Origin of the sequence: Marinomonas balearica (assembly GCF_004362145.1) — a bacterium.
GTDB classification, from domain to species: domain Bacteria; phylum Pseudomonadota; class Gammaproteobacteria; order Pseudomonadales; family Marinomonadaceae; genus Marinomonas; species Marinomonas balearica.
Genome location: NZ_SNXC01000009.1, coordinates 230,687 through 346,029 on the forward strand (window position 1 = coordinate 230,687; position 115,343 = coordinate 346,029).

Annotated in this window: 96 protein-coding genes and 2 tRNA genes (2 of these 98 running past the window's edge); 63 read left to right on the forward strand and 35 right to left on the reverse strand. The window is 43.1% G+C overall.

The genetic code is table 11. The features are described 5' to 3' along the window. The 4 genes from DFP79_RS02690 to DFP79_RS02705 form a co-directional block, all read left to right on the forward strand. Positions 1-454, forward strand: the 3' portion of a protein-coding gene (locus DFP79_RS02690) for an aspartate/glutamate racemase family protein (protein WP_133502413.1). The gene continues 257 nt to the left of window position 1, outside the view; the window shows 454 of its 711 coding nt (coding positions 258-711); its start codon lies off the left edge, out of view; the stop codon is at positions 452-454. Between the two features lie 115 nt (positions 455-569). Beyond that, positions 570-1,394 (forward strand): TauD/TfdA dioxygenase family protein, encoded by an 825-nt coding sequence (locus tag DFP79_RS02695; protein ID WP_133502414.1) that lies wholly within the window; start codon positions 570-572, stop codon positions 1,392-1,394. A 194-nt stretch (positions 1,395-1,588) separates the two neighbouring features. Then, on the forward strand, positions 1,589-2,536 hold the full coding sequence (locus tag DFP79_RS02700) for an SPFH domain-containing protein (RefSeq protein WP_133502415.1): 948 nt from the start codon (positions 1,589-1,591) through the stop codon (positions 2,534-2,536). Continuing rightward, the gene (locus DFP79_RS02705; protein WP_133502416.1) at positions 2,536-3,000 is read left to right on the forward strand and encodes an NfeD family protein; all 465 of its coding nucleotides are present in this window, start codon (positions 2,536-2,538) and stop codon (positions 2,998-3,000) included. Before DFP79_RS02700 ends, DFP79_RS02705 begins: the two co-directional genes overlap by 1 nt. A 39-nt stretch (positions 3,001-3,039) precedes the next feature. Here the strand turns inward: DFP79_RS02705 and DFP79_RS02710 are convergent, their stop codons facing one another. Beyond that, positions 3,040-3,546, reverse strand: a complete 507-nt coding sequence (locus DFP79_RS02710) for a GNAT family N-acetyltransferase (protein WP_133502417.1) — start codon at positions 3,544-3,546, stop codon at positions 3,040-3,042. A 328-nt stretch (positions 3,547-3,874) separates the two neighbouring features. On the opposite strand from DFP79_RS02710, the gene DFP79_RS02715 reads away from it, so the two are divergent. From DFP79_RS02715 to DFP79_RS02790, 16 genes are all read left to right on the forward strand, one after another. Next, on the forward strand, positions 3,875-5,311 hold the full coding sequence (locus DFP79_RS02715) for a sensor domain-containing diguanylate cyclase (RefSeq protein ID WP_133502418.1): 1,437 nt from the start codon (positions 3,875-3,877) through the stop codon (positions 5,309-5,311). Between the two features lie 306 nt (positions 5,312-5,617). Beyond that, positions 5,618-7,207 (forward strand): cytochrome ubiquinol oxidase subunit I, encoded by a 1,590-nt coding sequence (locus DFP79_RS02720; protein ID WP_133502419.1) that lies wholly within the window; start codon positions 5,618-5,620, stop codon positions 7,205-7,207. 1 nt (position 7,208) lies between these two features. Then, a complete protein-coding gene (cydB, locus tag DFP79_RS02725) occupies positions 7,209-8,345 on the forward strand; it encodes a cytochrome d ubiquinol oxidase subunit II (RefSeq protein WP_133502420.1) in 1,137 nt (378 codons plus the stop codon). A 108-nt stretch (positions 8,346-8,453) separates the two neighbouring features. Continuing rightward, positions 8,454-8,561, forward strand: coding sequence for a cytochrome bd-I oxidase subunit CydX (gene cydX, locus DFP79_RS02730; RefSeq protein ID WP_133502421.1), 108 nt, complete (start codon positions 8,454-8,456; stop codon positions 8,559-8,561). 3 nt (positions 8,562-8,564) lie between these two features. After that, positions 8,565-10,364, forward strand: a complete 1,800-nt coding sequence (cydD, locus tag DFP79_RS02735; protein ID WP_133502422.1) for a thiol reductant ABC exporter subunit CydD — start codon at positions 8,565-8,567, stop codon at positions 10,362-10,364. Beyond that, complete coding sequence (locus tag DFP79_RS02740; RefSeq protein ID WP_133502423.1) at positions 10,330-11,997, forward strand: amino acid ABC transporter ATP-binding/permease protein; 1,668 nt, start codon at positions 10,330-10,332, stop codon at positions 11,995-11,997. Before cydD ends, DFP79_RS02740 begins: the two co-directional genes overlap by 35 nt. A 225-nt stretch (positions 11,998-12,222) precedes the next feature. Further along, a complete protein-coding gene (locus DFP79_RS02745) occupies positions 12,223-12,456 on the forward strand; it encodes a DUF2798 domain-containing protein (RefSeq protein WP_133502424.1) in 234 nt (77 codons plus the stop codon). A gap of 119 nt (positions 12,457-12,575) precedes the next feature. Further along, positions 12,576-13,022, forward strand: a complete 447-nt coding sequence (locus DFP79_RS02750) for a GDP-mannose mannosyl hydrolase (protein WP_133502425.1) — start codon at positions 12,576-12,578, stop codon at positions 13,020-13,022. 48 nt (positions 13,023-13,070) lie between these two features. Further along, positions 13,071-13,475, forward strand: a complete 405-nt coding sequence (locus DFP79_RS02755; RefSeq protein ID WP_133502426.1) for a GNAT family N-acetyltransferase — start codon at positions 13,071-13,073, stop codon at positions 13,473-13,475. A gap of 55 nt (positions 13,476-13,530) precedes the next feature. After that, entirely contained in the window at positions 13,531-13,929 is a 399-nt protein-coding gene (locus DFP79_RS02760; RefSeq protein ID WP_133502427.1) for a YiiD C-terminal domain-containing protein, read from the forward strand. Between the two features lie 32 nt (positions 13,930-13,961). Further along, positions 13,962-14,345 carry an SMU1112c/YaeR family gloxylase I-like metalloprotein gene (gloA2, locus tag DFP79_RS02765; RefSeq protein WP_133502428.1) on the forward strand — a complete coding sequence of 128 codons (384 nt, stop codon included), beginning with the start codon at positions 13,962-13,964 and terminating at the stop codon, positions 14,343-14,345. 191 nt (positions 14,346-14,536) lie between these two features. Further along, on the forward strand, positions 14,537-17,014 hold the full coding sequence (gene hsdR / locus DFP79_RS02770) for an EcoAI/FtnUII family type I restriction enzme subunit R (RefSeq protein ID WP_133502429.1): 2,478 nt from the start codon (positions 14,537-14,539) through the stop codon (positions 17,012-17,014). 65 nt (positions 17,015-17,079) lie between these two features. Next, positions 17,080-18,555 carry a type I restriction-modification system subunit M gene (locus DFP79_RS02775; RefSeq protein WP_133502430.1) on the forward strand — a complete coding sequence of 492 codons (1,476 nt, stop codon included), beginning with the start codon at positions 17,080-17,082 and terminating at the stop codon, positions 18,553-18,555. Continuing rightward, entirely contained in the window at positions 18,555-20,324 is a 1,770-nt protein-coding gene (locus tag DFP79_RS02780) for a restriction endonuclease subunit S (RefSeq protein ID WP_133502431.1), read from the forward strand. Before DFP79_RS02775 ends, DFP79_RS02780 begins: the two co-directional genes overlap by 1 nt. Before the next feature lie 16 nt (positions 20,325-20,340). After that, positions 20,341-21,405: a hypothetical protein gene (locus tag DFP79_RS02785; RefSeq protein WP_133502432.1), complete on the forward strand. Its 1,065-nt coding sequence runs from the start codon at positions 20,341-20,343 to the stop codon at positions 21,403-21,405. A gap of 231 nt (positions 21,406-21,636) precedes the next feature. Further along, the gene (locus tag DFP79_RS02790) at positions 21,637-22,629 is read left to right on the forward strand and encodes a restriction endonuclease (RefSeq protein ID WP_208111384.1); all 993 of its coding nucleotides are present in this window, start codon (positions 21,637-21,639) and stop codon (positions 22,627-22,629) included. Positions 22,630-22,727: 98 nt separating this feature from the next. On the opposite strand, the gene DFP79_RS02795 is transcribed toward DFP79_RS02790, so the two are convergent. From DFP79_RS02795 to DFP79_RS02820, 6 genes are all read right to left on the reverse strand, one after another. Next, entirely contained in the window at positions 22,728-23,018 is a 291-nt protein-coding gene (locus DFP79_RS02795) for a hypothetical protein (RefSeq protein WP_133502433.1), read from the reverse strand. 25 nt (positions 23,019-23,043) lie between these two features. Continuing rightward, positions 23,044-23,862 (reverse strand): hypothetical protein, encoded by an 819-nt coding sequence (locus DFP79_RS02800; RefSeq protein WP_133502434.1) that lies wholly within the window; start codon positions 23,860-23,862, stop codon positions 23,044-23,046. Between the two features lie 213 nt (positions 23,863-24,075). Beyond that, a complete protein-coding gene (locus DFP79_RS02805; RefSeq protein ID WP_133502435.1) occupies positions 24,076-26,424 on the reverse strand; it encodes a PepSY domain-containing protein in 2,349 nt (782 codons plus the stop codon). Between the two features lie 87 nt (positions 26,425-26,511). Continuing rightward, positions 26,512-26,976, reverse strand: coding sequence for a DUF2271 domain-containing protein (locus tag DFP79_RS02810; protein WP_166637625.1), 465 nt, complete (start codon positions 26,974-26,976; stop codon positions 26,512-26,514). Between the two features lie 176 nt (positions 26,977-27,152). Next, a complete protein-coding gene (locus tag DFP79_RS02815; RefSeq protein ID WP_133502437.1) occupies positions 27,153-27,704 on the reverse strand; it encodes a VOC family protein in 552 nt (183 codons plus the stop codon). Positions 27,705-27,913: 209 nt separating this feature from the next. Next, positions 27,914-28,897 carry an N-acetylmuramoyl-L-alanine amidase-like domain-containing protein gene (locus tag DFP79_RS02820; RefSeq protein WP_133502438.1) on the reverse strand — a complete coding sequence of 328 codons (984 nt, stop codon included), beginning with the start codon at positions 28,895-28,897 and terminating at the stop codon, positions 27,914-27,916. A gap of 247 nt (positions 28,898-29,144) precedes the next feature. Here DFP79_RS02820 and DFP79_RS02825 point away from each other — a divergent pair, with 247 nt between their 5' ends. Beyond that, positions 29,145-31,322 (forward strand): transporter substrate-binding domain-containing diguanylate cyclase, encoded by a 2,178-nt coding sequence (locus tag DFP79_RS02825; RefSeq protein WP_133502439.1) that lies wholly within the window; start codon positions 29,145-29,147, stop codon positions 31,320-31,322. A 74-nt stretch (positions 31,323-31,396) separates the two neighbouring features. Here the strand turns inward: DFP79_RS02825 and DFP79_RS02830 are convergent, their stop codons facing one another. After that, entirely contained in the window at positions 31,397-32,605 is a 1,209-nt protein-coding gene (locus DFP79_RS02830; RefSeq protein WP_133502440.1) for an MFS transporter, read from the reverse strand. A 103-nt stretch (positions 32,606-32,708) separates the two neighbouring features. Here DFP79_RS02830 and DFP79_RS02835 point away from each other — a divergent pair, with 103 nt between their 5' ends. Beyond that, positions 32,709-33,587 (forward strand): LysR family transcriptional regulator, encoded by an 879-nt coding sequence (locus DFP79_RS02835; RefSeq protein ID WP_133502441.1) that lies wholly within the window; start codon positions 32,709-32,711, stop codon positions 33,585-33,587. Between the two features lie 36 nt (positions 33,588-33,623). Here DFP79_RS02835 and DFP79_RS02840 read toward each other — a convergent pair whose 3' ends face one another. Together DFP79_RS02840 and DFP79_RS02845 are read right to left on the reverse strand one after the other, a co-directional pair. After that, complete coding sequence (locus DFP79_RS02840) at positions 33,624-34,790, reverse strand: DUF1501 domain-containing protein (RefSeq protein WP_133502442.1); 1,167 nt, start codon at positions 34,788-34,790, stop codon at positions 33,624-33,626. Next, the gene (locus tag DFP79_RS02845) at positions 34,790-36,160 is read right to left on the reverse strand and encodes a hypothetical protein (RefSeq protein WP_133502443.1); all 1,371 of its coding nucleotides are present in this window, start codon (positions 36,158-36,160) and stop codon (positions 34,790-34,792) included. The genes DFP79_RS02840 and DFP79_RS02845 overlap by 1 nt, the downstream gene beginning before the upstream one ends. 270 nt (positions 36,161-36,430) lie before the next feature. Here DFP79_RS02845 and DFP79_RS02850 point away from each other — a divergent pair, with 270 nt between their 5' ends. Next, a complete protein-coding gene (locus DFP79_RS02850) occupies positions 36,431-37,837 on the forward strand; it encodes a coniferyl aldehyde dehydrogenase (protein WP_133502444.1) in 1,407 nt (468 codons plus the stop codon). A gap of 76 nt (positions 37,838-37,913) precedes the next feature. Here DFP79_RS02850 and DFP79_RS02855 read toward each other — a convergent pair whose 3' ends face one another. The 4 genes from DFP79_RS02855 to DFP79_RS02870 form a co-directional block, all read right to left on the reverse strand. Continuing rightward, the gene (locus DFP79_RS02855; protein WP_133502445.1) at positions 37,914-38,369 is read right to left on the reverse strand and encodes a MarR family winged helix-turn-helix transcriptional regulator; all 456 of its coding nucleotides are present in this window, start codon (positions 38,367-38,369) and stop codon (positions 37,914-37,916) included. 263 nt (positions 38,370-38,632) lie between these two features. Beyond that, positions 38,633-39,952, reverse strand: a complete 1,320-nt coding sequence (locus DFP79_RS02860) for a TRAP transporter large permease (RefSeq protein WP_133502446.1) — start codon at positions 39,950-39,952, stop codon at positions 38,633-38,635. Further along, a complete protein-coding gene (locus DFP79_RS02865; protein ID WP_133502447.1) occupies positions 39,945-40,451 on the reverse strand; it encodes a TRAP transporter small permease in 507 nt (168 codons plus the stop codon). The genes DFP79_RS02860 and DFP79_RS02865 overlap by 8 nt, the downstream gene beginning before the upstream one ends. A 198-nt stretch (positions 40,452-40,649) precedes the next feature. Beyond that, positions 40,650-41,702, reverse strand: a complete 1,053-nt coding sequence (locus tag DFP79_RS02870) for a TRAP transporter substrate-binding protein (RefSeq protein ID WP_133502448.1) — start codon at positions 41,700-41,702, stop codon at positions 40,650-40,652. A gap of 277 nt (positions 41,703-41,979) precedes the next feature. Between DFP79_RS02870 and DFP79_RS02875 the strand changes: the two genes are divergently transcribed. The 6 genes from DFP79_RS02875 to DFP79_RS02900 all read left to right on the forward strand — a co-directional run bounded on the left by DFP79_RS02875 (position 41,980) and on the right by DFP79_RS02900 (position 50,019). After that, positions 41,980-43,536, forward strand: coding sequence for an acyl CoA:acetate/3-ketoacid CoA transferase (locus DFP79_RS02875; protein ID WP_133502449.1), 1,557 nt, complete (start codon positions 41,980-41,982; stop codon positions 43,534-43,536). Positions 43,537-43,622: 86 nt separating this feature from the next. Further along, a complete protein-coding gene (locus DFP79_RS02880) occupies positions 43,623-44,831 on the forward strand; it encodes a thiolase family protein (protein WP_133502450.1) in 1,209 nt (402 codons plus the stop codon). Between the two features lie 33 nt (positions 44,832-44,864). Beyond that, positions 44,865-45,626: a crotonase/enoyl-CoA hydratase family protein gene (locus tag DFP79_RS02885; RefSeq protein ID WP_133502451.1), complete on the forward strand. Its 762-nt coding sequence runs from the start codon at positions 44,865-44,867 to the stop codon at positions 45,624-45,626. A gap of 23 nt (positions 45,627-45,649) precedes the next feature. Beyond that, a complete protein-coding gene (locus tag DFP79_RS02890; protein ID WP_133502452.1) occupies positions 45,650-46,417 on the forward strand; it encodes a 3-hydroxyacyl-CoA dehydrogenase in 768 nt (255 codons plus the stop codon). Positions 46,418-46,562: 145 nt separating this feature from the next. Continuing rightward, complete coding sequence (locus tag DFP79_RS02895) at positions 46,563-48,419, forward strand: feruloyl-CoA synthase (protein WP_133502453.1); 1,857 nt, start codon at positions 46,563-46,565, stop codon at positions 48,417-48,419. Between the two features lie 280 nt (positions 48,420-48,699). Beyond that, positions 48,700-50,019: a methyl-accepting chemotaxis protein gene (locus DFP79_RS02900; RefSeq protein WP_133502454.1), complete on the forward strand. Its 1,320-nt coding sequence runs from the start codon at positions 48,700-48,702 to the stop codon at positions 50,017-50,019. Between the two features lie 95 nt (positions 50,020-50,114). Here the strand turns inward: DFP79_RS02900 and DFP79_RS02905 are convergent, their stop codons facing one another. Continuing rightward, a complete protein-coding gene (locus DFP79_RS02905; protein WP_133502455.1) occupies positions 50,115-52,424 on the reverse strand; it encodes an FdhF/YdeP family oxidoreductase in 2,310 nt (769 codons plus the stop codon). A 10-nt stretch (positions 52,425-52,434) separates the two neighbouring features. Next, entirely contained in the window at positions 52,435-53,247 is an 813-nt protein-coding gene (locus tag DFP79_RS02910; protein WP_133502456.1) for a formate dehydrogenase accessory sulfurtransferase FdhD, read from the reverse strand. A 354-nt stretch (positions 53,248-53,601) separates the two neighbouring features. On the opposite strand from DFP79_RS02910, the gene DFP79_RS02915 reads away from it, so the two are divergent. Further along, positions 53,602-54,963, forward strand: coding sequence for a peptidoglycan DD-metalloendopeptidase family protein (locus DFP79_RS02915; RefSeq protein WP_243730199.1), 1,362 nt, complete (start codon positions 53,602-53,604; stop codon positions 54,961-54,963). Positions 54,964-55,247: 284 nt separating this feature from the next. Here the strand turns inward: DFP79_RS02915 and hisA are convergent, their stop codons facing one another. Next, positions 55,248-56,027 (reverse strand): phosphoribosylformimino-5-aminoimidazole carboxamide ribotide isomerase, encoded by a 780-nt coding sequence (gene hisA, locus DFP79_RS02920; protein WP_133502457.1) that lies wholly within the window; start codon positions 56,025-56,027, stop codon positions 55,248-55,250. Positions 56,028-56,385: 358 nt separating this feature from the next. Between hisA and DFP79_RS02925 the strand changes: the two genes are divergently transcribed. Next, positions 56,386-58,077, forward strand: a complete 1,692-nt coding sequence (locus DFP79_RS02925; protein WP_133502458.1) for a methyl-accepting chemotaxis protein — start codon at positions 56,386-56,388, stop codon at positions 58,075-58,077. Between the two features lie 150 nt (positions 58,078-58,227). Here the strand turns inward: DFP79_RS02925 and DFP79_RS02930 are convergent, their stop codons facing one another. Genes DFP79_RS02930 through folX form a run of 3 tightly spaced genes read right to left on the reverse strand, consistent with a single transcriptional unit; the run spans position 58,228 to position 62,834 of the window. Further along, entirely contained in the window at positions 58,228-59,055 is an 828-nt protein-coding gene (locus DFP79_RS02930) for a CsiV family protein (RefSeq protein ID WP_166637626.1), read from the reverse strand. Further along, the gene (mfd, locus tag DFP79_RS02935) at positions 59,052-62,462 is read right to left on the reverse strand and encodes a transcription-repair coupling factor (RefSeq protein ID WP_133502460.1); all 3,411 of its coding nucleotides are present in this window, start codon (positions 62,460-62,462) and stop codon (positions 59,052-59,054) included. The genes DFP79_RS02930 and mfd overlap by 4 nt, the downstream gene beginning before the upstream one ends. 3 nt (positions 62,463-62,465) lie before the next feature. Continuing rightward, positions 62,466-62,834 carry a dihydroneopterin triphosphate 2'-epimerase gene (gene folX / locus DFP79_RS02940; protein ID WP_133502461.1) on the reverse strand — a complete coding sequence of 123 codons (369 nt, stop codon included), beginning with the start codon at positions 62,832-62,834 and terminating at the stop codon, positions 62,466-62,468. A gap of 454 nt (positions 62,835-63,288) precedes the next feature. On the opposite strand from folX, the gene DFP79_RS02945 reads away from it, so the two are divergent. From DFP79_RS02945 to sthA, 9 genes are all read left to right on the forward strand, one after another. Continuing rightward, positions 63,289-64,626 carry a Na(+)-translocating NADH-quinone reductase subunit A gene (locus DFP79_RS02945; protein WP_133502462.1) on the forward strand — a complete coding sequence of 446 codons (1,338 nt, stop codon included), beginning with the start codon at positions 63,289-63,291 and terminating at the stop codon, positions 64,624-64,626. A gap of 3 nt (positions 64,627-64,629) precedes the next feature. Next, entirely contained in the window at positions 64,630-65,826 is a 1,197-nt protein-coding gene (locus tag DFP79_RS02950) for an NADH:ubiquinone reductase (Na(+)-transporting) subunit B (protein WP_133502463.1), read from the forward strand. Beyond that, complete coding sequence (locus DFP79_RS02955) at positions 65,819-66,616, forward strand: Na(+)-translocating NADH-quinone reductase subunit C (RefSeq protein ID WP_133502464.1); 798 nt, start codon at positions 65,819-65,821, stop codon at positions 66,614-66,616. The genes DFP79_RS02950 and DFP79_RS02955 overlap by 8 nt, the downstream gene beginning before the upstream one ends. Before the next feature lie 2 nt (positions 66,617-66,618). Continuing rightward, positions 66,619-67,281, forward strand: coding sequence for an NADH:ubiquinone reductase (Na(+)-transporting) subunit D (locus DFP79_RS02960; protein WP_133502465.1), 663 nt, complete (start codon positions 66,619-66,621; stop codon positions 67,279-67,281). Then, entirely contained in the window at positions 67,281-67,889 is a 609-nt protein-coding gene (nqrE, locus tag DFP79_RS02965; RefSeq protein WP_133502466.1) for an NADH:ubiquinone reductase (Na(+)-transporting) subunit E, read from the forward strand. Before DFP79_RS02960 ends, nqrE begins: the two co-directional genes overlap by 1 nt. Positions 67,890-67,931: 42 nt before the next feature. Then, positions 67,932-69,158 carry an NADH:ubiquinone reductase (Na(+)-transporting) subunit F gene (nqrF, locus tag DFP79_RS02970; RefSeq protein WP_133502467.1) on the forward strand — a complete coding sequence of 409 codons (1,227 nt, stop codon included), beginning with the start codon at positions 67,932-67,934 and terminating at the stop codon, positions 69,156-69,158. A gap of 65 nt (positions 69,159-69,223) precedes the next feature. Further along, complete coding sequence (locus DFP79_RS02975) at positions 69,224-70,237, forward strand: FAD:protein FMN transferase (protein WP_133502468.1); 1,014 nt, start codon at positions 69,224-69,226, stop codon at positions 70,235-70,237. Positions 70,238-70,285: 48 nt separating this feature from the next. Then, positions 70,286-70,519: a (Na+)-NQR maturation NqrM gene (gene nqrM, locus DFP79_RS02980; protein WP_133502469.1), complete on the forward strand. Its 234-nt coding sequence runs from the start codon at positions 70,286-70,288 to the stop codon at positions 70,517-70,519. A 21-nt stretch (positions 70,520-70,540) separates the two neighbouring features. Further along, positions 70,541-71,935 carry a Si-specific NAD(P)(+) transhydrogenase gene (sthA, locus tag DFP79_RS02985; protein ID WP_133502470.1) on the forward strand — a complete coding sequence of 465 codons (1,395 nt, stop codon included), beginning with the start codon at positions 70,541-70,543 and terminating at the stop codon, positions 71,933-71,935. 90 nt (positions 71,936-72,025) lie between these two features. Here sthA and DFP79_RS02990 read toward each other — a convergent pair whose 3' ends face one another. Beyond that, on the reverse strand, positions 72,026-72,583 hold the full coding sequence (locus DFP79_RS02990) for a hypoxanthine-guanine phosphoribosyltransferase (RefSeq protein ID WP_133502471.1): 558 nt from the start codon (positions 72,581-72,583) through the stop codon (positions 72,026-72,028). A gap of 51 nt (positions 72,584-72,634) precedes the next feature. After that, a complete protein-coding gene (locus DFP79_RS02995) occupies positions 72,635-73,459 on the reverse strand; it encodes a YihY family inner membrane protein (RefSeq protein WP_133502472.1) in 825 nt (274 codons plus the stop codon). Positions 73,460-73,778: 319 nt separating this feature from the next. On the opposite strand from DFP79_RS02995, the gene DFP79_RS03000 reads away from it, so the two are divergent. The 8 genes from DFP79_RS03000 (at position 73,779) to DFP79_RS03035 (ending at position 82,299) form a co-directional block, all read left to right on the forward strand. After that, a tRNA-Arg gene (locus DFP79_RS03000) sits at positions 73,779-73,855 on the forward strand. Positions 73,856-73,972: 117 nt separating this feature from the next. Beyond that, a complete protein-coding gene (gene tig / locus DFP79_RS03005; RefSeq protein WP_133502473.1) occupies positions 73,973-75,310 on the forward strand; it encodes a trigger factor in 1,338 nt (445 codons plus the stop codon). A 75-nt stretch (positions 75,311-75,385) separates the two neighbouring features. After that, positions 75,386-76,018: an ATP-dependent Clp endopeptidase proteolytic subunit ClpP gene (gene clpP, locus DFP79_RS03010; protein ID WP_013661713.1), complete on the forward strand. Its 633-nt coding sequence runs from the start codon at positions 75,386-75,388 to the stop codon at positions 76,016-76,018. A 20-nt stretch (positions 76,019-76,038) separates the two neighbouring features. Then, positions 76,039-77,322 (forward strand): ATP-dependent protease ATP-binding subunit ClpX, encoded by a 1,284-nt coding sequence (clpX, locus tag DFP79_RS03015; RefSeq protein ID WP_133502474.1) that lies wholly within the window; start codon positions 76,039-76,041, stop codon positions 77,320-77,322. A 199-nt stretch (positions 77,323-77,521) separates the two neighbouring features. Next, on the forward strand, positions 77,522-79,909 hold the full coding sequence (gene lon / locus DFP79_RS03020) for an endopeptidase La (protein WP_133502475.1): 2,388 nt from the start codon (positions 77,522-77,524) through the stop codon (positions 79,907-79,909). 121 nt (positions 79,910-80,030) lie between these two features. Then, positions 80,031-80,303 carry an HU family DNA-binding protein gene (locus DFP79_RS03025; protein ID WP_133502476.1) on the forward strand — a complete coding sequence of 91 codons (273 nt, stop codon included), beginning with the start codon at positions 80,031-80,033 and terminating at the stop codon, positions 80,301-80,303. A gap of 8 nt (positions 80,304-80,311) precedes the next feature. Continuing rightward, positions 80,312-80,388 (forward strand) — tRNA-Asp (locus DFP79_RS03030). A 78-nt stretch (positions 80,389-80,466) separates the two neighbouring features. Continuing rightward, entirely contained in the window at positions 80,467-82,299 is a 1,833-nt protein-coding gene (locus tag DFP79_RS03035) for a SurA N-terminal domain-containing protein (protein ID WP_133502477.1), read from the forward strand. Positions 82,300-82,644: 345 nt separating this feature from the next. Here DFP79_RS03035 and DFP79_RS03040 read toward each other — a convergent pair whose 3' ends face one another. Further along, positions 82,645-83,961, reverse strand: a complete 1,317-nt coding sequence (locus DFP79_RS03040; RefSeq protein ID WP_133502478.1) for a TolC family outer membrane protein — start codon at positions 83,959-83,961, stop codon at positions 82,645-82,647. Positions 83,962-84,109: 148 nt separating this feature from the next. Continuing rightward, positions 84,110-85,375 carry a hypothetical protein gene (locus DFP79_RS03045; protein ID WP_133502479.1) on the reverse strand — a complete coding sequence of 422 codons (1,266 nt, stop codon included), beginning with the start codon at positions 85,373-85,375 and terminating at the stop codon, positions 84,110-84,112. A gap of 158 nt (positions 85,376-85,533) precedes the next feature. On the opposite strand from DFP79_RS03045, the gene xni reads away from it, so the two are divergent. Together xni and gltX are read left to right on the forward strand one after the other, a co-directional pair. Next, positions 85,534-86,337: a flap endonuclease Xni gene (gene xni / locus DFP79_RS03050; protein ID WP_133502480.1), complete on the forward strand. Its 804-nt coding sequence runs from the start codon at positions 85,534-85,536 to the stop codon at positions 86,335-86,337. Between the two features lie 153 nt (positions 86,338-86,490). Beyond that, entirely contained in the window at positions 86,491-87,972 is a 1,482-nt protein-coding gene (gene gltX / locus DFP79_RS03055) for a glutamate--tRNA ligase (RefSeq protein ID WP_133502481.1), read from the forward strand. Positions 87,973-88,076: 104 nt separating this feature from the next. Here gltX and DFP79_RS03060 read toward each other — a convergent pair whose 3' ends face one another. The 7 genes from DFP79_RS03060 to DFP79_RS03090 all read right to left on the reverse strand — a co-directional run bounded on the left by DFP79_RS03060 (position 88,077) and on the right by DFP79_RS03090 (position 95,688). Then, the gene (locus tag DFP79_RS03060) at positions 88,077-89,963 is read right to left on the reverse strand and encodes a methyl-accepting chemotaxis protein (protein WP_166637627.1); all 1,887 of its coding nucleotides are present in this window, start codon (positions 89,961-89,963) and stop codon (positions 88,077-88,079) included. Between the two features lie 311 nt (positions 89,964-90,274). Then, a complete protein-coding gene (locus DFP79_RS03065; RefSeq protein ID WP_243730178.1) occupies positions 90,275-90,622 on the reverse strand; it encodes a DUF3301 domain-containing protein in 348 nt (115 codons plus the stop codon). A 190-nt stretch (positions 90,623-90,812) separates the two neighbouring features. Beyond that, complete coding sequence (locus DFP79_RS03070; protein WP_133502483.1) at positions 90,813-91,349, reverse strand: flavodoxin; 537 nt, start codon at positions 91,347-91,349, stop codon at positions 90,813-90,815. Positions 91,350-91,373: 24 nt separating this feature from the next. Then, positions 91,374-92,300: a helix-turn-helix domain-containing protein gene (locus DFP79_RS03075; RefSeq protein ID WP_133502484.1), complete on the reverse strand. Its 927-nt coding sequence runs from the start codon at positions 92,298-92,300 to the stop codon at positions 91,374-91,376. A 267-nt stretch (positions 92,301-92,567) separates the two neighbouring features. Next, the gene (locus DFP79_RS03080) at positions 92,568-93,518 is read right to left on the reverse strand and encodes an AEC family transporter (protein WP_133502485.1); all 951 of its coding nucleotides are present in this window, start codon (positions 93,516-93,518) and stop codon (positions 92,568-92,570) included. A gap of 62 nt (positions 93,519-93,580) precedes the next feature. Beyond that, a complete protein-coding gene (locus DFP79_RS03085) occupies positions 93,581-94,258 on the reverse strand; it encodes a response regulator (RefSeq protein WP_133502486.1) in 678 nt (225 codons plus the stop codon). Between the two features lie 20 nt (positions 94,259-94,278). Continuing rightward, entirely contained in the window at positions 94,279-95,688 is a 1,410-nt protein-coding gene (locus DFP79_RS03090) for an ATP-binding protein (RefSeq protein WP_133502487.1), read from the reverse strand. Positions 95,689-96,021: 333 nt separating this feature from the next. Here DFP79_RS03090 and DFP79_RS03095 point away from each other — a divergent pair, with 333 nt between their 5' ends. From DFP79_RS03095 to DFP79_RS03115, 5 genes are all read left to right on the forward strand, one after another. Further along, positions 96,022-96,336, forward strand: coding sequence for a hypothetical protein (locus DFP79_RS03095; protein ID WP_133502488.1), 315 nt, complete (start codon positions 96,022-96,024; stop codon positions 96,334-96,336). A 112-nt stretch (positions 96,337-96,448) separates the two neighbouring features. Further along, positions 96,449-97,330 (forward strand): acyltransferase, encoded by an 882-nt coding sequence (locus DFP79_RS03100; RefSeq protein ID WP_133502489.1) that lies wholly within the window; start codon positions 96,449-96,451, stop codon positions 97,328-97,330. A 260-nt stretch (positions 97,331-97,590) separates the two neighbouring features. Continuing rightward, the gene (locus DFP79_RS03105) at positions 97,591-98,637 is read left to right on the forward strand and encodes an aminotransferase-like domain-containing protein (protein WP_243730179.1); all 1,047 of its coding nucleotides are present in this window, start codon (positions 97,591-97,593) and stop codon (positions 98,635-98,637) included. A 92-nt stretch (positions 98,638-98,729) separates the two neighbouring features. Then, complete coding sequence (locus DFP79_RS03110) at positions 98,730-99,446, forward strand: YebC/PmpR family DNA-binding transcriptional regulator (RefSeq protein WP_133502490.1); 717 nt, start codon at positions 98,730-98,732, stop codon at positions 99,444-99,446. Positions 99,447-99,602: 156 nt separating this feature from the next. Next, positions 99,603-99,800: a DUF1289 domain-containing protein gene (locus DFP79_RS03115; RefSeq protein WP_133502491.1), complete on the forward strand. Its 198-nt coding sequence runs from the start codon at positions 99,603-99,605 to the stop codon at positions 99,798-99,800. Between the two features lie 42 nt (positions 99,801-99,842). Here the strand turns inward: DFP79_RS03115 and DFP79_RS03120 are convergent, their stop codons facing one another. After that, on the reverse strand, positions 99,843-101,111 hold the full coding sequence (locus DFP79_RS03120; protein WP_243730180.1) for a glycosyltransferase: 1,269 nt from the start codon (positions 101,109-101,111) through the stop codon (positions 99,843-99,845). Between the two features lie 146 nt (positions 101,112-101,257). Between DFP79_RS03120 and fabV the strand changes: the two genes are divergently transcribed. Together fabV and DFP79_RS03130 are read left to right on the forward strand one after the other, a co-directional pair. Further along, a complete protein-coding gene (fabV, locus tag DFP79_RS03125; RefSeq protein ID WP_133502492.1) occupies positions 101,258-102,460 on the forward strand; it encodes an enoyl-ACP reductase FabV in 1,203 nt (400 codons plus the stop codon). Positions 102,461-102,592: 132 nt separating this feature from the next. Further along, a complete protein-coding gene (locus DFP79_RS03130) occupies positions 102,593-103,189 on the forward strand; it encodes a hypothetical protein (protein ID WP_133502493.1) in 597 nt (198 codons plus the stop codon). Positions 103,190-103,280: 91 nt separating this feature from the next. Here DFP79_RS03130 and DFP79_RS03135 read toward each other — a convergent pair whose 3' ends face one another. Further along, a complete protein-coding gene (locus tag DFP79_RS03135; RefSeq protein WP_133502494.1) occupies positions 103,281-104,030 on the reverse strand; it encodes a YciK family oxidoreductase in 750 nt (249 codons plus the stop codon). Positions 104,031-104,083: 53 nt separating this feature from the next. Further along, the gene (ubiG, locus tag DFP79_RS03140; RefSeq protein WP_133502495.1) at positions 104,084-104,809 is read right to left on the reverse strand and encodes a bifunctional 2-polyprenyl-6-hydroxyphenol methylase/3-demethylubiquinol 3-O-methyltransferase UbiG; all 726 of its coding nucleotides are present in this window, start codon (positions 104,807-104,809) and stop codon (positions 104,084-104,086) included. Between the two features lie 302 nt (positions 104,810-105,111). Here ubiG and gyrA point away from each other — a divergent pair, with 302 nt between their 5' ends. The 6 genes from gyrA to rpsA all read left to right on the forward strand — a co-directional run bounded on the left by gyrA (position 105,112) and on the right by rpsA (position 114,952). Further along, on the forward strand, positions 105,112-107,754 hold the full coding sequence (gyrA, locus tag DFP79_RS03145; protein ID WP_133502496.1) for a DNA gyrase subunit A: 2,643 nt from the start codon (positions 105,112-105,114) through the stop codon (positions 107,752-107,754). Between the two features lie 132 nt (positions 107,755-107,886). Further along, positions 107,887-108,975 (forward strand): 3-phosphoserine/phosphohydroxythreonine transaminase, encoded by a 1,089-nt coding sequence (gene serC / locus DFP79_RS03150; protein WP_133502497.1) that lies wholly within the window; start codon positions 107,887-107,889, stop codon positions 108,973-108,975. A 3-nt stretch (positions 108,976-108,978) separates the two neighbouring features. After that, positions 108,979-110,097, forward strand: coding sequence for a prephenate dehydratase (gene pheA, locus DFP79_RS03155; RefSeq protein WP_133502498.1), 1,119 nt, complete (start codon positions 108,979-108,981; stop codon positions 110,095-110,097). Positions 110,098-110,171: 74 nt separating this feature from the next. Next, entirely contained in the window at positions 110,172-112,388 is a 2,217-nt protein-coding gene (locus tag DFP79_RS03160; protein WP_133502499.1) for a prephenate dehydrogenase/arogenate dehydrogenase family protein, read from the forward strand. A gap of 22 nt (positions 112,389-112,410) precedes the next feature. Then, positions 112,411-113,094 (forward strand): (d)CMP kinase, encoded by a 684-nt coding sequence (gene cmk, locus DFP79_RS03165; protein WP_133502500.1) that lies wholly within the window; start codon positions 112,411-112,413, stop codon positions 113,092-113,094. Between the two features lie 199 nt (positions 113,095-113,293). Further along, positions 113,294-114,952, forward strand: coding sequence for a 30S ribosomal protein S1 (gene rpsA, locus DFP79_RS03170; protein ID WP_133502501.1), 1,659 nt, complete (start codon positions 113,294-113,296; stop codon positions 114,950-114,952). A 241-nt stretch (positions 114,953-115,193) separates the two neighbouring features. Here rpsA and DFP79_RS03175 read toward each other — a convergent pair whose 3' ends face one another. Continuing rightward, positions 115,194-115,343, reverse strand: partial view of a hypothetical protein gene (locus DFP79_RS03175; protein ID WP_133502502.1) — the 3' portion only. It continues 147 nt past the right edge of the window; 150 of the gene's 297 nt are visible here — the last part of the coding sequence; its start codon lies beyond the right edge, outside the window; the stop codon is at positions 115,194-115,196.

Genomic DNA, 115,343 nt, shown 5'->3' on the forward strand with positions numbered 1-115,343 from the left:
TCGTGAGATAACCGCTTCTCCTGTTATAGGTATCGGAGAGGCCGCCATGCACGCAGCAAGCTTTGTGAGCCAGCGTTTTGTTGTTATGACGACGTTAGAGCGATCCGTTTCGATTCTGGAACGCAATCTAAGTCACTATGGTTTGGCAAATCGAAGTGGTGGCGTATACGCATCGGGTTTGCCTGTTCTCTCTCTTGAAAGCGACCAACAAAGCTACGACATTGTAAAACGCGCTGCGAGTAAGGTATTAAATGAATACAAAGGAGACGCACTGGTGCTGGGCTGCGGGGGAATGAGTCACTGGGTTGAACGCTTGCAAAGCGGTATCGGTGTTCCTGTTTTGGACGGTGTTCGTATTGCGGTTGCTTTTGCCGACAGTTTTATTTCGTTAAAACTTTCTACAAGCAAGGTTGCCGGCTATGCATGGCCAGAAATCAAAGCCAATCAGAATTAAAAGTCTTGTAAACACAAAACAGCACAATAAGAAAAATACGACTGTTTTAGAAGGAACTTTGTCTTTCCGCTATGATCATAACTATCACCGTTTGATTTAGCGTTGAAAGGCATTTATGAAAATCACGCCATTGAGTCGGCATATTGGCGCCGAAATATCTGAGCTACAGCTTCACTCTGTATCCGATCGGGAGTTTGATCAGCTTTACTCGGCTTTTTTAAAGCATAAGGTTCTGTTCTTTCGAGACCAAGAATTAACTCCTGATCAGCATTTGGCGTTAGGTAAGCGCTTTGGTGCATTAGAGCCTCCGCATCCATTTTTTCCTCATGTAAGTTCGCACCCTCAAATCGTTGTGATCGAAACTAGCCGAGGCAACCCTCCGGGCGAAAGTTTTTGGCATACGGACATGACGTTTCAAAGTATTCCACCCAAATGTTCTATTTTGCATGCGCAATATGTACCTGAAAGTGGCGGAGATACTTTGTGGTGCTCGATGGCCGCAGTTTGGGATAGTTTGTCTGACTCCCGAAAACAATACTTGAAGGAATTAAGCGCTTGTCACCAGTTGCACGCGTTTAAAGGCAGCCGTTACGATAAAACGACTGATCAGGGAGAAAGCATTGTAGATAAAAAGAGTGACCAATATCCCCCTGTCTTCCATCCTTTACGATACATTCATCCAGAAACACAAGAAGAAGTCCTGTTTATCAACGAGCAGTTTACACGCCATATAAATAGATTAAATGTAGAAGAAGGTGAAGCGTTGCTATCCGAGCTATTCACGGTTGCTCGACGGGAGGAGTTTCATGTTCGGTTTTCTTGGCAACCTAGATCTGTGGCGATATGGGATAACAGAGTAACCCAGCACTTCGCTGTGACAGACTACGGGGATGCACCTCGAAAATTACATCGAGTAACAGTAAAGGGTGAAAGCGTTTAAAAAGGGACTTTGGGAGGATTTTGAAGTTCCTTGCTTTGCTTAATCAAGCGTGTAGTATCGCTTTTAAAGACAATTGACCGGAACTCAACATGATTTCAATGACAATGTGAGTGATATTGTAGTGAGTCTATACTGGTTAAAGGTCGTTCATTAGCAATGTTTCAATTCATGTTTAAATTACAGGATATAAAGAAATGGAAGAGCTGGATTTTATCTTTGATTATGTCGCGACCATTCCGGTCTTTCTGCTTATTTTTGTGGTGGTGTTGCTAAAACTTTCTATTAAGTTTGTCCCTCAGAATAGAGCTTTTTTGGTTGAGCGTTTTGGCAAATATCAATCCACTAAAGAAGCTGGCTTAAACTTCATTGTGCCTTTTATTGATAAAATCGCAGCCGACCGTTCACTAAAAGAGCAAGCCGTAGATGTCCCTTCCCAAAGTGCAATTACACGAGACAACATTTCACTTACCGTTGACGGCGTTCTCTATTTTCGTGTTCTTGATCCTTACAAAGCGACATACGGTGTTGAGCGATATGTATTCGCCGTTACCCAGCTTGCGCAAACTACCATGCGTTCTGAGCTTGGTAAGATGGAACTGGATAAAACTTTTGAAGAGCGTGACCAACTTAATACCAATATCGTTTCAGCGATAAACGAAGCATCAAGCCCTTGGGGCATTCAAGTTCTCCGCTATGAGATCAAAGACATCATTCCCCCTCAATCTGTTATGGAAGCGATGGAAGCGCAGATGAAAGCAGAGCGTGTGAAACGTGCGCAAATTTTGGAATCAGAAGGTGATCGTCAAGCCGCTATTAACCGTGCAGAAGGTGAGAAGCAAGCAGTCGTACTTGCTGCTGAAGGTGAAAAATCGGAACAGGTTCTTCGAGCGGAAGGTGAGGCGCAAGCTATTATTGCCGTCGCAAACGCTCAGGCTGAAGCTTTGCATAAAGTGGGTGAAGCGGCTAATACCGAAGAGGGCCAAAAGGCGATTCAGCTTGATCTCGCTTCGAAAGCGATCGATGCGAAGAAATCGATTGCTAAAGAGTCGTCCATGGTTATTCTGCCTGATAGTGCGACTGACGCTGCATCACTTGTTGCGCAAGCGACGAGTATTATTAACAAATTGAACGTGAAAAACTGATGGACTTTCTTAACGAATACCTTGTTCAAACCCTCGCTATTATGGGGATTGCACTGTTAGTGACCGAAATATTGGTTCTTGGTTTCAGTACGTTTGTGCTGTTTTTTGTGGGTGTGGCCATGATCATTACATCGCTCATGGTGTATGTGGATATCGTGCCTTATACATGGACTGCATCCATTCTTGCTATTGCGATATTAAGTGCAATATTGGGTGCCGTGTTGTGGCTTCCATTCAAAAAAATGCAGGGAAAAGTAGACCATGCTCCGGTAAAAAGTGATTTCGTTGGGCATACGTTCGTTTTGGATTCCGATATCGGTCCAGCAGAACCGGGTACTTATCAATATTCTGGCGTGATCTGGAAAGTAATAAGTGAGAGCGAACTTGGTATGGGAGCGAAAGTAGAAGTCACGGAAGTTCAGGTTGGCGTTATGTATGTAAAGGCGACCACTGTTCACAAATAATGGTTGTTTATAAAACAATCATTATTAAAAATCGCGTCTTTACCAAGGCTCGCATTCAATGGCGATGGCTCTGCCCGCAAAAGGTTTGCCGCGGTACATTAAGACGAACTTATCGGTGCTTGTTGCGATGTTATTTTGAAAAAAGGATACGCAACCCTCAAATCGCTTATAACCATGTTGTTGATAGTAACTTTCGAGACGATGTGGGCAAAACAATGCAAACGTTTCCGTGAGGCTGGTGGCGTGTTCGGAGTGATGCAAATAGTCGAAAAGCAAAGAGGGGATCCTTTTACCTTGAGCTTCAGGTCGTACCACGACATCACCAACACCAACCACAGTTACCCTTTGATAGCCATCTAACTTGATCGAGTAGAATCCGTATCCAAGGTGCGCTGATGGTTGTTCACCTTCGTTGGCCGCTAATAGGTGCCAAGTGGGTTGCGACCATTTGATGCCTTTGCTTTCAATTGGAAAAACCTGATCTCGCCAATGAAACAAGTGAGTATCGTCTTCCTCTGAAATAGATTCTGAAAATTGTATATTCATAAATACGTCCTTACTTAGTGATATTCATGCACCCCACGATAAAGAATAGCGTTAACAAAGCATTATTGCTTGCTGTAAAACGACGCTCTAATTTATATGTCGTTACTCAAATGCTGCTATTTGTTTCATGATCAATTTTCATATAAATGTCTAAAGTGTTTAAGTTCAGTTATTTCTTGTTATTTTATTCTCTTTCGTTACAATTTATCTGCATATTCTAGTTTTTTGAAATTTAATAACTGGGCATTAATGGCTATTAATTAGCCAGAGAATCGGCTCTTTCCTAGTTATTCCGCTGTTGTTACCGATTCAATTGTTGTGCTGCTCTATGATAAGAAAACGTTTAAACGCCGCTGCGATCGGTGTAATTGTATTATTGGGTTGTGCTGCAACCAGTTTGACAAGTTACTTTTATGCAAAAAGCTCTGTGTATGAACATGTGAGTAGCCAGATTCTTCCTCTCTCAAGCGATAACATCTATTCTGAAATTCAACGTGATTTTCTGCAATCTACATTAATCTCGTCTTTCATGGCCAATGATTCGTTTGTCCAAGATTGGTATTTTGAGGGAGAAAAAACACCGTCTAAAATGGTGAATTATCTTAAAAAAATTCAGACGGAATACGACACCATAACGGCATTTTTTATCTCTGAACAAACACGAAAGTACTACCATAGCTCAGGCGTGTTGAAAACGATTTCTGAGGAAGACCCACGTGATGATTGGTACTTCCAATCAAAATCATCGTCTCAGCCCAGTATCATAAATATCGACCACGATACCGCAAATACGCAACGTGTTACGGTGTTTGTTAACTATCGAGTTGTGGATAATCTCGGTACGTTTATGGGAGTCATTGGCGTTGGTTTGTCATTAAACTTAGTCGAATCTCTTATTGAATACTTTGATACGCAATATGGTCGTAACGTTTACTTTATCGACGGTATCGGTGAGATGATGTTTAATGAGATACATCAGGATGATTTTCCTTTTCGAGATGATAATAAAGCGTTGTACGAGCACGCATTTTCTTCTTTGGTCAAGATGGACTCAAACTCCTTTTCGTTTCAAACCGAGCATGGAAAAACCGTATTTTTAAACAGTCGTTACATTCCTGAGTTTGATTGGCATCTGGTTGTAGAACAAATCGAGGACGTAGACACCGAAGAGATAGAACAAGCGCTGGTCATCAATTTAGCACTTTCTGTGGGCGTCAGTTTAATTATTCTGGCCTTTGTGTATTGGGTTACTCGTGGATACAACAATAAGCTCGAACGAATGGCACGCTATGATCACCTAACCGGTGCTGTGAATCGTCAGGCATTGGATGTTTTGTTTCATCGAGCTGTTGTTTCGTCAAATAAAAAGCACGAAGCAATGTCACTGGTATTGGTCGATATTGATCATTTTAAAAAGGTGAACGATAATTTCGGGCACCAAGCGGGCGACAGTGTGATTTCGGGTGTGGTGAGTCTGATGAAAGACTGGCTGCATAAAGAGGATATTGTTTGTCGTTGGGGTGGAGAAGAGTTCTTACTTATTTTGTTAAACAGTAAGAAGAGAAAAAGTATTCGCCTTATACAAGATATGCTGAAACATGTTGAACACACGTCGTTTGATGTCGGCGAACAAGCCGTATCCATCACGTTAAGCGCAGGTTTAACGCAGCTTTCTGCCGATGATTCGTTACCGCAGGCCATCGCACGAGCAGATGAACGACTCTATCAAGCTAAGGAAGAAGGGCGTAATAGGCTCAGAAGTTAATTTTACTTTTGAGAATTGCGCTCTTTGAACCTTTAAACATCCCTATTTTTTCTATCCACAAAAATATGACTTAGATCAATAAATAGCCATCATCTTGCTCGATGAGTGCAGACTGCACTGGGTTTCTTGATCTAACGCAATACTCTTTTCTAAGTCCTTACCCATAATGCGTACTTATATTAGACCTCGATGGACGAGGTTTAATGGTGTGGCGGTTGAATAACAAGAGCATAAAGAAAGCCATTACATGGTTTTATTAGTGCCAGATAAAACGCCTTTCATTTACGTATAACATGGGTTGAGATCATGATTAACGAAGCAGTCGTAGATCTGTCAAGGTTACAGTTCGCTCTAACGGCCATGTACCACTTTTTGTTTGTACCTCTGACCTTGGGCATGTCTTTTCTTCTTGCGATTATGGAGTCTGTATATGTCATAACGGGCAAGCAAGTTTATAAAGACATGGTTAAATTCTGGGGCAAGTTGTTTGGTATTAACTTCGCACTGGGTGTTACAACCGGTTTGACGATGGAATTTCAATTCGGAACAAACTGGTCTTACTACTCGCATTATGTTGGCGACATCTTCGGAGCGCCGTTGGCAATCGAAGGTTTGATGGCATTCTTTTTAGAATCGACTTTAGTAGGCTTGTTCTTCTTTGGTTGGGATCGCCTAAGCAGAGTGAAACACTTATTTGTAACATGGGGCGTTGCATTAGGGTCTAACTTGTCTGCACTTTGGATTTTGATTGCCAACGGTTGGATGCAGAATCCAGTGGGTTCAGAGTTCAACTACGAAACAATGCGAATGGAGTTGGTCGATTTTGGCGCGTTGTTATTTAATCCAGTGGCTCAGGTGAAATTTGTTCATACTGTGTCAGCGGGTTACGTAACCGGTGCTGTGTTTGTCTTGGCTATTTCCAGTTATTACCTGCTTAAAAATCGTGATCTTGCCTTTGCTCGTCGTTCATTTGCTATTGCCTCAGCGTTCGGTTTAGCAGCGTGTCTGAGTGTGATCATTCTTGGGGACGAATCCGGCTATGAGCTAGGTGAAGTACAACGTGTGAAATTGGCAGCTGTAGAGGCCGAATGGGAAACTCACGAAGCGCCAGCGCCATTCACTGTTATCGGTTTTCCTAATCAAGAGCTTGAAGAAACAGAGTTTGCTCTGCGAGTGCCGGGCTTGATGGGCTTGATTGCAACGCGTTCGCTTGATCAAGAAGTCATGGGTATTAAAGAGCTTAAAGAGCACAATCGTCAGCGTATTATCAATGGTATTTACGCTAACCAGTTGCTTGAAGAGCTTCGTGATGGTTCGCAAGATCCGCTAGTAAAAGAGAACTTTGAGAAGGTGAAAGACGACCTCGGTTATGGTCTGTTGGTCACCGCTTTTACGGAGAACATGAATAACGTTACTTCAGAGCAGATCGATATGGCTGTGGATTTCTCTATCCCACGAGTCGCGCCTTTGTTCTTCGCTTTCCGTATTATGGTGGCATGTGGTTTCTTAATGTTATTGGTGTTTGCAATCGCATTTTACCAAAACGCTCGTCGCAAAATCGGTACAAACTCTTTCTTCCTTAAGGCCTGTTTATTCACTTTACCTTTGCCTTGGATTGCCTGCGAAACAGGTTGGTTTGTTGCCGAATATGGTCGTCAGCCTTGGGCGATTGGTGAGGTATTACCGGTAAATGTGGCTGCGTCAAACCTGACCGCAGGTGAAATCTGGCTGTCTATGGGTCTAATGACCTTGTTATACACCGTCTTCCTAGTTGCAGAAATGTACCTAATGATTCGCTTTGCGAAACAAGGTCCATCCAGCTTGCATACCGGTCGCTATGCGCTGGAAAAAGAGACTGAGCAACTACAAGCACAAACACCAGCTCAAGGGGTATAAGATGGATTACGAAATTCTAAAAGTCATTTGGTGGGTACTGGTTGGCGTTCTGCTGATTGGTTTTGCTGTCACCGATGGGTTTGATATGGGGGTCGGTTCTTGGCTGAACATCTTGTCGAAAGAAGACAGCGAACGCCGTATCATGATCAACTCAATTGCGCCTCATTGGGACGGTAATCAGGTGTGGTTGATTACAGCAGGTGGTGCATTGTTCGCGGCATGGCCAATGGTTTATGCAACGTCTTTCTCAGGCTTCTACTTTGCGATGATCCTGACATTAGCGGCCTTGTTTTTCCGACCAATTGGGTTTGATTATCGCTCAAAATTGGAAGACAAAACGTGGCGTAGTGCATGGGATTGGGGTATTGGCTTCGGCTCAGCAGTGCCTCCAATCATTTTCGGTGTCGCGTTTGGTAACCTTTTACAAGGCGTACCTTTTGAGTTTGATAAATACATGCACGTGACATATACCGGCTCATTTTTCGGCTTGTTAAACCCATTCGCCATTCTATGTGGTTTGGTTAGCTTGCTGATGATCATGACGCAAGGCGGTGCATGGCTGCTAATGAAAACCGAAGGAAGTCTGCATAACCGCGCTGCGTTGGGCACATTAGTATCAGGTGTATTGGCTGCGCTTCTCTTTGTACTAGCGGGAGTTTGGTTGGCGTTGGGTATTGATGGCTATGTCCTAACCAGTATGGTGGACGGCAATGCGGCAATGACACCGTTAATGAAAACCGCTGAAATTCAAGAAGGCGCTTGGCTTGCTAATTACGAGAAAGTGCCTGCACTGATGTTAGCGCCTATCTTGGGTATAGCAGGTATGCTGGTGGCTGCATTGTCCGCCAAAGCAGGCAAAGGAGGAACTGCGTTCTTATTCTCTTCTTTGGGCATCGCGGGCATTATCGTGACAGCGGGCGGCTCTATGTTCCCATTCCTAATGCCTTCGTCTTCTTTCCCTAATATGAGTTTGACGATGTGGGATGCGACATCAAGTGAAACCACTATGATGATCATGTTCGTTGTGGCCTGCATCTTTGTACCGATCGTATTGGCTTATACATTATGGAGTTACATTGTGATGTTTGGCCGTTTAACCAAAGAACACATCGCTAAAAACAAGCATTCTCTGTACTAAACTGTGATTCACAATGTACGTCAGAGAATAGCATTACGATAACGAAATTATACGGTGACAAGTGGGGTGTAACGACACGCCACTTAGTCCTCTAATTGGAGATATATTATGTGGTACTTTGCTTGGGTTTTAGGAGTGTTACTGGCTTGTTCCTTTGGCATAATCAACGCAGTATGGCTTGATTTTAAAGGCTACGAAGGCGAGCCTCAGGAATAAAATATGATTAAGGCCAATGCCAAAAGTAACAAGGCCGACAAACGTTCTGGACGTGTTCTCACGCCAGAGCGTTTGTTTCTGAAGGACCTTGCTCAACCTGAGAAAGCGACCTATAGAACGGTTAACCTGTTAGGCATACTCATTGCTGTGGGGATCGTCTTACAAGCTTTTGGACTGGCCTTCGTTTTTTCTGATCTTGTATTAAACGCCGTTGCCGATCTTCAAATGTTGGTGTTGGCGGGGGTCGGGTTCTTACTTAGAATTTCTGCACAGTATTTTCGCGACGTGCTCAGCGCATCGGCAAGTCGCAACATTCGTTTTTCATTACGGCAAAAAGCACTTTCACATCTCGCAGATTTAGGCCCTAAAAGACATCAAATTGAGGAAGACGCTGCATTATCAACGCGTGTCTACGAACAAATTGATGCGTTAGATGACTTTTTTACTCGGTACAAACCTCAGGCATTTTTAGTCGCGGTGATTCCTTGTGTCATTTTGGCGAGCGTCGTTTGGGTGTCTTGGATCGCGTTTGGCATCTTTATGTTGACTGCGCCCTTAGTCATATTATTTATGATTTTGGTCGGGCACAAAGCGGCGCAAGCCAATAGAAAGCAATTTAAAGTATTGTCTCTGCTTTCGAACCAATTCAGTGATTTAAACCAAGGGCTCGCTGAATTAAACCGCCTTGGCCAAACGACGACGGCGCGTAATCGTCTTTCAGACAGCGCTGAGCGCTATCAAAAAACGACCATGGGCGTATTGAGACTCGCTTTTTTGTCGACGGGAACATTAGAGTTGTTTGCGTCCGTGTCGATTGCGATGGTTGCTTTGTATTTAGGGTTAGGCCTACTGGAGCAGCTGCCTTGGTCGGTGGGGTCGTCTCCAGTAACCTTGAGCGAAGCATTCTTCTTATTATTACTTGCTCCTGAGTTTTACTTGCCGCTTCGCCAGTTAGGCAGCGACTATCATGCTAAACAAAAAGCCGAAGCAGCGTCGACGGACTTGATTGATCTCTTTAATGTTAAAGCAGATTCACACACAGCAGCGTTCCACAAACCAGAGAGCTCCCTTTCTGAAGAAGCGAACGGCAATGACCAAATTATGTATCCCACGTTTGAAAGCGATGCTTTGATTGTGATGAGGCACATGGGGTGGGAGCAGGCTGGACGACAGCGCCTAGCGCCTTTTACGGGTTCTATCCACGAAGGGGAGCGTGTCTGGCTTAAAGGGGAATCGGGCATTGGTAAATCCAGCTTGATGACTATTCTACTGGGCTTTGAGCAACAGTATGAAGGTAGCCTTAAAGTAGCAGGTGGTGAATTAACCGCTACGAATTTGTCGCAATGGCGTAATCGATTAGCGTGGATTCCTCAAAAACCTGAATGGGTGCAAGGCACGATTCGTCAAAATTTAGAATTGGGGATTGGGCGTTGCACTGAAGCAGCGTTAAGGGAAGCTTTGATACAAGCCAAATGTTGGGATTTTGTGCTGACATTGAAGTACGGATTGGACTCGACCATTACAGAAGCAGGCACGGGCTTGTCAGGCGGGCAAATGCAGCGCTTATCCATTGCCCGCGCGTTGTTGACGCAAGCAGATATATGGTTGCTTGATGAACCTTGCTCAGGGTTAGACGAAGACACAGCGGAACATGTGCTCAACACCATAGACGATGTGTCTCACGGTAAAACTATGTTGATTATCAGTCATGATACGCACCCCGTTTTTTGGGCAGATACATTTTGGACTTTAACAAAGGAAGGCGTGCATGCCAAAGCGCAAATCAAACGTTCTTACGTTTAAGTCGTTACTCTTTCAAAACCCTTTCGGTCTAATTGTTGCGGCCTCTATTGGCGCAATTGCCAGCTTGGCTGCGGTGGCCTTATTGGGCATTTCTGGCTGGTTCTTATCTGCGGCGGGTCTTGCAGCTGTGGTTGGAACAGCGTTAACGTTCGACTTTCTTACACCCGGTGCACTTGTGCGTCTAATGGCCATATTACGAACCGCAGGCCGCTATGGCGAGCAAGTTTTTTCCCATGATCATCTATTGGGGTTGCTTCGAACACTGCGTTTATGGGTGTGGGATCAGCGTCAAAGCCTTCCTTTTATTGACCTAAATAAGCAAACAAAGGGCGATCTCTTACAGCGATTAATTGGCGATCTAGATCAAATTATTAAATGGCCTCTTGCTGTGGCTATGCCGTGGTTATATGCCTTCTTAGGGTGTATTGCTTTAGCAACACTCAGCGCATTTATTGTGCCGTCACTCTGGCCTTGGGTGTTGCTTTATTCCGCATTGCAGTTGGTTTTTCTGCCTTGGCTTGCGCATCGTCTTTGTTCCGTGGCGGTGTTCAAAATGCAAGCTTTGTCGACCCATCGACGAGCGCGTTTCATGAGTGTCTTTGGGGCTTTAATTACCTTGACCATTCGAGGAAACTGGGCAGGTTACGCGAGTAAATTAAAAACGCTCGATCTTCGTCAAAAAGCGCTACAAGCCTATATACAAAAAACAAGCAGTATAACCAAATACCTTTCTCAGTGTACGACGTTTGCGTTAATGGCAGTGACGTTGATTCAGGTATTAGCTTATAAAAATGACGTGCTGATTTTGGACGAAGGTGTGCAGGCAACGTGGTTAGTTGCCTTATTGCTAGCGATGCTTGCGGTCAATGAGTTATTGCAGCCGTTGTCTAATGCGTTTATCGCTCAAGGCCAGTCCAAAGTCGGGCTAAGACGGTTAAATCAGATCGCTCTGCATGACCACGGTGAAAGAGCAACGGTCTGTAAACTTGGGGAAACAATACGATTTGATAACCTGATCGGACGTTACCAGCAAGGTGCATGTCAAAGTGATTTGAAGGGTGTGAGTGCAGAGATAGAATTAACCCAGAGCTTACGAATCGTAGGAAAAAGTGGCGCAGGGAAATCCACGCTTCTTGCGGCGTTAGCGGGTGATTTGCCATTCAGTGGAAGTCTATTCATAGACGATAACGAGGTGAGCATTACCTCTAATCAAAATTGGTACAAACAAGTCGCATATTTACCTCAAAATCCTATAATTTTTCAGCAAAGCCTGTCTTCTAATTTAAGATTAGGTGCGCCAAATGCGACAGATCAAGAGTTGATAGAAGTACTGAATATTCTGGGGTTAGGGGAGTGGTTAGAAAGCCTACCAAATGGCCTCGATACTTTGTTAGGCAATCAAGGTCGAGATGTATCTGGCGGACAAGCGCGCCGAATCGCCCTAGGTAGAGCGCTGCTTAGAAAGTCTGGATTGATGTTACTGGATGAACCGTTTGATGGGCTTGATTCAACCAGCATTCAACGTGTTTGCGAAGCCATTGAGAATAATAAGTATCGCCCTGATTTTTTGATATATGTTAGCCACATCAACAGTCCGCTGGATCGTAACGCAATGTCACTGCCCGTCGAATAGGGCCGTGACATTTCTCCTTTTTAGAACGGCTCTTCGATATTTTCATATTTCTTGTCCATAATTTTCTTGTTTTTGGGTGCTGTTTTAGATGATGCACGCCCTGTTACGGATTGATTTAATACAAGCGCCCAGCGTATGGTATCCGTCGTAGCCGTTCATTCTTGCTGATCGCAGTGTTCGACGTTCAATCAAATATCAATTTACAAAGTGGGAGAGGCATAATCGATGAAAGTTAGTCCTAAGTACGCAGGTATTATGATGGGAGTAATCATTTCCGTTGGAATGAGTTTTTTCATGTCCTTCGCAATGCTTGCTTTAAACGTTGGGTTTGTTGATGGCTTTCTTCATTTATGGATGAGAGCGTGGGGCGTTGGATTCGGTGTCGGATTTCCAGCCGCAGCGATCATTGTGCCTGTAGCGAGAAAGGTGGTTTCTAAAGCAACAGGGCTTGCTGTCTAAAACAAACGGAAAGCACCATTTTAATTTAAACGAGCAGATGTTAGATGTTGGTTTATTGAATCTTGGGCCACAGGTTAGAATAGCGGCACTTTTGTACATTTTAGGTTGTAGTATAAACAATGAATGCAGATAAGTTTTTAGAGATTATCGACAACACGCCATTGGTTTCCATTGATATTATTTTGCGAAATTCAGAAGGGCACATTTTACTGGGTAAACGGGTAAATAAACCCGCCGAAGGGTTTTGGTTTGTACCGGGCGGAAGAATTCGTAAAAATGAGACATTGAAGGCAGCAATGCAGAGAATTTCACTTGTTGAACTTGGCTTCGAAATTGACCTTCATCATGCTGAAATGATTGGCGCTTTCGATCATATATACGACGATAATTTTAATGCGACAGACGGAGTAAATACGCACTATGTCGCGTTAGGCTATAACGTGAAGATGGACTCTCAAAACAAAGTGAAGAACGATTCTCAGCATTCAGATATGGTTTGGATGTCCGAAAGCGAACTGATCAATAGCGAACATGTGCACTCGAATACAAAAGCGTATTTCTTATAATGTTTTCGTAAATTAGAGTTTATGTTGGTAGAGGAACATTCATTTCAAATGGAAATCAAAAAAATCGCTTGGCAAGACACAATTCCTATTCGACATAAGGTTCTGTGGCCAGATAAACCACCGGAGTTTTGCCACGTTAAAGAAGACGAGAGTGGAGATCACTTTGGTGTGTTGGTTCAGGATGAATTGGTGTGTGTTGCGTCGGTGTTTATTGATGGTCAATCAGCGCGCTTGAGAAAGTTTGCAACACTGGAAACTCATCAAGGAAATGGAATCGGAACCACGGTCGTTAATCATATCTTGAAGGAGCTTTCCGCTAAGGGCGTCAACAATATGTGGTTTGATGCACGAGAGTCGGTAACTGGTTTTTATAGCCGATTTGGCTTCAATGTGATCGGTGAGCGTTTTTACAAAGGGGATATTCCCTACGTTAGAATGGGCATGAGTTTTTAAAAACGCTGTTTATGTGATCTTACTCTTTTGAAAACGCCTTAGGTAACACGAAATAATGAATCTTGATGCGATTCCACCATTAGAGAAATTAGGCATAGAATTAAAACACTGCAATGGCGTAACCGCCGCCTTTTTTCTCCCGTACGACGGTAATCAAAATGACAAAAACACGGTATTCGCGGGTAGCCAGTATTCTGCCTTGGTGATCGCAGGCTGGTATTTAGTTGGGGTTTGGGCGGAGCAAAATTCGCTAGGTGATAAAGTCGCGATAAAAGAGGGAAATGTGAGTTACCCTAAAGCCGCGCACAGTGATGTGACGGTTACCGCCCGTTTTGATGAAACACCCAATAAGCGCCCAAGCGGTCACTATAAAAGCATAGTAAGGATAGAGGCTCGGGATGAAGACGGCGACTTAGTAAGCCAGCTGATCGCAGATTATCGAATCTTATTGTAACGCCAATGCGTTGAATTATTGAGAGTGCATTCATGATAAAGGGCATTCACCACGTTGCTATTATTTGTTCGAACTACGCGGTTTCGAAGCATTTCTATGTGTCTATCTTAGGGCTTGAGATCATTGCTGAAAATTATCGAGAAGCCCGTGATTCATTCAAATTGGATTTAAAATTGCCCAACGGTAATCAAATTGAGCTGTTTTCCTTTCCTGATCGACCCAAGCGCCCAAGTTACCCAGAAGCTCAGGGTCTTAGGCATTTGGCGTTTTATGTCTCGTCGGTAGAAGACACCGTGGCTTATCTAGCAGAGCATGGGGTGGCCACCGAACCTGTTCGTATAGACGAATATACGGGCAAAAAATACACCTTCTTCAGTGATCCCGACGATTTGCCGTTAGAGTTGTATGAGGCTTAGGCCTTTGCTGCTCCCATTTGGTTATTCTCTTTTGTCAGTAGACATCCTGAATATAGCGTCCGCAGGGGAAGGGAGCATGACGCTTTATTAGGAGTGCTTTGTTTATGAACAGCCGTTTAAAAAGTTACTCGGTTTTACGTGAATATTTCGTTATATTAAACACTTAAACGGAGTTGTAATGGATTGACGAGATGACCTCAGGCATTAATAAAGCGAAGTTAACAGAAACCGACATCATTACGAAATTTGTTCTGCCAGCCATACAGAAGGTTGGTTGGGATGATATGACGCAAATTCGTCAGGAAGTGAAGCTCCGTGATGGCAAAGTCATTGTCCGTGGACAAATGGCAGCACGTCAAAAAGTAAAGTCTGCTGATATTGTTTTATATCATAAGCCGAGTATGCCGTTAGCCGTGATAGAGGCCAAAGCGAATAAGCATGATATGGGAAAAGGCATGCAACAAGCGTTGGATTACGCTCACTTATTAGACGTCCCTTTTGTTTTTGCCACCAATGGCGACGGTTTTATCTTTCACGACAAAACCAATCCTACCCAACTTGAAACCGAAATTCGTTTAGAAGACTTCCCAACACCGCAACAACTTTGGCACAAATACTGTGTTTGGAAAGGCTTCAAAAGCGAATATCTACCCACTATCACACAAGACTATCACGACGATGGTACAGGTAAATCGCCACGTTATTATCAGTTGCAAGCGATTAATAAAACCGTCGAAGCCATTGCCGCTGGGCAAGATCGCATATTATTGGTCATGGCTACGGGAACAGGCAAAACCTACACGGCCTTTCAAATCATTTGGCGCTTATGGAAAGCCCGAGCGAAAAAGCGCATTCTATTTCTAGCGGATAGAAACATCTTAGTGGACCAAACTCGTATCAATGATTTTCAGCCTTTTGATACGGCGATGACCAAAATAACAGGTCGTACCGTGGATCCCGCCTTTGAAATTCATCTCGCCCTTTATCAAGCACTTACCGGCCCAGAAGAAGAGCAAAAAGCCTATAAACAAGTGGATCCTAATTTCTTTGATCTGATTGTGATAGACGAGTGTCACCGAGGCAGTGCTTCAGAAGACAGCGCATGGCGCGAGATATTGGAATATTTCAGTTCTGCCTCTCAAATAGGGTTAACCGCCACGCCGAAAGAAACTGAAGAAGTCTCTAACATCGAATACTTTGGAGATCCTCTTTATACCTATTCCCTAAAGCAAGGTATAGAAGACGGTTTTCTAGCGCCTTATAAAGTCGTGCGTGTAGACATAGATGTAGACGTGCAAGGCTGGCGACCAACCAAGGGACAAACCGACAAAAAAGGCAATCTGGTCGAAGATCGCATATATAACCAAAAAGACATGGATCGAACTCTCGTCATTGATGAGCGTACCCAATTGGTTGCGCAAACCATTACCAATTACCTAGAGCGCACCGACCCCATGGCGAAAACCATCGTCTTTTGTAACGACATTGACCACGCCGAACGCATGCGCAGCGCTTTAGTTAATCTGAATTCCGAGCAAGTGAAAAAGAATGACAAATATGTGATGAAAATCACCGGAGATGACGATTTAGGCAAAGATCAGCTAGACAATTTTATCAATCCGAAAAAGCCTTACCCAGTCATTGCCACCACATCGGAACTGATGACCACAGGGGTCGATGCGAAAACCTGCAAGCTGGTGGTATTGGATCAAGGCATTCAATCCATGACCAAATTTAAGCAAATTATTGGCCGTGGCACTCGTATAGAGGAACGATACGGCAAACTCTGGTTCACTATTTTAGACTTTAAAAAAGCCACCGAATTGTTTGCCGACGAACGCTTTGATGGTGAACCAGAGCAAGTAAAAACCACCCAACCCGAAGACTTTGAAACGGAAGAAGGTCTAGATAATATTATCGACGGTACGGATAATATAGACAGTGCTGACCCTTTTGCTGAAGCAAATATAGATCCAAACACCATTCAAGAGCCAGAAGCGCCGTACGATACAAACAACGTCAATGGAACCAGCAATCAAAGCGGCATGAACGCAGACATGAATGGAGACTGGAACGACGAGGAAAAAGTTCGTAAGTTCTATGTGAAGGGCGTAGCGGTAAAAACTCTAGCCGAACGTATTCAGTATTATGATACCGATGGCAAACTGGTAACGGAATCTTTCAAAGACTACACCCGTAAAACCATGGCCAAGCAATTCTCTTCCCTCGATGACTTTATTAAAAAGTGGCAAAGTGCAGACCGTAAACAGGTTATTCTGGATGAAATGGCCGAGCAGGGCATTATCTGGCAAGCACTGGAAGAGGAAGTAGGCCAAGGGCTAGATCCATTCGATATGATCTGCCATGTGGTTTATGATATGCCGCCTTTAACCCGAAAAGAGCGGGCGCAAAATGTGAAAAAGCGCAATTACTTCACCAAATACAGCGAAACCGCCCAACAAGTATTAAATAACCTGTTAGATAAATACGCAGATGCGGGTGTGCAGGAAATCGAATCCATGCAAGTACTGAAAGTACAGCCATTTAATGAAATTGGCAGCTTGAGTGAGATTATTAAAAAAGGCTTTGGTGGCAAACCTCAGTACAACCAAGCCATCAATGAATTGGAAGCCGAAATTTACCAAATGACTCCGCCTAAATCTGCTTAAGCTTAACAGCACATCACCTAATTAAATATCAATTTAGCAAACCGAATTAACCAAAAGAGAGCACTATGTCGATCAGTTCAGCGATTAAATCCATCCAAGATATTATGCGTAAAGATGCCGGAGTAGACGGCGACGCACAACGCCTTGGTCAAATGTCTTGGTTGCTGTTCTTAAAAGTGTTTGATGCCCAAGAAGAACAACTCGAACTGGAACTAGACGACTATCGGGAACCGATTCCAAGCGAATACCTTTGGCGCAACTGGGCGGCCGATAACGAAGGCATGACAGGCGACGAACTGCTTGAATTTGTTAACCATGACCTATTCCCAGACCTGAAAAACTTGATTGCTCCAATCGATAAAAACCCTCGAGGCCATGTGGTAAAAGCCGCGTTTAGTGACGCCTTCAACTACATGAAAAACGGCACATTATTACGCCAAGTGATCAACAAGCTCAACGAAATAGACTTTACCGACTCGAAAGAGCGTCACCTATTTGGTGACCTGTACGAACAAATCCTCAAAGACCTACAAAGCGCAGGCAACGCTGGCGAATTTTATACGCCTCGTGCCATTACCAAATTTATTGTTGCCGTCACTGACCCCAAACTGGGCGAAACCATCATGGATCCGGCGTGTGGCACCGGTGGTTTTTTGGCTTGCGCCTTCGACCATGTTAAAGCCAACTATGTAAAATCGGGCAGCGATCACCAAACCCTGCAACAGCAAATTCTTGGGGTAGAGAAAAAACAACTGCCGCACCTACTTTGTACCACCAACATGATGCTGCACGGCATTGAAGTCCCCGTACAAATCAAACACGGCAATACGCTGAATAAGCCCCTGTCTAGCTGGGACGATCAGGTGGATGTGATCGTCACCAATCCGCCTTTTGGCGGCACAGAAGAAGACGGCATAGAGAAAAACTTCCCCAGTGACATGCAAACCCGCGAAACCGCTGATTTGTTTTTACAGTTGATTATAGAAGTGCTCAAGCGCGATGGCCGCGCCGCTGTGGTGTTGCCAGACGGCACCTTATTTGGAGAAGGGGTGAAAACCAAGATCAAAAAAATGCTCACCGAAGAATGCAACCTACACTCCATAGTGCGCCTGCCCAATGGCGTGTTTAACCCCTACACCGGTATTAAAACCAATATATTGTTCTTCACCAAGGGTCAGCCTACCAAAGACATCTGGTATTACGAACACCCGTACCCAGCCGGCGTTAAAAACTACAACAAAACCAAACCGATGAAGTTTGCAGAATTTCAAACCGAAATCGACTGGTGGGGTAAGGAAGAAGACGGCTTTGCCAGCCGCGTCGAAACTGAACAAGCGTGGAAAGTTTCTATTGATGAGATCATCAGCCGTAATTTTAACCTAGACATTAAAAACCCCTACCAAGAAGAGCAGGAAGTTCACGACCCTGAAGAGCTGCTTGCCAGCTACCAAGCGCAGCAAGACAGCATCGCCGCGTTACGCAACCAGCTAAAAGACATACTCGGCGCAGCATTAACCTCTTCTGCGGGTGGAGAAAACTAATGTCGGTGGATTCTAAGCAAACAGGCGCGAGCCATACTAGGGTAGAAAACCTGATCACCGAACATATGGACATCTGGACTAGCGCCATTAAACGCAAATCCAGCTCTGGTCGTGGTAGCAGCAAAAAAATCGACCTCTACGGCATCAAAAAACTGCGTGAACTCATACTGGAACTGGCGGTACGCGGCAAACTCGTCCCCCAAGACCCGAGCGACGAACCAGCGTCTGTTTTGCTAGAGCGCATCGCCCAAGAGAAAGGCCAACTTGTCAAAGACGGCAAAATCAAAAAGCCGAAAACACTGCCAGAGATCCGCGACGCCGAAAAGCCGTTTGAACTGCCGCAAGGGTGGGAATGGGATCGCCTTGGAGAATTGGGTTATACACAAACGGGAGGAACTCCAAACAAAAATAAGACTGAGTATTTTGGAGCACATATACCTTTTATAAAACCTGGAGATATATTAGAAAGGAAAGTTGATTACTCTAATGAGGGGTTGTCTTTAATTGGAGAAGAGTCTTTAGGACGAAGTGCACCAAAGGGCTCTATCTTAATGGTGTGTATTGGTACAATTGGTAAGTGTGCTTATATCGATCGCAAATGTGCGTTTAATCAGCAAATCAATTCAATAACACCATATTTGGAAATTACTGATTTTTTAATTAAAGCGCTTTCTGCTTCTTACTTCCAAAATTTATCATGGAGTCTTTCTGCCAGCACTACAATCGCCATAATAAATAAAGGAAAGTGGGAGTCTATACCTGTTGTATTGCCACCACTTCAAGAACAACATCGCATTGTGGCGAAAGTCGATGAATTGATGGCCTTGTGCGATGAACTCGAAGCGCAAACCGAATCCAGCCTAGATGCCCACCAAACCCTTGTTACGGTATTGCTCGATACCTTGGTCAATAGCCAGAATGCCGACGAGCTGACGGAAAACTGGACGCGCCTTAGCGCCCACTTCGATACGTTATTCGTCACCGAAGACAGCATCGACCAGCTAAAACAAAGCATCCTGCAACTGGCGGTCATGGGCAAGCTTGTGTCACAAGATCCGAATGACGAACCTGCGTCTGTTTTGTTAGAACGTATTGCCGCCGAAAAAGCTCAGCTCATTAAAGACAAAAAAATCAAAAAACAAAAACCATTGCCACCGATTAACGACGACGAAAAGCCCTTTGAACTGCCGACGGGGTGGGAGTGGGTAAGGTTTGGAAATGTCGTTATATGTCGTCTTGGTAAGATGCTTGATAAGGCAAAAAATACAGGAAGCCTCTTGCCATATTTAAGAAATACGAATGTCCAATGGGATCGATTTATTCTTGATGATATTAAGTTAATGAAATTGGAGGAATCGGAATTGCAAGAGTTTCGTATATTACCTGGCGATTTACTTATATGCGAAGGAGGAGAGCCAGGTCGATGCGCTATCTGGATTGAGGCAGAATTAGAAATGTACTTTCAAAAAGCTCTGCATCGGGCAAGGCCTTTAGCTGGAGTTCAAAGTAAATACCTTCAGTTATGTTTAACTGTTGATGCTAAGACCGGAGTGCTCGATAATTACTTTACGGGCGCTACTATTAAGCATTTTGTAGGTGCAAAACTTAATAACTATATTCATTCGCTTCCTCCACTCGAAGAACAGTACCGTATCGTTGCCAAAGTCGATGAACTCATGGCGCTTTGCGACCAGCTCAAGGCCCAGTTAACCTCTATTAAACAAACACAACTCCACCTCGCCGATACACTGGTGGCGCAGGCGTTATAACCAAGGAGGGTTAATTTTGCTTTATCAAATTTCATTGATAATTTTTTCTTTTCTTTCTGCACTTCTTGTTTTTTTAAAAATCAATTCAGATAAATTAGAACCTATAGTAATTACGTTTACAGTTAGAAAAGTTATTTTTAATTTCTTAATGTTTACCTCCCTTTCTATTATTGCTTTGAGCATGTTTTTATATATATTAATGTTCGTTATGTTTTGGATCTTGTTTTTATTGATACGGACGAAGTCAAGAGGGGTAAGAGAAAAAAATAACGATTTTAAAAGAGTTAGCTTTTTTTATAAAATTTTTAATTACCCTATTGTGCTTCCCATAAAATGGAGCTTTCCTACATTCCTTTACTTAATTTCTTTTTCTTTTTTGTTTTTTCATTATAAAGGGATTTATTATGAAAAAATATCAGTTTTTGATTATGTTTCAATGTCATTTTTAATTCTATTGTCTTTTCTAATATTTTTATTGGAATTTGGTTATGAAAAAGTTAAATCTGTATATTTAGTTCTTATTCCTATTTTATTGGTCAGTACATTTTTGGCGCCTTATTTCACATCAATTATTTTTTCTACTTTTTCTGATGTCTCACCAGAAAAAGTAGAAAATTTACTTTTTTTAATGAATGCACTTTCAATTTTTATCACTTCTGTTTTGGTTTTTTCTTTGGTTTATATGTATTTTATAATGTCATTCACTTTTTATTTTTTTATTTATCATTTTTTTTTAAAAATTTCTTTTTTGAAAAAAGATAAAATGGAAAGGTATATAAGTAACTTATATGGTACCAAAGGTATTTTAATATTATTTTTCTATATTTTGACATTAGGTATTCCTCTAATTAGTGCCTTGAAGTATGTCGAAGTTCCTAGAGATCTATTTGATCAGTTAATGTCTGAGATTTTTCTAAAGGAAAATAAAAATAGCTGCGAAGGATTGCTTTCTGACGATAAAATTTATTTTTATGACTCGGATAAAGTTATAAAATACAGTCCTGATGATGAAAATGAAATCAAATATCGTGATGTAAAGTGTTCTCCTAAACCGAGCAATAATGAGAACGCTTTGAATTAGTTATACTTCTATTGGTTTAATAAACATATCATTTTAATTTGTTCGCACGCTCCGCGTGGAAACAAGAACAAACACAATGTCACCTCGCCGATACACTGGTGGCGCCGGCGTTGTAACCGATAAAAATACCTCGTCTCCGTGTTATTGAAAACACGGGGCGACACACTGTAATCGCCAAGGAAAAGTAAGGACAACACAATGAAAGTATGGGGCATTCACATGAGTGAGGAGGTGGGTTCTTCCCCTCTGGATAACCACTACGTTGCGATTGGCTGGGACAAGCTGGGGGATTTGAAGCACTACGCGGGTTCCCGCGAACAATTAAAAGACGCCTTGCAGGACACCTATCCCGACATCAAAAAAGGCGCAATCGCGGGCAACGCCGGTGTGTTGTTTCGGTTTGTGAATAGCATTCAGCGTAACGATATTGTGGTTTACCCTTCTAAGATGGATCGAATGGTGAATATCGGTCGTGTCATCAGTGACTATGGCTACGTGGTAAATGACCAATACGGCTACCCTAATCAACGCCGTATCGAATGGCTGGGCAGTTTTCCACGCAGTGACTTTAGTCAATCGGCACTCTATGAAATCGGCGCGTTTATTACGCTCTTTTCGATAAAACGCCATGCGGCGGAATTCTTAAACAAGGTCAACTTAGCGACCCCGTTAGAAACCATTGCAAACCCTGATGACGTCGATGACGATGCCAGTGATGTCACCAGTGACGACGACCTCGCCACAGAAAGCATTTCCCAGCAAGCGGTACAAACCACCGAAGATTTCATTATTAAGCAATTGCACAGCAAATTAACCGGCTATGAATTCGAATATTTCGTGGCTCATATTCTCGAATGCATGGGCTATAAGGCGCGCGTGTCGTCTAAATCGGGAGACGGCGGGGTCGATGTGATCGCCCACAAGGACGAACTCGGTTTTGAACCACCTATCATCAAGGTGCAATGCAAGAAGTCCACTGGACAAAACGGCGAACCTGACGCGAATCAATTACTTGGGGCTTTGGGGGAAGGGGAATACGGCCTGTTTGTTAACCTTGGGTCTTATTCACGGCCAGCTCGATTATTAGAGCGTAATAAAGCAAAACTGCGGCTTATTGATGGTGATGAACTGGTGGATTTGGTGTTGGAGCATTACCCCAAACTATCGCATAAATACCGTGCTTTGCTGCCGTTGAAGCAGATTTACGTGGCGAATTTGAATTAGGGGAGGATTGTTCATACTACTCGGTTACTGAGCCTAATTGGATCAGATGAAAAATTAGACGTTATTCTTCATCTGGTCCTAAATTCCTCTAAATGCCTTTAATACCAATAACCGTAGGGGAAATTTTTGGGGTCTTCCGGAAGCTTTTTCCATCCTGACACATTGTCTATGTAGCGCCGTTTAAAATTCCGCCTCTGTACACCATACGAAGGTAGGCTTCCCATCAAAGATAAAAGATCTTTTGCTTGCTGTGAATCTCTCCCTTGCCTACGGATGGTAGATACTAATACAGGATATAATTTCCGGTACGTATCTTCTGCAACCGATTTGTCTTTGTGAATGCCATATAAAAACGTGGCTGTCGAAAACAACCTGTTAATATTTTCCATATATAATCCTTTATAATTTAGTTCCTTAGCCTCGGAATAGAGATATCCGAAACGAGAGCATAAGTGCTGGAATGAGATAGATGAAACATAAAAACAGCGTCTCCCTGATCAGATACCCTCCTGCACTAAATTCAAATACCAACCCGACACCTTTTGACAGCAATAAACTGATCAGAATTAAATCTGTTAGTCGATTGCTAATTGATATGAATCTCTTACAAAAATACCGATACAAGAGACAAGCTAAATAGACGAGAAAGAGCACCCCATTTGTAAGGATTACGCCATGTGGAATCTCCATTAACAGTAACTTGGAGACAAACATGAGGCAGAAGATGCTAGTAAGTTGTAGAAAAAGAAAGGTCGTCATTCCCCACAATTCGATAAAGTGCGCTAGCCTAAACTCTTCAATTGTCGAATCGTGAGTAGACGATAAACGCCACAATGCATATACACTTGGAAAGCTGAACAATACACACAGAATCGTGTATGTTTCTCCATCCAATTGACTCGCATGTCGTTGAATTATACTTGTCCAAACAATACATAGGTTGCTAAACAGCAAGACTATCCCTAATGCTCGAAAAAGAGCCTTAGACTGAATGAATTTCGGAAGAGGTCTATTAAATGCGTAAAGATATAAACCATATAAGGCTCCCGGAAGTAGAATGCTGCTTATATAATTGAAAAGGGAATAATCAAAAAAAGTATTGCCAATAATAATGCGACTTGGCGTAACGTCATTAGGCGTGACAAGTACTGTCCAAACCGCATTACAAACGATCGCAATCTGAATGAAAAGCAACACTTTCCACCCAAATTTGGGAGATATAACAGAGATCATGTTCCATCCTTAGTAATCATGCTCGCATCCGTGCGCACAAGCGTAATGGGATGCTAACAAAGCTATTTAATGGAATAAAGTCATAAATTTAGATAATAAGTGCGGCACAGCAAGGAAGGAGTAGAAGATGCACTCCTGAAGTTGCTATGCTTGTTTTCATCCTGCCTCTAAACTCCCAAACCATAGAGGCTCCTATTTAGTTATTCTCTATTGTTAGTACACATCCTGAATATAGCGTCCTGCTTTTTCTAAATCCGAAACAGACAACTGTTCTTGTTTAAGAATGTTATCTAATGACGCTCGTACGCCGTCTGCCATTAGCCTGCTCCCGCAAACCATGATTTGTGCGCCATCTAAAATACGCTTCAATATTTCTTTTGCATCGTCTGTTATTAGGTTTTGTACATACTGAGGTTTGGTGGAACGAGAGAAGGCAAGGCGCAGTTGCTTTAACTTTGATGTCGCTAACGCGTGGCTCAAACTGTCCTCATAGATAAAGTCTGAATGTTGCAGTCGCCCGCCCCAATAAAGGTAATACGGCACCTGTTTTTTATTTTGCTTGATGAAGCCCTGCAATGGCGCCATGCCTGTACCCGCTCCAATCATGATGATTGAGCTTGCATCTTGAGCAGGTCTAAAAGACGCTTTCTTTTGGATAAAGGCTTGTATCGAATCGCCTTCCTTTAAGGCGTGTAAAAAGCCTGAACATTCGCCGTCTACTTGCTTACGAACACAGATTTCCAACATGTCATCCTGATCATTGCTGGCTAAAGAATAATAACGGGCAAAGTTAGATCCGGGAGGCACGATGCCGACTAGGTCGCCCACCTCAAATTCCGGCCATGATGTCTCAGAAGATAACATAGCAGCTTCGTCAATCGCCGGATTTAGAAGCGTTGCTGGGTTACTTATCGCCTTAAACCGCAGAACTCGAACAGGAGCGTTTACTTCGTCGCCATAGTGACGTTGTTCAAAAAGCTGCATCTGAAATGAGCTGACTTTTTTCTTATCCAGTTTCAAACACAGACTTTGATTAAGGCAGGTAGAGACTTTTTCGATCCAAGTTTCTAAACTGGCTTGGCAAAATTTATCAATAGCTGTGAGAGGGAACATTTGCTTAAATTCCTTTTTCATAACTAAGGCATCGACTTGTTTGGCAAAGCCGACAAACTGAGTAAATTGACGATCCCCAAAGCCGAGCACGTTAACCTGACAGTCTTTCGGTAGGCTCAAATGTTTGGCTTTCTCCAAAAAGAGTGAAGCACTCGAAGGCGCTTGCCCCTCGCCATAGGTAGAGGTCATGAAAAATACGTGGGTTGCTTTTGCATATTGATTTTCTACCTGATTCATCTTATTGAGATGCACTTGGTTACCCGCTCCAATTAGCGCCTGTGAAAACTCCTGCGCAAATCGCCATGTACTCAAGCCTTCGCTACCGACTAAAATGATAATCTTCGCTTCTTGTGCTGACGCATCGTTTTGCGCATTTAGGCGGTTTTTCTCTCCAAAAACGTTTGAGTTAATGCGCTTTCGAGCCCACATTATTATGCCACTGACGCCAATAATGGGCAGGATAAGACTGGTGAGGCTTAAGAAAAGTGTCCAAATGCCCATTCCTTCTCCAGTATGAAGCGCTCGAATAAACTGACTAATTTGATAGAAGTTTGAATGAGCTTGATAATCGAGCCACAGCCCCGTAGTTGGATCGATATAACCTAAACCAGACTGCGTTTCTAAGCTGTAAACCGAACTTGGGTCATCAGCATAGGGGAACTCAAGGCTGACAAGTTCGCTTGCTTCAACCTCTTGCAATGCAGTAAAGCGATCGATAGATAGAGATTGAGTGTGCGGGGGTCGATGAGTGTAACGAGTTCGAGAGTTTGCAAACGTGTCTAAAATGACAGACTCAGAAAGTGCCTCTTTAGATGAAGAATAAGAAAGCTCAGGATACGCAAGGTCAGGCGTGCTTGCCTCAGGAATAAGAGAAAAAGTCGTGCCACTTAGAAGTAGGGCGGTCACTGTTAATATCAAGCTACCAACGAGAGCGAAGCGACTTAATTCAATATGAAGTCTTTCGCTTGTGTTGCCTTTTGCTAGTTTAAAGAAATGCTTAATGCCGCCTAATCGTCGAATCATCAAAAACAGCCCACTTACGCTCAAGGTAAGCAAAGCAAAAGCAATGAAGGCTACGAACATTCTGCCCTCATCACCCATTTTCAGAGATCGGTGAAAGTTCTTCATCCAGTTATAAAGATCTGACCTTTGATAGGCTTTTACTTTTAATCCTGTTGCAGGATCAATTTGGTCTTCCTGAAATCCCTGAGCATTGGAATAGGAAACTAAAAAATGCCCGTTTTGTGTTCGTGTTAGTTGTTCTGCATTTGGGTAAGTGCGTGTTACCTTCTCTGCCAATGTCGCTAATGACGTTTGGCCTGTATTTAACGTAGGCGATGATACTGCTTCGTTCAGGGTTTCCAAAGATAAAAAACAACCAGATAAAGCAACGAGAATAATAAAGACGGTTGCAGGAAGTGCGAACCAAGTATGAATTAATCGAGACATAAATTCTCCTATTGGCCAGCCCGTAAAGGAGTAGACCGACTGGTTCTAGAGCAGTGCATTAACAAGTTGAACGGTTTTTTTTAAACGTTAAAAACGATAAACAAAAGATTTGACATAACCACTGCCAGATACAGGTTGATTAACACCTTCATGACTCAACAGAACCACAACTTCAGATGGAATCTCTCGTTCATCTTCAACCGCCGTGTCGATATGAATAAAGTGATTTGAATCTATGTATTTGTCATCAATCGTGACGACGTAATCTTTACTGCGGTTACGATGCAAACTCGCCCCGGTTAAACCATCAAAACGCAAAGAACGATTTACCCGTTTCCAATTTCGTAAATGCTTTTGATACTTCTTTTTACGACCTTCGACAGCAAGCGTTTGAACATGACGACCATTCGTATCCATTAGATAGACCGCCACATACGCGCCGCTCCCCTTGTAATTAGCCATGGTTAGCTGCATCTCAATGGATTTTGCAAGGGCAGAATGAGACAGGCCAAGTACAGTAAGTAAGACAAATAAACATCGAATGGTTTTCATGAGCATCACTCCTTTTCTAGATTAAGGTGGAGTGTAAAACGCGAACCTTAAGTGAGTCTTAAGGTCAGATTCGTCCGCGTTTATATACATAAAAATAAATGAATAGGCGTGCAAGAGTACTTGAGAATACATCTCACAGAAACAGGGAGGTCATATCATGAAAAAAGTTAACTCCTTTAACTTTCTAAGCTTTCCGAGTGAGCTTTTTTCCACTCACCGACAATGGAAAATTCCGGCAAGTCTTTGATTTTATTTTCTGTAAATGCGATTAACGCTTCGTCAGATAAAGAAAAATCGACAGCGAATTTGCAAGGTTGATTCACGTGCCAAGGTGTATCTGTAAAAATTTCAAATCGGTTATTCTCAGGGTCACGAAAATATATCGACCATGCTGTACCGTGGGAGACAGTATCTAATTTTATATCGGGAGAGCGGCTTAAAGCTTTATAGAAGGTCTTTAGTTCAACCGTAGAGGCGACGCGAAAAGAGATGTGATCAATCGGGCTTTCAACAGTGCGATGAGATTCTCTTGGGTTAAGTACAATTTGATGGTGCTCTTCTGGGTTACGGCTTAAGAACACCATTCCAGCACTGCCTTCACCCTTATCTGTTACGACAAAGCCTAGATTTTCAGTATAGAAAGACACCATTTTTGCGATATCTTGAACATACAATTCCACATGGCTTAGACCCATATTCGGAAAATTTACTTCACCCTCAGTCTTCATGTTGCGTTAGCTTCCTTTTTATCCTTAATGTCATGTAACTTTACTCTGATCAAAGTATACGGAACAGCCATCCAGTAATACAGTCGCATTAGTCGAATCTGATTTTTCCATTTGACGGATTCATGGAGCGAGGCGCTATGGTCTAAAGTTAAACGGAGTATACACGTTAAGAGTTGATTGACTCCCGCCTTGTCCCATCGCCCACGAGTTTACAGATCTTTCATTATAAGAACGTTAAACCCTTTGAGAGAGGCGTTATCGACATACTTTGAGAAGTAGGTGATGAAGTCTTCGTCAATCACGTGTTTGTGCGTTTGGCTGGCGTGTCTAAGATAAAGGCGGTCGCCTTTTCGAATCGCAATGGACTGGTGGGAAACGTTCATGTTCGTACCAATCCATTTTTTTATTTCCCAGTTTGGGCGAACCATGCTGATAATACTGCCAGAAGGTATTTTGTCTAAGATGTGTTGATTAATTGATGTTGCGTTTATGTCTTCGCCTTTTTTGTAGATCGCTGAAAGAGGGACGTATGCAATGGTACTGTTCTTGGGTTGAAAGTGACGTCCTTCTTCTTGCAGTTGAGTTAGGCGTTGCTTACAAGAAAGCGAATCTTCGTCTTCGCATTTTAGACGGCTTGCTTTCATGTTTTTGTACCAAGAGGGTTTGTCTATCGTAGCTTGAGCTAGTTGGACAGCATCGGGGGCAACTATGTGAGTAATGTCTGTGAGTTTATCTTGGTTGTTTGGAATCCAATCTAAGCTTGGGAAATGGTTTCGGTAAATAAACTCGACTTGTCCATTTTTGTATCGAAGTTGCTTGAGCTTTTCCTCAAACGTCGCTTTTGACTGTGACATGGCGCCAGCTAAGACGGCTTCAACGTAGGTTGTGCAATCGAACGCGTCAAAGCGCATTAATGGGTCTTTGTCATAGCGCCCTTGTAAACCTTCTCCTAAGTTTCCATCTTCATACAAAGCGCCAAGTAAACTGGCGCTCAAATGTTCAATTCTTCGACTTTGTAGTTCGTTGCTGAATGATGTTTGAAGGGCGTTCTCTTCCAGAGTGTCAAGAGTCTTAAAAAAACGGTGTTCATATTGAGCTGCGTGAGACGGAGAGTCTGTAGATGCGTGGACAGGTACAATGAGAAATACGCTACAGATAGAAATAATTTTTGCGACGCTGTTGGTAGGTAACATTATCGAATTTCCCTATGTCTTATTTTGAATTGGAAGGTTTATATTGCTTTATTTTAGTACTGAAATTTTGAGAGGAGCACGAATATTCGTCCTTGTTGTTTTGTATGCCTACCGATAGTTTAGAATCCAATACATCGCTATAAAAAAGCGGCCAAAACAATTAATGCTAGATTCTAACAGGTGTTTCGTTATAAGGTAACTTTTGAATGGAACTCAATTTTGATCCGACGGTGTGTAAAAGATAATTGTGAAGAAGTCTTTATTTTTAAAGTGGTTGATCGGTGTGTTGTTTTTATCTGCAGGGATGTCGTATGCGCTAGAGGCAGATCTTGATTTAACGAAAGCGGAACGTGATTTTTTAGCGCGGAATAAACACTTTTCGGTTTATATGGAAGAAAATTTCTCGCCGTTTTCCTTTTGGGAAGGCACTCAGCTCATTGGGTATTCAGTTGATTTTGCCAACTTAGTCGCTCAACGGCTGGGTGTTTCATTTCATTATCAATCACAGGGTTTACACTGGAGCTCGGCGGTTGATAAATTTAAAGCGGGCAAAATTGATGTTATTGCTCAAATGAAGCGAACCTCTGAACGGGAGGAATTTGCTTTGTTTTCATCTCCCTATATGAGCCACTACCATTCAATCGTAATCCATAAAGACAACCAAGAAGAGCTGAATTCTCTGGAAAAGCTTAAAGGCAAAGTGGTTGGTGTTGTTAACGGTTTTGATGCTCATACGGTGCTACTTGAGCAATATCCTGAGATTAAATTGCGTTTATACGATAACAGTAAACAGCTTGTTGATGCTGTGATTCTAGGGATTGTCGATGCCGCGGTTGCAAATCATCAAGTTATTCAGCACCGAATTGACACTAATTTCATCACTGATATTGTCAGTATTCCGATACTGGACAATACGAACTTTCCGGTTGCGAGAGATTCATTTGCAACAAGAAAAGACAATGTTCTATTAGCATCGTCAATACGTAAAGCGGTTGATTCTTTAGTCATAGAAAGGAACCAACTGAGAACGAAATGGTTTGGTGATGAAGGCCCGAAATATGTTGCATTGTCGGACTCAGAGCAAAAATTTTTGCAGGCTTTTGGTCCTATCAAATACTGTATCGATCCTAAATGGAAACCACTTGATTTCATAAACAGCGCCGGTGAACCTGATGGGTTGTCGGAAGACGTTCTTAAGCTGTTTGAGTATAGAAGCCCAATTCGGTTTGAATATGTTCCAACAAAGAGTTGGGAAGAATCGATCAATTTTGCCAAAGAGCGTCGATGTGATGTTTTATCAATGGCGGCTCAAACCGAGGAGCGTAAAAAGTTTATGACTTTGAGTACGCCGTATGCGAACTTTCCTGTCGTTGTAGCTACTCGTATACATCAACCCTTTGTTAAAAACTTCGAAAATATTTTAGGTGAAACCTTTGCCGTTGTTCGAAGTTATTCCATCATTCAAACACTGCGTGCTCAGTATCCAAGCATTAACCTTGTTGAAGTTGACAGTGCCTTAGATGGCCTGAATATGGTTACATCCGGTGAGGTGTATGGTTTTCTCGATTCGGCCGCTTCAATCAGCCAAATGGTTGAAGAACATGGAATGGTGGGCATTAAAATATCGTCCCAGACAAATGAGACTTTCTTTCTTGGTTTGAGTGTTCGCAATGATTTTCCAGAATTAATTCGCATTATTAATAAGCACGTAGAAAGTATTGATCCTTCGTTGTTGCAAACGTTAATCAGCCAAAGGGTTGCTATTCGTTATGATAAGGGAGTCGACTACAGCTTATTGTGGAAGGTGCTTTTTGTGGTTGGGGTGTTTGCGCTGTTTATCGTATTTCGATATCGCGAATTGGCCAAAATGAATAAACAAACTCAGCGTGCGTATGATGAGTTGTATGCAACCAAGCAAGAGCTTGAACGGATTGTAACTCAGGATTATTTAACTGGACTGCTTAACCGTAAACGGTTAGATGAACTGATGGAGCAAGAATCCCGTTATGCAGGCGGCTTCGGTTCACCGTTAGGCTTGATCATGATCGATATCGATCATTTTAAAGCGGTTAATGACACCTATGGGCACAGTGTGGGCGATAATGTGATCATCTGCGTTGCCGATATCTTAAAGCAACACGCTAGATCGACAGACATCGTCGGTCGTTGGGGAGGAGAGGAGTTTATGATTCTATGCCCTAATACAAGCCGAAGTGAGTTGATCGGTTTAGCGAATACGATAAAAGATGAAGTCGGACACTATGAAATCCCTGTTGTAGGGGTGAAGACCATCAGCCTTGGGCTTGCAGTACTTGCGCCTAATGAAACGGTTATTGAGTTTTATAAAAGAGCCGATAATGCTCTGTACAGTGCGAAGAATAATGGCCGTAATCGAGTTGAATTCAACGATATTGAAGAACACTAGTCCGATAATTGTGGGTCTAGTGTGACGTTCTTTTTCGAAACGGTAGCGTGTCTACAATCTAAAGTGTCTATCGGCTAAAGTTCTCGTGCTGTACCACGCAATAAACTGTTGCCATTGTGATTGAGCAGCCGTGTTTCTAGAAATAATACACTGCCTAATATTATCAGCGATCCGAAAATGACGGTTTCCCAGCCGCCATAGTGCCAAAACGGATCAAGGTAGAATCCTCCTGTACTTGCTCCGACGTAGTAAAAGACCAAATACAACGAAGATGCGCTTGCCTTAGAATGGCCTGCGTTTCTACTTACGAAAGCGCTGCATGTCGAATGACATAAGAAAAAACCAAAGCTGTTGACTAGCAATCCGATAATGATTGCGAGCAGAGCATCACCCAGTGTAATAAGGGAACCGCACATAAAAACCGAGGTTCCAATTATCATGATGTTGGGTTGATTAAAACGCTTGGCCAGTTTGCCTGATACTGCGGATCCTAGAGTGCCTGATAGATAAGTAAGAAAGAGCAGCCCAACGTATTTGGCGCTTAAATTATAAGGAGCACCTTCCAATACAAAGGTTACATAGCTGTACTGGTTAATAAAAATAAAAAAGCTAAGACCGCCCACGAGATAACTGATAATAAGTTGTCTTTTGGTTAAGTGCGTTAGGAGTGTTTTTTGGATGCTTTTAAGATTAAGCGGTTTAGGCTGAAAATGGGCAGAAGGTGGCAGCAGTAAATAGAAGCCAAGTAAGCACAGGCTACTTACGATTCCCATCGCAGCAAAGGCGGCGAATGGCCCAAATGATTCTCCGACAAATCCTCCGATTAACCGTCCTCCAATGCCACCCAAGGTATTGCCACTGATGTAGAGTCCTACTGCAATAAGTAGGGCATCTGGAGAATATTCGTCTCCAAGATAGGCTACCGCTATTGCCGGCAGTCCAGCTAAAAAGAACCCTTGTATACCCCGTAAAACAAGCAACATCTCATATTGGGTGACAAGCGATAAGCACCAAGTGGTTAATGTTGTACCTATTAAGGTGAGTAGCATAATGCCCCTTCGCCCTAATGCATCGGAAATGGGACCGTAGATTAGCAAAGACATGCCCAGCGTGAATGTCGTGATTGTAAAGCTGCCACTGGCTTGAAGAGGGGATATCGAAAATTCCTGAGCGATCATTGGCAATAACGGTTGCGTCACGTAGACATTTGCAAACACCATGAACGAGCCAATAACAAGTGCCAAAGTACCGCGCCAAAAGGCTGGGCTATTAGAGTGAATCACAGTACGTCCCTGAATAATTCTTGATAAAAATATATCGTCACTATACTCTGCGTTTTTCTATCATAAAAATATATACAATTTATTGAATCAATAAGAGTTACTGATGGAGATAAAACAACTTAGGTACTTCGCTGCCATTGCAGAGCTTGCAAGCTTTACTAAAGCGGCAGAACAACTCGGCGTGGCACAGCCTGCGGTCAGCATGGCGATAAAGAAGCTTGAATCTGATCTCGGTCTTACCCTTATACATAGAGCAGACCGAAACATCAGTCTTACTGACGAAGGTAGCAAACTGCTGACACACGCCAAAAAAATCATACAATCGACAGACGACGCATTATTGGAAATGCAGGAGCTAAAGGGTTTTGAGCGCGGAGAGGTTCGTGTCGGTATTCCCAGTATGCTGGGGTCGTATTACTTTCCTCCTATCTTAATGGCATTTCGAAATCGCTTTCCTGATATATCGCTTAAGGTGATTGAAGGAGGCACTTGGCAGCTGCAAAAAATGTTAGAAAATGGGGAGCTAGATTTGGGCGTGATTGTTGCGGAATCATTGCCTGAAACTTTGGATACCCAAAGACTGCTTCAACAAGAAATGAAGGTCGTAGTGGCCACAGATCACCCGTTCAGTGAAAAGGAATCTGTCACTCCAGCAGAATTTTTTAAAGAAGAGCTGGTGATGTTTAAAGAGGGCTACTTTCATCGACGAATTATCGACAAACTTGCGGAAGAGGCGGGTGTCAAAGCCAATATTGGGTTTGAAACAAACCTAATACCGCTTATTAAATCCATCACCGAGCAAGGGTTCGGAATTTCGACCATGCTTTCAATGGTGATCAGTGACGACGACCAACTGATTACGCGCTCATTTAACCCCAGCATTTGGTTAGATCTAACGATAGCGTGGCGAAAAGACAGCTATTTATCTAAGGCCAACCAAGCATTTTTAGAATTTGTGTGTGAACAAGGGCGAGATGTATAACATGCTTGAGTTTACATCTTACTAACAGGTCTCAGGTCACAAGGATGTGTAATTGTTTAAATTGCTTCTCATTTCTTCTATGGTGGTTGAGGTTGTCGACGCGAAATTGAGCGCACCTAAATAGGTGTTTGATTGGACAAGCGAAATTGATTGACTTAAGTCTACGCCCAGCGTCTCCAACACAAATGCGCGTACTTCAAGTGGATCGAGTGCCGTGAACGAACCGTCCGGTTTCGTATAAATTCGAGTGTTACTGTCCGACTGTAACGTAGATGCGTAGCTTTTTCCTATGTGGCTTATGCTGCCAGCACCACCCACCAATAGGCCTATTTGATGATCTCCATGATCCCAACCATTCGAACTGTTTAAATAGTAATTACGGCCAAAATCACCACGCAATAATATAACAATCGGCTTTCCTTGATCCTCGATTTGGTTGTTTGCTGCGACTAATGCGGCCGTTAAATTCGACATTTTAGGACGATAATTGTTAAAAGCATTGCTGTGCATATCCCAACCTCCAAAGGGGATGGAAGCATAAACAGTACTGTCACTGGCTTGAATGTACGACAACACCGAGAGGATTTCGAGCCCAATGTCCGATTCATATGTGTTTGCATATTGATCGCGAATCGTTTGTGCACTGTTTAGCGAACTGGCTGCCAATTGGAGCGCTTGATGTTCGCTGCTGCCTAAATTGGAATAGAGGCTGGTGATCGTTTCGGCTAAGTCGCCTTTATCGAAAGGGTTTGTTAATTCTCCGTCCGTAGATATGTAGCCAGTCTTGCGCCCCACAAGGGATTTTCCACCACTTCCTATAGCGATAAGTTGCGTGCCTGACGGTAAGTTTTCTGCCTGACCAAGTACGTTATAATCCTGACAAAAACCATGTGCTTTCGAGTTATGCCAAGGCATGATTGAGAACAACGATAAACGGTTTGCTGACAACAAAGTTTCTAAATTCTCTCCTCCAGCTTCTTCCCAAAATCCGTTGTCTGTAAGCGTGATTCCGCTGTATCCACTAATGCCTTGGTTCTGAATAAATTCTGCTTCGGTAATGGCTGAAGAGGCACCACCATATAAAAAGATTTCGATGACCGAGACGTCTTCTGTGCTCAGCTTAGAAAGCGCCTGTGACGATACTAACGATAGAGAAGCGCTCAAACCGGCTGATTTTAATAGGCTGCGTCTAGATATATTCATTATGAAATGACTCCATGTGCATACAGTGCGTAATTCATTGCTGCAATTCGAAGCGCCGTATTAATTTTATCTCTATCAGTGGCTTGCTGCGTTACAAGCTCTTCAAACTGAGTAGGGTACGTATGGTCTTCTCTCCATAAAATGCGATGTGCGTTTTGAAGAAGAGTGGAGCTGTTATCTACGTTTCGTGCAAGCGCCAAATATACTGACTGTGAGTATCCATAGTTCCAGTGTGACGAGAAACTGCCCGCTTCATTGGTGTAAACCCTTTCTAACAGGCTGGAGATGTTACCGATATTCAATGCATTCCAAGTGGCTCTGCTACGCTCTAGTTTTGACAACATAGGGCGAGTGCCAATTTGATCCATTAGGTTCAAAAACACTGTGAAATCATTGCGCCTTACCTGATAATTTCCTGATTTTAAGGCAGGGAACAGTACTTCTTCTGGAAATTTGGGGCGTGTCACTGATGCCATATTTTCATGGAACAATGCCGCTAAGTAGACTTCTCTAAATGTTGTTGCATTGATCTGCTGAAGCTGTCCAATTACCTCGCGGTCTTCATAGCCATACAGCTGCTTGACGATGTGGGTGTAGATATGCGGTAAAAAATCGTCGTGATTTACAACAAATTGATAGAGTTCGCCGGGAGTGGTTAATAGTTCGCCTAAAATTTCCTGTGCCTCTGTGTTGACTTCAAGGCTCTTCTCAAGGCTGCCGGTGCTCTCATTAAAGGAATAATTTTTGAGGATCTGCGCTGCTTTAGGAACCAAATCATCCTGAAAAAGCCCGAGATAAATTTCTAAGACCTCTCGGCCATTATCTTCGGGGCTACGAAAGCGCGCCCAAAACATCTCAGACAAAAAATATTCGTAAACATAGTCTTTTATCGATGTGTCGTTTGCAACGGCTTCTCGGATGTCGTGGAGGTGGGAAATCACTAAACTGTCTGACACCGTTGCAAGTTCACTTCCGACCGCGAGAACAAATGTATTGGATAGTTGATACGTAATCCAGTTATCGAAAAACTCTTTACTCAGAGGGTTGCCGTGACCTAAATGGATCATTAAATAGATGATTGGATTATCTGTTCTTTCATAGCGTTCTAAGTATGGCTCAAGGTCATAATAAAATGCGCTATCTCTCGTCGAAAAATGGGCTAGTGCGGCTGAGTAATCGAATAATGCTTCGTTATTGGGTAAATAGAGTGCGACTGCGCCTTGTCGGCTTAGCATTTGATTGGAATTTGGCGTTGAAGAATTGCCCGCTGGGCTGTCAGGGTTGCTTGAATTCTCTTCGGAATCGCTATCACCGCAAGCTTGGAGTGCAACAGCCGCTCCAGTTATTAATGCTCGCTTTTTAATATCCATAAAGCAGTGTCCAAAAAATAATCAGTTATATCTATTCTCCTAAAAAAAAAGCAAAGATCAATTTATTTTTTACATTACATTTACAATTTTAGGGGCGCTTACAGTATGACCAAGCATACGTTCCTATGTCTATAAACTAGCCTTGTTTAAAAATCAGTATCTATAAATCAATTTAATACATAGAGCACCTCTCTGGCTAAATCCGTTTTGTAAATCATATATTTTTAATGCATATTACTAACTTAATGAAATAACTTTTTAAGGTCTGCTATGAATCCGTTTTTTCAACTCGATTCGCTTTTCAACAGTCAAAAAAGGGCTTTTTTAGCTCAACCAAATGAATCTTTATCGATTCGGTTGAGTAACCTTAATCAGCTTAAGCGAGCAATTCTTGAAAATCGGAAGGCGTTGATTAAAGCCGTTGATGCGGATTTTGGTGGGCGTTCTGAGGATGAAACAAATATAGCGGAAATACAGGTGTGCATTGATGCGATAAAGTATGTCTCTAAACATCTCAAAAAATGGATGAGACCGTCTTCACGAAAGGTTGGCATTGTTTATTGGCCAGCGATAAATAAAGTCGAGTATCAGCCTTTAGGTGTTGTAGGGATCATGTCACCTTGGAATTACCCCATTCAGCTCGCAATTGTGCCATTAATCTATGCGTTAGCTTCCGGTAATCGCGCGATCATAAAACCGTCAGAACTGACGCCCGAAACCAACAAAGTATTGCAGCATATTGTCGAAAAAGCATTTCCGCTTGAGCGCGTGGCGCTGGTTGAAGGTGATGCTGAGTTCGCTGCTTATTTTTCTTCAATGGCTTGGGATCATCTTATATTCACTGGATCAACCCGTGTCGGTAAGAAAGTGATGGAAGCGGCGTCGAAGAATTTAACGCCGGTTACACTTGAACTGGGAGGGAAATCTCCAGCATTAGTATGTGAAGATTTTGATATTAGAAAAGCCGCGCAAAGAATTTGCTTCGGAAAGTGCGTTAACAGCGGCCAGACATGTATCGCACCTGATTATGCGTTGGTTCCCAAAGAGTATGTAAATCGCTTTTTAGAAGAGCTCGAATATGCCTTCCAAGATATGTATCCCTCTGTTGTAGACAACCAAGACTACACGTCGATCATTTCAAAAGAGCACAAAGCTCGTCTCGAAAAGATGATTGAAGATGTGAAATTACAAGGTGCGAATGTCATACAGCTTAATCCGGCGAATGAAGACTTTTCAAAGACGAAAAAACTGTCATTGCATTTGGTCAGCGGAATAGAGGGCGAGCCAGATTTAATGCAAGAGGAGATATTTGGGCCTGTTTTGCCAATCATTGCATACGATACATTAGCCGATGCTCTGCATTTTATAAATGCTCGACCTAGACCGTTAGCTCTTTATTGTTTCAGTGATGATAAGGCCGTGCAACGCGCCGTATTGGATAAAACGCAATCAGGTGGTGTGTGTATTAACGACACCTTATTTCACTTGATTCAAGACGATTTGCCGTTTGGTGGTGTAGGAGAGTCGGGAATAGGGCAATACCACGGACCAGAAGGTTTTTTGAGTTTATCGAAGGCTAAGCCGATCCACATAAAAGGTAGGTTTTATACCGGTCACTTTTTTTATCCGCCGTTAAATACAATGCTTAAAAAAATGCTTAAGAAGATATTTTTCTAACGCTTCCCTGCATTTATTTGGGGTCAATCGAACCGATATTCAGGGCTTTGGATAGTTCCTTGTCTTGGACAGTATCTTAGTCTGAAAGGGTTCTCAGAGTTTCAAGTAACCAAGCGACCTCTTTTTCGTCTTTTAAACGAGAAGTCATCTCTTTTTCATGATCCATGACTCGTTTGCTGGCCGTTTTGAAAAAGTCATTTCCTGTTTGAGTCATATACAATGCATAGGAACGACGGTCTGACTTTGATGGGCGGCGTTCAATGATTTTCATATTCTCAAGCTTGTCTACCGCAGCGACCATGGCGGATCTGTCGTTACCTAAGGCTTGAGCAATTGCGGTTTGTGTTCTTCCGGGGTTGCTCTCCACAAGGGCGATCACGGCGAATAAGCCAGGGCTAATACCCAAATCTGAAAAAACGTCGCTAAAGGTTGCAAAGAAATTCATTTGCGCTCTTCTTAGGCGGTAACCAACGACTTTATCGAGTAGGCCGTAATCAATCGTGTTATCTGCATCTTTGTTTTCGGGTGACATAGTGCTCCTTAAAAATCGTTCGTCATCGGATGTTATTTTTAGTTAAATCCTATCTACATGCGATGATGATAATTTCATTTAGGGGTTTATGGATTACGTAAAGGGAGTGATTGTAATACAAATTGCAATTAACATGAAAACGGACTTCCTTTTCAGCGAGTATCCTAAACACAGATTAACGTACTTTAATTTTGGTCTATTCAATAGCGAGAAGCATTGGCTCAATACTAGTGCTTCTGCTTCTCGCTATATTGACATTACAATCAAGCAATCAGATGGACGAGCCCAAGTGTAATGCTTGGGAATAAGATCAGGAGTGCGACCCTAACCACATCAGAGATAAGGAACGGGACGACGCCTTTGAAACATTCTTTCAGTTTAAGGTCTTTATCAAATGATTTAATGATAAAGACATTCATACCGACCGGAGGGGTTATCAGCCCAACCTCGACAACGATCAAAGCCAGTATGCCGAACCAAATACCTAAATCTTCTACAGGGATCCCAAAATCCATAGAAATAATCATCGGGAAGTAGATCGGAATCGTCAGTAGAATCATCGCAAGACTGTCTAGAAAACAGCCCATTACCAAGTAAGTGAGCAGCATTAGTACCAGAATAGTGTAAGGAGATAATCCAGAATTAGAGATAAGCTCAACACCCATGTCAGGCAGTTTAGACAAGGCGATAAATACGCTGAAAAGGTCTGCACCTAATACGATAAAGAAAATCATGGCAGAGGAAACCGCTGTGCGCGTTAGACATTCTAAAAGTCCGTCTGTACGCATTTTACCGTGTGTTATTGCAAGCAATGCTGTGAGAATAACACCTACCGCAGCGGCTTCTGTCGGGGTAAACAATCCAAAGTAAATTCCTCCAAGTACGACTAAGAAAATCCCTGTGATGTGCCAGACATCTTTTGTGGATTTTAGCTTTTGCGTGAAGGTTGTTTTTTCACCGCGCGGCCCTGAATCTGGGTAAATACGCACGTAAACAGCGATTGCAACAATGTATCCAAATGCCGCTAAAAAACCTGGAATGAATGCAGCGATGAACATTTTTGCAATATTTTGTTCGGTTAAAACGGCGAAAATGATCAATACCATAGACGGCGGAATTAAAATACCTAATGTACCACCAGCAGCCAATGCCCCAGCAGCTAAGCTGCCTGAGTATTTAAGGCGTTTCATTTCGGGCAATGCAACTTTACCCATGGTTGAAGCGGTCGCCAAGGAGGAGCCACAGATTGCTCCGAAAGCCGCACATCCCGCTACGGCCGCCATTGCGATACCGCCGCGTTGACGTCCGATCCACGTATTACACGTTTTGAAAAGCTCTGCGGTAATGCCGGAGCGTGTCGCCAGCTCTCCCATTAGGAGAAACAAAGGGACAACCGACAGATCATAACCTGAAAACTTCGAAACCGGTGATGTCCCTAAGTATTCCATGAGGGCAGGTGTGCCGCCAATAAAAGAATAACCAATGGCACCACACACCATCATAGAGATAGCGATTGGGATCCGTATGCTCATAAGAACGAGCAGCAAGCCCATCATGACAAACGCTAATTCAATGTTAGTCATTGTGTTTACCTCCAAAAACCGCCGCCGCTAACTTGTATAAACCACACACGCTGCAAAGCGACATGGATATAACACCAGCGACGTACATCCACCATGCGGGTAATTCTAAAATCATAGATTGCTCGAAATATTCATTTGCCTCTATGCCACTGAGAGCTAATCGATAGGCAAAAACAATGGAAAATACCGTAAAAAGAAGATCGCCAATGGAATCTAAAAAGCGAATAGTTTTGTCTGTGCAATGAGCCGTAAAGAGGTCGACGACGATGTGTCCACGTCGCACATAACACAATGGTAGAAAGAAAAAGACCGCAATAGCTAACCCCATCTCAGTGATTTCATAATCGCCTTCCACTGATTGGCCAATCGTTGTTCTACCCACGATACTTATAACCGTGACAGCAGCAATGCAAAAAATAACGAGCCCGCCCATAAGCGCAAAAACATACGCGAGCTTTCCTAAAGGGGTTTTACTTACGTCAGCAGTAAATAGAGTCATCGTACAGCACCTGATCATTTGCCCGTGTCTATTTAAAAATACACCAAATTTGATGGTGCTTTACATGACACAGAGCACTAGTCATATCTTAAATTATTTAAAATAAACGTTTAGCAATGGTTCGTTTGAAGCTGTCGAACGACAGGTCGTCGTCCGACAGAATAGGTGGCTTTTTACAGAAGTGCCAGTAAACGAGAGTTAGAAGTTCTCATACTTTTTGATCAGTGTTTTTGCTTTTTCAAGTAGACGTTCTGCGTCGTATCCGTCGTCGTTCATGTCTTCAATCCACTTCTCGGTAACGGGTGCAAGCGTCTCTTTCCAGCGATCGTATTCCGCTCCTTCGATTGTGCTGAACGTATTACCACGATCGACTGCATCTTTGCGTGCACCGATTTCGTATGCATCGAATGCATCACCGATAAAGCCTGCTAGTGGTACACCTGAGTTTTGGTCGATCACTTTCTTAAGATCGTCCGGTAGGCTGTTGTAGGCTTTTTTGTTCATTGAGAATATGAAGAACTGAGTATAGAACCCGCGATCACCTTTGAACTCTGTATGATGTGGTGCAAGCTCATGGATTTTAAGAGGTTTAACAACTTCAAATGGTAGCGCTGTTACATCAATTACCCCTTTAGATAAGGCACTTGGCATTGATGGAACAGGCATAAAGACCGTATTTGCACCAAGGATGCCCAATGCGCCGGCCATCATTTTGTTTGGCGCTCTTACTTTTAGGCCGTCCAAATCTTCCATTGTTTTGATGTCTTTCTCACGAGAATGGAAAGAGCCCGGGAAGTGCGTATGAAGAGCCAATACGTGAACATCTTTCAGTTCATCTTGCATTTCAGTCTCTGCGTATTCTTGCAGAGCCATACTTGTGATTCGTGCAGAAAGAGGCACGAATGGCAGCTCAAATGCGGTTGCTTTTGGGAAACGGCCTGGCGTGTATCCACCAACCGTCCAAGTGATGTCTGCAATCCCTTTACGAGCTTGGTCAAATAGCTGTGGTGGCTTACCGCCTAATTGCATCGCTGGGTAAAGCTCGATGTCGATTCGACCATCGGATTGCTTTTCGATTGTCTCAGCCCATGGCTTTAGGAAATTAGCTTGTGCGTTAGACATAGGAGGAAGCATGTGATGAAGCTTAAATGTATATTCGGCTTCTGCGAATGCCTGCGTCGGAAGTAATGCACTTGTTGATAAAACTGTACCAGCCAAAAGAGCCAGAGCGTTTGCTTTCAACTTTTTCATCGATAACCACCTTAGGATTGTTTTTGTTTTAATTAGTGTTCTTGTGCGTAACAAATGAACGGTTTTACGACATCAACACAAAACGGTTCAGATTATCTATATTTTTGACACAGCCCCAGCGTATTTGCAATGAACTCTGCGCTTAGTTTTTCGCCGACGGTATTCAAAAAAAGCAAACAGAGCTAAAAATGTTTGTTTTTATAATAGTTGTGGTTTACAACTAAAAAAGTGGTTTTTACCCTTGCAAATAAATAGAAAAAATCAATGAGGGATTGTAATGAGCAAGATAATTTCTTTGGAAAAAGCGGCGGAACTCATCCCCGATAACGCCTCCGTCGCTTGGTCAACTATTGGTATGTCTTTCTTTGCTGAAGCGGTCGCAAAGTCAGTTGAACAACGCTTTTTGGAAACAGGACATCCACAAAATCTTACATTAATTCACGATTGCGGTTGTGGTGATGGTAAAGGAAAGGGGATGTCTCACCTTGCTTATGAAGGTCTAGTTAAGCGACTTATCTCCGGACACACAGGTCAAGCGCCTAAAATGGCGAACATGATATCAGAAGATGAGATAGAGGCTTACCTTCTCCCTCAGGGCGTTCTGACAACCATGTGGCGTCAGATCGCCGGAAATAAACCGGGTGTTATTACGAAAATCGGTATGGGAACGTACGTCGATCCACTGGTTAGTGGCGGAAAGGTAACCTCCCTTGCGAAAGAAGATTTGGTCAAGCGAATCTCAATCGAAGAGGAAGAGTGGCTATTATATAAAACCTTCCCACTCGATGTGGTTGTGATTCGTGCAACGACTGCGGACGAAGACGGCAATTTGTCTGTAGAAGAAGAAGCGATGTTGGCTGAAATTTTACCGATGGCTCAGGCGGTCAAGAACAGAGGCGGCATTGTCATTGCGCAAGTTAAGTTCATTGCTGAACGTCATTCTATCCACCCGAAAGAAGTGAAAGTTCCGGGCGTGCTGGTGGATTACATCACAGTGGCACCGGAAGAAGATCACATGCAAACCATCGGAACAACTTACAACCCAGGCTTAGCGGGCAATTCTCGTGTTCCTTTAAATGCTATTCCTCCCATGCCTTTCAGCGATAGGAAAGTCATTGCTCGCCGCGCTGCGATGGAGCTTGAATCAAATGTCATGGTGAATTTGGGAATAGGGATGCCAGATGGCGTTGCCAGTGTCGCAGCGGAAGAGCAAGTCACTCGACACTTTACGCTAACAACCGAGCTTGGCACGTACGGTGGAATTCCTGCGTCAGGTCCTGATTTCGGAGCGGCGTGGAACGCAGATGCCATCATTGAACACGAAGCCCAATTCGATTTTTATGATGGCGGTGGTCTTGATATCGCATTTTTGGGATTGGCTCAGGCTGATCAGTTAGGCAACTTAAATGTCAGTAAATTTGGCCCTAAAGTCGTCGGCCCCGGCGGTTTTATCAATATCTCTCAAAGTGCCAAAAAAGTGGTCTTTTGCGGAACGTTAGAGAACGGAGCCAAATTGTCGTTTGAAAACGGCCAAGCGAAGGTGATTCAAGAAGGAAAAGTTAAGAAGTTTGTTCAATCTGTTGACCATATAACCTTTAGTGGCGCGGTCGCTCAAGCAAATAATAAACCTGTTTTATTTATTACCGAACGGTGTGTTTTAGAGCTAAGAGAAGAAGGCATGGTGTTGACAGAGATTGCACCGGGATTGGATTTGGAACGTGATGTATTAAGTGCTATGGCGTTCACTCCTATTATTGCTGAAGACCTGAAAACCATGCCTGAAGAAATCTTTCAGGAGAGTTGGGGCGGCCTTGAAAAATACATTATCGGGTAGACCGTAATTATCAAGGTGATTAACAAAATGAGCCGTTGACCTATGCGCGGCTCAAGCTTAAAGAATTAGAATAAGAGGCAAGCAAGATGGCTTTTTCGAATGTAGAAATTCCTTATGGTGCGTACTGGTCTACGCCCTTTACAAAATGGCAGGGCTCTCTTCAGCACCTGCACTCTATGAAGTTTGCCGCTCACGTCGCAAAACAAGAATTAGCGAAGCGTGCTATTGATCCGGAAATTTTTGATTCGGGTGTATTGGGTATCACGATAAATCAATACCAGTCTTTTAACGGTGCGCCATGGCCACTTCATGAACTCGGTGCAACACGTACACCAGGCCATGCCATAAATCAGGTTTGTGCAACAGGAGCAAGAGTTCTGTTTGCCGGAGCGACAGAAGTGGATTGTGGGCTGAGTGACGTGTCATTAATTATGACTACAGATCGTTGCTCAAATGGGCCTAATATTTACTATCCAAACCCTAGAGGCATTGGAGGACAGGGTAAAACTGAGGATCAAGTCTTCTACAACATGATGAACGACTGCGTTGGTGGGCATTCCATGTTGCAAACGGGTGAAAACGTTGCGAAGCAATTTGATATCACTCGTGAAGAGCTGGATGACGTTACGGTACGTCGTTATGAGCAATATCAAGATGCGCTAAAAGACGATCAAGCGTTTCAGAAGCGTTTTATGACGTTGCCTATGTCGGTTCCGACGCCTAATTTTAAGAAAGAAGACACGGTTCTCACTGGCGATGAAGGTGTTTTTCCAACCACGCTTGAAGGGCTGCAAAAACTCAAACCTATTATGGAAGGCGGTGTGGTGACCTACGGGAACCAAACCCATCCAGCTGACGGTAACGCAGCTGTCATCATGTGCCGTTCTGAAAGAGCACAAGAATTGGCCACGCGACCAGAAATTAAAGTTGAACTGATTGGTTTTGGCCAAGCTCGCGATAAATTGGCACACATGCCTGCCGCACCTATAGAAGCGTCAAAACGTGCATTAGCAATGGCGGGCATCGAAATGAAGGATGTAAAAGCCATCAAAACGCACAACCCGTTTGCGGTCAATGATGTTGCGCTAGCAAAAGCATTCTCAATTGATGTGATGGAAATGAATAACTTTGGTTGTTCGCTTATTTGGGGGCACCCTCAAGGCCCAACCGGTATGCGCGCGATCATCGAATTGGTCGAGGAATTGGTGCTTAAAGGTGGTGGATACGGGCTGTTTACAGGCTGTGCTGCGGGCGACACTGGAATGGCAACGGTTGTACGAGTTTCGGATCGTTAATCGCATTCAAAGAATAAAAATACAGAGGTATCTATGAGCGAATACAAATTTATTAATTTCACAGTAGACAACGGTGTCGGTCACCTTGAGTTAAATCGACCAGAGAAGAAAAATGCGATTAACGACAGTTTATGTTTAGAAATAGAAGATGCTTTTATCAACCTTCCTGATGACGTCAGTGTGATTGTTTTCTCGGGCAGTGGTCCAGAATTTTGTTCAGGTTTAGATCTATCAGAACATAAGGCACGGGAGCCTTTTGAAGTCGTTAAGCATTCTAATATGTGGCATCGCGTATTTGGACACATTACAAACTCTGGAATTCCGGTTGTTGCGGCGATGCACGGTGCTGTAATAGGTGGCGGATTGGAGCTGGCGATAACGGCACATGTTCGTGTAACAGACGAAACTACGTTTTATCGTTTGCCAGAAGGTAAGCACGGTATCTTTGTTGGTGGCGGCGCATCGGTCAATGTTGCGAAAGTCATTGGCACAAGTCGAATGACAGAAATGATGCTAACGGGCCGAAACGTAGATGCCGAAGAAGGTTATCGTATCGGACTTGGCCACTATGTCGTTGAAAAGGGTCAGGCATTACAAAAAGCCTTTGAAATAGCACAAGGCATTGCAAAAAATTCAAAGTACTCCAATTGGGCTATGACAACAGGGCTGCGTAATATTGAAAGCATGGCGGCAGATCAAGGTTTATATACGGAATCATTGCTGTGCGGTATTACTCAAACGAGCGAAGAAGTTAAAGCGAGAATAGACGCCTTTCTGAATCGTAAAAAGTCCTAACCCATTCTCAGAAGGAGATTATTATGCAAGTTAAAGGTAATCATTTTGTTGTAACAGGATCCGCATCGGGAATAGGGGAAGCGGTTGCTCGTCGTCTGCACTCACTCGGGGCTTCCGTGAGCCTCGCTGATGTAAATGAAGAAGGGTTAAAGAGAGTCGCACAGAGCCTAGGTGAAAGAGTGTCGTATGCCGTGACGGATATTTCCAGCGAAGAGTCGGTACAAGCAAGCTTGGATGCGGCGGAAAATGCATTTGGTTCAATATACGGTGTTGTAAACTGCGCAGGTATCCCAGGTGCAGAGCGTGTGGTTGGTCGTGAAGGGCCACATCGTTTTGAGACATTTGAAAGAGCGATCCGCGTCAACCTTATGGGTACGTTCAACATGATTCGCTTAGCGGCGAATAAAATGCAGGAGAATGAGCCATTGGATACGACCGAGCGCGGTGTGATTATCAATACGGCTTCTGTGGCGGCGTATGATGGGCAAATTGGTCAGGCGGCTTATGCGGCTTCAAAAGGCGGTGTGGTTTCGATGACGCTGCCTATCGCTCGCGAGCTTGCGCGATTTGGTATTCGTGTAATGACGATTGCCCCCGGCATTTTCAAAACTCCGATGATGGATGTATTGCCTGAAGAGGTTCAGCAGTCGCTTGGTGAAGCGGTTCCGTTTCCACCGCGCCTTGGTGATCCTGATGAGTTCGCTGGGTTGGCGCAGCATATAATTGAAAACTGCATGTTGAATGGTGAAGTTATTCGTCTGGACGGCGCTATTCGAATGGCAGCGAAGTAAACTCAAAAAATTCAATCGTTAGAACAGTCATCGTTAATTAGAAGCGTTAGAACAAATTTCATACCTCTAACGTTTCTTTTTGGCTCCAGAAATAAGAATAAAAAGTAAGCCACATAAAAACAAATAGGTGGTTTGGGAGTAGAAAATGAACACAGGTTTTCATCCTATAAATGTGATCGCACATCCGATTAATGTTGTCCATCGTGAAGACGGATCTCAATTGATTAACAGCAAAATGCCCTTGGATAATTTTGCGAGATGCTGGACTGATAGGCTTGAATATTGGGCAAAAGAGACGCCAGATACGGTCTTTGTCGCACAAAGGGATGCTCAAGGGGAGTGGGACAAAGTTACGTATTCCCAAGCCGTTCAACGAATACGAAAAATAGCGTCTTGGCTTATCAAGCAGCCTGTAAGCGTCGAGCGCCCAATCATTTTTTTATGCGGTAACAGCGTTGAACATCTGATGCTTGCGTTGGCAGGAATGTATGTCGGTATTGCTCACGCACCCGTGTCCCCAGCCTACTCTCTTGTGGCGACGGATTACTCTAAGTTAAAACATATTTTTGATTTACTAACGCCTGGGTTGATCGTTGTTGACTCTCTTGCTCCTTACGAGAATGCGATCCAGTCTGTATGCAATGATACTGGTACTCCTGTTGCTGTGATTAACGGCGATGTCACTCCTGCAAAGATAACGAATCCAACAGTCCCATTCAGTGAATTCTGGGATTCACCAATCGACACAGCAATTGACGTTGAAAATCAGCGTGTTGACGGAGATACGGTGGCGAAGATTTTATTCACATCTGGCACAACAGGGATGCCAAAAGGGGTGATGAACACAGAGCGGATGATTTGTGCGAATCAGGTTATGATTGGGCAAGTTATGCCTTTTCTAACAGAGAAGCCACCCGTTATGGTGGATTGGCTTCCTTGGAACCATACTTTTGGTGGCAACCATAATGTTGGTATTGCGCTCTATAATGGCGGCTCGCTTTATCTTGATGATGGTAAGCCAACCCCTAAAGATTTTGATAAAACGCTGAAGAATCTCGCGGAAATTGCACCTACAGTGTATTTCAACGTGCCAAAGGGTTTTGAGCTATTGGTAAAAACGCTGAAAGAAGATTCTGTATTGGCTGAAAAGTTCTTTTCTCGTCTTCAGTTTACCTTTTTTGCTGCAGCAGGTTTGGCTCAACACATTTGGGATGATTTGGATAATCTTGCTATTCAATATACCGGCAAAAAAATTCCAATGTTAACTGGGCTTGGGTGTACTGAGACTGCACCATCGGCCACGTTTGCCTCGGTTGAAGAATCCGCGTCAGGTGTTATAGGAGTACCCGCTCCGGGCGTTTCTTTAAAGCTCGTTCCTAATCAAGGAAAACTTGAAGCGCGCGTTAAAGCGGTGACCGTTATGCCGGGATATTGGCGTATGCCGGAAATCAATGCCAAGGCATTTGATGAAGAGGGGTATTATTGTTTAGGGGACGCGTTTGCGTATTTAGATGAAGAGCAGCCACAGCGAGGCTTTCGTTTTGATGGGCGGGTATCAGAGAATTTCAAATTAGACAGCGGAACATGGGTAAACGCAGGAGTGCTAAAAGCCAAGTTTATTGAAGCATTTGCTCCGTATGTTCAAGACATTGTCGTTTGCGGCACGAATCGTAGCTTTATAACCGGCTTGGTTTTTCCTGATATAGCACATTGTCGTTCATTGGTTAAAGACTCTGATGGTTTAAGCGTCGAGGCGTTGATCCAATCGCCTGAAGTAAAAAGCGCGTTTGAAACCAAGCTAGCTGAGCTTGCGAAATCAAATACCGGCAGCTCCACTCTGATTAGGCGAATTCAGATACAAAGTGTTGCACCCTCTATTGATGCTCATGAGGTGACCGACAAGGGGTCGTTAAACCAAACTGCGGTTCAAGTGAAAAGAGCGGATCAGGTTGAAATTATGTATCAGCAGCCAATTCATTCTTCCGTCATCGGTTTGTCATAAAATATGTGAAAGGTTTCTGTTTCAGAAATGCCTTAAACATTGTATCTTATTGAAAAAGCGCAATAATTTATTGCGCTTTTTTTTGTTTTTATATGTAAACAATTGTGTAAATTATTGCATTATTCGTGTGTAATCACTCAATAAAGTTTATTTGGTTTTTTTGTATGACTTATATCTCTATAAGACATAATTCGATCAAAGAATGAGCCATTTGATGCTAAAAATGTAGCGGTATGATATCGCTTGCCTTCACCCTATTAGCTAAATGCTGGAGTTAAAGATGTTTGGGTCGAACAAGTTAAAAAGTGAAAATGCTCAGTTAAGGGAAGAGCTGTCTTCATTGCGTCAGGTTGTGGATAGCCTAAACAGTGATATGTTGAGCTTAAGGGTGTCTGACAAAGGTGTAATTGATAACGTTAATTCCGTTTTTCTTGATGAATTAGGTTTTTCTGAAAATGCACTAGTAGGGAAAAAGCTGATAGATCTCGTACCGTCAGATGCTCGTAAAACGGATCATTATCGCTTGGCCTCTCAAGCACTCAGTAGCGGGAAGCATTGGGCTGGAGCAATGCAACTGAACGATGGGCAACAAAAGCAAGCATGGCTAAGATTAGTGATTCAGCCGGTTCGTTCGTCTTCAGGTAGGTTGATGTACTTTGTGGTTTATGGCAGTAACCTTACGCGAACCATTGAGAGCTCTATCGAGCATGAAAATTTAATTAGTGCATTGCAACGTTCAACAGCTGAAATTGAATTTGATTTAGAAGGCAATGTAATCAGCGCGAATGATCTATTCTTAAAGTCGATGGGGTACTCAAAGCAGCAAATAGAAGGTAAACATCATCGCATTTTTTGTTTTCCTGAGCAGACAGAATCAGCAGAATATCGCGAATTCTGGAAAAAACTCAGTAGAGGTGAGTTTGCTACAGGGCGTTTCAAACGAGTCGATAGCCGTGGTGAAACCGTTTGGCTTGAAGCGTCTTATAACCCTATTTGCGATGCACATGGTTCATTTTACAAAGTCGTTAAGTTTGCTTCTAACATTACAGAGCAAGTTAATCAGGAACTTGCGATAAACAATGCCGCTTCCATTGCGTTTGAGACATCTCAAACAACGGACGTTACCGCAGTGAAAGGGTCAAAAATTATTAAAAATACCGTTGATGCAATAGGCAGCTTATCTAGCCAAATGTCTAAGGCAGCACAAGGGATCGCCGATCTTGATGATCAATCGCAAAAAGTGGGCGAAATCATTAAGAGTATCAGTGATATTGCCGAGCAGACTAACTTGCTTGCGCTAAACGCTGCGATTGAAGCCGCGCGAGCGGGAGAGCAGGGGCGTGGTTTTGCTGTGGTAGCGGATGAGGTGCGACAGCTTGCTTCGCGAACATCCAATGCGACAGAAGAAATTGCGGGCGTGGTACAACACAATCAAACGTTGGCCAGTACTGCTGTGAATTTAGTCGAAGAAGGACGTAAGCAAGCAGAACAGGGACTAGTGTATGCGAATGAAGCGGGCGAAGTGATTGTAGAGATCCAACAAGGCGCGCGTGAAGTAGTACAGTCGATTGAGCAGTTTACGAGCCGATTAACCGACTAATCGAACTAGAACTATTTCGCACGTATCTTACTCGTATCTCACTAGGGCTCGTAGGCAGTGTTAGTGAGATACTTGTAAGTACTTATTCCGGCTTTTTAAGTAGATTGAATGCTAATGTTCATTGAGTCGGAAGCTGTCAGTTCCACCGCAATACTTTTAGATGTAGGTGTAAAGCTGTAGTCCCCTAAACTGTCCAATGGCACTAATGGGTTTGTTTCTGGATAATACGCAGCAATGTTCCCAACAGGAATGTCGTAGGGGATCACTTTAAAATGTGGTGCTGTGCGGGTTTTGTCGTCATCCCATAGACTGGTTAAGTCTACAAGCTGTTTACTCTTAAATCCTAAACGCTCTATATCAGCCGGATTCATGAACAATACTCTCCGCTCTCCTTTGATACCTCGATAGCGATCGTTCAAACCGTATATGGTGGTATTGTATTGATCGTGCGATCTTAACGTTTGAAGTACCAGTGTTTTGTCTGTGAGCTTCGATCTGGCTTTTTTATGTACGATGCTTTCCGGTAAGGTATGCGCATGAATAAGAATGGATTTACTTGGTGTGTTCCACTTTCGATCACGTGCACTGTTTCCTAAATAGAACCCACCGGGTGTTTTTAAGCGCTCATTAAAATCAGAAAACGCCGGAATCACCTGTGCAATGTCATTACGAATATCATCGTAATTTTCTACTTTTTTCATCCAATCTATTGGGTGCTTTCCAAGTGTTGCTTGCGCCAGTAGGGCGATAATGAACGGCTCCGATTTTTGTTGTTCACTTAACGGTGTTACAACACCACCAGACGAATGTACCATGCTAAAGGAATCTTCGACTGACACTTTTTGTGGTCCGCTTGATTGTGTGTCAATGTCGGTACGACCAAGGCAAGGAAGGATATAGCTGTTTGCGCAAGTAACAAGATGGGAGCGATTCAGCTTTGTACTGATCTGAACGTTAAGGTCGCAATTAGAGAGCGCTTCGTAGGTTTGTTCTGTATCGGGTGTTGCGGCGGCAAAATTGCCACCCAGTGCGATAAAGGCTTTAACATGCCCTTCTAACATCGCTTGAATTGTCGGCACAACTGCGAGCCCATGTTCCCGAGGAGGGGTGAAATTAAAGTGAGACTGCAGCGAGTCTAGAAACGCATCAGCAGGGCGTTCATTGATGCCCATCGTCCGGTCCCCTTGGACATTACTGTGTCCACGCACTGGGCATGCGCCAGCGCCTACTTTTCCTATGTTGCCTCGTAGACTTAAAAAGTTAACGATTTCATGAATGGTGGCAACCGAGTGTGTATGTTGTGTTATGCCCATCGCCCAAGTACAAATCACTTTATCGCTGTTGCAATACACATTCGCGGCGTGTTGCAATTCCTCTAAAGTGAGGCCTGACTGTTCGGTAATATGACTCCAACTGGTCGATCGAACTTGGCATAAGTATTGATTAACCCCTTGTGTATGCTCATTGATAAATGACCAATCTAGAACGCTTTCTCCTTGGTCTTCCATTTCAAGCATGAGTTTGACGATGCCGCGAATTGCCGCCATATCACCACCAATTTTCGGAGTGAAATAGGCCGTGTTTAACGGTTTCGAGCCATTAGTGAGCATCTCGACCGGGTTTTGAGGATGTTGGAACCGTTCTAGCCCTCGTTCACGTAGGGTGTTGAACGTTAATACCTGAGCGCCTCTTTCGACAACCTCTCTCAGTGTATCAAGCATCCTTGGATGATTTGTGCCGGGGTTTTGTCCAAATACAAACACAGCGTCAGCGTGCTCGAAATCTTCAATTGTTGTCGTTCCCTTACCAATCCCTATGCTTCCTGTTAATGCATAGCCACTTGCTTCGTGACACATGTTTGAACAATCAGGAAAGTTATTTGTGCCGTAGGCTCTAACGAATAACTGATAAAGAAACGCCGCTTCGTTGCTGGCTCTGCCAGATGTATAGAATGCCGCTTCATTCGGAGAGTCGAGCGACTTCAGCTTGGAGGCAATTTGGTTGCAGGCTTCTTGCCAGCTGATGGGTTCGTAGTGATCACTTTTTGGGTTGTAACGCATGGGCTCAGTCAGGCGCCCTTGATACTCTAAAAAGTAATCAGACTGCTCTTTAAGCCATGACACGCTGTATTTTTCAAAAAAAGATCGGTCAACAACGCGGCTCGTTGCTTCCCAGTTAACCGCCTTGGCACCGTTTTCACAAAACCGAATACGAGAAGGATCGTGTTTTTCGCCCCATGCGCAGCCGGGGCAATCGAAACCGTGTGGCTGATTCGTTTTTAAAAGCGTATTGATGTTGCGAACCGCATTGTCGCTTTGAAGAAGGTGTTTCGTTGTACTTTGAAGCGCACCCCAGCCACCAGCAGGACCGTTGTAAGATTCAACCGTATCGTCTTTCTTGCTCATTATTATTTTCCTATGCGTAGACGCGCGGAAGGTCGACTTTAGGTATATGTACGACGTTTATGCCCGCGTGTTTTGCCATTTCTACTGCTAGGCTACTGGGTGACGCTAGGTGAATTAACCCCGCCAAATTAGCTCGTGCAGCTTTTTGTACTAGTTCTGCGCTGCATCGGCTTGTCATGATGCAGAAGCAATGATCAATCGTTTTACGTTGTATTAGCTGTTTGCCTATCGCTTTATCCAATGCATTATGTCGACCTATATCTTCTGCGGTGCATTCCACGTCACCTTTTTCGTTTAGAACTACTGCTCCGTGTATTCCTCCAATTGTTTTACCTAATTCTTGATAGCGTTCCATGATGCTTCGAGCGGTGTTAAGAAACATCGTATCTAATTCTGCTATGGACTTTGGTTTTTTGTCTTTCCTGCGTTCAATATTTGGAAAGGCCAAATCCAAAGATTCTATGCCGCAAATACCACAGCCTGTTTTACCAAGCCTGCTTCTATGTTGATGTTTAAATTGAGACAGTTTTCTGCCTATTAGCGCAACGTTCGCTAATAGGCCCGTTGAGTTTATATTTGGTATCTGTGTTTTTGAGATTGTTAAATCTTTAATTTCACTAAAACTGTCGATGATGTTTTCTGTAAATAGAAAACCAACAATGAATGCTTCGATGTCTACGGGGGTGATCATCATAACGGCATAATTGATTTCATCGATCGAAATTGCGACGGGGGTTTCGTTAATGATCGTACTGTTTTGCTGTTTTCCATCGGAAGTGGCGAAATCAGTAATGTGTGTCGCATTTACATTTGCCAGTGTCATAGTGATTGGTCAGATATTAATTTTAGTTAAGGAGTCGCAAGATCATTTAGGCATTAATGCGAAACACGGAATGTTTTTGCCGATTGATTGCGAGTCTATGTGTTCAAAAAGCACCCAGCATAGGCCATTATTTTTAATAATGCAGGCTTTTCTGCTTTTTTTTGTTGAAAAGGACATGAGTCTGATCATCATTTTGATATTTAGTCTTGTGCTTCTGCGTACCTTCGATAGACTGTCCAATTTAATTTACCGTAAAGAGTTTAAGAAGTACCTAGTATGTCGCGTATACAGAGAAGGTCTGGATGGTTGCCGTCGGGCCCTCGCCTTTGGATAATTATTATAGTATCGGTATTTGTGCTCTTTTTGAGCATTTATGAAGGCCTTGTCTCTGACGATTCTAGAGAGCAAGAGTACGATGCTTTGCCTACTAATCAAATAAGTCTAGCACCTATCGAAGGGACCATTCCTGAGCCTCCCAAAATAGCCATACACAGCATTCCTAGTATTACAGATGGCGCAAAGGAATCGGATGATGGCTTAAATGTCGATCCTGGTGTTGATCCTTCAGATACAGGCTCTAACTCCATACTGCCCGATATTAAAGTCGTTGATCCTTTGGAAAGCGTTCGAAAAGACATTGCTAAGCCAAGCCTGATTGAGCATACGATTGTGTCGGGTGATACATTAGAAGCGATCTTTCAGAAGTATGGCATTGCCATTAATACCTTGTATAACATCCTTGAAGCAGATCAAGAATATCTGGTGCTCGAACCTTTGAAGGTTGGGGATCGGCTTCGTTTCGATATGGACACTGAGAATGAGCTGGCGCGATTGTCTCGTCGAATAGATCCTAGCAAAACAATAGCTTATGAGCGTCACGATAACGGAGGCTTTGTATACAAGGAAGAGCTTAAAGAAATCAATTGGAGCCATGAGGCATTGCACGGCACGATAAAAGGAAGTTTTTATCTTTCTGCTAAGCGCTCAGGATTGACCGATGGCAACGTAATGGTTATTAGCGAATTGCTAAAAAATCGCTTTGATTTTCGTCGCGATTTACGTGCTGGCGATACATTCGATGCCGTTTTTAAGCAGGGAGATGTGGGAGGAGAGCTTGTTGGCGGACGTCAGCTAGAAGCGGTTCGCATTAAGGTGCGCGGCAACTACTATCAAGCCTTTCTACATAATGATGGACGCTACTACGATGAGAAAGCGCATAGCCTAACGCCCGCATTGCGACGTTGGCCTACCGCTCAAAAGTACCGAATTACGTCCAAATTTAATCCAAATCGTCGACATCCAGTGACAGGTCGACGCTCGCCGCATAATGGTACTGATATAGGTACGCCAAATCGAACCAAGGTGCTTGCAACGGGCGATGGTATTGTGACTAGAACGGCAAATCATCGATATGCGGGTAAATACGTTGTTATCGATAATATTGGTAAGTACAGTACGCGTTTCTTACATTTGAGCAAGATTCTTGTTCGTCGCGGCCAGCGTGTAAAACGAGGTCAGGTTATTGCTCTTTCCGGCAGCACTGGGCGTGTTACAGGGCCTCATCTGCATTATGAACTGCATGTAAACGGACGTCCTGTTAACCCAATGACGGCGAGAATACCAACGATGCAGTCTATCTCTAAAAAAGAGCGTTCAGAGTTTGATAAACATGTTGTGACTTGGACAAACATGATGGATGCGACGGATAGTTTATAGCTCTCTTAGGCTGGATATCAGTAGGTAAAACGGTGTGAGAGCATACAGATGAACCTATAGTGCGAAGACAAAGGTTTTAAAGATAAAGTTTTATTTAAATGGAACTTAGTTAAAGGTGAAGGGTCTGACTATTTGTATTTAAGAGTATTTTAAGTGAACTCCCCTTTGCCGTTAGGCTTCAATTGCCAGCCCTTTAGTTTTATTGGGCTGGCTTTTTTTTGTCTCAAAAGAGGTAGAAACGAACGAAAAGTGGCGCTAAAAAGATACGTTGCTGTTTCGTGAGATTATGCGGGTACGAGAGCGTTGCTTTTGTTCCAAGCTATGCATTCTTCCAACGTGACACCAGAGCCGCCAAATATGTCTAATGCGCTTCCAATCGTCAAATCAACGTTACCATCAGAAAGCGTTTGAACCTTGCTAAGATCGTCGAGAGAACGGGCGCCGCCAGCATAGGTTGCGTTAACGGGACTGAATTTGCCAATTAGGTTGACTAAATCTTCATCTATGCCAGCTTGCAAACCTTCTACGTCAGCCGCGTGAATTAGAAACTCATCACAATGCTGCGCAAATTCATAAAGGTTCTCTTCATTGATGGCGGTAGATGTGATTGTTTGCCAGCGATCAGTGGCGATATACCAGCCGTCGTGTGCTCGTCGACAGCTTAAGTCAAGAACGAGACGATCAACACCGGTTTCGCGTTTGATCTTGTCTAGACGATCCCAAGAGAATTCGCCGTTTTTAAATAGATAAGAGGTAACAATGACGTGAGACGCGCCTGCCTTTAGATATTCTGTGGCATTCTTTGCGGTGACTCCTCCACCATATTGCAGCCCATTTGGGTAGGTGCGCAATGCGCAGATAGCCTGTTCGTGGTTCTTCTTATCTTTCCCTAGGGCTATGACGTGTCCGCCTTGTAATCCATGAGCTTTATACAGATCCGCATAGTATTCTGCGTCATGTTGGCTGATGAAGTTCTCTGTAGCTCCGCTATCATTTAAGCTACCGCCGACGATTTGTTTCACCATGCCTTGGTGTAAATCGATGCAGGGTCTAAATTGTGTCACAGTTACTCCGTATGAGCGTGTCATTTTTAATAAAGGTAATCGGTAATTGTAAAACGGAACCTCTATAAAACAAATCATATTTTAAAATAACACAAACCTCGGACCTAACGTGCATCGCCATCAATGTAAACAAAAAGGAGGTGCTGTGTATCAAAACGTCACAAAAGGCACACACATTCCAACGGTAATGTAATAGGAAATGAGTCACTATTCGTAGTTAGAATAGTTTAGTAAGTTTCTATGGTTTCAGTTGGAAAAACTAATGTATCTTAAATACTTGTTTTACAATAAAGTGTTTTAGTGGGTCATAGAAATCAAACGCAGTAACGTATTTTTTATAGTGGTTTAGGGGAGAGTTATGTCGAGATTAAAGATATCTCAAAAGCTTATTTTGATGAGTGTCATTCAGCTTGTACTGCTGATTGCGGTAGGGGTGTTTGCAATCTCTCAAATGGCGAAAATAGGAGATGAGATAAAGGAAGTTGCGCATGATCATTTGCCGTTGACTAAAACGCTTTCGCTAGTCACTGAGCATCAGCTTCAGAATGCCGTAGCGATTGAGAAAGTGATATCGCACGCGTTATTAGATCAGGTAAAGGGTAAAGGTATCTCGGCTGAATCGCAGGATCTGATCAATAAACTAAATAAAAATATGAAGAAGCTTCATGACGAGATTGTCGCTGCTGAGCACACTATTATTCAGCTCTCAAATGACGTGCATTCTGTCGAGGCGAAAAAAGAGTATCAGCATGTTCTTTCTGAATACAAGCTCGTAGAGAATGAATACTTTGAGATTGAGGAGTTAGTCTCAGTGTTCTTGCAGCATATTACGGACAGTGGGATAGAAAGTGCCTTAGATGAAATTGCGATGATTGAGCACGCAAATGAGACGCTTGATGAGCATATCATTGAGGTCTTAAATGAGGTTCAGCAATTTTCAATTAATTCTGTAAATACGGCCTATCAAGATGAGCAAAATGCCGTTCGGGTTATTGTCATTGCACTTGTCGTCTCTGTTTTAATAGGTTTGATGATTACTTACTCTGTGGGTGTATCGATTCTTCGTCCTATTAAAAAGTTGTTAGCGAGATTGGAAGACCTTGTTTCGGGTGAAGGTGACCTTACAATGCGAATGAACTTATCTACTAAAGATGAGTTAGGAGATGTCGCAAATAAGCTGGATCTCTTTTTGAGTAAGCTTCACGGCATTATCCTGAACGTTGCGAAATCTTCTGGTTCATTAAATGAAAGTTCGCAGTCTGCCGTTGGAGTGATAAAAAATACGCTCGACGGTGTAGAGAAGCAGAAAACAGAAACTGAAGTTGTAGCAAGTGCGATTGAGCAAATGAGCATCGCAACGAGTGAAGTGGCACGCAGCACCATGGAGGCGTCTGATGTTGCCGAAAATGTGCGAGATTTAGTGACGAAAGGTAAATCTGCCGCGGAAGAAAATCAGAGAATCACGACTCAGTTGTCGGCTGAAGTTCAAGATACATCTGACAGCATTAATAAGTTGGTTAAAGAAACGGATAATATCGGCGCTGTTCTGGATACTATTCAAGGTATTGCGGAGCAAACGAACTTGCTTGCATTGAATGCTGCAATTGAGGCCGCAAGGGCAGGAGAGTCTGGGCGTGGTTTTGCAGTGGTTGCAGACGAGGTTCGTTCATTGGCTCAGAGAACACAAACGTCAACGGTCGATATTCAGAACTTAGTTGAAAACTTGCAAAAAGGGGCTGAAGATGCAATGTCCCGAATGAACAAAGGTGTAGAAATTACTCAGCATTGTTTGGAAATTGGGCGCGAGACGGCTGACCAATTTGATAATGCCGTTCATGCTGTAAATGAAATTGCAGACTTGAACAATCAAATCGCCGCAGCGGCTGAAGAGCAATCTACGGTATCTAGCCAGATTCAGGGTAACGTTGAAAATATCAATCAAATTGCCCAAGAAACAAGCGGTGATGCTAAATCGGTTGCCAAGGCGAATCAAAATATCACTGGCAATATTGATAGCTTAAATGCTGATTTGAGTCACTTCAAAGTGTAGAAATGTTCTATCTGTCACTCTGCTTGCTTTAGAAATTTAAGTGGGACGAAGGGATAGATAGTTTTAAATAAAAACAAAAAACGGCCTTTTCAATGAAAGGCCGTTTTTTTTGTGGTTTGCTCATGGAGTATCTAAAGTTTTGAGCGGCAGTTATTCCAATTCACTTGATGTTAAGTCTTCTTGTGTTTTGTTTTCACCTAAATCTGGTGTAAATGATTCGAGCGCTTTCTGTTCGATTGCTTCTTCTAGATCCATCGGAACAAAATACAGCAGTGTTCCGATAATAGGATGATCCAAATAATTGATTTTTTTGCTGGCTGTTTTGTTATTGAGCGTAAGGTTGAGAACCTGAATGGGTCGTAACGGGATGATGCTTTGCGCAGACGGAAGGCCTACTAAAGTGGTTTGCTCGTTCTGGGCAGAGTCTAATGGAGCGCTTTTGTTTTCTTCGGACGCACTTTTATCCTCTTCTGAAGCCTCACTATTTTCTAGGGTAGAAAATAAATAATGCTGGTAGTTTAATTCCGTCTCTAAATAGCGACCCAACTTAACTGAAATGTCGCCATTGAGGTCAACGTATCCGTTTGCATCGATTGTGCTGTGAAAGGTTTCATGATGCGTGAAACCCGCTTCAGGGAAGATAAATGTCCACTTTTCGTTCGAGAGTACTTTTGCGTGTCGCCCTACCTTTTTATTGAACCCATCAAATGCGTTGAAAAGTGGTTCAATGGTTGCTGGACGTGTTGTGCTTTCTTCGATGTTCAGCTCTGGAGGGTCGTACGACACGATGTTCGTACTGTTTTTTATATCCTCATAGGTGACTTCTTCACTGCTTGTGCCTTTGGGCCATTCAAAGGTAAGTAAGTAGGCTTGGTAGGCACGCGCCTTTTCTGGATCTATGCTCGCTAAGTCTATCTCGGTTGCATAGGTGTACGCCGAGAACGTACTTGATAAGAGGATTAGCTTTGCGAGTTTCAATGTAGTAGTTCCAAAGTTTTGTGGGTTTGTTGGAATCGGTCGTCGGCGCTGATCATGCTAACAACATATCTCAAGGTGTCTGAGCCAGCTAATTTATACTGATCTGGTTTTTTCTGAATAAGTTGTATTAGCTTCATTGGGTCGACGGGGGTATCTTTGCCAAAATGGATTTTCCCCTCTTTTTGGTTCGCTTCTATTTTAACTATACCGAGTTGTTCTGCTTTTAACTTTAAGTCTGTTTGTCTGAACAGATTTTTGGTCGCATCCGGTAGAAGTCCAAAGCGATCAATCATTTCGACTTGAAGTTCTTTTAACGCGTTTTCTGACTCTGCGCTGGCGATTCGTTTATACAACATAAGGCGTGTGTGTACATCGCCAAGGTAGTCGTCAGGAATCAGTGCGGGGATCCGCAAGTTGACTTCTGTTTGTGCTGGTGAGGTGATGTCGACATTCGGTGATTCCCCGTTTTTTAGGGACTTGACGGCACGATCAAGCATCTCCATAAAAAGTGAAAAACCAACATGCTCTATGTGTCCACTTTGACCTTCTCCTAACAGCTCACCTGTGCCTCGTATCTCCAAATCATGGGTGGCAAGGGTAAAACCTGCGCCGAGTGTGTCTGCCATGGTAATCGCTTCAAGTCGCTTCTCTGCATCTCCTGTAACTTTTCTGTCTGGTGGTGTGAGCAAGTAGGCATAAGCTTGATGATGTGAGCGGCCGACCCGTCCTCGAAGCTGATGGAGTTGCGCCAGACCAAACTTGTCTGCTCGGTCGATAATAATAGTATTTGCATTTGGGATATCGATACCAGTTTCGATGATGGTTGAACAGACCAAAACATTAGCGCGTTTGTGATAGAAATCGGACATGACTTGTTCCAACTCTCGTTCACGCATTTGTCCGTGCCCGACCATGACTCTTGCTTCAGGTACCAGTTCGGAAATGAATTCAGCCGTTTTCTGAATGCTTTCTACCTCATTGTGAAGGTAATAGACCTGACCGCCACGGTGGAGCTCGCGTAAAATCGCTTCTTTGACTTGGTGGTCGTCCTTTTTCTTAACAAATGTTTTGACTGACAGTCGTTTTGCGGGAGGTGTCGCGATGATCGATAAATCTCTGATCCCAGACAGTGACATGTTGAGCGTTCGCGGAATAGGTGTCGCTGTCAGTGTTAATACATCAACTTCAGCGCGTAGAGCTTTGAATTGATCTTTTTGTTTGACTCCAAATCGGTGCTCCTCATCGATTATGACAAGCCCTAAGTTTGAGAATTTGATGTCGCCTTGGATGAGTTTATGTGTGCCAACTACGATGTCAGCCTTACCCTCTTCAAGCCTCGCTATTGCTTCTTTGGATTGCTTGCCTGAGCGGAAACGAGATAGAAGCTCTATTTGTACGGGCCAGTCTGCAAAGCGGTCGCAAAAATTCTCGTAATGTTGTTGTGCAAGTAAGGTAGTCGGAACCAGTACGGCGACTTGCTTGCCGCTTTGAACGGCTAAAAAGGCAGCGCGCATTGCGACTTCTGTTTTCCCGAACCCCACGTCTCCACAGACCAGTCGGTCCATTGGCTTGCCGGTCGACATGTCTTTGATAACGGCATCGATAGCCATTTGTTGATCTGGCGTTTCCTCAAATGGGAAGCTGGCCGAAAATAGAGCATATTGATCATCGGGTTTGGAGAATGCGTAACCTGATCGCGCTTCCCTTTTTGCGTATATTTCTAGCAGTTCGGCGGCAGTGTCACGCGCTTTCTCGGCTGCTTTTTGCTTTGCTATGCTCCATTTTTCTGTACCAAGGCGGTGAAGTGGTGCGTTTTCTTCGTCGGCACCGGTGTAGCGTGAAATCAGTTGTAACGATGAAACGGGGACGTACAGTTTGGCTTCGTTGGCATATCCAAGTGTCAGTAATTCTGTTTCTTGACCGTCTATTTCGAGATTTGTAAGGCCAAGGTAGCGTCCTACGCCGTGATCGATATGCACGACCGGCGCTCCGAGACGCAATTCGGTTAAGTTTCTAATAATGGCGTCTTCGTTGACGTCTGAGTGTTTGCGTCTTCGGTGTTGTGAAACGCGCTCGCCCATTAGTTCATTTTCAGCAATAACGGCGTACGTTTCGTTGAGTATAAAACCGTGTGTTAGTGACCCTTCGGTAATTGCGAACTTTGGTAGGGTGGTGTTAAAGGTATGCCAATCCCCAATGTATTCGGGCTTTAGTTTGTGTTTGTTGAGTAATTCGATTAATGCTTCTCGTCTACCTGCGGTTTCTGCGCAAATTAGCGTAGGAATGTCGTATTTCTCTAAAAACTGAATGAAGTTTTCAAGCGGATTTTTCAGTTTGGAATTTATGGTGAGAGTGGGTAAAGTGGAGAAAGCATTGTTCTCGCCGTCGGTGTCAAAAATAACACCAACGAATGTGTTGAGCTGAGCAAACACTTCGCTCTCTTCTAAAAAGACGTCTTTGGGCGCTAATATTGGGCGCTCTATGTCGTAGTTTAGGGATTCGAAACGAGATTTTATGTCCATAAGCGACGATGCGATATGGTCATTTAATGTCTTACTCCGCACTACACACGTGTCTTTATGCAAATACTCAAAGATGCAGCTGGTTTCCTCAAAGAAGAGAGGTAAGTAATATTCAATACCTCCAGGCATTAAACCGGATGAAATATCTTGGTAAATAGGGTTTGATAAAGGGTCTATATCAAACCGTTCCCTAAAGCGTTGGCGGAAAAACTGGATGCCATTTGGTGTGGTTGGGAACTCTTTAGCGGGTAAGATTTTAATTTCGTCAACTTTGGTCGCGCTGCGCTGTGTTTCAGGATCAAAAAAGCGAAGGCTGTCTATTTCTGTGTCAAACCAATCAATCCTGATGGGGTTGTCAGCCCCCATTGGAAAAACATCCATGAGAGCGCCGCGAATAGAAAACTCGCCATGTTCTCGCACAGTATCAACATTCAGATAACCGCCATTTATCAGTCGGCTAGCAAGTGTGTCCGGCGTGACCGTTTGATTTGTTTGGACATGAAATCGCTGTGCATCGATATGGCTCTGTGGACACAGCCTAGTCATGGCAGCGTTGACAGTGGTCAGTATTATGCAAGATTGACTTTCTTGGAGCTTTGCGAGCGTTTCGAGGCGCTGAGAAATAATGTCCTGATGCGGCGAAAAAGCGTCATAAGGTAATGTTTCCCATTCGCTAAATCGTAGAATCTCTATGTCGGCTTTGGCTAAAAAGGACAGCGCATCTTCAAGGTCATTTAATTCCGAAACCGTATTCGCAATAAATAAAATAGGGCGGTTGTTGGAACGACTGAGTTCCAATAACTGGGCAGCATAAAGTTTATTTGGAGAGCCCTGAAAAATATTTTTGTAGCCAGTCGTTGTTTTGAGCTTGAAGCGGTTGTCCATAGTTTATAAATCTTTAGCGGCGGTAAGAGTAAAAGAAACGGAGTCTGCAAATCGAAGTGCGTGTGGCTTATCGATTTCTACAGAAGCTTTAGTGACTTGCTCCGGCTCCATACATATTTGCAGAATGTCGGATGTTAGCTTTTCTAAAAGCAAAAAACGGTTAGACTCAACGTGTGCAATGATCTTTTTGCAAATGGTTTTATAGTTTACAGCATGGCTCACTTCGTCGGTAGCGCAGGCTTCATTTGCTGGGTACTCAATAAGGGCGTTTATAATAACATCTTGTTTGTTGCGTCGCTCTTCGTCGTTGAACCCAATAAAGGTTCTTAAGCGAAGGTCCTTTATGCGTATTTGTGCATGACTGTTTTGCAATGCAGTGCTCCTTGAGTAAGTGGTGCCTGAGATTCAGTTTTTATGTCAGGTCTCTTTTGTGTTCATAGGGGTTATTGTCTCGGTTTTAAAATAGAGTCGCAACTGGGTCTTACGGGAAATTTTGAGGATTCTGTTTTCTTAAAATTACCGCGACAAAAACACAAGTTGATCGCTAAATGATCATCATGGTGAACCATTGGCGAATATTTCTTCATTTTACGGCGAGTAATTCGTAATTCGGTAAGAAAAATGCAAAGAAGGGTGGTAAAGAAATTGCCTTCTAGTAGTCAAGAGAACTAATGCCCTCTATAATACTCCGGTTTTTTGGTGAAGTGAGATTGTGCTTTTTTAAACGTCGCTAAGGTGTTTATACAAACCCGGTTGTTGTCCCGGAGGGGAATCTGGTTTAAAGCACGAACGCTTTGGTGTTCAATTTTATTGTTGGGCAGAACATATGTATAAAATTACAAAAGGCCTAGAACTGCCGATTAGTGGAGCTCCCAATCAAACGATTGAAGCTGCTCCTGCTGCGAAATCGGTTGCAGTTATCGGCCCTGATTTTCATGGTATGAAACCTACTATGTTGATCAAGGAAGGTGACAAGGTCAAAAAGGGTCAGGTTATCTTCACAGATAAGAAAACGGAAGGAGTGAAGTACACTGCGCCCGCTTCAGGTGTTGTTTCTACGATTAATCGTGGTGAACGTCGTGTGTTACAGTCAGTAGTGATTGATGTCGAAGGTGATGATTCAGTCGAGTTCGCTAAATATGCGGGCTCCGAATTAAGCACTTTAGATCGAAATCTTGTTGTGACTAATTTAGTAGATTCTGGGCTTTGGACTGCGTTCCGAACTCGTCCATTTTCTAAAGTCCCTGCCGTTGATACAGCGCCACGCTCTATATTTGTAACGGCAATGGATACCAACCCACTTGCTGCTGATCCAGAAGTAGTGTTAGCGGACAACGCAGAAGCCTTTGCTGATGGTCTTACGGTTCTTTCTCGTTTGACTGAAGGTAAGGTTTACTTGTGTAAAGCGCCAGGAAGTAAAGTTCCAACGACGTCTGATGTTTCGGTACAAGAGTTTGGTGGTGTTCATCCAGCAGGGCTGGCTGGTACACATATCCACTTCTTGGATCCTGTGAGCGACTCTAAAGTCGTTTGGAGTGTGAACTATCAAGATGTTGTAGCTATTGGTAAATTGTTTGTTCAGGGTGAGCTTTATACTGATCGTGTTATCTCTTTAGGCGGTCCGCAAGTTAACAACCCTCGTTTGTTGCGTACGCAACTCGGTGCAAACCTTGATCAAATTGTCGCAGGTGAGCTAAAAGAAGGTGAGAACCGTATTATTTCAGGTTCTGTTCTTTCTGGCCGCAAAGCGACAGGGCCATATTCATTTATTGGTCGTTACCACAATCAAGTTTCTGTCATTCGTGAAGGCCGCGAACGTCAAATGGTCCACTACTTGCGCCCAGGCGCAGAGAAACATTCTGTATTAAACGTTTTCTTGTCTAAACTGCTTGGTAAAACAAGTTTCGACATGACGTCTACGACGAATGGTAGTGATCGTACAATGTTGCCTTTAGGCCACTTTGAAAACTTGATGCCGATGGATATTTTGCCAACACAATTGCTACGTTCGATTGTCGTAAATGACACGGAAGTGGCGCAAAAGCTTGGTGTGCTTGAGCTGGATGAAGAAGATCTTGCTCTAATGACCTACGCGTGTTCTGGCAAATTCGAATACGGCCCAATCCTTAGAGATTGTCTAACTCTGATTGAGAAAGAGGGTTAAGTTATGGGTCTTAGAAAAATTCTTGATAAAATGGAACCTGAGTTCCATAGCGGCGGTAAATATGAAAATTGGTATGCGCTTTATGAAGCTGTAGATACTATTTTCTATCGTCCAAGCAGTGTTACAAAAACCAATGCACATGTTCGTGATGCTGTCGATATGAAGCGAATCATGATTCTTGTGTGGATGTGTACGTTTCCAGCGATGTTTTTCGGCATGTACAATATTGGTCTTCAGGCCAATACTGCGATGGATGCAATGGGCGTTGATGGCGGCGAAACATGGCGTCATGCGATCATTGGTGCGGTAACGACTTACGATGTGTCTAGTGTTTGGGATAACATGATTTATGGCGCAATGTATTTCTTACCCGTCTATCTGACTACGTTTGTCGTCGGTGGTTTCTGGGAAGTTTTGTTCGCTTCTGTGCGTAAACACGAAGTGAATGAAGGGTTCTTTGTTACGTCTATCCTATTCTCTCTTTCTTTGCCAGCGACTATTCCGCTTTGGCAGGTAGCACTTGGTATCACATTCGGTGTGGTTCTAGGTAAAGAGGTATTTGGTGGTACAGGTAAAAACTTCCTAAACCCTGCTTTGGCGGGTCGTGCTTTCCTATTCTTCGCTTACCCGGCTTCTATGTCTGGTGATGCAGTTTGGACTGCTGTTGACGGTTTCTCAGGCGCGACTATGCTTAGTCAAGCTGCAGCAGGCGGTGTAGAAGCATTAAGTGTTGCTTGGTCTGATGCGTTCTTTGGGTTTGTTCAAGGCTCAATGGGTGAAACGTCGACACTGGCTATTCTGATAGGTGGTGGTGCTTTATTGGTTATGAAGATAGCCAATTGGCGGATCGTTGCGGGCGTTATGCTGGGGATGGTTCTTACCTCATTGCTCTTTAATGCTATCGGCTCTGAATCAAATGCAATGTTTGCAACGCCTTGGTACTGGCATTTGGTCATGGGTGGTTTTGCGTTCGGCATGATGTACATGGCGACGGATCCTGTTTCAGCGTCAATGACGAACAAGGGTAAGCTTTTCTATGGCGCTTTGATCGGTGTTATGGTGGTGTTAATACGTGTTGTTAACCCTGCGTATCCTGAGGGTATGATGCTTGCTATTCTATTCGCAAACCTATTTGCTCCCTTTATAGATCACTTTGTTGTACAGGCAAATATTAAACGGAGGATTGCTCGCAATGGCTAGTGGAAACGATAGCATCAAAAAAACCATTACGGTTGCGCTTTCTCTATGTCTTGTTTGCTCAATTTTTGTTGCAGCAGCAGCGGTTGGCTTAAAGCCAATTCAGGAAGCAAACAAAGACTTGGATCGTAAACGTAATATTCTTTCAGCAGCTGGCATGCTAGATCCGAATAAATCGATTGACGAAGTGTTTTCTACTGTAGAAAAACGTTTGGTTAATTTGGATACTGGTGCTTTTGCAACTCAAGCTGAGTTGGATGCAGCGGGTTTGAATGTTGATACTTATTTGCAAAAAGCGGCTGCCGGTGATCCTGCGTTGTCTATTGCATTGAGTGGAGATAACGATCCAGCTTCCATCAAGCGTCGCGCGAAGTTTGCAACGGTTTACTTGGTTAAGGCAGGCGAATCAATTGATCGCATTATTGTCCCAGTACACGGTTACGGCCTTTGGTCTACTATGTACGGCTTTATGGCATTGGAAAATGATTTCTCAACAGTCATTGGTTTTGGCTTCTATGATCAAGCTGAAACACCTGGACTGGGTGGTGAAGTTGATAATCCAAACTGGAAAGCACAGTGGAAGGGTAAAGAGGTTTACAACGCACAAGGCGAAGCTGTAATTCACTTGGTGAAAGGTTCTGTAGACTCAGCAAATCCGGACGCAGCTCATCAAATTGATGGCTTATCTGGTGCGACTTTGACAAGCCGTGGTGTGACTAACCTTGTGAAATATTGGTTGGGTGACGATGGTTTTGGTCCTTTCCTTGCAAAACTGCGTAAAGAGGGAGTGTAAACATGTCTGATGTGAAAAAGGTTCTGTTTGGGCCTATTCTATCAAATAACCCGATTGCTCTGCAGATTCTGGGTATTTGTTCTGCATTAGCAGTAACAAGTAGTTTGAGTGTCAGTTTGGTTATGGCGATTGCGCTTACGCTTGTAACTGCGTTCTCAAACTTTTTTATCGCTATTATCCGTAACCATATTCCAAACAGTATTCGTATCATTGTTCAAATGATCATTATTGCCTCATTGGTTATTGTGGTTGATCAGGTGCTTAAAGCATTTGCTTTTGAAATCAGTAAGCAATTGTCTGTTTTCGTTGGTCTGATCATTACAAACTGTATCGTAATGGGTCGTGCTGAAGCCTATGCAATGAAAAATGGCCCAGCAATGAGCTTTTTGGACGGTATTGGTAATGGCTTAGGCTACAGTGCCATGCTAATCATTGTTGCGGTTTTCCGTGAGCTATTCGGTGCAGGTAAGTTATTCGGTGTTGAGATCTTTACTACCGTTCAAAACGGTGGTTGGTATCAGCCAAATGGCCTTATGTTACTTCCGCCAAGTGCGTTCTTTGTTATCGGTTTGGTTATTTGGGCGCTACGCGCGTACAAAACTGAGCAGGTTGAAGAGCCGGAGTTCAAAATTGCGGCTAACTCTCGAGTTCAGGAGGCACTGTAATGGAACATTTTATTAGTCTTTTTATAAAGGCGATTTTTGTTGAAAACATGGCACTTGCCTTCTTCTTGGGTATGTGTACGTTTTTGGCATTGTCTAAAAAAGTTGAAACTGCAATTGGTCTTGGTATTGCTGTAGTCGTTGTATTGGCGATTACGGTACCGCTTAACAACCTTTTGTATAAAAACCTTTTGCAAGACGGCGCTCTTGAGTGGGCAGGTTTACCTGGCGTAGATTTAAGCTTTTTGGGCTTGTTGAGCTACATCGGTGTTATTGCTGCGGTTGTTCAGATACTTGAGATGACATTAGATAAATACATGCCGGCGTTATATAACGCATTGGGTGTATTCCTGCCTTTGATTACAGTTAACTGTGCAATCATGGGTGCGTCTCTTTTCATGGTAGAACGTGACTATAACTTCAGTGAGAGTCTGGTATACGGTGTTGGTGCTGGTATTGGCTGGGCATTGGCGATTGCTGCTTTGGCAGGGATTCGCGAAAAACTGAAGTACTCTGATGTCCCTGCAGGTTTACGTGGTTTAGGTATTACCTTCATCACTGTGGGCTTGATGAGTTTGGGCTTTATGTCATTTTCTGGTGTGCAGCTTTAATGTTGCGTACTTTAGGACAACCAAGAAGAAGGTTTTACTAACATGGTCAACTTAGAAATTATTCTAGGTGTGGTGATGTTTACAGCTATCGTGCTAGCGTTGGTTGCCATTATTTTGGCTGCTCGCGCTCGCTTGGTAAGCACAGGTGACGTCACTATACGTATTAATGGCGAGAAGGAAGTAACAGCCCCAGCAGGTGGTAAGTTGCTTCAAACATTGGCGAACAGCGGTATCTTCCTATCATCAGCATGTGGTGGTGGCGGTACTTGTGCACAATGTAAATGTAAAGTAATGAGTGGTGGTGGTTCTATGCTATCCACTGAGCAATCTCACTTTACTCGCCGTGAAGAAAAGGAAGGTTTTCGTCTTTCATGTCAGGTTGCTGTTAAGCAAGATATGGATGTTGAAGTACCTGAAGAGGTCTTTGGAGTTAAGGCTTGGGAGTGTACTGTTGAGGCTAACGATAATGTTGCGACCTTTATCAAAGAGTTAACGCTTCGACTTCCTGAGGGTGAAAATGTAGATTTCCGTGCGGGTGGTTATGTTCAACTTGAAGCGCCTGCTCATACAGCAAACTACAAAGACTTTGTCATTGATGAAGAATATCGTGAGGATTGGGATAAGTTTAATCTTTGGAAATTCGTATCTAAAGTTGACGAGCCGATCATTCGTGCATACTCAATGGCTAACTATCCTGAAGAGAAGGGTATTGTTAAATTCAATATTCGTATCGCTTCGCCACCTCCAGGTAAAGATAATGTGCCACCAGGTCAAATGTCATCCTACGTGTTTAGTTTGACGCCTGGCGACAAAATCAAAGTATACGGTCCATTTGGTGAGTTTTTTGCTAAAGATACTGATGCTGAGATGGTGTTCATCGGTGGTGGTGCAGGTATGGCGCCAATGCGTTCGCATATCTTTGATCAGCTTAAGCGTCTTAACTCTTCGCGTAAAATGTCTTTCTGGTATGGTGCACGTAGTTTACGTGAAGCTTTCTATACTGAAGAATATGATATGCTTCAGGACGAAAATGAAAACTTCAAGTGGCATTTGGCTTTGTCAGACCCACTGCCAGAAGATGGTTGGGAAGGTTATACCGGTTTCATTCATAATGTACTTTATGAAAACTACCTTAAAGATCACCCAGCACCAGAAGATTGTGAGTTCTACATGTGTGGGCCTCCAATGATGAACGCTTCTGTTATCAAGATGTTAGAAGATCTCGGTGTTGAGAAAGATAATATCTTGCTAGATGACTTTGGTGGCTAACCACCTCATGCTAAGGCCCGCCAATTATGGTGGGCTTTTGTTTTAATGGTAATTGCGAAGGAAATATGCGAAACAAAGCACTCATAGCTGTTCTGGCTATTGTTGCCGTTGCAGTACTGTATCGACTCTTTTCATTTACACCGGAATTAGTTGGTTTCTCTGGCCCTACAATGGGCACAACCTATACCGTTAAGTTTGTTACCAATGAACGTTCGCCTTCGACGATAGATATCAAAGACTCTGTCGATCAGGTGTTGGTAAGAGTTAACAAGCTGATGTCAACGTACGACCCAAGTTCAGAATTGTCTTTATTTAATAAATCAAACGTAGGGCAATCTATTGACGTTTCACGCGATATTGCTCATGTAATTGGAGCTGCACTCAAGCTGAGTGAGCTAACTGATGGAGCATATGATGTTACCGTTGGGCCGCTTGTGAACTTGTGGGGGTTTGGCCCAGGCGCAAAAGAAGATAAGGTGCCGACTCAGGAAGAAATTGAAAGTGCCCAACAAAAAGTTGGCTTCCATTACTTAAGCCTAGATGGTGTGCAGTTAGAAAAAACGGAAGACATTTATGTGGACCTTTCTTCTATCGCAAAAGGCTTTGGTGTTGATCAAGTTGCCGCCACACTTGATAGTTTTGGGATTCACGACTATTTGGTTGAAGTGGGGGGCGAAATCCGCACGAAAGGGATGAAAGATGATGGATCTCATTGGGAAATAGGTATCGAGAGTCCAGGTGGTGGCCACAGTGTTGCCCAAAAAATCATACAGGCGGATAACCTTTCAATTGCAACGTCTGGTGACTATCGTAATTATTTTGAGAAAAATGGTGTTCGATATTCACATACAATAGATCCAAAAACAGGAAAACCCATTACCCATAGGCTAGTCTCTGTTACTATTATTGCAGACAGCGTAATGTTGGCAGATGGTTTGGCTACGGCGATAAATGTATTGGGGCCTAAAAAAGGTCTAGAGTTTGCCGAGCGAAATGACATCGCAGCCTATATGCTTGTAAAAGAAGATTTTGGGTTTAAAGAAGAATATTCAAAAGCGTTTAAATCCTACCTTAATTAAACAGTATTTATCATAGCGTTAAAGTAGGTGCGCTAAGTTGGAGGTTTTATGTTAACCATCATTCTAGCATTCGTTTTAATGTTGTTGCTTGTAGCGGCAATGGCAGTTGGTGTCCTTATGGGTCGTAAACCGATTTCAGGTTCTTGCGGTGGTATGAGCGCACTGGGTATGGAAGTCGCTTGTGACATTTGTGGCGGAGATAAAGGAAAGTGCGAAAAGGAAACGAAGAAAGCACGCGCAGCCTCGGTCGATGACAGTCAATTTTACGATGCTTCCAAGTAAAGATTAAATTAAGGGGAAATTATGACCACTAGACATTACGATGTCGTTGTATTAGGAACAGGGCCTGCTGGGGAAGGTGCTGCTATGAACGCAGCCAAAGCGGGTAAACGTGTTGCAGTGGTGGAAGCGAGTCCAAAAGTGGGGGGAAGCTGTACTCATTTAGGTACAATTCCTTCAAAGGCACTTAGGCATGCAGTTAAAGAAATTATCGCCTTTAACACTAACCCGATGTTTAGGGATATTGGTGAGCCGCGTTGGTTTTCATTTCCTAAAGTGCTAAATCGCGCAAATAAAGTTATTGATAAGCAAGTTATGGGACGTACTGAATACTATGCCCGTAACCGCATTGATATCTTTTTTGGTCGAGGTCGCTTTAAAGACGCCAATACAATTGAGGTGAACACCTATGAGCAAGGACCAGAATTATTGGTCGCTGATAAGGTGGTCATAGCAACAGGTTCTCGCCCTTATAGACCAGAAAATATTGATTTTGATCATCCGAGAATCTATTGCTCAGACACTATCTTGAGCTTAAATCATACCCCAAGGTCTTTAATTATATACGGTGCGGGTGTTATTGGTTCTGAGTACGCTTCTATCTTTTGTGGCTTAGGGGTTCGAGTTGAGCTTATTAACCCAGGTAAAAAGCTTTTAAGCTTCTTGGATGATGAGATTACGGATGCACTAAGTTATCACCTTCGAGACAGTGGTGTATTGATTCGTCATAACGAAACTTACGACTCAGTAGAGACGACTGAACGCGGTGTTGTTATGCATATGACATCGGGTAAAAAACTGCGTGCGGATGCTTTGTTGTTCTGTAATGGCCGCTCAGGGAATACTAAAGATCTTGGCTTGGAAGCCATTGGGTTGGATGCGAACGCGCGAGGCCAGTTAGCCGTTAATGATACGTATCAAACACAAGTTGAGCATGTATATGCTGCGGGTGATGTTATCGGATGGCCAAGTTTGGCGAGTGCAGCTTACGATCAAGGTCGGGCTGTAGCGGCAAATATGTTTGGTATCGAAGGAGGTCATTTCATCAGTGAGGTGCCAACTGGTATCTATACTATTCCTGAGATCAGTTCAGTTGGTAAAACTGAGGCTGAGTTAACCAGTGAAAAAGTGCCTTATGAAGTGGGTCGTGCATTCTTCAAAAATACCGCTCGTGCGCAAATTACTGACGAAGCAGTCGGGATGTTGAAAATTTTGTTCCATCGCGAATCACTTGAAATTTTGGGTATCCATTGTTTTGGTGACCAAGCGTCAGAGATCGTACACATCGGGCAGGCAATTATGAAGCAGCCTGGTGAGCAAAATACACTTAAGTACTTTTTGAATACTACGTTTAACTATCCAACTATGGCAGAAGCGTATCGTGTCGCTGCCTTGAATGGATTTAACCGAGTTTTTTAAATTGTATTGCCGTTCTAAACGCAAAAAAAACCGCTCTGAATAGTTCTGAGCGGTTTTTTTATGCTTTGGAATAAATATCAGGTGTTTTTACTAAGTGCCTTTTACTGCGTAAATACCTTTCAGGTTTCTGAAGTAGCCTTTGTAATCCATTCCATAGCCGAATAAAAACCTATCTTCAACCTCTGCACCGACATACTCAGGTGTCATTTCAACTTTTCGATCGTGCAGTTTATTGACTGTCGTTGCGCAAGAAACGGTTTTTGCTCCGTTCTCTTTAAACCACTCAACAATGGCTTTTAGTGTGTGCCCTTGGTCAAAAATATCATCCATGACTAAAATATGTCGATCTTTGAAGTCAGATTGAGGGTAGCTGTGCCACTTTAGTTCAACTTGTCCTTCCAGTTCCATTCCATATCGTGTCGCATGAACGTAATCCAGTTCAAGAGGGAATTGTAGCTTTTCGAGAAGGGCTGCGGTTGGTATTAGTCCGCCATTCATGACGCAAATTACGATAGGAAGCTTATCGCCATAATCTTTGGTGATTTGGTTCGCTATTTTATCGATTGCGCTATCCAGTTGTTCTGCATTTATTAGGCAGTCTGCTTCTTCAAGAATGGTGTTTAGTTCTTCAATTTTTTGAATGGTCATATTTTATGGTTCACAAATAACAAGTAGGGTGATTTTAACCTATCGGCTGAATTATTGCGATTCATGCCATTCGTGTAATGTAGCGTTTAAGCAAATAGTTGCCAATGCAATGGCCCAGCTTGCTTGTAGCCAAACCAAAAAAATAGGTAGGGCAGCGAAAGCTCCATAAATCACCTGATAATTTGCAAAAAACTGAGCGAAATTCGCAAAAATGGTGTTGAGTAATATGAGTAGCGATGCGCCGAAGGCAGAACAAATAAGTGAAAGTTTGATTGATGTGTTGGTGTTTGGTGCAAGGTAATTGAGCAAAAGGAGCATAAAGGTATAAATGGCAAATTTACCGAAGTCAAAAAGTTTGTCGGTAAAGTGGCTTAGCTCGATGCCAGCAAGTTGGAAGGAAATCAGAGCTCCGTATAAGCTCAGTGAGGCCGCTAAAAGTATGGGACCCAAGGTGAGTATGGCCCAATATGTGAGTAGTTTGTCTTTTATGGAGCGTTTTTGGTGGATGTCCCAGATTGCTTGAACACTGTTTTCAAAACTGTTTAGTAACAAGAGTGCGGTAACGAGCAGTGTGACGAAGCCTGCGAGTGATAAGTTTTTTGCTTGATCTGAAAAGCTAAGTAAATAGGAGATAACTTCATTGCTGCTGCCCGGAGCCAAATTTGATTCTATAAAGCTAATCAATGTGGTTTCAAGAGAGCTCAGGGCAGGAGTTAAGCTTAATATGCCAAATATTATGGTAATGATCGGCACTGCTGCTAGGAGGGAAGCTAGCGTGAGTTGAGACGCTTTTTGAGATACAGCGCTTTTATTAAATCGACTGACTGCTTTTTTTAAGATGTCGAAAGCATTTGATCTGATTTGTGTTGCGTGCATGCTAATTGGTTATCCGGTCATACATTATTATTGAAATGTGCAAGAAAAGATCGCAATGCACACTGATAGTGCAAGATGCAATATTATGGCGCATCTTGCTTGCGTTAGTCTGTATTCGAGGATACTATATAACCGTTCCTTTTGTGATATTTGTTCCGTTGATTAGCTAAGTATTTTCTTGGTTTTTTTTACGGTTCCTTGGTGACAAAATGTCATATTTTCAGCCCAGTTTATTAAAACTGGGCTTTTTTATATCTTTCTGTTGACGGGACACGATCGATCTCTATAATAGCCCACCACGAAAAACGTAATGAGTTTTGCGCCTGTAGCTCAGTTGGATAGAGCATCCGCCTTCTAAGCGGACGGTCAGGGGTTCGAATCCCTTCAGGCGCGCCATTTCAGCCCATTGCTTTAATGTAATCAAATTTTGGCTTTGTTGATTGTTTTGCTTACTAAAGATTTTCATCTGCTGCCTACGTCAACAAATAAAGCAAACTCCCAAGAGGAAGTTTTATGCAAGTTTCAGTAGAGACAACGTCTCCTATCGAACGCGTACTTACCATCAGTGTTCCTGCTGCGCGAATTGAAGAAAAAGTAAGCTCTGAAGTCGCTAAAACCGCTAAAACCGTTCGTATCGACGGTTTCCGTAAAGGTAAAGTGCCAGTAAGTGTTGTTAAAAAGCGTTACGGCAAAGGTATTCGCCTGGAAGCGGTAGAGCAAATTATGCGTGATGCGTATATTGAAGCTGTTCAAGCTGAATCTATCCAGCCAGCGGGTATGCCGTCTATCGAACCTAAAAACATCGAAGAAGGTTCTGATCTAGAATTCACTGCAAAAGTTGAAGTTTACCCAACGATTGAGTTGGCTGATGCAGCGAAACTTGAAGCAAAACGTGTAAACTCTGATGTAACTGAAGCAGACGTTGATACAATGCTAGAGACTCTTCGCAAGCAAAATGCAGAGTGGACAGCTGTTGAGCGTGAAGCGAAAGATGGCGATCAAGTTACAATCGATTTTGAAGGTTTCATCGGCGATGAAGCATTCGAAGGCGGTAAAGCAGATGACCACAAATTGGTTTTAGGCTCTAATACAATGATCCCAGGTTTTGAATCTGGCGTAGAGGGTATTAAAGCAGGAGAAGAGCGTACTATTGAAGTAACCTTCCCTGAAGACTACCAAGCTGAAAACCTTAAAGGTCAAGTGGCTACATTTAAAATTGCTGCTAAAGAAGTTGCAGAGCAAATTTTGCCTGAACTGAATGACGAATTCGCTGAGAAATTTGGTCTTGGTGATGAGCCTACTTTAGAAGCTCTTCGCGCTGAAGTTAGCAAAAATATGGAGCGTGAGCTTAGCCAAGCGGTTAAAGCTAAATTGAAAAACAGCTTGTTCGACAGCCTACTAGCTAACAACGATCTTGACGTTCCAGCTTCATTGGTAGATCAAGAAGTTGATGGCCTACGAGAGCAAGCTGCACGTCAGTTTGGCGGTCAAGGTTTCGACGCATCTCAATTACCAGCTGAGTTGTTCCAAGACGAAGCGACAAAGCGTGCTAAACTTGGACTGTTAATCTCTGAAGTTATCAAGCAGAATGAGCTAAGCGTAGATGATGATCGTGTTAAAGCTTTCTTGGAAGATATGGCGCAAGCCTACCAAGAGCCTCAACAAGTAGTTGAATTCTACCTAAACAACAAAGAACAGTTAGCTCAAGTTCAATCTGCTGTACTTGAAGAGCAAGTTGTTGATAAACTTTTAGAAAGCGCTCAAGTGGAAGAAGTCACTTTGGGCTACGAAGACGCTATCAAGCCAGATGCGCCAGCCGCTGCTGAAGCAGTAGAAGGCGAAGAAGCATAAGTTTTAGCTTATAATTCTACACAAGGCCGATATAGCGTATGCTATGTCGGCTTTTTTGTTTTTAAGGAATGCAATATGAATTTAATGACCCCGACTACTGGTCCTGTAGCGATTACAAGTAACGGCCTTGTCCCTATGGTTATCGAGCAAACTGCTCGTGGTGAACGGTCTTTCGATATCTATTCTCGTCTGCTTAAAGAAAGGGTTATTTTCCTCGTTGGCCAAGTAGAAGATCACATGGCAAATTTGGTCGTAGCGCAATTACTGTTTCTCGAATCCGAGAATCCAGATAAGGATATCCATTTGTATATAAATTCTCCGGGTGGTTCGGTTACCGCTGGGATGTCGATTTATGACACAATGCAATTTATCAAACCTGATGTGAGCACAATGTGTATCGGTCAGGCTGCGAGCATGGGAGCGCTTTTGTTGACAGCAGGTGCTGCCGGCAAACGTTACTGCTTGCCTAATTCACGAGTTATGATTCATCAGCCGCTTGGAGGTTATCAAGGTCAGGCATCTGATATCGAAATTCATACTCGCGAAATTTTGTCTATCAAGCATCGTTTGAATGAAATTATTGCGCATCATACTGGTCAGCCAATTGAGAAGGTTGCAGAAGATACCGATCGCGATAATTTTATGAATCCTGAATCTGCTAAAGAATATGGATTGATTGACGATATTTTAGAAAAGCGTCTAGCTTAAATTAGTAAGGGTGGGATTTAATGTCTGATGATAAGTTTAGCCGAGGTGACCACTCTGATCGGCTGCTTTATTGTTCGTTTTGTGGCAAAAGCCAGGACGAAGTTAGAAAATTAATTGCGGGACCTTCCGTTTACATTTGCAATGAGTGTGTTGATTTATGCAACAATATTATCACTCAAGAGTTGATGCAAACTGATGAGTCTGAAGAATCTGGTGATGAGCTTCCTACACCGCTTAAATTGAGTACGTCTCTTGATGACTACGTTATTGGGCAAGATCGCGCTAAAAAGGTTTTAGCGGTTGCGGTCTATAACCATTATAAGCGTTTACGTCATCAAGGTGCGAAAGATGCTCCGGTTGAGTTGGGTAAAAGTAATATTCTTTTAATTGGCCCGACGGGTAGTGGTAAAACACTTCTTGCACAGACGCTCGCACGCGTATTGGATGTGCCATTTACAATTGCGGATGCGACTACGCTTACTGAAGCGGGTTACGTGGGCGAGGATGTAGAGAATATCATCCAGAAACTGCTTCAAAACTGTGATTACGATGTAGAGAAAGCGCAACGTGGTATCGTTTATATTGACGAAATCGATAAAATTTCTCGCAAATCCGATAACCCATCTATTACTCGTGATGTATCTGGTGAAGGTGTTCAGCAGGCCCTCTTGAAGCTTATTGAGGGGACTGTCGCTTCTGTTCCTCCTCAAGGTGGTCGTAAACACCCTCAGCAGGAGTTTTTGCAAGTAGATACGTCTAACATCTTGTTTATTTGTGGCGGTGCATTTGCAGGGCTTGAGCGTGTTATCAGTGATCGTACTGAGAAGAGTAGTATTGGCTTCTCTGCGACCGTGAAAAGCAAAGATGAAGACCGTTCTTTCTCTGAAGCAGTGCATCAAGTAGAAACAGAAGATCTAGTGAAGTTTGGTTTGATCCCCGAGTTTGTAGGTCGATTGCCTGTTGTTGCTACTTTATCTGAACTGGATGAAGAAGCGCTGATGACAATTCTTAGTGAGCCAAAAAATGCTCTGACTAAGCAATATCAGCACTTGTTTGATCTTGAAGGTGTTGAGCTTGAATTTACTGAGGACTCTTTACGTGAAGCGGCTCATTTGGCATTAGAGCGTAAAACGGGTGCTCGTGGTTTGCGAAGCATTCTTGAATCTGCGCTGTTGGATTGCATGTATGAACTTCCAAACAGATCAGATGTTGTTAAAGTTGTGATGGATGGCGCGTCTATTCGTGGTGAAACTACGCCTTTGATGCTTTTAGAGAAAGAAGACTCTGCAGCAAATAATGGCTAACCCGCGTAATAACTAGCGATCAAAAACCGAGTTGCGAAAGCAACTCGGTTTTTTTATGGCAAAGTATTTGCTAAATATGGATAAGAGATCCAATACTTAGAACGAAACGCTTGTAATTTCTCCCTTTGTCCCAATCTCTATATAACAAAGCTTGTCGCGATTAATTATTATAGGTTTGCGACCCAGATTGGAAAATAATATGTCGAATACACTAACACTCCCTATGTTACCTCTACGTGATGTAGTGGTTTATCCCCATATGGTGCTTCCATTATTTGTTGGGCGCACAAAATCAATCGAGGCGCTTGAGGCGGCTATGGATGACGACAAGCTCGTTTTCCTTGTTGCGCAGCAAGATGCTTCAAAAGATGACCCTATTCAGGCGGATCTCTATGAGGTCGGTACGGTTGCAAAAATTATGCAGCTGTTGCGCCTTCCAGATGGAACGGTAAAAGTTCTTGTAGAAGGTAAGTACCGAGCAAATCTACAGTCATTGTCTGACGGTGAAGTCTTTATTACGGCAACTGTCGAAGAGTTGGCGTCTTCAGACGAAGATCAGTCTGAGTACGATGCAATTCGAAATGCGCTTCTTAAACAGTTAGATGAGTATGTTTCTGGCAGTAAGCGCATTCCTAGTGAAGTCGTTACTTCTGTAAAATCCATCGATGACTTGTCGAAGCTTATCGACAGCATTACTGGGCATATGAGTCTAAAGCTTGAAGACAAACAGAAAGTCCTTGAACTTATTTCGCTGATAGAGCGAGGCGAGTATTTAATGGGCTTAATGGATGGTGAGCTAGACATTGCTCATTTAGAGAAAAGCATCCGCAGTCGCGTTAAAAAGCAAATGGAGCGAAGCCAGCGTGAGTACTATTTGAATGAGCAAATGAAAGCCATTCAGAAAGAGCTTGGCGATATGGATGAGGGCGGAAATGAGCTCGATATGCTTCAGGAAAAAATTATTGAAGCAGGTATGACAGATGAAGCAACTGAAAAGGCTGAGTCTGAGCTTAAGAAATTGAAGATGATGTCGCCTATGTCTGCGGAAGCGACAGTGGTACGTGGTTATATTGACTGGCTTATTTCACTCCCTTGGAAAAAACGCTCTAAAGTACGCAACGACTTAGCGTACGCGGAGAAAGTGTTAAACCAAGATCATTACGGTTTGCAGGATGTTAAAGAACGTATATTGGAGTTCTTGGCGGTTCAGCAACGTGTTAAAAAAGTAAAAGGGCCTGTGCTGTGTTTGGTTGGGCCTCCTGGTGTGGGTAAAACTTCACTCGGTCAATCCATAGCGAAGGCGGTAAATCGCAAATATGTGCGTATGGCACTGGGTGGTGTAAGGGATGAAGCTGAGATCCGTGGTCATCGTCGTACTTACATCGGTTCAATGCCTGGTAAGTTGCTTCAGAAGCTGGCTAAAGTAAAAGTTAAGAACCCTTTATTCCTGCTTGATGAAATAGATAAGTTGGGAATGGATCATCGGGGTGACCCTGCTTCCGCATTATTGGAAGTGCTAGATCCAGAACAGAATCACACTTTCAATGATCATTATTTGGAAGTCGATTACGATCTTTCTGATGTTATGTTCATTTGTACGTCAAACAGTATGAACATTCCTGGTCCTTTATTGGATCGTATGGAAGTGATTCGAATCCCAGGTTACACAGAGGATGAGAAGCTCAATATTGCAAAACGTTACCTATTGCCAAAGCAGGTTAAATTAGCTGGTTTGAAACAAGTTGAAATTTCTGTTTCAGACGAAGCGATTATGGATGTTGTTCGTTATTACACCAAAGAAGCGGGTGTCCGCGGTTTGGAGCGAGAATTAAGCAAGATTTGTCGTCGTGTGGTTAAACAGCAAGCATTAAGCAAAGATAAAAACACGGTAGAAGTGACATCTGATAACTTAGAAGAGTTCTCCGGTGTACGCAAATTTAGCTATGGTAAAGCGGAAGATAAAAACCAAATTGGTCAAGTTACTGGATTGGCGTGGACATCAGTTGGTGGAGAGTTGCTTACCATCGAAGCTGCTGGAGTGCCGGGTAAAGGGCGTCACGTGAAAACGGGTTCACTTGGTGATGTAATGCAGGAATCTATTCAAGCTGCTCTTACGGTTGTCAGAAGTCGCTCGCTCGCTTTAGGTATTGATGAAGATTTTCATGAGAAAGTAGACCTTCATTTACACGTTCCAGAAGGCGCTACACCTAAAGATGGTCCAAGTGCGGGTATCGCGATGTGTACTGCAATGGTTTCAGTGCTTGCAAAAGTGCCTGTAAAAGCTTCTGTTGCTATGACCGGTGAAATCACACTTCGTGGTGAGGTCCTTCCTATCGGCGGTCTTAAAGAGAAATTGCTGGCGGCCCATCGAGGTGGAATTAAGACGATTATTATCCCGAAAGAGAACGCTCGGGACCTTAAAGAAATTCCTGACAATATCGTCGCGGATATGGAAATTGTGCCTGTAAAATGGATCGATGAGGTGTTGGATGTCGCATTAGAGTATATTCCTTCACCAAAAGAGGCAAAAACTGCTTCAACACAGGAAAAAACTGTTGATGAACAAGAAACTGTAAGTCATCATTAGGCCAGTTCCCTGTGTTGGCAGGGTATAGGAAGGGCTTGTGTTTATGCTCGACTTAATCGGAGTACATTTTCCATTCCGATTAAGATTCTAAGGAACCACGAAAATACTGAAGGGGTACAACGTGAACAAATCTGAATTGATTGATGCAATTGCTGCGTCTGCTGATCTTTCTAAAGCTGCTGCAAGCAACGCTTTGGACGCAACTATAAAAACAATTGAAGAAGCGCTAGTTAAAGGCGATCAGGTTACTCTAGTTGGTTTTGGAACTTTTCAAGTTAAAGAGCGTGCGGCAAGAACTGGTCGTAACCCTCAAACAGGCGAAGAAATCCAAATTAAAGCAGCTAAGGTTCCTAGCTTCAAAGCAGGTAAAGGCCTAAAAGACGCTGTAAACTAATGTATTGAGGAGCAGTAGTTCAGTTGGTTAGAATACCTGCCTGTCACGCAGGGGGTCGCGGGTTCGAGTCCCGTCTGTTCCGCCATTAGATACAAAAGGTGTATTCCCCGCGGAATGCACCTTTTTCGTTTTTTTATAACTTAAAATTTAGAATGGAGGCAGAATGCTCCAGGATATTAGAGATAGGTCGCAAAGCCTAATTGTCAAAATCATAATTGGCTTTATTGTGGTGACTTTTGCTCTTTTCGGGGTTGATGCGTTAGTTACAAGTTTCAATTCTTCAGAAACAGTAGCTGAGGTCGATGGCCAAGAAATTACACGTACTCAAGTCCTTCAAGCGGCTGACACGCAACGACGCCAGTTGATTGCAATGATGGGCAATAATATTGATCCTTCGTTGTTAGATGAAAACTTGCTTCAGCGTCGAGCGTTGGACAGCCTTATCGAATTAACGGTGTTAAAAAACCAGGCTAGCAATTTGGAGCTTGGCGTATCTGATGCGCAAATCGATAACTTGCTTGTCAGTGCTGAACAGTTTCAAACCGATGGTGTTTTTGATCAAAATAAGTACATAAATACGATCCGTAGTTTAGGTTTTACGCCACTTGCTTATAAAGATCGTATAAAAGAAAGCTATGTGCTAAGTCAGCTTAATTCTGCTTTAACGGAATCTGAATTTACATTGCCTAGCCAGATTAATGCGATCTCTGAATTACAAAATCAAAAGCGAACGTACGAATATGTTCAGCTTTCATTGGCTGATCAAACAGAGCAAACCGATGTTACAGATGCTGAGTTAAAGTCATACTTTGACGAGCATCAGCAAGAGTTTGTTTCACCTGAACAAGTGAAATTGAGCTATGTCGTCGTTACTTCCGATTCTTTTAAAGAGGATGTGAAAGTAACGGATCAAGAATTGCAGAATGCGTATCAAACGGAAATTGCGGGTATGGACACAGAAGAGCGTGATGCATCCCATATTCTCATTGATACAAGTAATCGCTCTGACGAAGATGCTAAAGCCATACTTGTTGATATTCAGTCAAAATTGGCCGGCGGTGAAAGCTTCGCGTCATTAGCAAAAGAATATTCGGAAGACCCAGGTTCTAAAGACACAGGCGGTGAGCTTGGTTTTGTGAGCAAAGGTATTATGGATGAATCGTTTGAGACTGCTTTGTTTGCCATGAATGTTGGCGATGTTCAAGAAGTAGAGACTCAATATGGTTTTCACCTGATTAGACTGAATGCGATCGATAAGGCTGACGTTCCAACATTAAGCGAGTTAACGGATCAACTAACTGCTGATCTTATCGCTCGTAAAGTGAAAGACGCTTTGCTTGATGCACAGGAAAATATTGCTGATTTGGCTTATGCAAGCGACGAGCTAACGCCACTAGCAGAAGAATATAACCTGAAAGTTGAAACGACGGCCTACTTTGGCAAAGAAGGTGGAAATGACTCTATTTCGTCTGAGCCTGCAGTCATAAGCGCAGCGTTTAGCGATTCTGTTATGCAAGACGGCCAAAATAGTGATCCTATTGAACTGGGCGATGATAAAATTGTTGTTATCCATGTTGAGGATCATAAAGTAGAATCTCCGCTGCCTTTTGATGAAGCAAAACCAGAGATCGCATCTAAGCTAATTAAAGAAAAAGCAGAATCTGTTATTAACGAAAAAGCTGAACAGCTTCTTGTTAGTGCTTCAGAGTCTGCGGATTGGAAAAAAGTAGAACTGGCTCCACGTGGTCAAGACGAAGTGACATCTTTAGTGTTCTCTATGCCTCACCCTCAAGGTGATGGCTCAGAAAACGCTGTTAAGTCGCTTGTTAACGGTGATGTGGTCGCTGTGAAGTTGTTAGATGTTGTTGTCGGTGATTTAGACAGTGATGCTACACGGACGGAAGCGTATACTCGCTTTTTAACGCAGAACCAAGCTCAGTTGAACTCCGCTTCGCATTTACGATTAATGAAAAATAATGCGAAAGTAGAGCAATAAGTTCTTCATGATCTAAAAAGTAAAAGTTGCTTACTTATGTGAGTGGAGTGCTTTTAAACAATAAACCCCAGTTTTTACTGGGGTTTATTGTTTGAGGTCGGGCTATTTTTTGCGAGAGCTATTCTTGCCAAGTGCTATGTTCATTTTTCCTCAGGAGTTAAGTTGATTTTTTTGCGGTGGGGGAAAGATTGAATCTTAAAGGGGTTGGCTGGTTATTTGTATGAGATGGTATTGTTCGCAAGGCAAAAATCGAGCGGCATCTCTAGAGAATTACTTCAAAAACGAATTATAAAAAAGGAAGCGGCATGCTTCCTTTTTTATAAGGCTAGAGAACGTAAGAATGGCTTAAGACTTAACGAGCCATGAGTTCAGCTCGTTAATTTTATCCAGTGTTAATTCTCCAGTCAGTTCGTACAGTTCTACTTGCTGAATTACGAAATTGTAGCGTAACGTTTCATATGTACTTTGTGCGCTGTACAGATTGGATTGTGCACTTAACAATTCCACAAGGTTGCGAGTGCCCACATCGTAGCCTGCTTGAGTTGCTTCAAGTGCGCTTTTTCTAGATACGATGAGTTGACGTTGAGCTTCAACCTGAGCTGCGGTTGTTTGGAGGCCTAGGACGGCTCCTCGGATGCTCAATTCAATTGTTTGAAGAATGCTGGCTTTTGTTTCGTATGCCGCTTCAGCACTTGCTGTTGCTTGACGTACTTTCGCTGACATAGAACCACCGCTGTACAGTGGAATTGTAACTCCTAGAGCAACTTGAGCATTGTTGGTAACGCCATCGGATGTCGATGTAATACCATCATAGCTTTCGTCTGTTCGCGACAATGACCCTGTGATTGCAAACGTTGGAACGCGTCCATTTGATTTTTGAATATCAACGTTTTTTTCAGCAGCATTTACGGCCAATTCAAGCGAGCGCAATGATTTATTGCTTTGTTTCGCTTTTTTGATCATTGAGTCAGCAGTGATTGAAGGGTCGACTTTTATTGGGTATTGTTCAGACAAAACAGGAATATCTGAAAGAGTTTTTCCAGTACGCTGTTGAAGTGTTTCTTGTGCGAGAACCACATCGGATTTCGCGCTTAATTCCGTTACCCTTATGGAATCATATTCGGCTTTAGCGTCTTGTAGATCTGTAATCGATACCAAACCGACGTCGTACTGTTTTTGTACTCGTTCAAGTTGACTTGCGGTGCTTGTTACTTGAGCTTCGACTGTTTCGAGCGTTGCTTTTGCGATAAGCAGTTTGAAGTATTCTTTTAGCGTGTTTAGTGCAAGCTCTTCTTCTGCATCTTCTAAATCTACGCCAGCGCTATCAAGCTGAATTTCAACAGCGTCAACAGCATAATTTAGCGCTGGTGAATATATAGGGTAGCTTAGATTTACCGCTAGGCTATTCGACGTAGTATCAAATTCAGATGATGGCGCATCAGTATGTGCATATCCCAAACTACCCGAAAAAGTAAGTGAGGGGTATAGCCCGCCTTTCGTCGATGTTACTGACTCCTGTTCGGAGCGGTAGGTTGCCGCTGCAGAACGTAGACTTGGGTCGTGAGCTTTGGCCAGTTGGTAAACTTCAAACAGGGTTTCAGCATGTAGCGGGGCAGAGCAAGCTGCCGCTGTTACAAGTGCAGAGATAATATGCTTTTTCATGGATCTTTATGTGTCCTAGTTATGAAATAAATTTATATTACCGCATAAAACAGCCGAGAGGCATTAGATCAAAATCTATAAATGTTATGACTAGATCACCATATCACACATTAATTATTGCTGATCTAGCATAATGTGGAAAAACTCGTTATTCGGTCACTCTTATTTCGTATTGCATGATGTATTTTTCATTTGGAGCGAGCTCTTTGCTTATAATAATGGCACTACTGGATTCCCTTTTGAGGAACGCTGGCGAGATAGATTGTATGACGCCGTTCGCTTGATGAGTGAATGCCATTTTTTGTTTTATCTTGGCGTAGTTTTTTACCTGAAATTCCCAAATTTGAGTAGACGGAAGCTTTCGTGAAGAGGTGCTTATCAGTCTAAGCGAACCTATTACATCAAGGCTTTGATGGGTTATAACATCCACTTTTTGGTTTGCTCGCGCTCCTTGAATAGTGACGGCTTGTCCAGGAATATAATGTTCATTTTGTAGCCATAAGGTCTTGTACGTGCCGCTCACGCTTTCTTCTTTTAAAGTAAAGCTTGTGGTTTGGTTGAAGCTAATCGGCCTTTCGTTTGAGCTATTTGGGTGTGCGTAGATGCTGCCAATATTTAATTTTGACTCAATCGGATAGGTTGTATTTTTAAGTGTGATCATCGTATTGCTTAAAGCAGGCAGAAGGTACTGGCCTTCTAGCGAGTACGTTATTTGGTTTTCTTCGTAAGAGGGTGAAACTCCTTCGTCGGACAATGCGCTCATTCGAGAGCTCTTCATTTCCATTAAAGGGAGGCTGTGACTCTTATATTTTAGAAGCGCGGATGACAATGTATGTGGTTGATGGCTATTGTTGGTAAGGAGTGCTTGTTGGACGATTGATACGTCATGAGAATCAAAAACAAGTGTTAGAGACGGCTGCCAACGGATTTCATCTGTGTGGTATGTGACAAGTCCATCTGTTGTAAGGCGAACTGAATGCTGGCGTACTAAAGTGTCATGAGCATCGTTTTTATTGTTTATTAGATAAAAGTCATCTGCTGGCAGCGTAATAACCTTATCGTTATATTCCACTGTGATCGTATCACTATTTGCGGCTAACAGTGTTCCTTCGAAGCTTAAATCTCTATATTTACTGGTAATATTAATCGTTTGATCCAGATGTGATGCCCATATGGAATCTCGCTGTACTTGAGAAACGAGGCGATTGCCCTGAGTTACGGGAATGAAGGAGTGGATATTAGGGATAAAGCTCAGGTCTTGGTTCGAGTTAGCCTGTTCGGTGATTTGACTGCCGTTTTGATTAACAACCATTTTTATGACGTTTGATGCTTCGGCGAACGTACTAGACGCGGCTGAAAGTACCCCAATAAGTATCTTAACGTTGCTCCATTGAATTTGATTTGTGTGTGACATCGTAGATCCTCAACGGTAGACTATAGAAAATTTTGTAATAGTGGCCGTAAGTTACGTCTGGCCACGATGAGATATAATAGGTCTATTCATCGGTGATGGATGCTTCATTTTGTATGCAACATAACCGTTTTAAATTATTGTTTTGCGAGCTTAGCATAGTGTCTCTGTCGAAAATTGACAAAAAATTGTTATTAATTGATGGTCTGAATCTTATTCGTCGTTTACATGCAGCGTTGGAAAGTGAGAAGGACGATAAACGGAGAATTGAACGTACTCAAGGGGCGTGTATTGATGCAATCGCTAAGCTCGTGACTCAGTTTAAAACGACTCATATCGCTATCGTATTTGATTCTCCAGAGAAAACTTGGAGGCACGCTGATTATCCAGAATACAAGTTGGGAAGAGTGCCAATGGACGATTCATTGTTCTCGTCTATTCCTGCATTTGCAGATGTGTTTCGGTTTAATCATTGGCATTGCATTCGACTTACAGGGTGGGAAGCGGATGATATTATTGCGACTCTCGCGGCAAAAAGTGCGCCACACAACGTGAAAAGTATTATTGTATCTACAGACAAAGGTTTTACTCAGCTTTTGGATGAACCCAATATTTATCAATACGATTACTTTGGCAAACAAGGGTTTGATAAAAACTGGGTAAAGGCAAAATACGGTGTACTTCCTGAACAGATGACAGACTATTGGGCGCTTGTAGGCGACACAACCAATCATATTCCTGGAGTGAAGGGAATAGGTCCTAAAACCGCAGCATCCATCTTCCAAGGGGAGATGAGCTTAGAGTCGCTATACCACAATGTAGAGCAACAGCCGCCCCGTATACAAAAGCAACTCGCGGATACCTTTGATCACGCGCTTTGGGCAAGAAAAATGGTGACGCTCAGACAAGATGTTGCTCTAGGAATCAAACTTTCCCAACTCCAGATCTGCTCGTCTAACTCTTAATTCCTTTGGTCATATGAGCTACCTTTCGGAAAATCTCGCATGTTTCATCAAGTGAACCATTTTTATCTCCTTTAGCAGTACTGGTTACGGTAGCTTGATCGAAGTAACACGATTATAATGGCGGCATTTAGTAACCCTGCTGATGAGAAAGGTATGTCTGAGGTTAGAACCCGTATAGCTCCTTCACCAACTGGTGATCCACACGTAGGCACAGCCTACATCGCGTTGTTTAACATGGCGTTCGCTCGAAAAATGGGCGGCAAGTTCATTCTCCGTATTGAAGATACGGACCAAACTCGCAGTACACCTGAATCTGAAAAAATGATTTTGGATGCATTGCGTTGGTTGGGATTGGACTGGGCTGAAGGGCCTGACGTTGGAGGTCCTCATGGACCGTACCGTCAAAGTGAGCGTGGCGATATTTACGCGCAATACGCTATGGAATTGGTCGAAAAAGGTCATGCATTCTACGCATTTGAAACGCCAGAAGAGCTGGACGAAATGCGTGAAAATCAAAAGGCTAATGGCTTACCGCAGAAATACGACGGCCGTGCGCTAGCGTTGACACAAGAAGAAGTTCAAGCAAAATTGAACGATGGCGTTCCATATGTCATTCGTATGAAAATACCTGAAGAAGGTACGTGTGTCGTTCAAGATATGCTGCGCGGTGAAATCGAAATCGACTGGACGCAAGTGGATATGCAGGTTCTGCTAAAAGCAGATGGAATGCCTACTTATCACTTGGCAAACGTGGTTGATGATCATTTGATGAAAATCACGCATGTTATTCGCGGAGAAGAGTGGATTAACTCTGCGCCAAAGCATATTTTACTTTACCAATATTTCGGTTGGGATATGCCTACTTTGTGCCACATGCCGCTTTTGCGTAATCCAGACAAATCGAAATTATCGAAGCGTAAAAACCCGACCAGCATTCTTTATTATCAACGTATGGGCTATTTGCCAGAAGCTGTTGTTAACTACTTAGGTCGTATGGGTTGGTCAATGCCTGACGAGCGCGAAAAATTCTCTCTTGAAGAAATGGTTGAGAACTTTGATATTCAGCGTGTTTCCCTAGGTGGACCTGTATTCGATGTTGAGAAATTAAGCTGGTTGAACGGTGTTTGGATGCGTGAAGACCTCACGGTTGAAACATTTGCTCAAAAGTATGCAGAATGGGCATTTCAGCCTGAGTATATTAATGCGATCTTGCCGTTGGTTGTTCCTCGCGTAGAGACGTTTTCTGACGTCGCTGATGTGGCCGGTTTATTCTTTAAGGGAATGTTGCCGATTACGGAGCAGGACTTTGAAAATGTTAAAGTGGAGCGTGAAACACTTCGTAAAGCGATGCAATTTGCTTTATGGAAACTAGAAGCGTTACGTACTTGGGAAAAACAAAACATCTTTGACACGATCAAAGAGCTTGCACAAACAATGGACATTAAATTAAAAGATTTTAATGCCCCTATTTTTATTGCAATTGCAGGCTCAACGGCCTCCGTTTCAGTGTTTGATTCAATGGCAATTTTAGGCCCTGACATCACTCGCGCTCGTTTACGTAAAGCGGTAACGGTATTGGGCGGCCCTTCGAAGAAAGAAATGAAGCGTTGGGAAAAAGAATTTCAGAGTTTGTAACACCTAGCGCCTAAAGTACTACCTGCTAAAACATAAAAAAAGCGCGGCCAACCGGTCGCGCTTTTTTCGTTTTACTAACTAGAAAATGAGATTTCTAGTGGTGACTATTTGGTAGTGAAAACGCTGGTCTTATCGTCAAGCTTTGCAACTTGTTCGTGGATCTGTGTCGTGTTGTCTTCAATACTTGCTATAAAGCCACTGTCGTGTTGTAGACGTTGTGCTATTCGATCCATCTCTTCGCTCATGTGTATCGCTGTTTTAGCGACCTCTTGGATAGAGTGCGCCATACTTGAAGACGAAGTAGAGCTTGTTTGAGCATTATGCTCAATCTCACGAATTGCAAGTTCGGCTTTCTCACTGAACTCCTCAATAGCGTGAAGATTTCCCTGACCACTTTCCATTGTTTCGATGGCTGTTTGAGTGGACGATTGAATAGTACTTACTATATCTGTGATCTTAGATGTCGCATCAACGGTTTTTTCCGCTAGAGAGCGTACTTCATCAGCTACAACGGAGAACCCTCGTCCTGCTTCGCCAGCTCGTGCTGCTTCTATCGCTGCATTCAATGCCAGCAGGTTTGTTTGATTAGCAAGATCATTGATCATTGCAATAACACTGTCGATGTCTTTAGACAATTTACCTAATGAATTAAGTTGATCGCTCGTTTCGTTAACCACTTCGATCGTTTTAGATAAATTAGATAATGCATCTTTAATTGTGTTTGAGCCAACAACCGCAGATTCGTATGTGTCTTGAGATTGACTGCTTAGCTCATCAGTCGTTGATGAAATACTGGAGATAGTTGTTGAAATCTGTTCTGTAGCGGCAGCCAACGAGTTGGTTTGTTCTGTCGTAGAACGGTTACTGTTTGCGATGTTGGAAACAGCGCCTTTGAGCTCCGTAACCATGTTGTTAACATCTCCGGTAGTGTGAACAACTTCTCCAATGACATTATCTAGGCCACTTGTCATCTCGTTAACCGAGCCGCATAGACTGTCAAATTCATCGTTACGCTTATCATTAACCGTAAGGCGTGCAGTCAAATCGCCATTTTTAACTTTGCCTAGATCACGGATGATTTGACTGAGAGTGGCGTTTACGCTTCGGCCGATTGCAAGCATTAGTAACCCAGCTACAACGGCAACGATAATACTTACCGTAATGACACTAATACTGGCTTGTTGCGAGCTGTCAGTTGCATTTTCACGTGCTTTGGCAACCGCTTCTTTTAAATGGTTAGTGGCTGATAATCTACTGGAGTTGAATGTTTCACGAGCTTGGTTAAAAGAGGTTTCTGCTTCGAGCTGGTTTTCGTGTGCTTTGCCGAAGCCATCGATTGCGGCCATATAATTGTTTATGACCTCTGAGAACCTTTCTTCTAGACCAAAATTAACGATTCTTTTGTGAAAAGCATCATAACGCGCTTGGAATTCATCTCTATTTTCTTGAGTTGGCTCAAAAATATAATTTTTCTCAGCTTCTCTAACAGGAAGGAATTCTTGCTTTATAAGGCTTAAGAAAGACACTTCTTCTGTGGTTTTTTCGCCTAAAAGAGAGACTTGCCCTTTGAGACCACTGGATCCGTTAAATCCAAGAACGCTGGTTTTCTCAACAAGGTTTATCAGGGACGAAGAGTAGGTGTTGAAATTCAGACTCACTTCCGTAAGGAGATCCTTCGCTGTTTTATCAGAAACGAGATTTATATCGCTCGCTAACAATGATTTGTAATTACTTGTCGTACCATTGATGTCTTCTAGATAGGATTGGTAGCTGGAATCATCTAGGCTATGGAGCAGCTCGAATTGTTCCATCATGGTAATGACTAGTGTCGACAGGTCGTCTTGTACTTTTGTAGTACGCTCGAATTGCCCTGATGCTGTTTCTTGGACTTTAAGTCCTTGCAGTGCGACAAATGTAACAATAACGAAACCGATCACTGCTCCACCAAGTAGAGAGTATAGTTTCGCGCGAAAACCCAAATTGGAAATCATAGGAACACCCACTTTTTATTATTGGAATGTTTATTTTATATTTTAATTATATAAAACGATGTTGGACGAACATCTTGTTCTATTAAATCCATTTTAGGTCGATTTGTCTAATTTTCGCAATCAGTACTTTTACTAATTTAGTTATTTCGCATTCTATTGATATAAATAGCAAAAAGATTAAGTGATTAAGGATGAATAGTGCACATACACTCCAATATTGCATAACTCATGACGAAACGACTACATTATTATAGTGCAGCCTAGTGATAATACGAGCGATCACGTATTCAAGTTAAGTCGATACGGAGCGGTTAAATTTGGTGCGGAGAAAGCCAGATGTCCATGTTTCTAGAGGGGCTCATGATCACGTTACCTGGATAGCGTGACGTTCCGTTGGCGGTGAATTCGAACTCGTATTTTCTGAGGATTCCGAATTGACCATTTTTCCATGAAATTTTCCATTGTGTTCCTGCTACGGTTTCGTCTAAAAGCTGGAGGTCGAGGGATTGGCAATGCTTTTTTACGTAATGGAACGCGTATTCTCGTGCCCTTATGTTTGCCCACCAAGCGTATAGAAGGAAGGCGAGAATAACGGCAATACAAATATCCGAAAGAGAGATAACCATTTTATGACTAATTTTTAAGAAATAGGCTGCCATCTTAAAATGGTTACGAGTTGGTGTAAATACGCCCCCACCCCCAAAGCAGGAGAGAAAAAGGGGTGGGGCGTGCTCTATACAGTGAAGTGTTTGCCTCATCCTCCCAGAGATACTATTTGGTCAATCGGGGCAGCGATTGAGTGGTAATCCAAATATGAGTCTATATGCACTGGGGCCAGTCAGCGGATGATTAAGCGGCTTCAACACTCCTTTCTGCATAAAGTTGGATCACCCACTGCTCGACACGTTCGTCAGTGAGTTCGAATTGTTGGTCTTCATCAATGGCAAGACCTATAAACGTTTCTTTGTCTTTAATGCAAGCGCGTGAGGCTTCAAATTCATAACCTTGGGTTGACCACTCACCGATAAAGGTGGCGCCTGTTCCTTTTAGCTTTTCGTATAGCCATCCCATCGCATCTACAAAATAATCTCCGTATCCAAACTGATCACCCAAACCGTATAAAGCGACGGTTTTTCCGGATAAATTTAAAGAGCCTAAGTTATCCCCCAAATCTTCCCAATCTGCCTGAATGCCACCGAAATCCCAGGTTGGAATTCCTAGTATCAGCATCTCATAGTGTTCCATGATGCTTGGGTCGGTGTCTTTGATGTTAAACATGTCTACTTGTACACCCAGATCATCAAACTGAGCGACAATTTTTTTACCAATTTCTTCAGTGTTATTGGTGTCTGTCCCGTAAATTAAAGCGATTGGAGACTGTTCCATATGTTCTTATATACCTTGTTTACTTTAGTGAATTTGACCGTATTGGTGACTTAGGACACCGAACTGCTTTAAGAACGTTTCTTCAAACTCTTCTTCGCTTAAGCCGCTGCCCATGACTATTTCACTTTTCTTTTCGGGTGAGTCTTTTATTTTCAGTGCGGCTTGCTTAACGCGAATATGTTTTTGATAGTGTGTCGTACTTTGTCCTGTTAAGTGATGGAAGCCGAGCTCGAATGCGGTTTGATTTAGCCCAACAGCTTGCGCGATTTCTTTGGTGCTGCGTGTCGATGAAAATGCTACTTCCAATAAATTTTGCCCGCTAAGAATCTTGTTTTGGCAATCTTCACATGCATTGATGTGCTTGGTGATTTGAAGATGTTCGAGTATCTCGAAGAATAGGTTGTAAATCTTTCCTGTCAGTGAAATAGATTTAGAGTCGCCGAAAGCGCAGACTAATAGAGGGCGTACTGCCTCTTTTAATTGGTGAGTATTGGAGAGTGTTATTACGTTACCCTTGTTCCCAAGTTTATCGCCGACCTCTAGAAAATAAGACAGAATTTTATCTTCTGTTTCTCCGGTCAAAGATGCACAGCGCTCGGGAGTAAGATGTATTTGCGTTAGGTTGTAAGAAGTATCGATTTCCAATGGAAACGTTCCACTTGCTGTTTTTGGCAAATACGTAACTTGTACGCAGTCATTGTTGTGGTTTGCGCGCTGATGTTTTTTTAAAGATGATTTTTGCTTAGTAGAAGCGCTACTGTAAAAAGATAAATATAACCCCGGTTGTGCCTGTTCAACTATTTCTACGCTTTTTGAAGCGCACACAGACTGCTCTAGCAGGGTGACTCCTGGAACGGGGTGTAATATATGCCTATGTCCCTTGACGGATAACGACCAAATATCCTGAACATTGCCTGTTGCATTGAAGAGGTCATTAATTGAAATCTGCATTTATCTATTAGCCTGTGACTGAGTATCATTTGATAATAGTTATCATTAAATACCTAAATGATAATAAATGCAAGTGGTTATCATTAATATTTGTGTAAGCCTTTTTCGGTGTTGCTGTATCGCAGGTGAAGTGCAATAAGAGAGGCTTGTCTTATTATACTAAGCTGCTTTCGTACTCATAGAGAGTATTGACCTGAGTAGAGTTACTCCAGCGACAGGGAGTGACTCTAACACGGCGAGTGAAGTGACTCTGACAATAGCGAGTTTCTAGATTAGCTCGAACATTTTGAGAATAGTAATCCCCACACTTGTCGACAATATTGAGCCAACAGTGGTTAAAACGATAATGTTTGCAGAAAGCGAAGCATTGCCACCCATAGCCCGAACTATAATATAGCCTGCTGATGCTGCTGGAGAGGAGGACAGTAAGAACATAACGCCCAGTTCCATCCCTCGATAGCCTAAAAGTATGCCGACAAACGTTATTAAGAATGGCACAGCAATGAGCTTTCCAATTGAGGCGTAACTCGCGACTCGTATATCTTTTTTGAATTCACCTACGTTGAGTGTCGCCCCTGCACATAAAAGCGCTAAAGGTAACGTCATCTGTGAAAAATAGCTTCCGACTTGGTGGATAGTTGCGGGGAGATGCAAATTAAATTTTGAAAATAGAAGCGCTGAACCAATTGCTATTACTAAGGGGCTTTTAAAAATCCCTATAAGGGTCTTCGTTAGGCTTTTATTGGCATTCATTGATCGATTTAGCGAGATAACCGACAAGAAGTTATACAGCATTACAACGCCGCCAAGATAAATTGAGGCGACAGAAAACACTTGATCACCGTATGCGTTAACACAATAAGCTAGTCCAATGATTCCCATATTGGAACGGAATGCACCTTGCACATATACGCCTCGATCAGCACGGGTGTGAACCAAATAGTTAGCTGATATTTCAAGTAAAATATAGGTAACAATCGTCGCACATATCGCATAGATAACGAGAGAATAGTTGGTATCTTCGCTCATAGGTGTTTTGGATATGTTGATAAACAATAAAGCAGGGAGCGTTATATTGAATACCAGTTTAGAAGCGACGTCAGTGAAATTATCATTGATGATTCGTAGTCGGTACAATACGACCCCTAAAATCATAATAATAAAAATAGGCGCTGTTACAGAGAGAGAGAATGCAACGGTATCGAGCAAATTAGACAATGTTCGTCCTTTTATTGTTGATCACTAAAGAGCCACATTTGTAAGTGGCTCTTTAACTGAGTTTAGTCGTTATTTTCGAAACGGTATCCTGCACCGTATACAGAATGAATAACGTTAAGCTCTGGCGCCACTGCTGAGATTTTTTTACGTAATTTTTTAATGTGACTGTCTATTGTTCTATCGCTGACGACTCGGCTATCAGAGTAGATGCTTTTCATAATAAGATCACGACCGAATACACGTCCTGGTTCTTTGATAAGCAATTGAAGTAGTTGGAATTCGACAGTCGTTAGGTCAATGAGTTCACCTTTATAAGTGGCTCTGAGTCGGTCTGCATCAAGATCGAAACCGTCGGTTTTTGGCGATTCAACGTGATCAAGTTCAACGCGACGCAAGTTTGCTTTAACACGAGCGACGACTTCACGCGGGCTAAATGGCTTACAAACATAGTCATCTGCACCCATTTCTAGGCCGATTAATCGGTCGATTTCTTCTGCTTTCGCCGTGACCATAATAATAGGTATACCGCTGAATTGACGTACCTGCTTACATACCTCGATACCGTCTAGACCAGGAAGCATTAAATCAAGCAAGATCAGATCAACCTGATTGTTTTTTACATAGTCTATTACTATGTCGCCTCTTTCAAGGTGGTAATGCTCGTAACCAGCTTGTTCTAGATAAGCGCTCATTAATTCCGCTAATTTTGGTTCATCTTCAACAATTAGTACTTTGCTCATAATCTAATTCCAAATATCCATTAATTAGTTAAAGGTAGTTCTACTCGTATACCTAATCCGCCAGTCGGTGCATGATATGCCTCAATGGAGCCTTGATGGCCTTCAATGATACTTGTGCATATCGCTAACCCAAGACCACGCCCACCTGTGGCTCTGTTTCTCGAATTTTCAACTCTGAAAAATTGATCAAATATTTTTGTTAAATCTTCATCAGATACGCCTGGAGGTGTATCTTCAAGTAGCACAATCGCTTTTTTGTTTTGCCTTTTCAGTGTGATTTTAATCTCACCGGGTGCGTTTGTGTATTTTAATGAGTTATTCATTAGATTTGTAAACAATTGATGTAATCGGTCAGTGTCACCACAAACGTGAATTTCAGACTTGCACTCGTTGTTTAGCTGTATGTTAATGTCGGCTTCGTCGAGCTGGAGAAGCATAGAACTGACGGCTTGTTCAAGCAGGTGTTCTAGGTTTGAGTCTTCCATCTGGTAGCTTAGGCTGCCCATATCGTGCATTGACAGCTGATTAAGATCGTCAATTAATCGTGCAATGTGGATCGTCTCTTGCTGTAAAGAAGCAAGAGAGTCAGGAGATACCTTTATAATACCATCTTGCATCGCTTCAATTTCGCCACGAAGAATTGCAACGGGAGTTCTTAGTTCGTGTGCTGTATCTGCTACCCACTTTCGACGAGCGTCTCGCATGTGATCAAGCGTTGAGGCAAGGTGATTAAAGTCTCGACCCAGTTCGGCCAGTTCGTCGGTTCCACGAATTTGGATTCGGGTATCAAATTGTCCTGCTGATAAACGCTTTGCAGCTGCACGTAGCGTACTAATTGGTCGGCTTAACCATTGAGCTAATGGCCAAGTTAAGACCGCTGCGATAATAAGCATGAAGGCAGAGATTAACAAAAATGCTTCGCCTTGTTGGCGTACAAAGCTTAATGTCCGGTCTTGCACTAAGTCTCTCATAGAGCGGAGGCCAACAAAGCCCACGACGTTGCCTTCAACTATGACGGGGTGTGTTTCCGCTTTTTGGAATGAAACGTGGCCAATTATCGGTGTTTTCTTTTTATTAAAAAGAAGAAAGCGTTGGCGATAATACTGAGAGGGGTAAATTAAGTCGAGATTTGGGGTGCTAGGAGGTGGGATCAGATCTCTTAAATTCTCGAGCTTTTGTTTTTGCCAGTGTTGTTCAAGTCTGCTTTCTTGGGCAAGGAAATACCAATCGTCATAGTAGACGTATAAATTTGCTGTTCTGTTTGCCATTTGCTCAAGGAAATCTCGATCCCTTTCTGTTGCATAAGAGACAAACCCTCTGTCGAAGCTCCATTGAAACACCTGCCACATGGATACAATGAGTAAAATGTTGCTCAAAACAAAGACGGCGAATAGTTTGTGCCGTATTTGGAAATTTCGTGAAAATCGCATAAAAGCGTAGTTATCCTCAAACTAAATAGCATTGGTCAATTTAGAGGCTAGTAAAACCAAAGGTGTCTTCTAGGGTAATGTTAAGGCTTAAAACTAACCGCCCTAGGTATTAGCGAACCTAAATTTAAGGCTTTCTTTTGTAAAAAAATCCTTTGCTTACTATACATTTTTTGTGAACGCACACCATTTTTTCGGTGTAAAAAATGAGGAATGTAAATGAAAGGGCACGTGAAACTGTGCGCACTGATTAAAAATTGATCAATTGTTGGTGGTGATATATAATCTGCGCCCTTTGAAGTAAGTGAAAGAGGTGAAGTAGGCGCTATGGTTCCAATGCAATTTTTTGATGTCGAGTTAATTAGGAAGCTGGATAAAAAGACACGGCGTAGAGCAGTATTTCATGCGCTGCTTGACTCAGGGATCTTAAGCGCTCGCAGTGTGGTTGTAAAGTTGCTGATGACGGCTATTAGTTTAAGTGTACTTTTCTTAGGGCCCTTGAGCATTGTGTCGGGCGCATGGATACCTGTGGCGATTGCTTTGCCTTTTTTGTTGTCTATTTTGCTTACTACGGAGCTTGAAAGTATTTTCAAACCATACCTTTTAAAGGTTGCTCTGCTGCTCTTACATACTGAAAAAGTTGATGCCTAGCGAAGGTGTGGACTTGTTCGTACCTTCTTAAGCCCTTGCCATTAAATTTAAAACTTTTCTTGTTATTTGTTTTTGGTATGATTTGTTCTGTATGTTATAGAGAATAATCATAATGCTAAAAACAATCTTTTTGGGTGTTGTGAGTGCTGTTGTATTGGCGCTCAATACATTGCTTTGCTTCCTGCCTGTTTTGCTTCTCGGTGTTGTTAAATTGTGTTTACCTTTTCCACTGGTTAGAAAAAAGTCTAATCAGTATTTGGATGCGACGGCATCGCTTTGGATTTCCATAAATAACCTTGTTCAGCGTCAAATGAATTGCGGAAAAATTGAAGTGAATGGGGTTGAAGGGCTCGTAAAAAATGAGTGGTATATGCTTATTGCAAATCATCAATCTTGGGTCGATATTCTGGTTTTGCAAAGAGTACTCAATCAGCGTATTCCGTTTATTAAGTTCTTTCTGAAAAAAGAGCTCATTTGGGTGCCGTTTATTGGATTGGCTTGGTGGGCGTTGGATTTCCCGTTTATGCGACGATTCAGCCATGCAACGTTGAAGAAGTACCCGCATTTGAGAGGGAAAGATATCGAAATAACAAAAAAAGCGTGTGAAAAGTTTAAGGACTCGCCAGTCGCAGTCATGAATTTTTTGGAAGGTACGCGTTTTACGCTTCAGAAGTACCATAATCAGCAGAGCCCATATGTAAATTTGCTCAAACCTAAAGCTGGAGGTCTTTCTTTTGCGCTGAACTCAATGGGAGGAAAGGTTCAAAAGCTTTTGGACATTACGATCGTTTACCCCGATGGGGTTCCTAGCTTTTTTGATTATCTGGGTGGTCGAGTTAAGCAAGTTAAAGTGTATGTTAGAGAGATTCGGCTGCACGATGGTTTGATTGGTGATTATCACAATGATGAGTTTTACAAGGCGAATTTTCAAGCTTGGGTTAATGCGCTTTGGTATGAAAAAGATAAGTTAATGAAGATCAATGGTAAGGTTTAGCGTAAGTGAATATGAATCAGGGCGTGGCTGTATGGTCTGATTCCTCAAAAACTGTGTCTTTTTCTAATGTGCGTTTTACCTAGAATTTGTTACATCGAATTCAAAAACACCGTGCATTAAAGGTAACCACATTGACTCTCATTCAGCTCGTTACTTCTCAAACTCAAAAAATGAAAGCATCGCCTATTCGCGAATTTCTTCGGTACTCTCAACAGCCCGATATACTTTCTTTGGCGGGAGGGCTGCCCGACGAGAGGTATATGCCACCATATCCTACTCTTGATTCTGTCGAAGCAAGTCAACAATACGGTTCTTCTGAAGGCGAGATACTGCTGCGCCAGCAAATTTCAGACATTGCAACCGAAAGAGGTGTTTTGGGAAGTGTAAATCAGGTGCTGGTAACGAATGGATCGCAACAGGCATTAGACCTAATAAGCCGCACGGTTCTAAATGATGAGTCGATCATATTGACAGAGCAGCCTACCTATTTGGCAGCAATTCAAGCGTTCGAATTGCAAGGAGCTCAAATAAAAGAAGTACCTTCAGATGCTTTCGGTATGGACATTAACGCTCTTCGAGACGCGCTAGATGTGCATAAACCGAAAGCTGTTTATCTTATTCCAAATTTCCAAAATCCCGCAGGGCATTGTTATTCCGATCAACGGCGCAAGGATATAGCGGCGTTGTTGGATGAAAAAGACGTGCTTCTTATCGAAGATGACCCTTATCGTGATTTGTGTTACGACAATGTGGATTTGACGCCAATCTGTTCCTATCTGAAATCTGCGCCTTGGGCGTATATGGGAAGCTTCTCTAAAGTTCTGTGGCCTGGGTTGAGAGTGGGTTATGTGGTTGCTAGTGAGGAATTGATACCATACTTAGTGAAGATAAAGCAGGTTACTGACTTGCATACCAATCGCTTAGCGCAATGCATTATTTCGAAATACTTAGCATCGGGGAAATATCCTCAGCATATAGAAATACTGCAAGACACGTATAGGAAAAAGCGAGATGTAATGGCGCAGACGATGGCAACATATTTAACGGATATAGTGGATTATTCGGTTCCGGCTGGTGGGATGTTCTTTTGGCTGCGGTTGCCTAAAAATGTGTCTTCAAATCGAGTATGTAGAGAAGCATTAGCTCAAAAAGTGCTTGTGTTGCCGGGAGGGGCGTTTTTTGCGAATCCGTCCGAATCGGATGATGCGTATTTGCGTTTAAGTTTCTCTCGTGTATCGGAAGATGATTTGCGCCACGCTGTTCGAATTTTAGCGGGCGTTATTAAGAAAATGATGGATTATGAGTAAGCAATTTTTGTCTGGTTTGCTTGGTGCCTTCCCATAAACCGCCTACTCAGGTTAAAATTTGTTTTTTGAACGTCAAAGAATAGGAATGAGTAATGGGCAGAGCCTATCAAAACCGTAAAGAGTCGATGGCGAAAACATCGGATCAAAAGGCAAAAGTTTACAGCAAATACGGACGCGAAATTTACGTTTGTGCTAAGTCTGGTGGTGCCGATCCAAATGGTAATCTCGCTCTGCGTAGTTTGATTGATCGTGCAAAGAAAGATCAGGTTCCAACACACGTAATCGATAAAGCGCTAGACAAAGCGCAGGGAAGTGGCGGTGAAGATTTCGATACAGCCCGTTACGAAGGCTTTGGGCCGGGGAACACAATGGTTATAGTGGACTGTTTGTCCGATAACCCTAATCGTACGTTTGGTGATGTTCGAACTTGTTTCAACAAAGTGAAAAGCAAAATAGGGACGCAGGGTAGTGTGTCTCACATGTTTGACCATTCTGCTATCTTTGTATTCTCGGCCGAGGATGAAGAGGCTGTATTGGAAGCGCTAATGATGGCTGATGTCGATGTGACAGACATTGAGCTTGAAGACGGTAAAGTGACCGTATTTACGCCAAACAATGAATACGGTAAAGCGCGTGCGGCTATCTTGGAAGCATTCGGCGAGATCGAATTTGACGTTGATGAAATTCAGTTTGTTCCACAAGTAACCACTGAGATTTCTGGTGAAACGGTTGAGCAGTTTGAGCGTTTTCTTGATCTTTTGAATGACCTCGACGATGTTCAGCGAGTATTTCATAACGCAGAATATTAAGAAGCGCTATTCATTGAGCTAAAAGTTGATCGGTCACTCTGAGTGTCGATGATGTTCAGCTTTTTTTGATGGTTAGAGTTATCCTAAGGCCTTGAATCTTTGCGTTAGATTTAAGGCTTTTTTGTTTTATCAAAGAAGGGTGTTAGGAGAGTGTGTGTGGACAAAGTTAAGCTTGATCGTCAGTTGTCTCCTTGTGTGAATGTGTGTTTTCTTAATGATGATGATGTCTGTGTTGGGTGTTATCGAACTGGTATGGAAATAGCGACATGGGGGAGAATGGGCGAGCAAGAACAGCGAGAGGTTCTTGCTCGGGTTAAAGAACGAGAGTTGGCAAGCCCGTTAGTCGGGAATTAAATGCACTGTGAATTAACTTAAGAGACTGAGACCTCGACAGTATTAGACCTTGTTTGTTAAGCCATTCTTTAAAGTGATCCATTGAGACATGTATTGAGTGCTCTTCATGCTATGGTGTCGTAGCATTTTTCCTGTGAAATGAGAGTGTCGTAGCGCCTCTTTTAAGTTGAGCTGTCGCTTTAATCGGTTAATAAATGCGACTTCCCAGGTGTTGATATCGTACCTTTCTTCAATAATTCTATCGCCGTTTTCTTGCATTAATGTCCAGCTGGTTTTGTCTTTATATAGTGAAACTGTTGCTGAGGCAAATTCTTCAGCGTCGTCAGTAATTACACCGTTCCATGGGAACGGGCCGTTCATCGCTTCTGCACCGATCGACGTCGTTATGCTCGGGGTACCTGCAAGCATGGCGTCGTAAAGTTTGCCTTTAATTCCAGCCCCAAAGCGAATCGGCGCGACACAAAGTCTGGTATTTTGCATTACCTCAGAGGCATCTTCTGCCCAGCCTTTGACTAAGAATTTCTCTTTTTCGTTATTGAGTTGAGTTGCTTTTGGGGGCGGGTATGCGCCGTATATATGGAGTTCGACGTTATTCAGGTTGTTCTCTTTTAGTTTTTTTCTAATGATGGGCCAATAGGTTTGCTTGAGTTGCAAAACGGCATCCCAATTTGGGGCGTGGCGAAAGTTGCCAATCCAGACGAGGTGTTGTCTGTCTTCAAATTGTTTTCGTGTAGATTTTTGCATGGTAGACAATGGTGATGTCATGAATGGTAAATGCATCAGATGAGTCTGAGGAACTTGAAAGTGCTGCTGTAGTAATTCAGTCTCGTGCTCTGAAACCATTAAAGTCAGGTCACTGCGGTGTATTGATGCGATTTCTCGTACGCCAGAATCGCTGTACATGTCAGTGATTTGGAAGTCAGTATTGTGCTTTACGGCTTTGTGTCGGGCCTCTCTCAGGGAGTGCAGGTCTTCAGTGTTTAAAACGCGCAAGCTGTCAGGAGAGTGTTTCTCTACGCGCCAACCGAATTGCTCTTCCATCATAAAGCGGTCGAAGACAACAATATCGGCACTTTTTTCTTTAATAAATGCATCGAATGTATCGTCATTCACCTGAATGTTATGGCATGACACCTTGAGTGACTTTAGGTTTGTCATATGGTCGGTGGGCTGTGCTGGGGTGGCGAAAGATACTTGCCATTCATTTTTCAGAAAGCACTGAATAAGTTGAAGCATGCGGTAACCCGCGGCAGAGGAGTTGGGTTCAGGCCACACATAGCCAATGATCAAAACATGAAGAGAATTTTTCAAAAGAGGTTACTTTCCAAATGTGTTTGTATGTTTGTAGAGAGGACTTTTTAACTGTCATATTGTATCATAGCGCCAATTTTCATGCCGCTTTGCTGATTATTGGAAAGTAAGGCGGTGACAATAATGGACAGCAATGAGAGTTAGCTATGATCATTAAGCCAAAGATTCGTGGTTTTATCTGTACGACAACTCACCCGGTAGGTTGTGAGAAGAATGTAAAAGAACAAATTGAAATGACTAAAGCGAAAGGGAAGGTTGAAAATGGCCCTAAACGTGTATTGGTCATAGGTTCATCTAGTGGCTATGGTTTGTCTTCTCGGATTGCCGCTGCATTTGGTAGCGGTGCTGCGACAATTGGTGTTTTCTTCGAAAAACCGGGAACAGAAAAAAAATCAGGTACTGCGGGTTGGTACAATGCGGCAGCCTTCGATAAGTTTGCCAAAGAAGAGGGTTTGTATTCAAAAAGTATCAATGGTGATGCATTTTCCAATGAGGCTCGTGATCAAGTAATTGATTTGATTAAAGAGGACTTGGGGCAAATCGATATGGTTGTATATTCATTGGCGTCGCCGGTGCGTAAACTTCCTGAGACTGGCGAAGTGATTCGCTCTGTTCTAAAACCTATTGGTGAGACTTACCGCTCTACCGCTATTGATACTAACCGAAATGTTATTATCGATGCTGAGATTGAGCCAGCGACGGAAGAAGAAGTTGCAGCGACTACGACCGTAATGGGTGGGCAAGACTGGGAACTTTGGATGTCAGCTCTTCAGGATGCTGGTGTGTTGGCCGAAGGCGCTCGAACAGTGGCTTATTCTTATATTGGCTCTGATATTACGTGGCCAATTTATTGGCACGGAGCTTTAGGAAAGGCCAAAGAAGATTTGGATCGCGCAGCGGCAGCTATTAGTTCTAACTTATCGACTATTGCGGGTGGCGCGAATGTTGCTGTGCTTAAATCGGTTGTAACACAAGCATCTTCTGCAATTCCTGTGATGCCATTGTATTTGGCGATGGTTTTTCGTGTTATGCGTGAAAAAGGCTTGCATGAAGGCTGCATGGATCAGATTTATCGCCTGTTTGCTGAGCGCTTATACAACGACAATACGCCTTCGGAGTTGACCGACGAGAGCAATCGCCTGCGCTTGGATGATTGGGAGTTGCGAGATGATGTTCAGCAAGCTTGTCGTGATTTATGGCCGACAATAACAGATGATAACCTTTTTGCTGAAACTGACTATCAGTTGTATAAAGACGAATTCTTGAAGTTATTTGGCTTTGGTGTAGAAGGTGTGGATTATGAAGAAGACGTTGATACTGCTGTAGAGTTTGATGTCATTACGCTGTAATCGGTGTCTTGATTGAGGGGAGTGTTTGTGTTCTTTCCTTGATGTTTTTTGTAAAAGGAGGCTAAGCCTCCTTTTTTTTGTGGTGGGTATTTTCTATAGTGTGTTGATAAGAATGACTGTGAGTGAGTGAAAATGAAATATCTGCTGGTGATAATGGCGTTGATTTCGGTGGGTGCGCATGCTCAGCGGGTTGAGCAGAGACAGGTGGATGTTATTTATGGCGATCGTGTTTATCGTGGTACTCATCAGGTGGTTGTTAGTTCCCCTCAAGATGTCGAGGTCATTCCTGCAGAAAAGCCAAGTTTAGAGTTAGGGCCTAATGTAGTGGTGTCTTCCACTTCTAGCTCTCGTTCGTATATTGAAGAAGTTCAGTTGGCGAAAAAAGAGCAGGATATATATGATGAGGTGAATCGTCGAACTCGTGAAGCTCCATTTACAGTTTTATTTACAGGTCATATTCCTGAAGTGATACAAGAAAAGCGTCTAAGTATGATGCCTGAAGTGGGAATATTTGGTGACCAACTAGAGAAGTTACAGCAAGATCAACAAGAGTTAAATCCGCCTACTGAATCATTGGGGCCGGATACAGGACAGTTTTCTGAGGTGACGCCAGGGAATCGAGTTCTTGGTACGAAGCCTTCCTCAGAGATTCAGGATGATCCGGCTGCGTCTCCAGACCGGAAGCAGATGAGTGATTCAGAAAAACTGGAGCAACTTATAGGCGGTTGAGTTAGGGTTGTTTATAAGAGAATAAAGCCAAAATTAAAAAGAGCGATTAGTGCTCTTTTTAATTTTGGCTTTTTTGGTTTTTGTGTTTAGGTTAATTTTTAGGTTGCGCGTCGATTGAGCACCCGTTAGTGTTTTCGCTGTCTTTTCCCATTAGATATAAATAGAGTGGCATTAAGTCAGATGGGTTTTTTAAATCAAGCGGGTCTTCGCCTGGATAGGCATTTGCGCGCATGGTCGTGCGAGTAGCGCCGGGGTTGATGGCGTTGACTCGAATGTTGCTTGTTTGCGCTAATTCTTCGGAGAAAAGCTGCATCATGGCTTCGGTTGCAAACTTCGATATTGAATATGCTCCCCAATATGCACGAGCTTTTCTACCAACAGAAGAAGTCGTGAAAATGACCGATGCACTAGAAGAGCGCCCTAGTAGTGGGAGTAACGCCTGAGTGAGCATGAATTGGCTGTTGACGTTAACTTTCATGACTTTCTCAAAAGTGTCGGAGTCGTAGTCTGATAATGGAGTGCGATCGCCCAAAATACTCGCATTAAGCAACAGACCATCTAATTTGGGGAACTCTGCTGCCAATGTGTTAGCAAGTTCTTGGTAGTCGTGTTCAGTCGCATTTTCGAGATTGATGGGCACGATCGCGGGTTGAGGGTATCCACGCTCTTCAATTAAGTCATAAACATCTTCGAGTTTCTTTGGCGTGCGCCCGAGCAATATAATGGTTGCTCCATGGGCTGCGTACTGTAATGCAGCCTCTTTTCCTATACCGTCTCCCGCGCCCGTCACGAGTATCGTTTTTCCCTGTAAAAGCGCTTTGGGGGCTTCATAATTTAGCATATTACCTCCCTAATTTTCTGTGCCTAAAGTCTCAAATATGGTGTGTGTTTGCTTTATGAATGAGGCTTTAGAGTGTGCATCATGTAATTTACTGAGACATCACGATCGTTTAATTTGTACACTTTCGTCAGTGGGTTGTAGGTAAGGCCTGTCATATGTTGAACATCTAGGCCAGCGTTGCGTGCAAAATTATTTAATTCTGCGGGTTGAATAAACTTAGCATAGTCGTGAGTTCCTTTAGGAAGCAAGCCAAGAATGTATTCTGCACCAACAATTGCAAACAAATAAGCTTTTGGATTTCGATTAATTGTAGAAAAATAGACGTGCCCGCCGGGCTTGCATAGTTTCATGCATGCTTTGACAACAGAGGCTGGATCTGGGACATGTTCAAGCATCTCAAGACACGTGACAACGTCATATTGTTCTGTGTCTCTTTCTGAAATTTCTTCTGCTGTAATTTGCTCATATGTGACATTTGCGCCACTTTCTTTTGCGTGAAGTGTGGCCACGGCCAGAGGCGCTTCTCCCATGTCTATTCCGCGTACATGAGCCCCCATGTGTGCCATAGATTCTGACAAAATTCCCCCGCCACAGCCGACATCAATCACTTTTTTGCCTTCCAGTGAGCTGCGTTCGTTTATGTAGTTTACACGTAAAGGGTTTATTTCATGGAGTGGCTTGAATTCACTGTTTTTGTCCCACCACTTGCTTGCAAGAGCTTCGAATTTTGCGATTTCTTCTAGGTCAACGTTAAGGTTTGATGTTTGGTGTTCGTTCATTTTTATTTCCTGCATAAAAATCTAACGGTTCTGTAGGTTTTTACGCTTATGAGGTAACTACAGATGAAAAAATAGTATTAAGTTTTTGCATTATAACGACTTAGGTTGTTATGACTACAAAAAATGGAGTGTTGTTAGTCTTTGGTCAATAGAAGAGTTCGCAAATCACAGTGTGCTGCTCTAATTTAAGAAACGCAGCGGCAAAATATGGGTGTTCCAGAAATGGTTGTGATATAATTTCGCGCTTATAAAAAGTTAGTAGGAAGTCATTTCGACTTCAGGCATAAGGATCGGTTGTACCTATGGGTGAATTAGCCAAAGAAATCATTCCTGTCAGTATAGAAAACGAATTAAAAGGTTCATACCTAGATTACGCGATGAGCGTTATCGTTGGGCGTGCATTGCCTGACGTGCGAGACGGCTTGAAGCCAGTGCATCGCCGTGTTTTATATGCGATGAACGAATTAAAAAATGATTGGAATAAACCCTATAAAAAATCGGCGCGTATCGTTGGTGACGTAATAGGTAAGTATCACCCTCATGGTGATTCTGCGGTTTACGAGACGATCGTTCGTATGGCGCAACCTTTCTCAATGCGCTACACATTGGTAGATGGTCAGGGTAACTTCGGTTCGGTGGATGGTGATAGCGCCGCAGCAATGCGTTATACCGAAATTCGAATGGATAAAATTTCACATCATTTATTGATGGATTTAGAGAAAGAAACCGTTGACTTTGTTCCAAACTACGACGAATCAGAAACTATGCCGGCGGTGCTGCCAGCTCGAATTCCTGGTTTGTTGGTAAACGGTTCTGCTGGTATCGCCGTTGGTATGGCGACCAATATCCCTCCTCATAATTTGACTGAAGTGATAAACGGCTGTTTGGCGTTGATCGATCGTCCAGAGATCGAAATTGACGAACTAATGGAGTTTATTCCAGGCCCAGACTTCCCTACAGGCGCTTTCATAAACGGTCGCGCGGGTATTGTAGAGGCTTACAAAACAGGTCGTGGTCGAATCTACATGCGTGCTCGTCATCATGTAGAGGATATGGAGAAAGGCAATCGTCAGTCTATTGTTTTTACCGAAATTCCCTATCAGCTAAACAAAGCAAAAGTCATTGAAAAAATTGCCGAGCTTGTTAAAGAGAAGAAGCTTGAGGGTATCAGTGAACTTCGCGATGAGTCTGATAAAGACGGCATGCGTATCGTTATTGAACTTCGACGTGGAGAAAATCCAGAAGTTGTAGTTAATAACATCTTTACCCAAACACAGTTACAAAGTGTGTTTGGTATAAATATGGTTGCCTTGGTTGATGGGCGTCCTGAATTGCTTAATCTTAAGCAGATACTTGAATGCTTCGTTCGTCACCGCCGAGAGGTAGTGACGCGACGTACTATTTTTGAATTGCGTAAAGCGCGGGAGCGCGGTCATATCCTTGAAGGTTTGGCGGTTGCACTTGCAAATATCGACCGAGTTATCGAGTTGATTCGAACGTCTCCAACTTCGGCTGACGCGCGTGAAAAACTGATAGCGGAATCTTGGCAGCCTGGCGATGTCATGGCGATGCTGGAAAGGGCGGGAGCTGACGCGTGTCGACCAGATGATCTAGGGCCTCAGTTTGGCTTCAATGATGGAGCATATTGCTTATCGCCAGAACAAGCACAAGCCATATTGGATTTGCGTCTGCATCGATTGACAGGGCTAGAGCACGAAAAACTTCTTGCTGAATATAAAGATCTTATTGAAGTGATCGCGGAGTTGCTTGAGATTCTTGGTAACCCTGACAGATTGATGCAAGTGATTTGTGAAGAGCTAGAAGCTGTACGTGACCAATTTGGTGATGAGCGCTTAACTGAGATATTGACTTCTCGTCAAGACCTTACAATTGCAGATCTTATTGACGAAGCGCCGATGGTCGTGACGATTTCTGATACTGGCTACGCTAAGTCGCAGCCGCTTGAAGAATACAAAGCACAGCGCCGTGGTGGTCGAGGTAAGTCTTCCGCTAAGATGAAAGATGAAGACCATATTAGTCATCTGCTTGTTACGAGCAGCCATGATACGGTCATGCTATTTAGTAATTTTGGTAAAGTGTATTGGTTGCGAGTCTTTGAAATTCCGGTTGCTAGCCGCACATCTAAAGGTCGCCCTATTGTCAACTTGTTGCCGTTGGCTGAGGGAGAGCATATTTCAGCGTTGCTTCCTCTTAATGATGAAATGGAAGATTCCTATATCTTTATGGCGACTGCAAACGGCACAGTGAAGAAAACAGCGGTTGAGCATTTTGCTCGCCCACGTTCAACTGGACTGATTGCATTGAGTCTTGATGAGAGCGATGAGCTTGTTGGTGTAGCGCAAACCTCTGGCGAAAACGACATTATGCTTGTATCGAGTTCGGGTAAGACGATCCGGTTTAAAGAGAGTGATGTTCGGGCTATGGGGCGTACTGCGGCAGGTGTTCGTGGTATTCGTTTGGCTGAATCTTATAAAGTTGTTTCGCTTATTGTTCCCCGTGAAGGAAGTTCGGTCTTATTCGCTTGTGAAAATGGTTTTGGTAAGCGTACTTTGACTGAAGATTTTCCAGTGTACGGTCGAGGCGGACAGGGTGTAATCGGCATTCAAGTGTCTGAACGTAACGGCCCAGTAGTGGGAGCGACTCAGGTTGATGATGCTGATGAAATCATGCTTATCTCGGATCAGGGTACATTGGTTCGTACGCGAGCATCTGAAGTTTCATGTCAGGGTCGAAACACTCAAGGTGTTACATTGATTCGATTGATGAATGATGAGCATCTTGTGGGAGTTGAGCGCGTTGTCGATGAAGATGACGAAGAGAGTGATGAAGAGGGGATGGCAGAGGCTTCAGAGGCTGAAGTCGTAACTCCGGAAGCTCCAGAGGCTGGAAGGGTAGAAGAAGAGCCTGACAGCGAAGAAGAGTAAGCTAAAGTGGCGCACAATGTGCGCCTCTTTTGTGTTGGGCGTTTGAAAAGTGTCAGGGATTTAAAGTTGGCACTTGGATGAGTCAGGGTGAATTGTTTTTTAAGCAAGTGAGATAATGGGGATATTGGCGGAATGAGTCGGTCGTTTAATTTTTGTTCTGGTCCTGCGGCGTTACCTGAGGCAGTGTTGAAAAAAGCACAATCTGAGTTATTGGATTGGCATGGTGCTGGTGTTTCTGTAATGGAAATGAGCCATAGAAGCAGTGAGTTTACTTCAATTTTGGAGTCCGCAAAAACACGGTTGATCCGCTTGTTGGATATACCAAGTAACTACGAAGTTTTGTTTGTTCAGGGTGGTGCATCCACACTGTTCGCTCAGATTCCTGCTAACTTTATTGCTGATCACACAAGTGCTTGCTACCTAGATACTGGGGCTTGGTCGGCTAAAGCGATCAAAGAGGCAAAAAAATATACAAATGTGGTTGTCTCGGGTTCGACCAAAGATAAAAATTACACGACTGTTCCGGCTTGGGATTCGTTGAATCTAGATGAAAATGCAGCATATTTGCATTTGACGCCGAATGAGACTATCGGTGGTGTTGAGTTTGACGATTTACCAGAAACGGATTTGCCTATTATTGCAGATTTGTCTTCAACAATTTTGTCTCGTTCTATTGATGTTAGTAAGTACGGCATGATTTACGCTGGTGCTCAGAAGAATGTAGGCCCAGCGGGTGTTGTTATTTGTATTGTACGAAAAGACCTTTTAGAGCGATGTGATAATGATCGCCTTCCATCCACTTGGTCGTTTGCTAATCTTGCTAAAAATAACTCAATGATTAATACGCCCCCAACCTTCGCTATTTATTTGGCTGATCTCGTGTTTGAGTGGCTTGAGGGGCAAGGTGGTGTAGAGGCTATTGAAAAGGTTAATGAAGCAAAAGCTGAGCGATTGTATCGTGCGATTGATGAGAGCAAGCTTTATAGTAACCCTATTGAACTAAAATATCGTTCTCGTATGAATGTTCCTTTTGTTTTAGCTGATGAGTCTCTTGAATCGTTGTTCTTGCAAGAATCTGAAGAGGCTGGATTAAAAACATTGGCAGGACACCGCTCTGTGGGTGGAATGCGAGCAAGTATTTACAATGCTATGCCAATGGAAGGTGTCGACGCATTGATTAAGTTTATGCAAGATTTTGAAATGCGTCATTACGGAGCCTAATGCATGCTTGATAAAACAAAGTTACCGGACACATTGCCGGGTCTACGAGACAGAATTGATGAAATTGATCAGAAAATTCAACAGCTGATCAATGAAAGAGCGATGTGTGCACAAAAAGTTGCGGATGTAAAAATTGCTGAGCAAGGTGAAGAGGCGGTTGTCTTCTACCGTCCGGAACGTGAGGCGCAGGTTTTACGTCGTGTAATGGAGCGCAATGAAGGGCCGTTAGAAAACGAAGAGATGGCGAAAGTGTTTCGTCAAATTATGTCATCTTGCCTTGCTTTGGAAAAGCCGATGCGCATTGCTTTTTTAGGGCCGGCGGGTACGTTTACTCAACAGGCGGCTCAAAAGCACTTTGGTAAGTCTATTGTTAGTGCACCTATGGCAGCTATTGATGAGGTGTTTCGCGAGGTTGAGTCAGGTGCTGCAAATTATGGCGTGGTTCCTGTGGAGAACTCTACTGAAGGCGTTGTTAATCATACGTTAGATAGCTTTCGATCCTCTCGTTTAAAGATATGTGGTGAGGTTGAAGAGCGAATTCATCATCATTTGTTGGTGAGTCCAAATATTAATGCGGATGATGTCACGCATATATACTCACACCAGCAGGCGTTGGCTCAATGTCGTGCGTGGTTGGATCGATATTGGCCGCATGCAGAACGTGTTTCTGTAAGCTCTAATGCTGAGGCTGCGCGCTTGGCATCTGAGGCGGGTCGTAACGGAAAAGCCGTTGCAGCGATCGCCGGAGAAATTGCGTGTGAGCTTTATGGATTAGAAAAAGTCTCTTCCAATATTGAAGATCACCCTGAGAATACAACACGTTTTTTGATTATTGGGCTTCAGGATGTTCCTGCAAGTGGAAGTGATAAAACGTCTTTGTTAATCAGTGCTAAAAACGAACCCGGCGCATTGTATCGCCTGCTGGAGGCATTTGAGCGACATAGTGTGGATATGACGCGTTTAGAAACGCGACCTTCGTTGTTGAGTAAGTGGGGCTATATCTTTTATATCGATTGTGTTGGACATTATTCTGATGACGCCTGTAAGGCAGTGATAAGTGAATTGCGAGATCGTGCTTCAGAAGTAAAAGTACTAGGGTCTTACCCGATCGCTGTTTTATAAAACTATTCCGAGAATATAGGTGGTCGGCGCAATGGATGGCGCCTTGATTGCCGTGGTTGAAAGTAGGTTATTGCATGCAAGACAAAATGGTGTCTGAGCATTTTGGAAATGTGTTAATCATTGGTCTGGGAATGATCGGTGGTTCCTTTGCAAAAGCGCTAAAAAATAAAGGGGTTGCTACCTTATTTGGCGCGGACCGGAGGGAGGCTGAGCTAACGCTTGGTGTTTCAACGGGCGCGATTGATTATGCCGCTCGGCTGGATGAGCAAACGATTGCTAAGATGGATGTGATTGTTTTGGCGACTCCTGTTCGTGCCATGGTGTCAGTGCTTAAAGAAATACATACCTTTGTACGACCAGATACATTGATTACTGATGTGGGCTCAACGAAAGGCAGTGTTGTTGATGCAGCAAAAGAGGTGTTTGGTTTTAGTCCGACTAATTTTATTCCTGGTCATCCTATAGCTGGGGCTGAAAAAAGCGGTGTGTTGGCTGCAAACCCTCATTTATTTGAACGTCACATGGCGATTGTCACACCTCTTCCTGAAAGTGATCCTTTTTTGCTGGATAAATTGTACAAGCTTTGGGAGGCGGTTGGTTCTGACGTGGTTGGCATGGATGTAGAGCATCATGACTATGTATTGGCTTCGTCTAGTCATTTGCCGCACCTCTTGGCGTATACACTTGTGGACACGCTTGCTAATAGTGAACGAAGTCAGGATGTGTTCAAATTTGCCGCTGGCGGCTTCCGAGACTTTACTCGTATAGCATCAAGTGACCCTGTTATGTGGCGAGATGTCTTTCTTGCTAACAAGGATGCGACATTGGCAACACTGGATCTTTTTACTGATCGCTTGTCCTTTATGAGACAGGCAATTGTGGAGGGTGATGGTGCAAGTATGTTTGGTGTATTCTCACGCGCAAAATCAGCGAGGGATCATTTTTTAAGATTATTAGAGCAGCGAACGCTTGGAGCTAAAGCGGAAGTAAAATCTATTTCTATTTCTCTTTCTTCAGTAAATGCAGTTAAAGGCTCAGTTTCTTTGATGGGTGACAAGTCATTGTCACATAGAGTCGTTATACTCGCCGCCCTTAGTGATGGTGTGAGTATTATTGATAATCTTGATCTCACGGGCAATGTGACGGTGACGGTTCAGGCGCTCCGTGATATGGGTGTGGTTATTGACGATATCGGCCTGAATCAAGTGCGGGTGCATGGGGTAGGGTTAAGAGGCTTGAAGGCGCCAATCGCGCCTATAAATGTACATTCGTCTATTACCAGTCTATACCTTTTGCTCCCAGTGTTGGCTGGGCAGCAATTTGAGGTGTCGGTTACTGCAGATGAGGCTTTGCTCAATCGACCAATATCGTCTCTATTGGCTATTTTAAGTTCGATGGGAGCAAGTGTAGAGAGTGCAGCTGCAGATTGTTTGCCTGTGACTATAAAATCTCGAGTGTCGAAATCGTTGGATATCGCATTGGCACAATTTTCACGTCGCCTTTCATCTGCTGCTATGTTTGCGTGTTTGTTTGCGCCAAGCGAGTCGCAAATTATTTTGGCGAATGATGATGGTGAGATAGATGTTGATATTCTTAAGGCGTTTGGTGCCAATGTCGAGCTTGAGGGTAAGCGATTTAAGTCAACTTCGTCAGTTTTAAGTGCTACAAATTTGACGCTTCCAGCAGATGTAAATAAAACGGCTTTGCTTTTGGCTCTTGCGTGCTTATGTCCAGGTTCAGATTTATCTATTGAAAATGCGTTAATAGGGCAAAATATCGGTAGCTTGCTCCCATTTGTTGATAAGTTGGGAGGAGATGTGGATTTTACAAAAGATGTATCATCTCAACTTCCTCAGGGGAAAGTAAAAGCGCGTTTTTCTCAATTAAGTAATTTTGAGTTGTTGCCTGAAGATACGACTCGATTGCGAGAAAGTTTGCCTGTTGTGTGTGTGTTGGCTGCATTCACAAAGGGAGTCTCTAAAATATATGGTGTGCGCAGTTTGGCGTATTACTACGAAGATCGAATAATGACAATGCTCGATGGATTGAGGCATATGGGGGTGAACGTTACGTTAGATAATGACGTGATTTACATTGAGGGTGGTAGTCCTGTTTCTGGCAGTAGTTTAGATTCGGGGGGAGATTATCATATTGCTCTCGCAATGTTGGCGTTAGGGATGCGAAGTCGTGAATCTTGTGTTGTTCACGACTGTCAGAAATTATTAGAAGAATTTACCGAATTGGAAAGCGTGATGGTGGCATTGGGTTTGCAATGTGACGTCGCACGATAAAATAAGTATATGAGGAATTATTATGATTGATCAGGCCCCAGTTATTGCGATTGACGGTCCGAGTGGCGCAGGGAAAGGAACTGTCAGTCAGTTGGTCGCGGAAAAACTGGGATGGCATTTGCTCGATAGTGGTGCGTTATATCGCTTGTTAGCTCTTGCTGTATCGCATCACGGTATGACTGCAGATGATGTTGAGTCGTTGAGAGTTTTGGCTGAGCATCTGGATATTCAGTTTGAGCAAGGTGATGAGGGTAAGGTTGATATTGTGCTTGAAGGCGAAATTGTCACTCAAGCCATTCGTACTGAGCTAGTTGGCAACAGTGCGTCAAAGCTTGCTCAGATTCCTGAGGTGCGCGATGGGCTTCTAATGAGGCAGCGTGCATTCTCTCAAGAGCCGGGTTTGGTTGCAGACGGTCGTGATATGGGGACCGTTGTGTTCCCAGATGCTCCTGTTAAGGTTTTCTTGACTGCGACGGCTGAGGAGCGTGCAAGTCGCCGCTTATTGCAGTTGCAGCAAAAAGGGGATGAGGTTGATTACGACGAATTGGTCGCGACAATAAAAGAGCGAGACGACCGAGATGCAAATCGAGCGGTGGCGCCTCTTGTTCCTGCCGCAGGAGCCTTGGTTGTAGATAGCACCGATCTTACGATTGATAAAGTGGTTGAAATGGTGCTTGCTGAAGTTAAAAAAGCAGGCATTGTTTAGTTGTCTTAATCTACTTCAATAAAATGATTGTTCTATTCTATGTATCACTTGTGCTAAAATAGTCTAGAATTTATCCAAGTCGACATTGGACCAGCCAATGTCAATGTCGCAACTATTATTAACTGACCCATATTTGCTGGTAGTGTGGAGATAGGATGTGTTTCAGTTGAAATACAGTCCTTTTTTTATAGGAAACACAATGACTCAAAGCTTCGCAGAACTGTTTGAAGAAAGCCTTAAAACCGTAGAAATGGCTCCAGGCTCAATTGTTACTGGTATCGTTGTTGACATCGACAGCGATTGGGTAACTGTTCATGCAGGTCTTAAATCTGAAGGCGTTATCCCTCGTTCTCAATTCCTAAGCGAGAGCGGCGAATTCACTCTAAACATCGGTGACGAAGTAAAAGTTGCACTTGACGCTGTAGAAGACGGCTTCGGTGAGACTAAACTTTCTCGTGAGAAAGCGAAACGTGCTGAGACTTGGGCTGTTCTTGAAAAAGCCTATGATGAGGGTGAAATCGTTACTGGTATCATCAACGGTAAGGTTAAAGGCGGCTTCACTGTTGATATCGCTAATATCCGTGCGTTCCTACCTGGTTCTTTGGTAGATGTACGTCCTATCCGTGATACATCTCACCTAGAAGGTGTAGATCTTGAGTTTAAACTTATTAAACTTGATCAGAAACGTAACAACGTTGTTGTATCTCGTCGTGCTGTTATGGAAGCTACTAACAGTGCAGAGCGCGAAACTCTTCTTTCTTCTCTTGAGGAAGGTCAAGAAGTTAAAGGTATCGTTAAGAACCTTACAGATTACGGTGCGTTTGTTGACCTTGGTGGTGTTGATGGTCTTCTACACATCACTGATATGGCTTGGAAACGTATCAAACACCCAAGCGAAATCATCGCTGTAGGTGACGAAATTGACGTTAAAGTGCTTAAGTTTGACCGTGAGCGTAACCGCGTATCTCTAGGTCTTAAGCAATTGGGTGAAGATCCATGGGTGGCTATCAAAGCTCGTTACCCAGAGGGAACTAAAGTTACTGCACGTGTAACTAACCTAACTGACTACGGTTGCTTCGCTGAGCTAGAAGAAGGTGTTGAAGGTCTTGTTCACGTTTCAGAAATGGATTGGACAAACAAAAACATTCACCCTTCTAAAGTTGTTCAAATCGGCGACGAAGTTGAGGTTATGGTTCTAGATATCGACGAAGAGCGTCGTCGTATCTCTCTAGGTATCAAGCAATGCACTCCAAATCCTTGGGAAGAGTTTGCTGGTTCTTTCAACAAAGGCGACAAAATCTCTGGCGGCATCAAGTCAATCACTGACTTCGGTGTATTCATTGGTCTTGACGGCGGTATTGACGGTCTTGTTCACCTTTCTGACCTATCTTGGGACGAAACTGGTGAAGAAGCAGTACGTCAATACAAGAAAGGCGACATGCTTGAAACCGTTGTTCTTTCTATCGACGCAGAGCGCGAGCGTATTTCGCTAGGTGTTAAACAACTTGCAGAAGATCCATTCATCGCTTTCGTTGCTGAAAACGATAAAGGTGCTGTAGTAACAGGTACTGTTTCTGAAGTAGAAGCTAAAACTGTTGTTGTTACACTAGCTGAAGGTGTTGAGGCTTCTTTGAAAGTTTCTGACATCAGCCGCGATCGTATCGAAGATGCTCGTACTGAGTTGAATGTTGGTGATTCTGTTGAAGCTGCGATCGTAAGTGTTGATCGTAAAGCTCGCACAATTAGCCTATCAATCAAGGCTAAAGACGCTTCTGAAGAGAAAGCAGCTCTTAAGTCTCACTCTGAGAAGCAGCAAGTTGAAGCGAACGGCCCAACTAGAAAACCAAAACTAATCTGACTTTTAGTTAGGTTAAAGTAGTTAGATAAAAAGCGAGCTTCGGCTCGCTTTTTTTGTGCGTGTTTGCTTGCTAAATAGAGTAGTTGTGCGTGGAAATTATTTTATGATTTTGAGGTTTTTTTTGCCTGACAATCGATTGACAAAAAGACTATACACAGAACATGTGGATAACTATGGGTATAGGTGGAGGGAAAAATTAGAAGGGGAAAAAGGGATGATTCTAGGGTAGGAGAGTGATTTTTTATCTGAAATTTGCTAAAAGAGTTTTAATGTCCTCTTCACTCCATTCTTCTTGGTCGATTAGGGATTGCAAGGCTTGGTTGTTTTGAATCTGATCCAGATTTTTTTGAAATTTCGCAAAGTGGTAGTCTTTTATTAATCTTTCATCTTC

Bases quoted from the DNA above. Each gene is read 5' to 3' on its own strand.
- DFP79_RS02695 (WP_133502414.1), top strand. From the start codon at position 570: ATGAAAATCACGCCATTGAGTCGGCATATTGGCGCCGAAATATCTGAG.
- DFP79_RS02700 (WP_133502415.1), top strand. From the start codon at position 1,589: ATGGAAGAGCTGGATTTTATCTTTGATTATGTCGCGACCATTCCGGTC.
- DFP79_RS02705 (WP_133502416.1), top strand. From the start codon at position 2,536: ATGGACTTTCTTAACGAATACCTTGTTCAAACCCTCGCTATTATGGGG.
- DFP79_RS02710 (WP_133502417.1), bottom strand. From the start codon at position 3,546: ATGAATATACAATTTTCAGAATCTATTTCAGAGGAAGACGATACTCAC.
- DFP79_RS02715 (WP_133502418.1), top strand. From the start codon at position 3,875: ATGATAAGAAAACGTTTAAACGCCGCTGCGATCGGTGTAATTGTATTA.
- DFP79_RS02720 (WP_133502419.1), top strand. From the start codon at position 5,618: ATGATTAACGAAGCAGTCGTAGATCTGTCAAGGTTACAGTTCGCTCTA.
- cydB (WP_133502420.1), top strand. From the start codon at position 7,209: ATGGATTACGAAATTCTAAAAGTCATTTGGTGGGTACTGGTTGGCGTT.
- cydX (WP_133502421.1), top strand. From the start codon at position 8,454: ATGTGGTACTTTGCTTGGGTTTTAGGAGTGTTACTGGCTTGTTCCTTT.
- cydD (WP_133502422.1), top strand. From the start codon at position 8,565: ATGATTAAGGCCAATGCCAAAAGTAACAAGGCCGACAAACGTTCTGGA.
- DFP79_RS02740 (WP_133502423.1), top strand. From the start codon at position 10,330: ATGCCAAAGCGCAAATCAAACGTTCTTACGTTTAAGTCGTTACTCTTT.
- DFP79_RS02745 (WP_133502424.1), top strand. From the start codon at position 12,223: ATGAAAGTTAGTCCTAAGTACGCAGGTATTATGATGGGAGTAATCATT.
- DFP79_RS02750 (WP_133502425.1), top strand. From the start codon at position 12,576: ATGAATGCAGATAAGTTTTTAGAGATTATCGACAACACGCCATTGGTT.
- DFP79_RS02755 (WP_133502426.1), top strand. From the start codon at position 13,071: ATGGAAATCAAAAAAATCGCTTGGCAAGACACAATTCCTATTCGACAT.
- DFP79_RS02760 (WP_133502427.1), top strand. From the start codon at position 13,531: ATGAATCTTGATGCGATTCCACCATTAGAGAAATTAGGCATAGAATTA.
- gloA2 (WP_133502428.1), top strand. From the start codon at position 13,962: ATGATAAAGGGCATTCACCACGTTGCTATTATTTGTTCGAACTACGCG.
- hsdR (WP_133502429.1), top strand. From the start codon at position 14,537: ATGACCTCAGGCATTAATAAAGCGAAGTTAACAGAAACCGACATCATT.
- DFP79_RS02775 (WP_133502430.1), top strand. From the start codon at position 17,080: ATGTCGATCAGTTCAGCGATTAAATCCATCCAAGATATTATGCGTAAA.
- DFP79_RS02780 (WP_133502431.1), top strand. From the start codon at position 18,555: ATGTCGGTGGATTCTAAGCAAACAGGCGCGAGCCATACTAGGGTAGAA.
- DFP79_RS02795 (WP_133502433.1), bottom strand. From the start codon at position 23,018: ATGGAAAATATTAACAGGTTGTTTTCGACAGCCACGTTTTTATATGGC.
- DFP79_RS02800 (WP_133502434.1), bottom strand. From the start codon at position 23,862: ATGATCTCTGTTATATCTCCCAAATTTGGGTGGAAAGTGTTGCTTTTC.
- DFP79_RS02805 (WP_133502435.1), bottom strand. From the start codon at position 26,424: ATGTCTCGATTAATTCATACTTGGTTCGCACTTCCTGCAACCGTCTTT.
- DFP79_RS02810 (WP_166637625.1), bottom strand. From the start codon at position 26,976: ATGAAAACCATTCGATGTTTATTTGTCTTACTTACTGTACTTGGCCTG.
- DFP79_RS02815 (WP_133502437.1), bottom strand. From the start codon at position 27,704: ATGAAGACTGAGGGTGAAGTAAATTTTCCGAATATGGGTCTAAGCCAT.
- DFP79_RS02820 (WP_133502438.1), bottom strand. From the start codon at position 28,897: ATGTTACCTACCAACAGCGTCGCAAAAATTATTTCTATCTGTAGCGTA.
- DFP79_RS02835 (WP_133502441.1), top strand. From the start codon at position 32,709: ATGGAGATAAAACAACTTAGGTACTTCGCTGCCATTGCAGAGCTTGCA.
- DFP79_RS02840 (WP_133502442.1), bottom strand. From the start codon at position 34,790: ATGAATATATCTAGACGCAGCCTATTAAAATCAGCCGGTTTGAGCGCT.
- DFP79_RS02845 (WP_133502443.1), bottom strand. From the start codon at position 36,160: ATGGATATTAAAAAGCGAGCATTAATAACTGGAGCGGCTGTTGCACTC.
- DFP79_RS02850 (WP_133502444.1), top strand. From the start codon at position 36,431: ATGAATCCGTTTTTTCAACTCGATTCGCTTTTCAACAGTCAAAAAAGG.
- DFP79_RS02855 (WP_133502445.1), bottom strand. From the start codon at position 38,369: ATGTCACCCGAAAACAAAGATGCAGATAACACGATTGATTACGGCCTA.
- DFP79_RS02860 (WP_133502446.1), bottom strand. From the start codon at position 39,952: ATGACTAACATTGAATTAGCGTTTGTCATGATGGGCTTGCTGCTCGTT.
- DFP79_RS02865 (WP_133502447.1), bottom strand. From the start codon at position 40,451: ATGACTCTATTTACTGCTGACGTAAGTAAAACCCCTTTAGGAAAGCTC.
- DFP79_RS02870 (WP_133502448.1), bottom strand. From the start codon at position 41,702: ATGAAAAAGTTGAAAGCAAACGCTCTGGCTCTTTTGGCTGGTACAGTT.
- DFP79_RS02875 (WP_133502449.1), top strand. From the start codon at position 41,980: ATGAGCAAGATAATTTCTTTGGAAAAAGCGGCGGAACTCATCCCCGAT.
- DFP79_RS02880 (WP_133502450.1), top strand. From the start codon at position 43,623: ATGGCTTTTTCGAATGTAGAAATTCCTTATGGTGCGTACTGGTCTACG.
- DFP79_RS02885 (WP_133502451.1), top strand. From the start codon at position 44,865: ATGAGCGAATACAAATTTATTAATTTCACAGTAGACAACGGTGTCGGT.
- DFP79_RS02890 (WP_133502452.1), top strand. From the start codon at position 45,650: ATGCAAGTTAAAGGTAATCATTTTGTTGTAACAGGATCCGCATCGGGA.
- DFP79_RS02895 (WP_133502453.1), top strand. From the start codon at position 46,563: ATGAACACAGGTTTTCATCCTATAAATGTGATCGCACATCCGATTAAT.
- DFP79_RS02900 (WP_133502454.1), top strand. From the start codon at position 48,700: ATGTTTGGGTCGAACAAGTTAAAAAGTGAAAATGCTCAGTTAAGGGAA.
- DFP79_RS02905 (WP_133502455.1), bottom strand. From the start codon at position 52,424: ATGAGCAAGAAAGACGATACGGTTGAATCTTACAACGGTCCTGCTGGT.
- DFP79_RS02910 (WP_133502456.1), bottom strand. From the start codon at position 53,247: ATGACACTGGCAAATGTAAATGCGACACACATTACTGATTTCGCCACT.
- DFP79_RS02925 (WP_133502458.1), top strand. From the start codon at position 56,386: ATGTCGAGATTAAAGATATCTCAAAAGCTTATTTTGATGAGTGTCATT.
- mfd (WP_133502460.1), bottom strand. From the start codon at position 62,462: ATGGACAACCGCTTCAAGCTCAAAACAACGACTGGCTACAAAAATATT.
- DFP79_RS02945 (WP_133502462.1), top strand. From the start codon at position 63,289: ATGTATAAAATTACAAAAGGCCTAGAACTGCCGATTAGTGGAGCTCCC.
- DFP79_RS02950 (WP_133502463.1), top strand. From the start codon at position 64,630: ATGGGTCTTAGAAAAATTCTTGATAAAATGGAACCTGAGTTCCATAGC.
- DFP79_RS02955 (WP_133502464.1), top strand. From the start codon at position 65,819: ATGGCTAGTGGAAACGATAGCATCAAAAAAACCATTACGGTTGCGCTT.
- DFP79_RS02960 (WP_133502465.1), top strand. From the start codon at position 66,619: ATGTCTGATGTGAAAAAGGTTCTGTTTGGGCCTATTCTATCAAATAAC.
- nqrE (WP_133502466.1), top strand. From the start codon at position 67,281: ATGGAACATTTTATTAGTCTTTTTATAAAGGCGATTTTTGTTGAAAAC.
- nqrF (WP_133502467.1), top strand. From the start codon at position 67,932: ATGGTCAACTTAGAAATTATTCTAGGTGTGGTGATGTTTACAGCTATC.
- DFP79_RS02975 (WP_133502468.1), top strand. From the start codon at position 69,224: ATGCGAAACAAAGCACTCATAGCTGTTCTGGCTATTGTTGCCGTTGCA.
- nqrM (WP_133502469.1), top strand. From the start codon at position 70,286: ATGTTAACCATCATTCTAGCATTCGTTTTAATGTTGTTGCTTGTAGCG.
- sthA (WP_133502470.1), top strand. From the start codon at position 70,541: ATGACCACTAGACATTACGATGTCGTTGTATTAGGAACAGGGCCTGCT.
- DFP79_RS02990 (WP_133502471.1), bottom strand. From the start codon at position 72,583: ATGACCATTCAAAAAATTGAAGAACTAAACACCATTCTTGAAGAAGCA.
- DFP79_RS02995 (WP_133502472.1), bottom strand. From the start codon at position 73,459: ATGCACGCAACACAAATCAGATCAAATGCTTTCGACATCTTAAAAAAA.
- tig (WP_133502473.1), top strand. From the start codon at position 73,973: ATGCAAGTTTCAGTAGAGACAACGTCTCCTATCGAACGCGTACTTACC.
- clpP (WP_013661713.1), top strand. From the start codon at position 75,386: ATGAATTTAATGACCCCGACTACTGGTCCTGTAGCGATTACAAGTAAC.
- clpX (WP_133502474.1), top strand. From the start codon at position 76,039: ATGTCTGATGATAAGTTTAGCCGAGGTGACCACTCTGATCGGCTGCTT.
- lon (WP_133502475.1), top strand. From the start codon at position 77,522: ATGTCGAATACACTAACACTCCCTATGTTACCTCTACGTGATGTAGTG.
- DFP79_RS03035 (WP_133502477.1), top strand. From the start codon at position 80,467: ATGCTCCAGGATATTAGAGATAGGTCGCAAAGCCTAATTGTCAAAATC.
- DFP79_RS03040 (WP_133502478.1), bottom strand. From the start codon at position 83,961: ATGAAAAAGCATATTATCTCTGCACTTGTAACAGCGGCAGCTTGCTCT.
- DFP79_RS03045 (WP_133502479.1), bottom strand. From the start codon at position 85,375: ATGTCACACACAAATCAAATTCAATGGAGCAACGTTAAGATACTTATT.
- gltX (WP_133502481.1), top strand. From the start codon at position 86,491: ATGTCTGAGGTTAGAACCCGTATAGCTCCTTCACCAACTGGTGATCCA.
- DFP79_RS03060 (WP_166637627.1), bottom strand. From the start codon at position 89,963: ATGATTTCCAATTTGGGTTTTCGCGCGAAACTATACTCTCTACTTGGT.
- DFP79_RS03065 (WP_243730178.1), bottom strand. From the start codon at position 90,622: ATGGCAGCCTATTTCTTAAAAATTAGTCATAAAATGGTTATCTCTCTT.
- DFP79_RS03070 (WP_133502483.1), bottom strand. From the start codon at position 91,349: ATGGAACAGTCTCCAATCGCTTTAATTTACGGGACAGACACCAATAAC.
- DFP79_RS03075 (WP_133502484.1), bottom strand. From the start codon at position 92,300: ATGCAGATTTCAATTAATGACCTCTTCAATGCAACAGGCAATGTTCAG.
- DFP79_RS03085 (WP_133502486.1), bottom strand. From the start codon at position 94,258: ATGAGCAAAGTACTAATTGTTGAAGATGAACCAAAATTAGCGGAATTA.
- DFP79_RS03090 (WP_133502487.1), bottom strand. From the start codon at position 95,688: ATGCGATTTTCACGAAATTTCCAAATACGGCACAAACTATTCGCCGTC.
- DFP79_RS03095 (WP_133502488.1), top strand. From the start codon at position 96,022: ATGCAATTTTTTGATGTCGAGTTAATTAGGAAGCTGGATAAAAAGACA.
- DFP79_RS03100 (WP_133502489.1), top strand. From the start codon at position 96,449: ATGCTAAAAACAATCTTTTTGGGTGTTGTGAGTGCTGTTGTATTGGCG.
- DFP79_RS03105 (WP_243730179.1), top strand. From the start codon at position 97,591: ATGCCACCATATCCTACTCTTGATTCTGTCGAAGCAAGTCAACAATAC.
- DFP79_RS03110 (WP_133502490.1), top strand. From the start codon at position 98,730: ATGGGCAGAGCCTATCAAAACCGTAAAGAGTCGATGGCGAAAACATCG.
- fabV (WP_133502492.1), top strand. From the start codon at position 101,258: ATGATCATTAAGCCAAAGATTCGTGGTTTTATCTGTACGACAACTCAC.
- DFP79_RS03130 (WP_133502493.1), top strand. From the start codon at position 102,593: ATGAAATATCTGCTGGTGATAATGGCGTTGATTTCGGTGGGTGCGCAT.
- DFP79_RS03135 (WP_133502494.1), bottom strand. From the start codon at position 104,030: ATGCTAAATTATGAAGCCCCCAAAGCGCTTTTACAGGGAAAAACGATA.
- ubiG (WP_133502495.1), bottom strand. From the start codon at position 104,809: ATGAACGAACACCAAACATCAAACCTTAACGTTGACCTAGAAGAAATC.
- gyrA (WP_133502496.1), top strand. From the start codon at position 105,112: ATGGGTGAATTAGCCAAAGAAATCATTCCTGTCAGTATAGAAAACGAA.
- serC (WP_133502497.1), top strand. From the start codon at position 107,887: ATGAGTCGGTCGTTTAATTTTTGTTCTGGTCCTGCGGCGTTACCTGAG.
- pheA (WP_133502498.1), top strand. From the start codon at position 108,979: ATGCTTGATAAAACAAAGTTACCGGACACATTGCCGGGTCTACGAGAC.
- DFP79_RS03160 (WP_133502499.1), top strand. From the start codon at position 110,172: ATGCAAGACAAAATGGTGTCTGAGCATTTTGGAAATGTGTTAATCATT.
- cmk (WP_133502500.1), top strand. From the start codon at position 112,411: ATGATTGATCAGGCCCCAGTTATTGCGATTGACGGTCCGAGTGGCGCA.
- rpsA (WP_133502501.1), top strand. From the start codon at position 113,294: ATGACTCAAAGCTTCGCAGAACTGTTTGAAGAAAGCCTTAAAACCGTA.